Source organism: Providencia sp. Me31A (genome assembly GCF_050487165.1).
Classification (GTDB): Bacteria; Pseudomonadota; Gammaproteobacteria; order Enterobacterales; family Enterobacteriaceae; genus Providencia.
Map to the genome: position 1 here is coordinate 1 of NZ_JBKQGZ010000002.1, position 115,343 is coordinate 115,343.

Below are 115,343 nucleotides of genomic sequence, written 5' to 3' on the forward strand. Positions count from 1 at the left end.
TATTTGGAATATCATTCTAGATGAATTTATATAGGTCTCGTAAATTCCGAGACTAGTAGTAACCAATACTTATATAAAACTCTATCAATGCTACTCAATGAATAGCATTTGTAGAATTAAATAAAATTATGTCTCTCCATAAGTCACGCCGCTTCTTCTCCAATGGCTGACGTTTCCACCGCATGAGCTATCCACACTTGGATTCGTTGTTTTTGATTCTATATATGCGCTATCTGCGTAGAGGTTGCAGGTCTCAGCTAACATATAAGACAGCGACAACGCCGCGCTCCGCTCGCAATTATTCTAGTTGCAGGACGCCATGTTCGGTTGAGCCTGAGTAGGCCACTAGACCTTCATAAACAACGTCATCACCATCAAAGACTTTGCCCACTTCAATAGTGTAGGACGGTTGCCCTTCTTCCTGTGCAAACTCATGAAGGGACTTGATTTGCCCTGGTGTTAATACGATTTTTTCTGCAACAGCGGTCACTGCCTTAACAGTGTCTAGCCTCGTTATCTCTGCTTTCTTTTGCATTTTACCTACCTCGATAATATTTTAAGCAATAAAAAAGGCCGCAATCCTATCTGCGACCTTACTTACATAATCACTACTTATATTCTATTAAATGAAATAATCCATACTTCAGTAATAGTTCCACCGATCCCCATGATTGCAGCCTTTACTTCATCATAAGCTTCTATAGGAATGTCGGAATTAGTACCGAAAACACCAGACATTTTATTGAGCTTGCCATCTATCTTGCATTCCCATGCTGCGAACCACATTGTTTGCATTTTCATTCCTTATGATAGTTATGAACAAAATTGTTCAATTGCATACTAACATAAGTATAAAAACTAAAAGTATTTCACTTAATCACGATTAATCATTTGACGCTTTTGTTCAATTTCACCAATTTTTTCAAGCTGATCATTAGCTTTTTCTATCGCTGCAAGCAGTAGCCTGTTCCACAATACAGACGCTTCTGGCGATAGCGTTTTACCATCACTATCAGGCGGCAGTGGAGGCACCACTAAATTAGTTAGCGTGGCTGGAATTGGCACGCATTGCGCGGGAACGTAATTCGTTTGTGTACTCGAACAAGCCATCAGCAACAGGCTGAGGCACAAGAGCATCACAATAAAACTCTTTTTGGAGTACTGTTTTATATTCAATGACTTTCTCCTGTGCCTTTGCATCGGCTTGAATACCATTGCGGTGTGCTGAAGTTGCTATGAGATTAAAGCTATTAAACTGCAGGGACTGTTTAGCAATGACTTCACTTTGCCTGACATTATCTTGTTTGAGATTATCATTATCTTTTCGTACTAAAACATTGCTGTCATAAAGCGTTACAGCCCACCAGCTCACAGCAAATAGCGCCAAAAATAACCAGAATGAATTATCTATCTTCATAAGTTCACCTGCTTACCTCGGTAGTGATCTAGGGCTTTTTGGCAACGCTTTTCTAAACTTACCTTGTCAATACTGCAGGTATCGTCTCTGAGTACATATACGCCAGCTGCAAAGAACAAAACTAAATAAATAAATATGCAAACCAGACAAATAATAGATTTACGCCCCATGAATACTACCCCCGTCACTCATGCAACATTTTGATGGAGCATAATCACCATAGTAACGATTCTCCGCTGCTATTCTGGCCTTAATGGCGTCATCTAATGAATCAAAGTTACCTATGGAAATTCTTTTCTTCCCATGAGTCACTCTTACCCTCCATTTTGGCTTGCCTCTTTCTGATTTATGGTAGGAGACTCCTCTAAAACCAGATTTATTATCAGGTGATACCCAGTTTTTATTTAGGCAGTTAAGGGAGTCATTAACCACCCTTAAATTCGATATTCTGTTGTCATCCTGCACGCCATTTATGTGGTCTATATCACCATCAGGCCAAACACCATAAACATAAAACCAAATTAACCTATGTTCCTTATAATTTTTTCCATCAAAACCAATATACCTATACCCTGTTTTGTGTACGTAGCCAGCCCGTGAGCCAACTGGTAATCCACGCCTTTGTTTTTTATATATCAGCATCCCTGTCTCTTGGTCGTAATCTAAAATTTCCTTTAAAAACTGGTGAGATACGGACATATCTTTGCCTTTTTGTATTTTTAGGGCGAAAAAAAAGCACCATTAGGTGCTTGCGGCTAATAATTTGATTTACTGTCTATTCTGATAACTCACCAAGACAGATTGCCTTTTCTATTTCACGCCGGGTTATGAGTCCTTGCCATTGTTTGCCACCAGCAAATGTCCATCGACTAAACTCATTACAAGCCCCGACTTGATCCCCGCTATTTAATTTTTTTAACAATGTTGATTTCTTGAAAGCTGCTCCACCTATGTTGTATGTAAGCGAATATAAAGCTGCACGCTGTGCATCACTAATGGGAACTTTAACTGAGCTATCAACAACATTTATTGCTAATTGCATATGTTTAACTAGTAAATCGTCGCACTCCTTAGGTGTATAGGTTTTCCCTTGGATCACGTCAGGGCCGGTAATTCCAGCGCATACAGTTTGAATTCCAACGACGTCTTTGTACGGCTCATATTTAACACCTTCAAAAAAAGAAAGCATTGCGACAGTTAAGGCTATAGTTCCACCAGCAGCAGCCTTTTTTATTTTATTTGGTATCTTTGGCATGAGCCGCCTCTTTGCGCTTATCTTCTTTTCGTTTGAAATATAAATTTGTCAGAAATGTCGCTACACCTAAAAGTAGGCTTCCCAACACCCCAATCGCTGCCCACTGCTCAGATGAGAAACCATCTAACAATTGTTTTAGCCAATAGAATGTTGAACCCGTAGAGGCAGCATAGGAGGCGCCAGTTGTTAATTTATCCATACGCATATACCACCCCCTACGGAGTGCCTGAAGTTAAAAGTTTGTGGGGATTTCTGTTTTTTCGCCCTCATTTGAGGGGATAAAAGAAGAAGTGATTGCTTATAGCCACACTCTCGCAGTGGCCTCGCTCATGCCCTTGAGTCCGTCACCCCAGTTCGTCTCTGCTCCCCGTTGGATCTAACCAGTGCATAATTGGCGGTCATGCTTCGTCACCGGTGCTTCTTTTGCTTATTAACCCTAACCAGATGCAAAGCTGGCTCTCTACTTTGGAGACTCGGGAGTTGGTTATTACCCAACTTTTGCTACCTTTTGGCTGCACGGTCTACCCGCTTTATAACTTCATGTTGTTTATTTCCTCTTTGGTTTGCTCAAATCGGTCAGTTTCCAACTCAACACCAATAACACGACGCTTAAGTTTTAATGCCGCCTTTATTGTGGCGCCAGAGCCCATGAAGAAATCAGCCACTACATCACCCTCACGACTACTACTATTAATAATGTGTTCCATCATCGCTGAAGGTTTTTCACATGGATGTTTGCCGGGGTAATATTGTACAGGTGGATATACCCATACATCCGTATAAGGAACATCTACGGTCACAGTAAACGGACGTCTTAATAGTTGGTATTGCTGAGATAATTCGTGATATTCACGATTTAGTAACTTTTGTTCGCTAACTAAATCAGCGTGCTGGCGGCTTAATGGATTGTCGCTGAACTGTTTTACCGCTACTTGGTTAAATAGCTCTTGTAGCTTTAAGTAGTCTGATTCGTTCGGTAATTGCCATTGACTATAGCCAAACCAATGAGAAGCCATTTGCTTTCCAGTGGCCTGATGTATTTCCTTTGCCGTTATGCCTAATGAATCTCTTGCTTGCTTAAAATATTCAATCAGTGGCCTCAGCGTGCTTTCTTTCAACTCTCTACGTCGCTGAAGATAACCACTGCTTTTTCCCTTGTAAGGGCTTTGATAGTGTTCAGCAAACAAGATCCGCTCTGTCGCAGGAAAATAACTTCTCAGGCTTTCTTTGTTTTGTCGTCTCCACGGCCCCGATGGTTTAGCCCAGATAATATGGTTAAGTACATCAAACCGCTCACGCACTAATAATTCCGTATCAGCCGCCAGCTTTGAACCACAAAACATATATAAGCTACCGTTTGGCTTCAGAACGCGCCAAAATTCCGCAAGCATTTCATCAAGCCAAGATAAATATACAGTGACGCTTTCCCACTGATTATCTCAATTACATGACTTAACCTGAAAATAAGGCGGGTCAGTTGCAATTAGGTCAATACAATTATCTGGAAGTGTCTTTATGTAGCTGAGAGAGTCGGCATTGACTAAATTTATACTGTTTAAATTCACAGTGTTTTTCATAGATCAGGAGAACCTTTTTTGATAAGCTCTCGTTGCTTTGTGCACACAAGCAATGGGCTTTGGTTTGTCCGTGATCCGTTCAGAACGGGCGAATGGCTGGTAAGGTGATACCAACACCCACCAGCCGCCCATTTTCACAGTTGGATATTTTGAAATGTGTTTTCTTTGATGTTTTCTTCTACTAATCCAGCCATTGCTAACTGCGTTAATATCAGTTGGCACCGTGGCTGTGCTAGTCCAGTCACTTGGGAAACCTCACCCGCCGTTACCGCCTCCGAATATGGAGTGGCTTCAAAAACAATTCTCGCTTCTTGTGTTATATCACTCTGTTTTAACATGATATTTTAAAACCCATGGTTAGTTATTGTGCATAACTACACATGTAACTCTGACCAAACGTAACAGCAAGTCTTATGTTTATTTCGGGCATAAAAAAACCCCGCATTGCGAGGTCTTGAGTTTTCTTAATGTGACTAGGTATAGAATGTCCATTATTAGAAGATAATAAGCCAATTTTATGCAAAAATCAAATCCATCTACTTATTTAGTGACTTTGCTAAATGCCTGTTCTGCTGCGCTTTCTTCAATGAAACATTTACCAGCCAGCTTTTCATAAAATGGCTTCCAGTTGCGTGACCATGACGATTGGGTTAAATCGGGTACTAGGTGCTTTATTGCATTGTAGGCTACTGAAGATGGCACACGGTTGAAACCTTTACCCGCGCAACGAGGGCAGTCCTTAAAAATCGGCACCCCTTGCAACTCGGTTTGTACTTCATCTAATACTTTACCTCGTCCCTTACAGCGGCATCGATGCGCTATTTGCCCCTTTCCATTACAAGGCATGCATAATTCTTCCACTTTTTCGTTTTCAATCCACGGCTCAATGACCACGGTGCCATCTAATTTTGTTATACCAGGATGTTTAATGACGTCCTTATGACTATAAATGAGTCCCTTTCCGTTACATGCTGAACATGAGAAAACGGATCCTGCTGAACGGGCATAATCTTCAAATGCCATCTTGGCCAGAACAATTAAACAGTAACCCAGTTTCTTACCCGCAGCTTTGCGAACTAGTTTAGGTGCTACTTTAAATGCATATTGAGTTAGCGCTTCTACCGTAGAAAACTTATCTTCTTCGCTGACATCATTTTTAGCCAGAAAAGCCGTCATACCAAACTTAGCTTGTGATTCAGTCATCCCCATAGCTGCCATGATATCCGTTCCCGTTATTCGGTCAGGGGAAGTGCAACCTGCTACATTGCCGAATGTAGGTGACTTAGGGTGAAAGTTTTTAAGTGCATTTTCGAGTTTCATTAAGCCGCCTCTCTCTGTTTCCGAATAAAAACACGTTCTCTTGCGTCACAACCTTGTGTGAGCATGTCGTTAAAATCGTTTAAGTCTGGCCATCTCACGCTTACTTTTTCGATATCATTATTTGCCACTAAGTTTTTTTTAGCGCATTCATAAGCTGCCGCCTCACCCGTTGCGCTCCAGTCATTGTCAGCAAAAATAATCAGGTGCTTAACACCTTTTGGAGCGACAAACTTCGCCATATGTCCAGCATTCATTGTTGACCAAGTATTGACGCCATAGATTTGCTTACAAGAAAGTGCAGTTTCGAGCCCTTCAGCGATCCCCAACGTTGAAGCTACGGGGAACATACGGATAGCGACGGAACTTGCATACTCTAAGTAGTTATCCTCCTGTAGCGCATCCATTCGTTTGACCAGAGATAGCCGCGCTTTTTTATCGCCTTCTAAATACGTCCTATGCAGGTAACAAAGCTGCCCTTTTGAGTCTGTTGCAAGCGACCAGATAGCTTGAAAGCTGTTAGGGTTATGTTTTACGGGTTGCTTGTCACAAAATTTAACCTGTTCACTCGGCAGCTCATAGATACCGCGATTGTGTAGATATTTCGCTGCTGAGGTATCTTTCAGTGATTTTAGGTTTGAATAGCACTTGATGATCCGATCTCTAAACCCTGCAATTGAGGTATCTTTAGTTTGTGGTTTAGGTGCTATATTTTCTCGATGATTGCCAAGAAGCGTGTCCACTTCATCAGCTAGAACTTTAAAACTCTTACCTTGTGTTTTTTCCAGTAATTGAAAGCCAGTACCCGAATCACAGGTGCAAATCCATGTACCTAGCCCATTTTTATCATCAATACGAAACTTTCCTTTTCTCTCACATAATGGACACTTGCCTTTAAAGTGTTTGCGCCCAGTTATAGGGGGTAGCCCGTAGTGCGCAAAGATTTTTGCCCATTGTCCTTTTGCGGCTTCAATTGTATTCAAAGTAATGCTCCTTGCTGTGGTGTGTTATTTTTTAACTGACCTTTAATACGAGCGAACTGCTCTTTTGCTTTTTGCTGACCTTTTACGAAACGGATCCGCTTATGTTTAATAAAATTGCTAACCTCTGGTGTAATCTCTTGAGGAGTGCTGTGTAGCCCATAGGGGAATACACCGAACTTTTCTTTAAATGTGTGACCTATCCACCCGTCACTAATCGGCTTGCCTTCAACCGCTCTGACGTTTTGGTAATATTTAAGTTGGGAATAGAAACTTTGCTTTTCTTGCTGGGTATAAACTTTTTCAGTCTTACCTAATTTTTTGATGTTGCGTGTCGTATCGACTTCTACGTCTTCCCCAGCGAGTGGCTTAAATCCACATTTAGGGCAAACGTAAACACCTGCAGGTTTCATGTAGTGGCATGAGGTACATTCTTTCGGTTTCTTCTCGCGTTTTTCTTGCTCACGAAAACTATTAACCTCTTTCATGCCATCATTTTTGCTTGGTAGCTCGTCATATTCGATATCATCAGGAAAGCCTAAGCGGTGGACAGAACCGGAATGATCAAAGATGAGGCATTTATCTTTGCCTGGTGCTTTGCGTAATCCGCGACCAAGGCACTGAACCCAGCGAATTTCTGATTTAGTAGGTCGGGCGTAAATGATGCAACGAACATCACTATCAAAACCCGCTACAAGCGTTCCGACATTAACAATGATCTTGGTTGCACCCTGTTCGAAACGATGAATAATGACTCGGCGCTCATCATGTGGCGTATCAGCTGTAATGACTTCTGCATTTACCCCCGAGCGATTAAAAGCAACGGTGACATAATTTGCATGGCTGACAGTGACGCAAAAACAGATGGTTGGTAGGTTTTCACCATTAGCCAGCCAGTTATCAACCACGTCGCCAACCAAATCCGCACCTGACATAATTTCAGCAATTTCAACCTCTTTATAATCACTACCGAATTCCTCACTACGAACTGATTTCACTTTTGATAAATCCGGCTTTGTTGGTGCGTAAAATTCGTATTTACTTAGATCCCCACGCTGAATAAGCTCCTTCATCGTCGTAGGTTTAATCAGCCTTTCATAATATTCCCCAAGAAATGGGGAAAAAGGTGTTCCAGACAGCCCTATTACTTTGAGGTCAGTATCACGAATGACTTCGAGTATTTTCTTACGGCGTAAATGGGCCTCGTCGATGATGAGTAAATCAATGTTGTCAGGAAACTCACGACGAATAACCGTATCTGCTGAGGCAATTTGGATTAATTTTGTTGGGTCATAATTGGGATGATTAGCCCAAACAAATCCGATTTCTTCCATTGGTATGCCATACTCTTGAAAACGCTCCGCTGTTTGGGCGATCAGGTTTGTATATGGCGCACAGAACATGACTCGCATATTGCGCTTGATGTAACCGTTTGTGATAAATGCCGCTAGTCCTGTTTTACCACTCCCTGTTGGGCTATAAATCATAAACGTTCGGTTTTGCTTCCAGTGCTGACGCAACATAGCTAAACCGCGTTCCTGTGCAAAATTAGGTGTAATGTTTAACATACAGCTGCCTCCAAGTTGCCTTGTACTCTGCGGAATGTGTACCCTCGGTGGCTCTTTGTCCGCCCTGAAATACAGCTGTAAACTGCCGAATGATCAAACCCGAAATCAACTAATGACTTTTTCCCATGAAATTTTATGGTGTTCAAAGTTTCAGTATTAGTGGCGATAATTGTTCCCTTAAACTGCTCGTTATCCGCGCCTCTAGCTACTGTCATTAACCCTGAATCTATCGCATGTTTAATATTTCCTAATGGCGTCACCCACTCTAAATTCTCAGCTCTATTATCAGTTTTGATGCCATTTTTGTGGTTAACGTAAGGAAGGTCAGACGCATTTTTTATAAACGCCAATGCAATCAGTCTGTGTACGGCGAATTGAGAGCCGCGATTGTTAAAACTGAAATTAACAGTAAGATAACCATCTTTTCTCATTCGTGGCTTTAGTAGCCGACCTTTCACCTTCATTTTTAGAATGCTACCAGTAGTGCAACGGTCTACGCTCCGAACGCGCCCTAAGCTGCTAACCTCATAACTTTCACTAAAATTCTGAATTGGTACTGATAGCCATTCCTCTAACTGAGAATTAGTGTCATAATGCTTATCGGTGAATTGATTACTCATAATCTTTCTCCTGTAAGGCCGATTCGACTTGTCTCTCCAAAGCTTTGTCGTTCGGCCTTTCATTTTCTTCGATCGGCTCAAATGTTGCGGGCAATGTGAAAGCACCTTTTTTGTTTGATGCTCCTGCATTTAATCTAAATCTCACTCCCTTAGTTACTGTGTTGTTTTCAGCCATAAATAATGCGTTTTTCTTCCCATCAGCGTAGCCACCCCAAAAACCTTCTGGATTAATTTCATAAACTTGCTTTACTCGACAACGTAAATGACCAGCCTCTTTGAGAGCCGCTATAGCGCGATATACAGCACTGCGCGAAAGCCCCGTATCAGCGATGATGGATTTAATATCCGTCATCGCCGCCCCAGAACTGCGATCCATAATTTTGATTAAGTGGATATAGAGCCTGATAGCGCTCACATTGCCGTCTTCTGCAAGTTTTGATATCAAATCCAAACCCGAATCGTATGCTTGAATGAAACTAAGCCCCTTGCCCCTTGGAAGCTTTAATGATTCAATGCGTTTTCCAATCTCAGATTTGCCCATTCCATTTATTTCCTATAACTATCTGTTTTTAAATACATTCCCAGCTATGACACTAAACGTCCCGTGCGGTGGGATTTTTGGGCTACTTAAGTTATTGATTTTGTTCATTTCTTAAAGTCTCCCTTTTATTATCTATATCCCTATGTACTCGTAGACTCGATCTTGTGTTGACCTTGACCTTTGTTTTTGTTGATTAATTCACTGTAAACATTGAGATTTTTCCATGCCAAGGAACAGATCCAACTTAGTGCCTCCCGTGAGCAACTACCTTGAAGCAACATCAGATTTGGGCTTGGCTCTTGGCTGGGCGATCCGACACCAACAACGGCGCTGAGGTATAACCTTGCATTGCCTTCGAATAACGTCTCACGTACTGCCTTAGCCTTGAGTTCGCTTCATGTCTCGCTTTGTTAACCTTACGATATGAAACAGGCTCTAATTCCCAATGCTCCTGATAAACTTCAGAATAAGCCACCAGCGCCCTATTTCTGGCGCTTGGTGACAACTGCAATAACATTTCCTGAATCCAATTAGCGTCATCAGGAAAGTAATGCTTAGGCATTGGTATGTTGTGTGTCTGGTGCATGTGATTTACCCTTTGGGTGAGGGAACAAATCAGGTAGGTCAGGACGGATCTCATGGGGCTTTACATGACCATTGGTCGCATTTACGATAGCCATTACATGATCAGCTTTAACCCTACGCCCATTCAACCAACGGAAAACAGCTGGCTGACTAACGCCACAGGCTCGGGCTAAAGCCGCTTGACTACCTAATAAATCAATAGCTTTTTGAATGTGTTCATTCATAAGTTAATTCCATTAGTTATTAAACTTTATCAGAATAACATCTGGAATAACTTTGAGCAATAACTTATAGTTTGTTTAAGATTAATAACAAAAGGTATAGAATCTTATTATGAAAACATTCTCAGATAGACTTAACTACGCAATGCAAAAAGCTGGCTTATCACAAGCAGAGCTAGCACATGCTGTTGGAGTTTCTCAGCCTTCGATATGGAAGCTAACCACCGGAGCATCTCAGTCAAGTAGGCGCTCATTTGAAATAGCCCAAGCACTTAATGTAGATCCTGTATGGTTAACCACTGGTGTCGGTGAGCCTTATCAAGCAGATTCAAATAAAAAGCCTATAACTGAAAGTAACGTTGGTAGCGAGATTCCTATCAAAACTTGGGATTCTACAACGCCTTTAGATGATGATGAGGTCGAAGTCCCTTTTCTAAAAGATATCGAGTTTGCTTGTGGTGATGGTGCTTGTAGCGAAGCAGATTACAACGGATTTAAATTACGCTTTTCCAAATCAACCCTAAGAAGAATAGGCGCAAAATCTGACGGCTCCGATATATTATGCTTTCCCGCTAGAGGGAATAGTATGGAGCCCATACTTCCAGATGGCTCAACAGTAGGAATTATTACTAGCGATAAAAGGATTGATGATGGCAAGATTTATGCTATTAATCAGGATGGATGGAAAAGAATTAAGTTACTCTATAGAACAGGTCCAGACTTACTGACAATTAAAAGTTACAACACTGACGAATACCCAGACGAAGCTGCCCCTCTATCAAGCGTTGAGATTATTGGGCGCGTATTTTGGTGGTCAGTAATGGTATAACTCACTCCCCTTCACCTAAAACCAGCTTCTCACAGCTGGTTTTTTTATATTTAAAATCAGTGAATTATAAATTAAAATAACTTTTATTAACTTTAGTTATTGCAATAAGTTAAGTTATGAATTACCTTTAAGGCATCGAAACAAATCAAAGGTAATTAACTATGGTTATTGGCAATGTAGAAATCAAAAATACTATCGAAACCATTACTGCTGAAATTCGCGAATCCATAACGTTGCTAGAAATGGCTTATGGTGAGTGTGAAGATGAAAAAACTTCTGCTGTCATCTCATGCGTTATGAGATCGACTAACTCGTCTTTGCGCAAGGCTGACAGTCTAGTTAATACATTACTGGCAGCCAAAGAATATACGCCATCAAAAATCGAAACCACCACCCAAAACTCATTCGCCGCACGTCTGCGTTTGGCTCTTGCACATTCTGGAATGACACAGACAACCGTGGCAGGCTTAATTGGGGTATCGCAAGGAACGGTTAGTGCCATGGTGACGGGTAAATCAAAAGAAACAGGCATTGCCCGCTGTGGGAAAATTGCTCAGATATTAGGTATTAATGCTGATTGGTTACGCTATGGTGAAGGTGAGATGACTTCATTTAATTTTTCGCGTTAACAATGAAGTTTAAAAAATGCCGACTATACATTATGCGTCAAATACCAACGTACTTAAACCTGATATCCGTACAGGTCTATTTAAGTTCTGCTTCTTTGCTGTAAAGCGTAGTGATCAGACTGACAAGGGAAGCAGAAAAGAAGTTTATGCAACTGATCTGAAATCAGCGAAATTACAGCTTATTCGTGATTATGTTTTATCACTGGCATCACAAATACCAGCAGGAGCCGTGACATGTCACACGAAATTAAATTAAGTGTCGCCGCAAAAAAAAAGCGCCCAATTGAATGCTGTATTAGTTCAGTTGAATGGAATGACAACCGGAGAGACCATCATTGATAGTTTAATTGAATTAGCCTACGAACTATCAAACCCTGTAGCAGGTTGGTTAATTGAAGAAAATGCACAACGGGATAATGAACATGAGTAAAACAGCCCCCCCCAAGTACAAGTTAGTGAATGTATGGATGTATTTAACCGAGTGAAAGCGTTTTTAATTGCGGCTCAATATTTAAATAGAGATAACAGCGAAAAACATATAGCCAGTCAATTAATCGCTCAATGTGAAACCGAGGTCGATGATATTTTGGAGAAAGAATAATGAGTAACAATATTGAATTAAGAAACTCTGCAAATACAAAGTTAACTTATGCCAGAGCAATTATAAATACAATTTTAAATTCAGCCATATTAAACAATGAAGATATAGAAAACACTTTAGAAGCAGCTTTGAAGTTAATCGAACAAGCAAATGACAATGTAGCTCAGATAACTATCGAGGTTCCAAATGCATAATTTAATGTTACCCCCCCCCCCCTGTTGAGAGCAAGCATTCTAATTTACATAAAACCGCATCATGCGCTCAAAGGTATACTAGAGAATTAAAATTAGAAATGCAGCCATTATTAAATAAGCTATTCACAACCTACCCTAAAGAAGCGGGGAGATTTATTGGGTTACTTAATGAAATTGATTTAATGACCAGCGCAACCTTAGCAGGAATAGAGCGCACAATGAAAACGGATTAATTATGAATACTGCAACTTATAACGCAATGACCATTAGTAAAATTAACAATGTGCCCCCCCCTAAATACATTGATGAATTTTGGCAACATCACGGTAAGTGGGAATGTAAAATATATAAACTAGAAAATGGTGATTATCAATTAGTAAGTTCTTTTTTCAACTATGAAAACGCATCAAGTGAAGCTAAAGAAATAATGAATCAATTACCAAAAATGAAAGATCGAATTATCGCTTTTTTAAACTTAAGGAAATAATATGAACAATAAATTTGAAGCAATTGAAAAAGCATCCAAAGGTGAAATAACCATTGAAATGCGCCCTGTATATATCATTAATGGTGCTAAACGTGCTTATCTTAGTGAGCGTTCTGCATTGAATAAGCTTTCTAGCATCATTGCTGAGCGCGAAGTCAGAAAACAAGGCTTTGAAACAAACTATGAAGATATTCCTGTAACACTGGAGGATGGTACTACTGCGGTAAAGCGCGGTGAACCAACTGAATATTTTATGGGTGTAAAAGAAGGCATTCTTATCGCTTTACATGAACACCTGAAAAAAGAAAAACAAATAATTAAATTGCAAGAAGAATACGCAAAAGCAGTTGTAGACCATTCTCTATTGGATGATAAAGTTGAATTATTACGCCAACAATTGCAAGCAGCCATAGATAATAGAAAGAAACTTTAAAATCTAGTTTAAATAGAATTAATTTTAAATCAGTGCCAATGCTGAGGGAATCCCTTTATCTAAATTTAGGAATGATTAAATGGAATATAAACTATTAATAGGAAGAAGGAGAATGGCTTATATCAACTGCCTATTAGATTATTTTAAGCATGAAGGTAAAAAGCCTCAATTTAAAGCAGTTGTTAATAATGAAGAAGTCATAATCACATTAACTAGTGAAAATCTTAATAATTTCTTTCGTGATGTATATGAGGAGTTAGATTGCAAGCAGCGCTGCAAGTATTCAGACAAGAATATATATGATACTTACGCATTGCTTTATACAAAATACGGAAACATAACCGAACTAGGAAAGTTATTAATCGATGTAATTACAAAATATATGCCTGCTTATTTAAATGGGGAGCCGTATGTATATGACGAAATTTGACCAATTAATGAACCAAGGGAAAGAGCTAGAAGCAAAGAAATTATATCGCCGGGCTGCAGATAAATATAACCAAGCGTTTTCTATTTCAATCCCCGGCAGCCCTGACGGTTTGAGTTATCAAGAAAAGGAAAGCAAGGCAGCGGCAGATAGATGTTTATCTAAGGCAAAAATTAAAGTGACGGAGAGTTATTTATGAATGATTTAATTAACACCAATGCATCAATGACCTCGAAAGAGATCGCTGAATTAGTTGGTAGCCGCGAAGATAGTGTTAAAAGAACTATCGAGCGCTTAGTTGATAAAGGAATTATATCCAAACCACCAATGGTGAATGGGATTAAAACCGCGAACGGGGTGACACCACAGCATTATTTATTTTCAGGTGAAGAAGGTAAACGCGACAGCATAATTGTAGTTGCTCAATTATCGCCTGAGTTTACAGCTCGACTAGTTGACCGCTGGAAAGAACTCGAAAATGAGCGACGTAAACCTAAGTCACAAGCAGAACTCATTGCTGCCATGGCTCTTGCGAATCTTGAAAGTGAACGCCGTATATCAAGCGTAGAGCACAAAGTTGAACAGGTGCATGAAGTTGTCGAGCAAATTAAGCAAGGCACTATTCCTGCAGGCTGGGTTGGTTACTCACTAGCAAAAACAAAATCAGGCATGACTATTGATAAGTGTAAGACACTTGCCAAGCAATACAACATTCGTAAAGACCAGATAACCATTCTTACGCCAGAAGGGATGCCTAGGCCTATGGCTATCATCCATGAGGCTGACTTCATGGCAGCAATGAAACACATGATGAACGAAGCAGAAAATCGCGGTACTCGCTGGTATCACCCGAAAATGGGATTGTTTCAGGCAATTGGTTGGGAGGAAAAATAATGAAAACAAAATTACCACATATTGATGCTGACTTAATCCGCGCGGCTTTAGCTTTGATATCCGTAAATGATGACCCGCGCATCATAACAAAAGTTGTTCACATTAATAACCAGTACATAGAAGCAACTAATGGGCATGCATTAATCAGAATGAAACATCACGCAGAGTTCAACCAGGACATTGCTGTTCAGTTTGTATATTCAGTACCTGAAGAAGCGGAATTTCTTGATATTAATAGCCATGATGATGGCAGCCACACTGTTACTTATTACCGTCAGGATCGGGATGAAGAGTTTAGGCCATTTGAGAAATCAGAATTAGTTCTCATGCAAGAGCGCTACCCTGATTTAACTCCATTACTAACCAAATCATTCAAAGAGGAGAAAACGCCTCTTTTAGCATCCCACTATTTAGCCCTGCCTTATTTAATGTTTGGCAGAGGTAGTATTGATATTTTGCCTAGTGAAGACGACCGCTCCGTTCTGTTTGCCATGGATGCCTTAACATCGGAAATATATGGTGAACCCATTTTAATCGCTATGGCCATGGAAAAGGATATCCACAAATTATCTCAATCTTTACGTGACCAGATTATGGGGATTGACTAATGAAAATTGAATATATCGCTAGCAAAACAGGCAACACAGCCAAAGTAGTGATCCTGTCTTTCATTACCGAACGCAGAAAGCTAAACCACTTAATTGATATGGCCCTACTTCGTGCGCCAGTTCATGAATCAACAATGGGTTTCTTTTTCCGAGTGACGACGATTTACGGTAAGGCGAATCACGTTCTATGGGCTTATAAAGGCATTTGCAAGGAGGCAAACAAGTGATTGAACAAGATAACACTGAACATGAAATGGTTGATTACGATGATGTGATAGTTCGTGTGGCTCACTATGTGGATGACGGCTGCGATTGGACTGCTCGAATTATTCACGGGATCAGACAACGCTGTTATATCAGGATGGGGGTATGCCCTCCTCTACCACCAGCACCACAAATCGTTGCACCAAAGTTAATCCCGATCACCAAAAAGAAAAAACGTTCAAGGAAAGTGAAAGATGACAACGCTTGATTTTAACCTCGTCAATATCATTAAAAATGCAGGTGGGGATCCGGGTGATGTAACTAATGCTGTTTGGGATGCCGGCTATCAACGAATGAATTTTACCATAGAGGAAATCATTCAAATGACCACCAGTCAGATAGCCGATTGTGTTTATTATGGCGTCCCGCAAAATGTATGGCCAAAAACAGTTGAAAGTCTCAGCATGGGAAATTTAAACACCATTATCGATGATGCTATGTCTTTGGGTGTACCCGCTGAAGTTGCGGCTATGGTGTTAAAGAATGGATATGTGAAAGGAGGTGATAAATGACTTCCACAACGACAAGGTACATCAAATGGAAAGAGATGATCCAGTTAACTGGAAAGAGTAAACCTACAATTTGGAGAATGTACGCTAAACGAAATGAGTTTCCTAAACCAGAAAGAACGAAAGGTGGTACGTTTTTAGGTTGGCCAGAACACGTTTATGAAGAGTGGGTCAGGAGCGAAAAGCTGTAATACTAACTTGACCCGTTACTTGACCCGCATCGCTTGCGGGTTTCTTTTTAAAATCACATAACTCATTGATTTTAAATGGTACGCCCTACAGGATTCGAACCTGTGACCTACGGCTTAGAAGGCCGTTGCTCTATCCAACTGAGCTAAGGGCGCATTGAAAATGCGGGCAGCCTATCTGGCTGATGGCGTTGAATTATACGGGTGCTGAGCGCTGAGTCAATGGCTTTTCGCTACTAAAATAACTATATGCTCATTTTATGTAATAGTTTGAACTGACAATAGCCTGAAGTTCTGACAAAATAGACACATTACCGTGTCTCATATATGGATTAAGTTACAGATGTTAGCAAAAATTATTGATGGGAAAACGATTGCGCAGACAATTAGGCAAGAAGTTGCCCAAAAAGTACAATTACGTTTAGAACAAGGAAAACGCGCGCCAGGGCTTGCTGTTATTTTAGTTGGAGCCAATCCTGCATCACAAATCTATGTTGGTAGTAAACGTCGTGCTTGCGAAGAAGTTGGGTTTATTTCGCGCTCCTATGATTTACCCGATACAACCTCAGAAGCTGAATTACTAAAACTAATAGACAATTTGAACCAAGATGCTGAAATTGATGGGATCTTAGTCCAGCTACCTTTACCCGCGGGTATTGATAACGTTAAAGTCATTGAGCGCATTCATCCAGATAAAGACGTCGATGGGTTTCATCCTTACAATGTAGGTCGTCTTTGCCAGCGTGCTCCACGCCTTCGTCCCTGTACACCTAAAGGCATTGTCACTCTCTTGGAGCGTTATGGTATCAATACTTATGGCTTGAATGCTGTGATTATTGGTGCATCAAATATTGTTGGTCGCCCGATGAGCTTAGAGCTCCTGCTCGCTGGCTGCACAACAACAGTAACTCACCGTTTTACCAAGAATTTAGAACACCATGTGCGCAATGCAGACTTACTTGTCGTTGCGGTAGGTAAGCCTAATTTTATTCCAGGTGAATGGATTAAGCCGGGTGCCATTGTTGTCGATGTGGGAATTAACCGCTTAGAAAATGGTAAAGTAACCGGTGATGTCGATTTTGATGAAGCGGCGAAGAAAGCCTCTTGGATCACGCCAGTTCCCGGTGGTGTTGGGCCAATGACTGTTGCAACCCTGATCCAAAACACGCTGCAAGCGTGTGAAGAGTACCACGATATTTAATGTAATTTGGAGTAACCATGGAAATATTCAAACTTGATGGGCACCCGCACGTCGAGCTGTGTGATTTATTAAAAATTGAGGGCTGGGCAGAAAGCGGTGCAATGGCCAAGGCAATGATTGCTGAAGGTCTAGTACAGGTTGATGGTATTGTCGAAACGCGCAAACGCTGCAAAATTGTAGCTGGCAAAATCGTCTCTATGGGCGATGAACAAATCAAAATCGAAGAATAGTGTATTTGGGTAAGCTGGAATATTTCAGCTTACCCTCCTGAGTTCCCCTACAACTAACAACCCACATTATTTTCTGCCTAAACTCATTCATTTTCATCAATTTATTTTTCTTAAAATTACGCTAACCTATTTTAGTTAATAGACATTAATTTAAAATACCTAATCTGTTGTTTAAATTAAATAATTTATTTCAGCAAAACTTCAGCTAGTTGAAAAAACAGCATATAAACCCACCCAATAAAGTTTAACTTAGATCTCATTTTCAGCAATTTACACCTCCATTCCATAGACAAGACTAAACGATTCAGCTAATCTTTGTTAACGATAACATGATTAACGAACAATCAGATCCGCTTGTAGGCACTCTGGCTGATCCGGTTATCAAGAATAATCAGGAGAGATTATGTTTAACCTATCAATTAACGATATCCACCTTGCAGCCACTGCACCGGATAAAACAAAGGCTATCGAGCAAGTTGCCAAAGCCTTAGAAACATCTGGCTATGTAAAAAGCGGCTATGTACAAGGTATGCTTAATCGAGAGAAGCAAGCCCCTACGTTTTTGGGAAATGGTATTGCCATCCCTCATGGCACAACAGACACCCGTGACCAAGTAATAAAAACCGGTTTTTCTATTTTTCAGTTCCCTGATGGAATTGATTGGGGAGAAGAGCAAACGGCTTATATTGTTATAGGAATTGCAGCCCAATCAAATGAACATTTGGAGTTGTTGCGCCAATTGACACACATTATTAGTGATGAAAGCATCGCTAATGCTATGGCAAAAGCCAATTCTCCTGAAGAGTTAAAGCAACTCCTCATGGGAGAGAACCAAGCCCAGCCCATCAATTTTGACGAGAGCATGGTCACGATCAACGCCAATGTCGATAATATTGATACATTAAAAATACAGAATATTATTCATCTTCAGAACTCTCAGTCAGTGAGCACTGACTTCATTACATCTGTTCTGACAATGCCTACTTCATATTTAGGAAAAGGCATTTGGATAAGTGATAGCCCTGTTGGAAATATTCATAATGCCATTGCATTATCCATTGTCAAAACCCCCTTTACTTATCAAGACAATCCAGTTAATGCGCTAATCACCATTTCATATTCGGATAAAAATTCAGGCGATTTCCTACAAAAAATCAAATGGTTATTAGAAGAACAAAATTTTCAATCTATTATTGAAAATGATGACGTTAACAAATTAGTCGCCTTATTTACAGGCAATAACACACAGGATAATGAACAACCACCTAGCCTTGATGAGTCTGGGATCACCAAAGAATTTACTGTACGTAATCCACATGGCTTACATACACGCCCAAGTACCATGCTCGTTACCACTATTAAAAAATTCGACAGCACAATCACCGTTAGTAACCTTGATGGAATGGCAACGCCTGTAAATGGGCGAAGCTTAATGAAAATTGTCAGTCTAGGGGCTAAATGTGGCCATCGCTTACGCGTTCATGCGGAAGGTCCTGATGCCCAACAAGCAATAGACGCTATTGGCGAAGCGATTAATTCAGGACTTGGAGAAGAAATCGTATGAGCAGAAGAGTCGCAACAATCACATTAAATCCAGCCTACGATTTGGTGGGCTTATTACCCGATATCCATCGTGGTGATGTCAATTTAGTAAAAACAGCCGGTCTGCATGCAGCAGGGAAAGGCATAAATGTCGCTAAAGTATTAAAAAATTTAGATATTGATATCACTGTAGGCGGTTTTTTAGGAAAAGAAAATCAAGATGGTTTTCAAAAAGCCTTTAGTGAACTTGGGATAGCTAACCGTTTTCAAGTTGTCGAAGGTCGCACCCGCATCAACGTAAAACTCACAGAAGAAACGGGCTCCGTAACTGATTTCAACTTTTCGGGTTTTAACGTTACAAAATCTGACTGGCAGAGGTTTGTCTCTGATTCATTGAGTTGGGCTGGGCAATTCGACATGATTTGTGTGAGTGGTAGCTTACCTCAAGGAATTGATTTAAATGATTTTACCCAATGGATGAAGCGCTTACGTGAAAAATGTATGTGTATCATTTTTGATAGCAGTCGCGAAGCATTCGTCGCCGGGCTCAAAGCATCTCCATGGCTTGTGAAGCCTAACCACCGCGAGTTGGAAATTTGGGCAGGCAAGCCCCTACCAACTCGTAAAGACATTGTTGATGCCGCCAATCAACTCCGAGCGCAAGGGATTGCTCATGTGGTTGTTTCTTTAGGTGAAGAAGGAGCTATGTGGGTGAATTCATCCGGAGCATGGTTTGCAAAACCTCCTGAATGCAAAGTTATCAGTACCGTTGGTGCTGGTGACTCTATGGTCGGAGGGCTCATTTATGGACTCATTATGAGACAAACGAGTGAGCATACATTGCGACTTGCTACCGCCATTTCTGCGCTCGCTGTTTCACAACCGAATGTTGGTATTACAGACAGAACACAGCTCGCAAGAATGATGGCTAAAGTTGACTTACAACCTTTCACGGCATAATGAGAATGAATAACATGAAAATATTAATCGCCCCAAGTCATCAACAAGGCCCTGTTGTTGTTTGGCTAGCCATTGATGCCATAAAAAAAGCGGCTATCTCTCAATCTATCACGTTCACCGAACAAATTGCAGAGGCCGATATCATTATCGCTTTTGGCAATCAATTAGCTGAGAACTTTTCTTGTGAGGGTAAAAAAGTTTATTTCGGCTCTCCTGATATAGCATTCAGACAACCTACTGAATTTCTTTTATCCGCTATTAATGATGCAAAACAAATAGCAGAAAAAGCGCCAAAGACTGATCATACAGCACCTTTCTCTGTTTTAGCCGTAACCGCCTGCCCTACAGGGGTTGCGCATACCTATATGTCTGCTGAAGCTCTTGAGGCTGAAGCCAAAAAACGCGGTTGGAACATCAAAGTAGAAACTCGCGGATCTGTCGGTGTAGGAAATGAAATTACGCCTGACGAAATCGCCAAAGCTGATTTAGTCATTGTAGCTGCGGATATTGAAGTCAATGTTGATAAATTTGCGGGTAAAAAAATGTACCGCACCTCAACCAGTGCGGCATTGAAAAAAACGGCCCAAGAGTTAGATAAGGCCCAAAAAGAAGCCACGACTTTCGTTGTTGAGGGGCAAACGTCAACCACTCCAGCTAAAACAGAAAAAAGAGGTATTTATAAGCACTTACTAACGGGTGTTTCTTATATGCTTCCTATGGTTGTAGCAGGCGGTCTCTGTACAGCCTTATCTTTTGCTTTTGGGTTAGATGCTTCACAAGTTGAAGGGAGTTTAGCTTGGGCACTTAAAGTCATTGGTGGTGATACGGCACTTGGCCTGATGGTTCCTGTCCTTTCCGCCTATATTGCTTACTCTATTGCCGATAGAACAGGATTAACCCCCGGTTTAGTAGGTGGTGCTCTTGCTGTCACATTAGGGGCGGGTTTTTTAGGAGGGATTGTATCTGGTTTCTTAGCAGGGTATTGCGCTCTATTTCTCAGCTCAAAAATCAAACTCCCTGCGTCAATGTCTGCGCTAAAACCGATATTAATCATTCCTCTACTTTCGACCCTCGTTACAGGGTTATCAATGATATATATTATTGGTCACCCCGCCGCTTTCTTGATGAATAAATTAACGATATGGTTGATTTCTATTCAAGGTACAAATGCCATTATTTTAGGCGCAATATTAGGTGCCATGATGTGTACCGACATGGGAGGGCCTATTAATAAAGCGGCTTATGCATTTGGTGTCAGTTTACTCAGTTCACAAACTTACGGCCCAATGGCTGCCATCATGGCTGCGGGTATGGTTCCCCCTCTCGCTATGGGGATCTCAACATTGCTGGCTCGCCATAAATTCGTTCCCGCAGAGCGAGAAGCAGGCAAGGCTTCATTTGTTCTAGGCCTCTGTTTTATCTCAGAAGGTGCCATCCCATTTGCTGCCAAAGACCCTATCCGTGTCCTGCCTATTTGTATTATTGGTGGTGCGATCACTGGGGCTCTATCAATGTATTTCAGCATTCAATTAATGGCACCGCATGGCGGGTTATTTGTCCTGCTAATCCCAGGCGCAGTAAATCATATTCTATTGTATTTACTCTCTATTATTGTCGGAACCATTATTTCAGGCGTACTGTATGCTGCACTCAAAAAAGCGACGCCACCTGAGGTTGAACAACAAATGGCAAGTATTGCCTGAGCCATGCGTTAAAAACTCAGTTCCTAGTATGTAAGTATTGGAAGTTTTATTTTCCCCCTTAACTGGGGGATTTTTTGTCTTGCAATATTTTATTTAATGCCAACAAAATATTATATTGGGATTCATTTTGTATCATTGTCAGGTTTCCTGCCCCTCGTAAGCCCAATACTATCTTTTGTGCTGAAAGTGAATTATGAGCATCTTTAGACGTTGAGGTTTATAGCGTTATGAAAGTCTGGACTTCAATTGACAATTAATTTGGTCACCAGTCATTTCGGTCAGTAACTCTGCCCTACATCGCTAGAGAAATTTTGCCAATGACCACTCAACGTATTATGAAAAAGTATCTGAATTTGTTAACTTGTAATCCGGATGCTCAGTTAAATATTCATGGTGTGCCAATACAATGTTTCTGGAATCCTGGGCGCTCTGTTATACGTTGGTAGTAGCCCTGCACGGCATCAAGCTGAGGATGATCTAACGGGGTACCGAACCATCGGTGGACAGATAGGCCAATAGCCACATCAGCCAAACTAAATTCACCGCCAGAAACATAGGCTCCCGTCTGTTTGAGTCGATCGTCCAGTATACGCATAAAACGGCTCCAATTTTGTATTGACTTCAGGACTTGCGATGTATCATCGTGCTCCGGAGACCTCCGTACCAAGGACATGAATGCATAACTCCAAGCGCGGTTGAGCTCAGAAGCTTGCCAATCCAGCCATTGATCAACTCGTCCCCTCGCCTCAGCGGCATGGGGGTATAATGAACCATCTCCATAACGATTGGCGAGATAACGAATGATGGTATTTGACTCCCACAGAACAAACTCGTTATCCAACAATACGGGTACCATGGCATTGGGGTTTAGTTCAGTGAATACAAAACCTGATTGCATCGGCGTCGAGGCTGTCAAATCAATATCGCATTCTTCATGTTGAAACTGTAAACCCAATTCGTTGCATGTCCAAAGCACTTTACGTACATTGATTGATGATGTTCTACCGAGAAGTGTTAGCATAAAATGCCTCATATTGTAAGGTTGCACCTAATTTAATAAGTTAGTCTCGTGGATTATATTTATACTCGAGCTATATTTTCTGTCAGAGAAATAACAATGGATAAAGGGATACTAATAAAAGTATCGACATACATACGTTAAAAATTCGGAAATACTTTATATCGTTTAGCCAGTGGCGCAAAGTCGCGCCAAAAGTGACCCATATGCTCACACTCGGTGCATTAATAATTGCGAATAAACATGATAAAAATATCACAGAGTGAATATTCTCACTCTGAGGTAAATAAGTGGTAATGGCGCCAGTCGCCATAATCCACGCTTTAGGATTAACCCACTGAAATCCAGCTGCTTTCCAGAAGCCAAATGGGCGAGATGATGATTCAGACACTTGCAACATCGGCACAGCTGTGGCTATATTCCATGCCAAATAGATTAAATAAGTAGCACCACAGATGCGCAAGGCTGTATACAGCTGAGGCCAATTTTCGAACACGCGACCAAGACCAGTACCAACAGCAATTACCATTAGAGCAAAACCTAGACTAATACCAAGAACATGGGGAATGCTACGTTTAAAACCATAATTCAGACCTGATGCAAGCAACATAGTGTTATTAGGCCCTGGTGTAATTGAGGTAACAAATGCATAAATAATAAATGCGATAAGAATATCTGTTGACATGAAATATCCTCTAACCAGCTACCATAGCTCAATGGCTTACCGGCGGTATCTTTTTGCTGTTGAAAAATGAATTAATTGTTTTCTTAGCCATCTATCCATCTATATGGAAAGTAATGAAATATTCCATCTAGGACATTTACTATGTTTATTAGATAAATACCTTAAATATTGGCGAGTTATTTAACTCACTTATTCTTAGTAATTCAGCGATTATCAACATGGAGAAGCTCTTCTCGACGAGTAATGATGCGAGAGACTAATCCATATGCAACGGCTTCTGATGCAGACATCCACAAATCACGCTCAATATCATCAATCACCCGCTCCAACGGTTGACCACTTTCCCGAGCAATCACCCTAGCAATTCGTTCTCGTGCTTTAATGATTTCCGCAGCCTGAAGAGCTATATCGCTGGCAGCCCCTCCTGTTCCGCCACTTGGCTGGTGAATGAGAAAACGCGTTTGCGGTAGGCAGAATCGTCTTTCACGGGGGGCCCCAAGGTATAGATGCGTAGCTGCGCTACCTACCCATCCTGTACCTACCATATTGACTGGTGAAGATACAAAACGGGATACATCATGTATTACATCGCCTGACTCAAGATGCCCTCCTGGTGACGATATTATCATTGTAATGGGGTCGCTTGATTCTGCATCTAGTGTCAGCAGCCTGCGAACAGTCTCAGCTGCGATCGTATCCGTGATGTTCCCAAACACTAATACCACCCGAGAACGAAATGCTTTTTCTTCAATAAAAGTACTTTCCTGAATCTGTAGAGACTGGGTCTGAACCTCATTTTCCAGTGTTATCATCTTAAAAACTCCTGAGATAAAATTAACTAATGAAATACGAGTCATGCCCCATATTCCGTTATGTTCCATTATCAACTCGACTCTATTTTTAACTGTAATTTATATTATATTTCAGTGTATTAAGCGTTTTAAGCTGAGTAAAACAGCACAGAACTAGACTTGAAACCTGATGAGCTAAGCTCTGTTGCTTTTAAATTAATATTAGTGTAGTAAATGCATTACAATCAAATTATTGTCATAGATACATTCGATGAAAAACAAGTACAAAATAATTGTTGATAAATACGTTGATTTAATTCGATCTGGAGAGTTGACGGCAGGTACTCGGTTGCCTACACACAGGGATCTGGCTGCCAGTATGCGTATTTCACTGGCTACAGCGACCAGAGTCTATGCCGAATTAGAGGCCATGGGTTTAATCAGTGGAGAGATCGGACGGGGAACTTTTGTCAGGGAAATATCACTTCCCCCTGGGCATGGTATCGATCAGCATGATGTATCGGCCGGCTTAATAGACCTAAATTTTAATTATCCATCCCTACCGGGACAGGGAGAATTACTTCGTGAAGCCCTAAGGCAAATCTCTAGTTCTGGCGATATTGAATCGTACTTGCGGTGCCAACCACATGCAGGAAGGTTATCTGATAGACACATTATTGCAGGGCATCTTTCTCGTGGTGATTTTGAACCAAATGCGGACAACGTGATTATAGTCAATGGTGCTCAGCATGGTTTAACCGTCACAGTAATGGGACTCCTGAGACCTGGAGATGTGGTAGCAGTAGATGCACTAACCTACTCGGGTTTTAAAGTTCTTGGTGCATTGTATCATTTGGAACTGATAGCCATCCCAATAAAAAACAGCGGGCCTGATCTTGAGGCTCTGCGTCAAATTTGTAGATTAAGACACGTTCGAGCCATATATGTAATGCCTACTTTACATAATCCTCTAGGTTGGGTACTGAGCCATGAACAACGTAAAGAAATTGTTAATATTGCACGTTCAAATGATCTGCTAATAATTGAGGATGCTGCGTATCATTATCTGGTGAAAACCCAGCCCCCTCCCGTTGCTTTTTTTGCTCCAGAAAGAACCATATACATAACCGGCTTTTCCAAGAATGTGGCTACAGGGTTACGGATTGGCGTAATTATCTGTCCAGAGGCTTATCGTCCTGCTCTTGAAAGAGTCGTAAGAGCAACAACATGGAATACACCATCTCTTATTGTGTCACTGGTCTGTAATTGGATTCAGGACGGGACGGTATCACGGCTTGAAATGTTGAAAAGGCGCGATGCACGTGAGCGACAGAGAATACTGAAAGAAACTCTTGGACACATGACCTGTATATCACATCCTGATTCATATTTTGCATGGCTTCCACTCCCAGATGATATGAGGGCTGACAACGTTGCTAAAATATTAATGGAAAATAATATTTCGGTTTCAACTGCCGAACCTTTTTGTATTTCGCAGAACGTGCCCCAAGCTATACGGATTGCGCTAGGATCCGTCAGCTATGAAAACCTACATAAAGCCTTGCAGAAGATCAGAAAATTAATTTAATTATCGACGAGGGTAGTCTGCGGTCTCCATGACACTGTTGCAGCAAAATTTAAGTGACTGGTATGCTAAATTAACTATTTCGTTACTAAGGCTCTTTGTATGAACGCATTTAAAGTACGTTATTTTACCGAGATTATCATCCTTTGGGCCGTGCGCTGGTACTGAAAATACGGTACCAGCTATCGATGAAGTGCCCCCCAGTAGTGGGATTATCTCTTTTGGCTCATCTTATCGTGATAAATTAAAATCTAAATATTCAATTTATCACATTATAATAAGATTATAATAAAATTGAGTTATCTGCCAATCACTTACGACGCCAAGTCGTACCCGCAGACGAGTCTTCGAGAACAATCCCCATTGCCGTCAGCGCATCACGAGCCTCATCAGCTAACGCCCAGTCTTTACTTTGGCGTGCATCATTGCGTTGCTTAATCAATGCTTCGATTTTAGTGACTTCCGCGTCATCTCCTGCTTGTACACCGCCCTTTAAAAAGGCTTCAGGGTCTTGCTCTAATAAACCCAATACACTTGCTAATTCACGAAGCTGCGCAGCCATACCATTTGCTGATGACATGTCTTCTGATTTCAATCGGTTAACTTCACGAACCATGTCAAACAATACCGAATAAGCCTCTGGTGTATTAAAATCATCATTCATCGCTTCAATGAAACGCGCTTTAAATTCTTCTCCACCAGCAGGTGAGGCTGACTTATCTGTGCCACGTAATGCAGTATACATACGCTCAAGTGCAGTACGTGCCTGTTTTAGGTTTTCTTCTGTGTAATTAAGTTGACTACGATAATGACCAGACAACAGGAAATAACGCACCGTTTCTGCATCGTAATATTCAAGTACATCACGGATAGTAAAGAAGTTATTGAGAGATTTAGACATTTTCTCTCTGTCTACCATGACCATACCGGAGTGCATCCAGTAATTCACGTAAGGGCCATCATGTGCACAGGTTGACTGAGCAATTTCATTTTCATGATGAGGGAACATTAAATCAGAGCCGCCGCCATGAATATCAAAATGGTGACCTAAGGTTTTGCTGTTCATAGCAGAACACTCAATATGCCACCCCGGACGTCCTAACCCCCAAGGAGACTCCCAGCTCGGTTCACCTTCTTTAGACATTTTCCACAAGACAAAATCCATTGGATTACGTTTAACATCAGCCACTTCAACTCGCGCCCCCGCTTGCAGCTGTTCTAAGTCTTGGCGTGATAACAAACCATAATTAGGGTCTGTTTTCACTTCAAACATCACATCGCCATTATCAGCCACATAAGCGTGCCCACGTTCAATCAAGCTTTGAGTTAACGCAATAATTTCACCAATATGGCGAGTCGCACGAGGCTCGCTATCAGGACGTAAAATATTTAATGCATCAAAATCTTTATGCATTTCCGCTAACATACGAGTTGTTAGTTCATCGACGCTTTCATTATTTTCTGCTGCACGTTTAATGATTTTATCGTCAATATCGGTCACATTACGTACATAATTCAAGTCATAACCCAAATAACGTAAATAGCGGCTAATTGCGTCAAATGCCACAAATGTACGGCCATGGCCGATATGACACAAGTCGTAGATAGTGATGCCACACACATACATCCCAATCTTTCCTGCGTGGATGGGCTTAAACTCTTCTTTTTGACGACTTAGTGTATTAAAAATTTGTAGCATCTGAACTTTTCCATTTATTTGAAAAATGATTATTGATTTCTATCGATAAAATATCATGTTATTGAACCCCGATCACCTTAAGAATGCAAGGGTTTAGCTTCCCATTCTTCGTGGTTTTTTCAGTGTATTTAATATGCGCCTGTTATGCTATAAAACAAGCTCAATACGCTCTGTCGCTTCAAGTCAGGTTTTATCTGTGATATAAACTTGCTGATCTCAACGCTTTCGCAAGACAGCGCATAAAAAACAATTATTCAGGATAGCTATTATGGTTACATTTCATACCAATCACGGTGACATTGTTATCAAAACGTTTGACGATAAAGCTCCCGTTACAGTCGAAAACTTTTTAACCTACTGCCGTGAAGGTTTTTACAATAATACCATTTTTCATCGCGTTATTAATGGTTTCATGATCCAAGGCGGTGGTTTTGAACCTGGAATGGAACAAAAAAACACTAAAGCGCCGATTAAAAACGAAGCTAACAACGGTTTAAAAAACAGCCGTGGTACCTTAGCAATGGCTCGAACTAATGATCCGCACTCAGCAACAGCACAATTCTTTATCAACGTTGTGGACAATGACTTCTTAAACTTCCGTTCAGAGCGCCCAGATGGTTGGGGTTACTGTGTATTTGCTGAAGTCGTTGAAGGTATGGATGTTGTTGACAAAATCAAGGGCGTTTCAACTGGCCGTAGTGGTTTCCACCAAGACGTTCCGCGTGAAGACGTTATCATCGAAAAAGTGACTGTCAGCGAGTAAGCCTGAACGCATGTCCACTTACATCATTGCAGATTTGCATTTGAGTGAAGATGAGCCGGCGATCACCGCCGGTTTTATCAATTTTATTCAACAGCAAGCCATCCATGCCGAAAGCCTGTATATCCTCGGCGATTTTTTCAACTATTGGGTGGGCGATGATGATAACAATCCCCTTCATCAACTTGTCGCAAATGAGCTAAAACAGCTCACCAATCTAGGTATTCCTTGTTATTTCATTCATGGTAATCGTGACTTTTTAATTGGCAAGCGCTATGCCAAACAGTGTGGCATGACCATTTTACCGCAAGAAACATTACTAGAACTAAATGGTAAACGTATTCTCATCATGCATGGTGATACCTTGTGTACTGATGACGCGGCCTACCAAAATTATCGCAAAAAAGTTCATACCCCGTGGATACAACGGCTATTTCTTTCGCTGCCGCTATTTATTCGTCGCCAGGTCGCACAAAAAATGCGTAAAAATAGCCAATATGCCAGCAGTATGAAAGCCGAATCCATCATGGACGTAAATCCCCAAGCAGTAAGCAATGTGATGCAAAAGCACCAAGCACAATGGTTGATACACGGTCACACCCACCGTCCTGCTATCCATGAAATCAATATTAATGGCAAGTTACATTACCGTGGTGTATTGGGTGCATGGCACCATGAAGGTTCTGCCTTTATCATCAATGAACAAGGTGTTGAACTGATTTTCTTTCCATTTGAATCAATTTAACTAGCCATAAATATCTGCTCATATTCACGATCGTTTGTCTAATTATTCACCACGCAAACGTTTTCCTTGTCGCGTTACCGTGATATGATCACCGCAATTCAATTTCCCCCATCTTCGGGGCATGTTTTTTCACTACAGGAAAGCACTCAATGACTGTTCAATCTGCGGCAAAAATCGCCATTGTTATGGGTTCAAAAAGTGACTGGGCAACCATGCAGCATGCCGCTGACGTGTTGACTGAACTGCAACTCCCTTTCCATGTCGAAATCGTCTCAGCACACCGTACCCCTGATAAGTTATTTTCCTTTGCTGAAAATGCCAAAAAAAATGGGTTTGATGTAATTATTGCGGGTGCAGGTGGCGCAGCGCATTTACCGGGTATGTTAGCAGCGAAAACGTTGGTGCCTGTTTTTGGCGTTCCTGTACAAAGCGCCGCACTCAGTGGCGTGGATAGTTTGTATTCGATTGTACAGATGCCCAAAGGTATCCCGGTCGGTACCTTAGCTATAGGTAAAGCCGGTGCCGCTAATGCCGCATTATTAGCGGCTCAAATCTTAGCGATTAGCGACTCCACAGTATTTAGCCGTCTCACAACATGGCGAGAATCGCAAACTAACGATGTGTTAAATCACCCAGACCCGAGGGAAGCCTAATGAAACCCGTTTGTGTCCTTGGCAATGGTCAATTAGGTCGCATGCTCCGCCAAGCGGGGGAACCATTAGGAATTGCCGTTTTTCCTGTTGGCCTTGATGCAGAGCCAGAAGCTGTTCCTTACCAACAAAGCGTGATCACCGCTGAAATAGAACGTTGGCCTGAAACACCACTGACTAAAGAACTCGCTCGCCATAATGCGTTTATTAACCGCGATATTTTTCCACGCTTAGCGGATAGGTTCCCACAAAAAAGTTTATTTGATAGCTTAAATTTGGCTACCGCACCGTGGGCATTACTTGAGTCCCCTGAGCAATGGCCTGAACTGTTCACCACTTTAGGTGATTTTTTGATAGTGAAACGCAGAACAGGCGGCTATGATGGGCGCGGCCAATGGCGTGTTCGCCCCGGCGATGAAAAAGACTTACCCACAGAAATTTATGGCGAGTGCATCGTTGAACAAGGTATCCCATTTGATGCTGAAGTTTCGGTAATTGGGGCACGTAATGCCGCAGGTGAGTCTGTTTTTTACCCTATCACTCATAACCTGCATCAAGACGGTATTTTACGTACCAGTGTTGCCTTTCCTAAATCAAAGAATCCCTTACAAGACCAAGCTCAAGGGATGTTAAGTGCGGTCATGGATGAACTCGGCTATATCGGTGTCATGGCGATGGAATGTTTTATCGTTGGCGATAAACTATTAATCAACGAGATTGCCCCTCGTGTCCATAATAGCGGGCACTGGACGCAAAATGGCGCATCCATCAGCCAATTCGAGCTACATTTAAGGGCTATTTTAAACTTACCGATGCCATCTCCTGAGGTTTATTCCCCAGCGGTTATGGTAAATTTAATTGGTACCGATATTAATTTACAATGGCTTAGCTTGCCGCTGGTTAATCTGCACTGGTATGAAAAAGAAGTTCGTCCTGCGCGTAAAGTAGGGCATTTAAATTTATCTCACCGTGACTGCCAGCAATTGATTTTCACCCTAAATTCACTCATCCCTCTTTTACCAAATGAGTACAAAAGTGGCATTGAGTGGGCAAATAAAAAATTAGACTGGTACTCTCATCAATAAATAGGGAAAATAGCCCTATTCGATGCCCGAATCTATTTTCGGGCATTATGCTATTTTCGCCGTCATTCAAAATATAAATCCCCTGATTGAAGGAATACGGCATTACTGGAGTTATTATGTCTTCACAGCCGTTTAGCCCGTTTTACCAATGGTGCATTCTTATCCTTTTAGGGCTGGTTTATTTTTTAGCCACAGCAACGACCTTCACTTCTCTTGGCGTCGTATTACCTGAGATGATCAGCGAGCTAAAATGGAGCTGGAGTGAAGCTGGCTTTGGTTTTACCTTGCTTGGGCTAACTTGTGGACTCGCCAGCTTTCTCCCATCCTTATTGATCCGTAAAGTAGGCGTGAGAGCAACACTGTTACTGGGAACCGCTGTCTTTGTTGCCGGGTTTTATAGCCTTTACGCCACACAAGCCATTAGTAGCTATTTTTTAGGTACGGCATTAATTGGTATTGGTTTCACTTTATTGGCAACCGTTCCTGGTACCTATGTACTTTCCCGCTTATTTGAAAAACAGTCCCTTGCCTTCGGGTTATATTTCACCATTGGTGGCTTAGGCGGTGTTGCAGGGCCTTGGATTTACTTTTACGCCTCAAACCAGCTAGGCTCTTGGCGTATGCACTGGGTACTCTGTGCGGTATACCTGAGTATAATTACACTGATCACTATTTTTATGTTACGTGAAGGCAAACAAGAGCAAGAACATGCTAAACGTGTGATGCAAAAACAAGTTCGTGATGATAGCAAACCTATTTACCGCACCGCGGAAGTGTGGACGGTTGGTCGAGCGTTACGCACATGGCAATTTTATTTAATTGCAGCGACTTATACTTCGTTCTTATGGTGTGGGATCACGGTAAACAGCTTTGCTGTTGCCCATATTGAAGAGCGAGGGTTTGGTATGACAGTTGCCGTTTCATTACTTAGCACAATGGCTTTTGTTAATGCATTCTCACGATTTATCGGAGGTGCAGCAGGCGAATGGCTTGAGCCGAAAAAACTATTGATTAGCAGCCTGATCATTATGGTACTCGGCGTAATTTTCCTGAGTATTGCCACATCTTGGCTATGGTTAATTCTCTTTGTGCTCTGTGTTGGTATTGGCTACGGTATGACCTTCCTTGCATCCAGTGTTTTGTTGTCTAATTACTTTGGCCGAGGGCCTTACCTAGAGCTATTTTCTGTCGTCAATTTAATTTCCACCATCGCCTGTTTAGCACCTTTTATTGCTGGTGGCATCAAGGACTTAACCGGTAGTTTTACCCCTGCATTTTTAGTAATTGCCGCCCCTGTGGTGATTATTTTGCTCCTCACTTTAATGATGAAACCGCCTGTTCTCAACAAAGCATAAAAAATCCCGAGTGCGAGCTCGGGAAAATATCAAGACCAAGGGAAAACGTCATCATCTATCCAGACGACAGATCAAACGTGCGTATTATTGAGCATGCAAAAAACTATCATACCAACAGATTAGCTGTGCCACTATTTACTCATTTGATGGCACAAAACTATTATAAATTAAGGTGTTAACAGTTCTGGCACCTTTAATAAAATGAATTCATTATCATCTGCTTTATTTGGTTCACGACTAGAAGAAAACGGATAGTTATTATCATTTCCAACAATAATATGTTCATTATCAACGATATCGACGTTTTCAATGGTGAAGAATGGGAACGTAAACACGCCATCGTTTAGCGGTTTTCTCGCATTATTATCAGGATCTTTGATATTCATTAAATCAATATACGCCTGCTTATCAACCGCCCCACCGACATTTTTATCTGAAAATTCGATTCGATATACACGCTTAAACTTAGCTAGGTTACTAAAACAATTCTCGGTCTTATGGCTACCTTCAGCACAGGCTTTATCTGCGGTTCCTTCACCATTATCACGCTCAATAATTAAGCCATGAGTATCATCAATTAAGTTAAAGTCACCAATGGCATTTTGATCATCTTCAAAGACATACAACCAGCTTCTTCCTGTCCACTCTTGTTTTTTTACATCAAACTCAAGAATACGTGCGGCACGTTTACCTTCTACAGTTTCATAATCTTGCTTCTCATCATGCCAAATCGCCCCCTCCAACATTGGGTATAGTTTTGCCCCGTCAGGTGATGATGCCATGCCTTCAAAACCTTTTGAACGATTGACTTGGAAAGCCACTCTATCCGTGGGTTTACTTGGCGTGGTGATTTGGTAATGGTCAGGAGAAACAATTTTCTTTCCATCTACTTGTGTTTCAAACAAGGCTAATACCTTGCCATCTAAGTCCATTTTGATTAAATAAGGACCAAACTCATCCCCCACCCATAATGCCCCATCCGCAAATTGAAAACTTTCTGGATCAAAATCGCTGCCTGTCAAATAGCGCTCTTTGGTACTTTCATTAATGATATGAAAAGGAATAATTTTATTTGGGTCTTGGAAGAAAACTGTTTTCAGTGGTGTGGTTTTACCTGATTTGAAATCAATATCATACTGAGTGATGTATAACATCGAGTCAGGGGAGTTTACTTTGTTGCCAAAGCCATTATCCGTCAGCACCCAATATGTCCCATCAGACATACGTTTAATCCCAGAATGCCCTTGTAATGGCTGCCCTTTAATTGGAATATGCATCCCAGTCGGGCGATCCGCTGATTTTCCTTCCACTTTACCTAAAGTATCGATGCGGGTACCCGTCGTAAATTTGCCACTGATTTGTAAGTCTGATGGGGCATTTTCTGGTGCTGGAACCGTTGAGTTAACGGGCAAAATTGAGTGTCCAGCCAATGTTGCTGGCACTTCTTGTTGAGCAAACCCGGTGAGGCTAAATGACACTAAACTTGCCAATAATGACAAAGAACCTAATTTATGTTTGATAGAATTGTGGCGGGTCATGTTATGTTTCCATTGTAAGGCTATCAATAATCGACAGCCGAATCATAACGTTGATGAATGAAGCTTTTATGAAGGATTGAAGACAGTTATTTTACTGAAAAACAAGAATTTTTATAGTATTCAATGAATAGTGAAATTAGGTATTTTTACTTAGCATTATAGCTTTCTAAATACCTCAAGTTGCAGTCCTCCTACAACTTGAGGTTTGAAGAGTATTAACTATTCGGTAAACGGCGATGTTGATTGCCCGTGCCTAATAAACGTAACCCTAGCCAACCACCGCAAATGGATAATAAAATTGCTGCACACAATGGCAATAGTATCCACATACGCCACTCTGGTTGCCAAGGGAAGTCAAACACTTTACGTTGCAATAACCACAACGCAATTTCTGCCCCAAAGGCTGCTGCAAGCCCCGCCATTACGCCAAGTAATGCGAATTCACTCCATAACGTTCTACGCATTAATTTTTTGCTGGCTCCAAGTGTGCGATATACCACAAGCTCTCGCTCTCGTTGGCTCATTCCCACTTGAATTTGTGCCAACAACAGTAATAAGCCACAGAAAATAACCAATACAACCATGACTTCTAAGGCTTGGCTTACTTGCTGAAGAATTTGCTGGATTTGGGTAATAATCGCACCAGTATCAAGCACATTAATCGTTGGGTAATGACGGCTAAGCTGCGTCAATAATTGTCCATCCCCTTCATAATGGAAACTGCTGAGCCAAGTAGTAGGCATTGCAGAAAGCGTTTCTTCAGAAAAAATAAAATAAAAGTTTGGACGCAAGCTTTCCCAATCAACCGTACGAATACTGCTTACCGTGGCATTAAATACCTGAGCCCCAGCGTTAAACGTTAATTTATCACCAATTTTTAAACCGAGCTCTTTAACCACCGTTTGCTCAATCGAAACTTCTCCCGCTTTAGGTGGCCATGTCCCTTCATCGACCACATTCGCAGGCGCCAAGGTTGATTGCCATGTCAAGCTCAGCTCACGTCTGACTGTATTATTATTTGGGTCGCGTTTATCGGCCCATTCAATGGCTGATTGATCGTTAATGTCCGTCAAACGCGCAAGAACGATAGGGTTAAACTCCGTAGGTTGTACTTGATACTGTGCCAGTAACTCCGTCACCGGTTTAAGCTGTGACTGGTTCATATTGATCAAGAAATAATTGGGACTATCTGCGGGTAGCTGCTGCTGCCAACGATCTAATAAATCACCTCGCACCAATATTAGTAACGCCAACAACATAAATGACAATGAAAATGCGCTCATCTGAGTGATGGTTTGCAATGGTTGGCGTAATAAACGGCTCACAGAAAGGCGGAGACTAAGTTGGCGAAACTTAATATGCCGTAGACCCCATAGCCCTAACCAACCAATTAACGCTAATAAAATAGCCACTACCACAATACCCGCTAGAATCGACCAAAGTAGTGGATTCACTCCAGCAAACACAAACAAGCCGCCGACAACAATAAATATGACGATGGGAAGATAATAATATAGCGGCCAAATTGGTGACCTTGCATCTTCACGCAAAACCCGTGATGGCTGAGTAGCCATTAATTGGTAATAAGGGCGACTTCCAACAACAATAGCAATAATAAATAATGTACCAATTGCCCAAACCCAAGGCATCGAACTGGCAGGTGGCAGTTCCTTCGGCAACATTGCCCCTAAGATTTGCATAAGAATACCTTCAAATGCCAAACCTAATAGTGAGCCAAGTAAAGCGGCGGCAATCAAAATCACTAACCATTGCCCAATAATCCATTGACGTAATGCACGACGCCCTGCCCCTAACGTTTTTAATACTGCAATTAATTGATGACGGCTACGGCAATAATGTGTCATCGACACGACTACCGCCGCAATCGCTAATAACAAGGTCAATAAAACTGACAGCAATAAAAACTGTTGCGCACGTTGAAATGTTTTCCCAACAGCCCCGTTGTCCTCACTCAAGGTATACCAGCGTTGGTCACTTCGTAGTTGTTTATCAAATTTTTGTTGAAATTCGTCGATAATGCGGCTATCACCCGCAAACATATCACGATACGTTAACCGACTACCCAGTTGGATGGCGCCAGTGAGTTTCGCATCATCAATCGAAATCAACACTCTAGGTGCAATTTGAAAGGGATTAAAACCACTATCCGGCTCTTGAATGAGTTGGCCTGAAATTTTGAGCGTCGCATCACCAATATCAATATCATCCCCCACTTTAAGGCCTAACAACTCTAACAGTCGAGGAGCAACGAGTGCCTGCCCTTGCTCTGGCAGCAAACCTTCAGGCTCAGTCACTAAGTCTCCATACAATGGGTAGGCTTTATCTGCAGCTTTGACGAGCACTAATTGAGGGCGAGCATTATCATCCTCCGTGGCATAGGCCATCGTCGAAAATGAAATCTGTTGACTCAGTTTTAAGCCATTATTTTTTGCATCTTGTAACCATGCGGGATCACTCGGGTGAGAAGAACGCAAAACCAAGTCACCTGCTAAAAGTTCACGACTTTGGTAGCTCATGCTGTTTTCAATGCGGTCACTGATGCGCCCAAGTGCCAGCACACAGGCAACCGCAAGTGTCAACGCTAACCAGACAATCAATAAAGATGGCGTTTTCCATTCACGCCAAAACCAACGCCAAATCATGCTTCTTCCCTCAACTGCCCATCCACTAATCGCAAGCGACGTTGGCAACGCGCGGCTAATTCGTTATCGTGAGTGACTAACACTAAGGTTGTGCCATGTTCTTGGTTCATCGCAAAGAGTAAATCAGCGATTTTATCCCCAGTATGACGATCAAGGTTACCTGTCGGTTCATCAGCAAATAAAATCTGTGGACGGCCATTAAACGCACGCGCTAAAGCCACACGCTGTTGTTCACCACCAGAAAGCTGTGCAGGCATATGCTTAAGGCGTTTTCCTAATCCTAATTCAGTTAATAAATCAGCAGCTTGTTGGTGGCTTGCTGATTCTGAATCACCGCGTAATAAGGATGGCAGTTGCACATTTTCAATAGCATTTAAAGTTGGGATTAACATAAAGGATTGAAACACAAAGCCAACACTTTCAGCCCGTAAACGAGCCCGTTGCTCTTCGTCCATTTTAGTGAGGTCTTGGCCTAATAAACTAACCGTTCCACTTGAGCCATCATCCAACCCCGCAATAATTCCTAGCAACGTTGATTTCCCCGAACCTGACTCCCCAATTAAAGCAATTGTTTGACCGGACTCGACAATTAGCTCAACACCTTGCAATATAGTCAGTTCATGTTCACCTTGGCCAACACGTTTAATGAGATGATGAACTTCAAGAATATTATTCGCCGACATATATTGGTTTTTCTCCTGTTACTAACTGCAAGCGGACACGCTCTAGCGTCAACTAAGCTATTGATTTTGGGTGATAGCCTCAGTGCAGGCTACCGTTTACCAGCAGAACAAGCTTGGGCGTCATTGCTTGCCGACCGCTGGCAGAAATTGTCACCACCCATTACAGTAATTAACGGCAGTATTAGTGGAAACACTTCTGCTCAAGGGCTTGAACGCCTTTCTATCCTACTTGAGCAAAATAAACCTAACTGGGTTTTGATTGAACTGGGTGCCAATGATGGTTTACAGGGGCTTCCAGTTGACCAACTCGAAAGTAACTTACAACAAATTATTGATAAAATAGAGCAATCTGGTGCTAAGCCGCTCTTAATGCAAATTCGTATTCCACCTAACTATGGCAAACGTTATACCGCAAGTTTTGAAAAAGTGTATCCTAAACTTGCAGATAGCAACCACATACCCTTGCTTCCTTTTTATATGGAAACGGTGATTACAAAGCCTGAGTGGATACAGCAAGATGGCATTCACCCTACTGTTGACGCCCAGCCCTCCATTGCTGATTTTATGGAAAAACAACTTTCCACCTATATTTTACCGTCTAACAAGTAAAATAGAAGGTAAACTAGGGTATTAAAATACCTGAAATAGATTCAATTGCATGAAATGAAGGTAAAGTTATGTACACACCAGCACGAAACAAAAAATCAGTCCTGATAACAGGTGCTTCAAGTGGTATTGGCTTTTGTGCTGCACAAACTCTCCATCAGCGTGGCTACCATGTTATTGTTGCTTGCCGTAAGGAAAGTGACATTTTACGCCTTAAAGAACTCGGGTATGATACTGTTTCCCTTGATCTTGATGATAAAGATAGCATAGATAATGCGGCTCAATCCGTGCTATCTCTCTGTAACAACCGACTTTTCGGATTATTTAACAATGCCGGTTTTGGCGTGTATGGCCCCCTAAACAGTGTTAGCCGCGAACAACTAGAAGCGCAGTTTTCGACTAACTTTTTCGGCGTTCATCAGTTAACGTTCAAACTGTTACCTGCCATGCTAGAACACCATGAAGGGCGGATTATCCAAACCAGTTCCGTAATGGGGATTATTTCCACCCCCGGGCGTGGTGCTTATGCGGCAAGCAAGTATGCATTAGAAGCGTGGTCTGATGCCTTACGCTTAGAATTAAAAGACAGTGGAGTCTTCGTCAGCTTAATTGAACCTGGCCCAATACATACAGCGTTCACACAAAATGTTGAGCAAACTCAGAAAGATAAACCTGTTAAAAACCCTGGGATAGCCTCTCGCTTTACATTAACGCCAGAGCATGTGGTTGAAAAATTAATCCATGCGTTAGAAAGTCCACGCCCGAAAGTGCGTTATTCCGTCACATTATTGACCATTGTCGTGCGGGTACTTAAACGCATTTTGCCTGACAAACTAATGGATAAAATACTGGCAAATCAGGGAAAAAAGGCTTGAAAAAAGCAAAATCACCCCCACTCTACTAGTATTGTTCACAAATTCTATTGATAACAAATTCTAAAGAGATACCTTATGTTTGCTAACGCTCAAATTATAGATATTAACGAAACCAACTTGCAGCAAGTCATTGAACAGTCAATGAACTTACCGGTAATGTTCTATTTTTGGTCTCCTCGTAGCCCGCATTGCCAAGAGTTTGGCACCATGTTAGAAAAAATCGCTAATGACTATGCAGGGTTGTTTGTTTTAGCTAAAGTTAATTGTGATGAAGAACAAATGATCGCGGGTCAATTTGGACTAAAAGCGATCCCAACAGTGTATGTCTTACAAAATGGGCGCCCTGTTGACGGTTTTGAAGGGCCGCAACCTGAAGAGGTGGTATTAGAGATTTTATCTCGCGTACTTCCTAGCCCTGAAGAGATGAAAGCGGCACAAGCGGCTGAATTAATAGCGGAAGGAAAAACGCAAGAAGCATTACCTCTGTTAAAAGAAGCCAATCAGCTCAATCCAAAGAATAGCGATATCACACTATTATTAGCGGAAACTCAAATTAGCTTAAACTTGGTTGATGAAGCGCAAACTACGTTAGAAACCGTGCCATTACAGGATAAAGACAGCCGTTATCAAGGCCTAATTGCTCAAATTGAGTTGTTAAAGCAAGCCGCGGATACTCCTGAAATTCAACAGTTACAAGATGAGTTTGCACAAAACCCACAAGACACAACGTTAGCAGTTCAACTGGCGCTTAAATTACATGAAGTCAACCGCAATGAAGAAGCGCTCGAATTATTGCTGGGCTTTTTACGTAAGGACTTAGGTGCCGGTGAAGGTACCGTGAGAAAAGCCATGATGGACATCATGGCGGCAATGGGTACAGGCGATGCTGTGGCCAGTAAATATCGCCGCCAAATGTATTCATTACTTTACTAATTAAGGGATTATTATGGACTTGTTCGCCTTTGGTGCTATACCGATTATCATTTTTGTTGCCATCGTTATTGTTTTTACTTGTGTTAAAACAGTACCACAAGGCTTTCAGTGGACGGTTGAACGCTTTGGTCGCTATACCCGCACCTTGCAACCTGGGCTGCATATTATAGTGCCTTTTATGGACAAAATAGGCCGCCGTATCAATATGATGGAACAAGTTCTTGATATTCCATCTCAAGAGGTTATTTCCCGAGATAATGCCAACGTCACTATCGATGCTGTCTGCTTTATTCAAGTGATTGACCCTGTCCGTGCGGCTTATGAGGTAAGCAACCTAGAGCTGTCCGTATTAAATTTAACCATGACGAATATTCGTACCGTATTAGGTTCAATGGAACTGGACGAAATGTTGTCACAACGGGACTCTATCAACAGCCGCTTATTGCATGTTGTTGATGAAGCCACCAACCCGTGGGGCGTAAAAATCACCCGTATCGAAATTCGTGACGTCAAACCCCCAAAAGAATTAATTAGTGCGATGAATGCGCAAATGAAAGCAGAGCGGACCAAACGCGCTGATATCCTTGAAGCTGAAGGTATTCGCCAAGCGGCTATCTTGAAAGCGGAGGGCGAAAAACAATCGCAAATCTTAAAGGCGGAAGGTGAACGTCAATCCGCTTTCTTGCAAGCGGAAGCCCGAGAAAGAGCCGCTGAAGCGGAAGCAAAAGCGACTCAAATGGTCTCAGAAGCCATTGCGGCTGGCGATATGCAGGCAATCAACTACTTTGTGGCACAAAAATATACCGATGCACTGACCAGTATTGGTTCAGCGCAAAACAGTAAAGTCATTATGATGCCACTGGAAGCCAGTAATTTAATGGGGGCAATCGGCGGTATTACTGAACTGATTGGGGAAAGTAAAAACGCCAATAACTTGAAAAAACAGGCAAAAGAATGATAGAGCTTATCAGCGCTCAACCCGCATGGTTCTGGCTATGTCTTGGTGGGCTATTGCTGGTTGGTGAACTACTGGGCACTGCGGGTTACCTTTTATGGTCAGGGATTGCCGCGGTGCTCGTCAGTCTCATTGCGTGGGTACTGCCATTTGTCGGTTGGGAATGGCAAGGGATTTTATTCGCTATTTTCACGGTAGTTTCTGCGGTTTTATGGCGAAAGTGGTTAAGTGGGCGAAAAAAAACTAGTGCTGATGATGTGAACCAGAAAAGCCACCAGCTGGTTGGGTGTCAAGCACGCCTGTTAACCGATACGGAAGAAGGTTATAGCCGCATTCGCTTAGCTGATGGCAGCTGGCGTGTATACAGTGATACCCAGCTACCTGTAGGCACGGAGGTCGTAGTGATTGCGGTAGATGGCATCACTTTGCAAGTCAAGCCTTCTCATGGTGGCAGCACCCACGAGCCAAATGGTCAATAATCGGGCAATCAGCACCGTCATCCCCTGGGCATACGTCCACAAGTTCTTGTAATGTATCGCGGATAGCAGACAATTTAATGATTGTCTGCTCTAATTCATTTATTTTAGATATGGTTGTGCTTTTTACATCCGCGCTGTGTCTATTTGGATTACGAAATAAGCCTAATAATTCACCACATTCATCCAGTGTAAAACCAACATCTTTGGCTTGCTTAAGCAACACTAACTCATTCAAATGTCGTTCTTGATAATAGCGGTAACTGTTCTCTCCTCTATCGGGCGGTGTTATCAAGCCTTTGTCTTCATAAAAACGAATCGCTTTTGCAGTTAGACCTGTTTTTTTGGCAATTTCACTAATATTCATAATTCCTCTTGACCTTAACCTTGCTGGAAGGTGTAACCTTTGCATATCGTCGAATTATAGGCCGAATTGGTGATTAAATTATAGACCCAGTTTAGCAAACGGGTTAGGAGGCAGCAAAATGAGCAAAAAAATCATATTGAAATTACAAGGACTAAGCTGCATGCACTGCGTTGGCTCAGTCACTAAAGCACTGGAAAACCGTGGTGATGTTGCAAACCTTAAAGTCACTATCGATTATGCGGTTATGGAAAGTGACACCGATATCTCTGATTTAATTAATACCATAACTGAAGCCGGTTATGAAGCTGCTATCGCCGCTGCTCCTGATGTAGAGTTACAGCTTTCAGGCCTTAACTGCATGAAATGTGCGAGTAAAACCCAACAAGCCCTTGAGGCTGTTGAAGGTGTTGCTGCTGCGGTTGTCGATACGGCACAGGCAAAAGTGTACGGCTCGGCTGATACTCAAGCTTTAATTGCTGCGGTTGAGCAAGCCGGTTTTAAGGCGCAGTTACCACAATCCAATGAAGTGACTTTATCCCTTTCTGGATTAAGTTGCATGAAATGCGCCGCTAAAACTCAACAAGCGCTTGAGGCCGTTGATGGCGTAACAAGCGCACAAGTGGATACAAAATCTGCGGTAGTGCAAGGCTCTGCACCAGTCGTAGCGTTAATTGCCGCCGTTGAAGCCGCTGGTTATCAAGCCTCAGAAGGTGAGTCTCACCCAAAAACTGAGCCGCTGATCATGGAGACTGAACAGCCGGAAGCTGATTCAGCGGCAATGTGTGAAATTCCGGCTCAAGAGTCTGATTTAGGTGAGCAACCTGAAATAACGCCAACCGATGATAGTATTCAGTTGTTATTAGATGGCATGACCTGTGCAAGCTGCGTCAATAAAGTGCAAAAAGCCTTAAGCAGTGTTCCCGGTGTTGAAAATGCGCGCGTTAACTTAGCTGAGCGTAGTGCGCTCGTGACGGGAAGTGCGGCACCGGATGACCTCATCAATGCCGTAGTGAAAGCCGGTTACGGTGCTGAGATCATTCAAGATGAAGCTAAACGCCGTGAACGCCAGCAAGAAGTGGCTCAAGCAAATATGCGCCGTTTTCGCTGGCAGTCCGCATTAGCCCTCGCTGTTGGTATCCCTGTCATGGTCTGGGGAATGATGGGCGATAACATGGTACTCACAGAGAAAAACCATTCTATTTGGCTAGGCATTGGGATTTTAACTCTTGCCGTAATGGTATTCGCAGGAGGTCACTTTTATCGTAATGCATGGCAAAGCCTGAAAAATGGTAGCGCAACAATGGATACACTTGTCGCTTTGGGTACCGGAGCTGCATGGTTATATTCTATTGTGGTCAATATCTGGCCTGAATGGTTCCCAGATCAAGCTCGACATCTTTACTATGAAGCCAGTGCCATGATTATTGGTCTCATCAACCTTGGCCATGCATTGGAACAACGGGCACGTCAACGCTCATCAAAAGCTCTTGAAAGGTTGTTAGACCTGACACCTCCGACCGCACGCGTTGTCACCGAACAAGGTGAGGTGGATATGCCATTAGAGCAAGTGAAAAAAGGCATGATTTTACGTTTAGCAACAGGTGACCGTGTTCCTGTGGATGGTGAAATCATCGAAGGTGAAGTTTGGTTAGATGAAGCCATGCTAACAGGTGAGCCAATCCCTCAACAAAAAAGCAAAGGGGATCAAGTTCATGCAGGTACTGTCGTGCAAGATGGCACTGTGCTGTTTCGTGCTGCGGCGGTGGGTAGTCAAACCACACTGGCTCGCATTATTTACCTTGTTCGCCAAGCACAAAGCAGTAAACCACAAATCGGCCAACTTGCTGATCGTATTTCAGCCGTGTTCGTCCCTGTCGTTGTCGCTATTGCCTTAATTTCAGGGGCTATCTGGTTCTTTGTTGGCCCAGCGCCACAAATCACCTATGCGCTGGTTATTACAACTACCGTCCTGATTATTGCTTGTCCTTGTGCATTAGGGTTAGCTACACCAATGTCTATAATCTCTGGGGTCGGCCGTGCCGCTGAATTTGGTGTTTTAGTCCGTGATGCAGACGCGCTACAGCAAGCGAGTGAGTTAGATACCATTGTATTTGATAAAACCGGCACTTTAACGGAAGGCATGCCACAAGTTACTGATATTCATTTGTTTAACGGCTTTGAGCAAGACACAGCTCTGCAACTGGCTGCGTCACTGGAAAATGGTTCTAACCATCCATTAGCCCGTGCAATACTCAATCGTGCGAAAGGATTAGCACTGCCCGCTAATCAACAGTTTAGAACTCTTGCAGGCCTTGGCGTCAGCGCTGTTATCAATGGGCAAACTATTTTATTGGGTAACCAAAAACTTTTGACTCAAAGTAATGTGGATACTCGTGATATTGAAGAAACGCTACACCAGCAAGCCACACAAGGTGTAACTCCTGTGCTATTAGCCGTTGACGGTAAAGTGGCCGCGTTGTTGTCTATCCGTGACCCACTGCGCGAAGACAGTGTCAGTGCCCTTGCACGGTTACATCATCAAGGCTTCCGCTTAGTGATGTTAACGGGAGATAACCCTGTCACCGCCAATGCGATTGCAAAAGAGGCAGGGATTGATGAAGTGATTGCAGGTGTGATGCCTGATGGTAAGTCAGCGGCGATTGAAGCCTTACAAGCCAAAGGCCATAAAGTGGCTATGGTGGGCGATGGTATCAATGATGCGCCAGCGCTTGCTCGTGCGGATGTGGGGATTGCAATGGGAGGCGGTAGTGATATTGCTATTGAGACCGCATCAATTACCTTAATGCGTCAGAGCTTGCATGGTGTTGCCGATGCGGTATCTATCTCAAAAGGAACACTGCGTAATATGAAACAAAACCTGTTTGGTGCCTTTGTTTACAACACGTTAGGCATCCCAATCGCAGCCGGTATTTTATATCCTATCACGGGAACATTATTGAACCCTGTCGTCGCAGGTGCAGCAATGGCATTATCATCAATCACCGTTGTCAGTAATGCTAACCGCTTACTGCGATTTAAACCTGAAAAATAATGGGATAATGATCGAGGGGGGATTCCCCCTCTTATTTACAAATTATATGTTATTGTCCGTTAATCATTTTATGTAATGCGATGATCTCATTTCCTAATTCCGTTAACATGATGGCATTCATTAAATGATCTTGCGCATGAACCATAATAATATGAACCGGAACCTTGCCACTCCCTTCATCCATTTCAATTAGTTTTGTCTGCGTTAAGTGGGCAACAGAAAGGGCTTCTCGAGCTTGCTCCATTAAAGATTCTGCTTGAGCAAAGTCATGATCCTCTCGAGCTACCGCAATAGCTTGGAATACAAGGCTTCTCGCATATCCTGCATTCGCAATCAGCTCCATCACTTCATTTTCAAGATCCATTTTATTTCCTTATTCAATTAACGCTAAAGCTTGCTCAAGAACTTTATCGCCCTTAAGCGTGCCATATGCCATCATATCGATACATTCCACCTTCTTACCTGCTGATGCCGCAGTTTTCTGGCATTCTGCTAATTTATAACGAATTTGAGGCCCTAATAGCGCAACATCATAATCATTTACGCATGCTTTATAATCACGGACAGATTTGGCGACAATTTCTACCTCAATCCCCTTTACCTTTGCAGCTTCCTGCATCTTTTTTACCATTAAACTGGTCGACATCCCTAAGTCACAAATCAGTAGAATTTTTTTCATGTTGCATCTCCAAGTCATTAATAATATGTTGAATTAACAGTGGAATAGGCCGACCTGAAGCCGTGCTATAGCCATTTTCTCGCCACAACGCCGTACCACTGACATCAAGATGAGCCCATGGGATCTCTACAGGACAAAACTGGCTCAAAAAATAAGCTGCTGAGGAACTAATGGCGGCATTATTGGGTGGGGTATTACACAAATCCGCAATGTGGCTGTTAACTTGCCCTATCAGCCTGTTATCAAGGGGTAATCGCCAAACTTCATCACGGCTATGTTCACCCGCTTGCTGAATTTGATGGCTCAGTTTGTCATGTGAAGACATCAAGCCAGTTAAATCGTAACCTAACGCTTTCACAACCGCCCCGGTGAGCGTTGCTATATCAATGATATATTTTATTTTTTGGTCACCATGATCCAATGAAGCGGCATAAGCAATGCCATCTGCCAGTACCAGCCGCCCTTCTGCATCCGTGTTATTAATCTCGACCGTAAGCCCTGAATAACTCGTCGCCACCTCACTCGGACGCATGGCTTCTGGCCCAATCATATTTTCCGCTAACATTAAAATGCCGACGATATTGACTGGAAGTTGTAATTTTGCAGCAGCCATGACAAGTCCAAACGTATTGGCGGCACCACACATGTCGTACTTCATGGTATACATACCTTCGCCACTTTTAAGCCAATACCCCCCTGTATCATATGTGACCCCTTTACCCACATAAGCACGTAGTGGCGCTTGTGCTTTCCCTTCATAGCGCAAAATAACTATTCGAGGCGAGTTCTTCGCCCCTTTTCCAACTGCATGCAAAAGACCAAACCCCTGCGCTTTGATGTCTTTTTCATCTAGTACGGTAATGGATATTTCAGATCTATTTTTAACCCTTTGTCCAATCGTATGCGCGACATATTCAGGGGTGCAAATATCGCTCGGAATGTCCGCCAAACGACGTCCTTCAATCATACCGTCACTCACAGCATTCGCTTGTTGAGCTATTTTGTTAAACAGTGCAACTTGTTGTGGTTCGACATATATCCTGATGTTTTGTATTCTTTTTTTATCCTTACTTGATGTCTTTAGACTCAGGTCGTTAAAAGAATAGGCTTGATTAAATAAAAAAATCAGTAGCTGTTGGCAAGCGGCTCGGTGGGACGGTTTCATTAAATCAAATAGCCTGCAATCAATTAATATCGATGGCTGAGGTGATTTCAGTAATTTTCGAAGTTCGGCCAGTAATTTGCCTTCTGGCCAATCTAACCAGTATGGTTCAGGTAACAAACAAATTTGCTTAACTGGCTCACACGCAAAACGGCAGTCTGAAACTTGACCTGTTTGGCTATATATCTGCAATTGTTCAATCAATGAAGTCGTACAACCTAGTTGACTTAATAAATCGCTATTAGGGAAAGTGACAACCTGTGTTTCCCCCAAAGGCACATTCAACTGCTCAATTGCTGTAATTATCTGATAATTAATCATAATACAACACCCCATCAATTGGCTCTCTGATACGCTGTTCATAATCGGCCAGCCAAATTTCATCAGCGCGTTGGTAAATGGTATGTTCGTTAACACGCTCTGCTAGGTATACCGTTGGCATCAACTGTGATGTCGCGACCACGAAAGAAAACGTCTTAATATTGGTTCCAACACCAAAATGGCCATCTTTATCCATACACACAACAGATAAATCACCACAGCGACCAAAGCGTTTCATCAGTTTGTCTTCAAGTTCTAATACCACAGAGTCTGCGGCTTGCTGTGGGGTCATTCCACGCCCCATTCGTTGGACAATTTCATAACTGGTACAACCTTTCATTAAGTCTTCACCCACGCCTGTTGCGGTTGCTCCACCAATTTCGTTATCACAATAAAACCCTGAGCCAATAATAGGAGAATCCCCAACACGGCCTCGGCGCTTCATAAATAAACCGCTGGTGGACGTTGCAACACTCATGCCGCCTTGCCTATCTAGGCTCACCATTCCAACAGTATCGTGCCCATCATAAGGGCTTAAGCCTTGGTCAATCGTATCTCGACAACGTTTTTTATAGTGGCCGATGGCTCGTTCAGTTAGCATCTTTTTTTGTGCAAAACCTTGTTCTACCGCCCATTCCCTAGCGCCCTTACCCACTAATAGTGAGTTAAACCGTTCACGACTGAGCGCATGAGCCACTTTGACTGGGTTCGCGATATCAACTAAATTGCCTACGGCGCCAAAAGCGAGTGAGCCACCATCCATAAATGCCGCATCGAGTTCAACTTCACAGTTTTCACTTGGCAATCCCCCAAATCCCACTGATTTATAAAAAGGAAAATCCTCAACATCCGCAACGGCGTCTACCACTGCTGATGCCGCATCCCCACCTCTTTCTAATTGAGTAGAAACCCGTGTGACACCTTCTAGCGCCATTCGCCATGTTGCAATTATTCCCCACATAACATCTCCTTAAAAAGCTTTGAGCCAAACATTAGCTTTGTTTTTCCGTGAGTTGACGCTGTTTATCGATAATCCTTAAAAATGGTAAGTAAATCATGGCACCGATAAATAGATTGATAATTTGCATAATGCTGCCGCTAATATGTCCTGTCACAATGAATCCACTGATCACAGGAGGAAGTGTCCACGGAATAAAAACCCCTGTCGTCGAGGCAACTAAACCTAAACTCATAGCTATATATTGAGTGGTGATTAGAACTAATGGCACAATATTGAAGGGTATCAACATGATAGGATTCATGATGATGGGCATTCCGAATAGAATTGGTTCATTGATGTTAAATATCGATGCACCAGCACCAATACGTCCAACTTCTCGTATACTTTTGCTACGAGCAAAAATCAGCATCGCGATAACCAGTGATAGAGTCGCCCCCGCACCGCCCATCCAAACCATATCAAAAAACTGTTCTGTAATGACATGGGGAGGTGTCATCCCTGCTTGAATAGCCACAATATTATCAGTTTGGTTTTCCATCCATAGTGGTCGAATAATGCCATTGACCATTGAGCCGGAGTTAATTCCGACTGACCAAAGCAGTGTGATGCTTAATCCTGTTAACAGTGCACCAATATAAGAGGTGCCGAAATGGCGCATTGGTGTTGCCAATGTTTGGTAGATAAACTGATGAACGGTTTCATAGCTTGTTTGTGAAACCAATGTGCGAATTGTCAGAACAATAATAATCACAATTAAAGCGGGAATTAATGCTGCAAAAGACTCTTGCACTGCTGGCGGAACGCCCTCTGGCATTTTAATTACCCAGTTCTTACGCTTAATAAAACAAAATAATTCAGTCCAAAGCAATGAACCAATCATTGCGACAAAGAGCCCTTTGCTTCCAATCCATTCAGTCGAAATTACCGTCATATTTCCCAATGATTCCACCTTCAAAAAAGGTGTTAAAATCAAGAAACAAATTAGCCCTAGTATCCCGCAGGAAACTTGGTCTTCCTCATAGTGTTCAGCAAGACGATAAGCCACTGTAAAACTGATAAATAATGACATCGTAGAGAAAACAGCATTAAATGGGATCTCAACAATACTGCTCCAGCTGGTCCCAAAAATACCATTCATAAATTGCTGATAAGATTGATTAGGAAATGAAGAAATAATCAACATGACCGAACCTACAATGATAAACGGCATAAAAGAAACGTAAGCGCCACGAATAGCACACAAGTGCCTTTGCTCTGCGGTTTTAGCAGCCAGTGGCATCAGTTTGGCTTCTAAATAATCTAGCACCTTGCTCATAGAGGATCTCCGATAAAAGGTGACATCTGTATAACGTGAGTAAACGATGAGATCTTAATTAATTGTTTAAATATTATGCTAATTGCCGGCCTGCTGATTATTGCTTACGGATTTTTAAATAAATCGGTTATTGGTCACAGTATTTAATCAAAATATAATTAGTCTCATAGCATTAAGTACATTAATACGAGGAAAGTAAGGTACTCATGGAAATAAAATTGCATGCCAATGCCACCACGACACCACGCGTTCGACGTTACCTGCAACAATCGAATAAAAGTGACCGTGAATTGGCCAAAGAGCTGGGAATTTCAGTTTCAACAGTACGTCGGTGGCGTACAAGAAAGGAGGTTGACGACCAAAAATCCACCCCAAAAACGATAAATAAGGTCTTGAGACAAGAACAAGTTTCCCTCATTATTTGGCTACGTACTCAGTTGATTTTATCGTTGGATGAGCTGACAACCTTTGTTAATCAGGGGATCGGACAAACCATCTCCCGAGCCAGCCTTGATAGAGTTCTCAAAAAAGAGAACATGTTGCATATGAATGTTCTCGGTTCCCGAGTCCTAGTAGGAAAAAAAGCGTTGGCTGCGGGAAAGCAATTCGGAACCTTACAACTTCACTATCTTCGCTTAAATCTTCAACCTGAAGATGGTGGTCAGTTACATCTTTTATGGTTAAAAGAAGAGATCAGCGGTTATTTATGCGCTAATATTTTTCAAGGAATTTCAGCACAACTAGTCGTAAATTGGCTAAATACCATAAAACCTCAGCTCCCCGGTGATATCCAATGTATTGAGACTAAAAATGAAAAAATCTTTTTTGAATCTGTTTTTCATGAGCATCTTTTACAACTTTGGTGCCAACAACAAAAAATCGATTTACGCTATATAGATACAACCCCAAACCTCCCTATTCGTTTAGATATCCCTCTTTTAAAGATATTTCCTGCTATGGTAAATCATTCAATTATCGATTTTTTAGCCTGCATAATACAAAATTATAATGAACGATGGCCCCAAAAAAAGTTAGGTGGATTAACGCCTTATCAATTTTGGCACACTAATAAAAATAGGTAGAAAAATGATTTTCGCATTATCTTATATGTAATTAATATCAAGCTAAGCCTATACTTATAAATAGTTATTTAATATTTGAGGTGTAAAATGCTTAATATTGATCGCGAAAAACTGGCTAAACTCGCAAGTGATGAATTTAAAAAACAGCGTACCTTTTTGTTAATTTTATCTTTATTACTCTTAGCGGGCGGTGTTTTTTGTATTGTTAACCCAATGATTTCAGGCATTGCAGTCAGCACGGTATTAGGTGTATTGCTTATTATTGGTGGTGTTGGCGCCATTGTCAGCATCTTAAGTACTGTTATTTATACAGGTTGGTCAAGATTATTTGGTTTCGTGATTGGCCTTATTTATATTATTGTGGGTTACTCTTTTATTAAAGACCCCCTACAAAGCCTTATCACACTCGCTATTCTTGTCGCCGCTTTATTTATTATTGGTGGTGTAATCCGTTTATATGTTGGTTTTCAACAGATTAGTTCTGCCAATGGATGGTTGCAGATTATCATTGGGTTACTCGATTTCTTTATTGCTTTCCTATTAGTTGGCAATGGCCCATTAAATTCAATCACATTACTAACCACATTGATTGGTATCGAAATGGTATTTAGCTCTTTCAGTTTATTTACCCTACTCAGCCTATTTAAAAAATCCGCTAATCAATAATAGTTTCAGCCTCCTAACTCAGGGGGCTGAGTTTATAGCTAGCCGTTATCATTACCTCCTATTTAATTACAAAACAAACGCTTTCACTTCAGATACCCAATATTCATTAGCCTGACAGCTTTGCCCATAATTGGTTACCTTACTTTCACGTTTATTCAAAAAGCCATGAATTTTGAAGCTCTAGAAAAATTGCTCTAAAAATGCATTCGTTAAAACCACAAAAAGATAGGAACAATATTCGCAAATGAGTAAAAGATTGTTTAACCTAGTCTCTGGTTAAGAAAGCGGATACGAAATAATGGGAAAACTCATCGAGAATTTAAAGAATTGGCTTCATCTGGAAACCGCACCTGTCTATCCCTATCCTGCCATTGACATTCGGTTATCAAAGAACCTAAAGCTGCATATTGTGGGCAGCATTCATATGGGAACAGAAAATATGTTTCCTTTATCCGAAACCCTATTAAATAAGCTTAATCAAGCAGATGCCTTGATTGTCGAAGCGGATATCACCGAAAATCATTCGCCTTTCCCCCATGACCATAATCAATACTCGCCCGTTCAACAGCGGTTAACTGATAATGAATTCAATCTATTTTTGCAGTGTTGCCAAGAAATTCATCAATCTCCTGAGCGCTTTGATACATTGCCTTCATGGCAAATAGCCCTGATTTTACAAGCAACTCAAGCGCAAGAGCTGGGCCTACGTGGCAACTATGGTATTGATTATCAACTGATACGTGCGGCTCAAGCACAAAATAAGCCACTGATTGAACTTGAAGGCACCGCATCTCAAGTTGAATTGCTTCTCTCATTGCCTAATAATGGATTGGCATTATTACAAGACTCGTTAGTCCACTGGCGAGCAAACGCGCGTTCACTGCAAACCATGATAGGTTGGTGGCTAGATTATCAACCCAATAACCGCGCCGTATTACCCAACACCTTTAGCCAAGATGTATATCAAGTGTTGATGAGTCAACGAAATGCAGATTGGAGCAACAAACTCAAAGCACTTCCTGATGGGAACTACGTTGTTGCAGTCGGTGCATTACATCTTTTTGGTGACAATAGCCTTGTCGCATATTTACGTAACTAAATGATAAATAGAAGGCATTCACATGACCCCCGCAGTCAAATTACTCGAAAAACAAAAAATTCAATTTACGCTACACCCCTATGATCACGATCCGAATGAAAACAACTTTGGTGATGAGGCTGTACGTAAACTCGGATTAGATGCCAAACAAGTATTTAAAACACTGTTAGTTGCGCTCAATGGTGATCAAAAAACATTAGCCGTTGCAGTCACTCCAGTCTCAGGGCAATTAGACTTAAAATTAGTGGCTAAAGTATTCAAAGTGAAAAAAGTCGAAATGGCCGACCCTCAAGTCGCCCAAAAAACAACTGGGTATTTACTTGGGGGGATTAGCCCATTAGGTCAGAAAAAACGCCTGCCTACCGTGATTGATGACCAAGCACAACAATATGCCAGCATGTTTATTTCAGGCGGAAAGCGTGGATTAGATATTGAACTTGCACCGAATGACCTCGCAAGCGTGTTAAACGCTACGTTTGCCGAAATTCGTAAGTAAACACTGACTATAATGTATCCGGTGACAATTGAATGGGTACCTGCTGAATATGGCGGCAGAAAACAGCCGCCTCCTATTGGTTTGTATTATGCCGTATCTCATTTTGATACTGGTCATAGCGAAAGCTGGAGTGTCGTTTTCCAACTTGAAATTCACCTTACCAATAGCCATCAACAATGGATTTCACAAGGGAAAGTGCGTTTTTTGGTTAAAAATTAACCAAATGATTATTTTAGCCAATATTCCTCTTTCAAAATCTACGAAGGCCCTCATTTAGTAGCTAACGTATTTTTGCAATAAAAAAAGCCCCATCAAAAATGAGGCTTCCATCGTTAGTGATAGCTTATTTATTATTATAAATAATTTCACCTTTTGGTTCATAATCAGCGGCTTTCAAAGGTGAATGTTTTTCAATATACCCTTTGAGCACTTCTGCATCGACAAACCCTGTATTCACATAGTTTGGATGATTATCAATTTTCGGATAGCCATCACCGCCGATAGCATTAAAGTTTAGCGTTGCCATACGGTAGGTTTTCGCTGGATCAACGGGCTTACCATCGATTTTAACATCGCTAATCGTGCCGTCTTTGTTCAGCGTTAAGTTGACATTATAAAACTGACCATACGCGCCTGCATCAGGCTTCATGTTTGCCACGGCAGTTAAATAAGGGATCACTTCATCCCCCTTGAAGTCCACATAGACCAATTCATTCGCAAATGGCTGAACTTTCAAGACGTCTTTATACGTGATATCACCACTCTCAATGGAATCACGCACACCACCGCCACTCATGATGGCAAAATCAGCACCTGCACGCTCTTTCTGTGCAGCTAATAAAAGATGTCCCATATTCGTTTGCACGAAACGAACTTTGCTGCGGTCACCTTCAAGTTTACCCTCTACAGAACCCACTTTAACACCAAGTTCTTTATTTCCTTTTTCTTGATAAGGCGTCAGAAGTTTCATCATTTCAGGGTTGTGAGCGATTTTGTGCGTATAGTAAACACGCTCGCTCGTACCATCTTCTTTAGTCACTTTCTTATTAAGGTTAATTGGAATTAGCTGATAATGTTTTAATGTGAACTTACCATTTTTAAACTCAAAATCCGCACGTCCAACATATTTCCCCCATTCGTGCGCTTGAACTATCCAAGTGCCATTTTGATTATCTGGCGCACATGGTGTTCCGGGCACATAATCCTCTTGTTTGTAGTTTTTCTTTTCTTGAGACATACAAACAAGGTCTTGTGAGTGACCACCTACTATCATATCTAAATAACCCGCAGGTAAACTACGCGCCATTTCAACGTCACCGGGTGCGTTAGAGCCATGATTACCGTCATCATAATGCCCCATATGGGTTGCAGCGATGATAATGTCTGGTTTCTCTGTCGTGCGTAATTCTTCGACCACTTTTTTCGCTTCATCGGCAGGAACGCGGAATTCAACATCAGGGAAGTTTGCTGGATTACCAATACGCGCGGTATCATCCGTTGTTAACCCCATAACCGCAATTTTCACACCTTGTTTATCAAAAATTTGGTAAGGCTTAAACAAACGCTTACCTGTACTCGCTTGATAAATATTGGCGGATAAGAAAGGAAACGTTGCCCATTTTTCTTGTTGGCGTAACGTTTCAAGCGGGTTATCAAACTCATGGTTGCCTAATGCCATCGCATCATAGCCGACAAGGTTCATTCCCTTGAAATCAGGCTCAGCATCTTGCAAGTCAGATTCAGGTACCCCCGTATTAATATCACCACCAGAGAGTAATAATACGCTACCACCTTGCTTCGCAACTTCATCGCGAATTTCATCAACAACCGTTTTCTGTGCCGCTAAGCCATACTCGCCATGAGCATTGTGCCAAAAGTGCCCATGATGGTCATTGGTATGCAAAATTGTGATGTTATAAGTTTTGTCTTTTTCCCACGCGTTTGCCATAGTAGCGGGTATTAACGCTAACGACACTGTTAATGCACATGCGGATGCCTTAAATGTAAACTTCATACATTTCTCCCTGCTAGTGTAGGTATATTAATTCACTAATATTAGATTATAGTTTGTCATCATCAGTTGTTTTATAGCATAAAAATATGAGCAGGATTTGATACCTATTGCAGAATAAGAAATTCGTTTCATAAAAATGAGATCACCATCAAATAAATCACTGATTGTTATTTTTTCATGTGGCTTATTTATTCATTTAAATAAATTGTATTTCAGTTATATTGATAACAATTATGTAACACAAAAAGTTGATAATTATGAGTGAGCAAACCACAACCCCTAACAACACAAGTCCATCAAAGCCATTGAATAAAACTGGGAAGACCGTATTTAGTATTCTAACAGCTATCAGTGTCTCTCATTTACTCAATGATATGATCCAGTCATTAATTTTGGCTATCTATCCTTTATTGCAATCTGATTTTTCCCTAAGTTTTGCCCAAATCGGGATGATCACCCTGACCTATCAGATTACAGCTTCACTACTACAACCTATTATTGGTTACTATACCGATAAGTATCCGCAACCTTATTCATTGCCTATTGGAATGAGTTTTACATTAACTGGCTTGATTTTGCTGGCAATGGCCGAAACATTCCCAATGATTTTGCTCGCTGCTGCTTTAGTCGGAACAGGGTCTTCCGTTTTTCATCCTGAATCATCTCGTGTTGCACGAATGGCATCAGGTGGACGTCATGGGCTTGCTCAGTCATTCTTCCAAGTAGGTGGCAATCTAGGGGCTTCTTTAGGGCCATTGCTCGCCGCCTTAATCATTGAGCCCTACGGCAAAGGAAATATCGGTTGGTTCTCTTTAGCCGCATTACTCGCTATCGTCATCTTATTGCAAGTCAGTAGCTGGTATAAACAACAGCATAGAGCAGCAAGCAAAAAACCAATTTCGACTGGCGATATCAAAGTGCTACCGCGTAAGGCTGTGATCGGTTCTCTCGCCGTACTCCTCATATTGATTTTCTCTAAATACTTCTATTTGGCGAGCATTAGCAGTTATTACACCTTTTATCTGATAGATAAGTTTGATGTTTCTGTCCAAAATGCCCAGATCCATTTGTTTGTTTTCCTATTTGCGGTAGCAGCAGGAACTATGATTGGTGGACCAATTGGTGATAAAATAGGCCGTAAGTATGTTATTTGGTTCTCAATCCTTGGAGTTGCTCCTTTTACCCTCATTTTACCTTATGCGTCGTTGTATTGGACCGGTATCCTTACTGTCATCATTGGTCTGATTCTCGCCTCTGCATTTTCAGCCATTTTAGTCTATGCACAAGAGCTAATACCCGGCAAAACTGGCATGGTGTCTGGATTGTTCTTCGGACTTGCATTCGGTATGGGGGGCGTAGGTGCGGCGGTATTAGGTCATATTGCAGACCAAACGAGTATCGAGCAAGTCTATCATTATTGTGCTTTCCTCCCATTACTTGGCATTTTTACAGTATTACTGCCAAATATCGGTCACAAATAGATTTATTTTCTTATTTTACCCACACTTAATCAAAAATAAGTGTGGGTCTTTCCTCCCATATTTTTCATAAATTTTAGCTAAAAATCTCTTAAAGACAAAGTTTGTAACGATTTAGCACCTTTAAGCTGCCTTTTTTTTAAAAACATTTCATTTTTTTAAAGAAATTTATCTCAAAAACAGATAGAATATAAAAACAGGTCATTTGCATTTTAAAATGATGGACTCATTTTAAAAGTCAACGGCATGTACCCACCTTTTATTTTTTACACTAACCAGAGGAGACTAAATGGAGCATTCAACGCCCTTAATCACAACCATTGTTGGTGGTCTCGCCCTTGCATATTTGTTAGGTATGATCGCACAGCGATTAAAAATTTCCCCTTTAGTTGGTTACCTTGCAGCAGGTGTTCTTGCAGGTCCATTCACACCTGGGTTTGTTGCAGACGCAGCTTTGGCACCAGAACTTGCTGAAATTGGTGTTATCCTACTGATGTTCGGGGTTGGCCTACACTTTTCACTTAAAGACCTGTTAGCCGTTAAGGCCATAGCAATCCCCGGAGCGATTGCCCAAATTGCGGTAGCCACTTTATTAGGCTTAGGGCTTTCACTATTATTCGGTTGGGGAATATTTACCGGTATTGTATTTGGCTTATGTCTTTCAACTGCCAGTACCGTTGTCTTGCTTCGTGCTTTGGAAGAACGGCAACTAATTGAAAGCCAACGTGGGCAAATAGCAATAGGCTGGCTGATCGTTGAAGATTTAGCGATGGTTCTGACCTTAGTTCTATTACCTGCTGCCGCAGCCATCATAAATACGGATAATGCCAGCTTCAGCGAATTGGCGCTGGGCTTAGCATGGACTATCGGTAAGGTTGTTCTATTCATATTCATTATGATTGTTGTCGGCCGTAAGGTTATCCCTTGGATCTTATCTCGTACCGCATCGACCGGTTCTCGTGAACTGTTTACCCTCGCTGTCCTAGCGTTAGCATTAGGTATTGCTTATGCCGCAGTCGCAATTTTCGACGCGTCATTTGCTTTAGGTGCCTTCTTCGCAGGTATGGTGTTGAACGAGTCAGAGCTCAGCCACCGTGCTGCACAGGATACGTTACCATTACGTGACGCATTTGCCGTTCTGTTCTTTGTGTCCGTCGGGATGCTATTTGACCCCGTAGTACTCATCGAACAACCTCTTGGGATTTTAGCTGTACTGGCTATTATCATTATTGGTAAATCAGCAGCCGCATTGGTTTTAGTGAGGATGTTCGGTCACTCACGGCGAACTGCCTTAACTATTTCCGTCAGTTTGGCACAGATTGGTGAGTTTGCCTTTATCTTAGCCGGAATGGGCTTAACCCTCGGAGTGATGGACAAAGACGCGCAAAACTTAGTTTTAGCCGGTGCCATCGTCTCGATTATGTTAAACCCGGTCTTATTTACCTTATTAGATAAGTACCTTGAAAGAACAGAAACGATTGAAGAGCAGCTTCTGGAAGAAACGCTAGAAGAAGAAACTCAAGTGCCTGTTGATATCTGTGGTCACGCCATTATCGTCGGTTACGGCCGTGTTGGTGGCATGTTAGCGGACAAACTGCGCAGAAAAAACATCCCAGTCGTTGTTGTTGAAGATACTCGCTCAAGATTTGAAGAATTAGCCGAAAACGGTTTCAGCGCGATCCTTGGTAATGGAGCCAATAAGGAAACAATTAGCCTTGCTCGTATCGAATGCGCAAAAACCTTATTACTCACCATTCCAAACGGTTATGAGGCAGGTGAAATCGTCGCAACCGCTAAAGAGATGAACCCTGATATCACTGTCATTGTTCGTGCCCATTATGATGATGAGGTAAGCTTCATCAAGGAACGTGGTGCCGACCATATTATTATTGGTGAACATGAGATTGCAAAATCGATGGCAACATTAATGTGCAATGATGTTGAAGAGTTTGGTTGTTCTGTCGATGATTTCATTGATGGCAACAATGATAAAAAAGGTGAAGGCAAAAATTTAGAGGAATATCTAAAACCAAGCCACTAATTCATTCAGCAAATAAATATTTCAAAGGAAGCCAGTGGCTTCCTTTTTTATATGCCATAAGAAAACACCTCGACATTCTATTTAGATAGACGAGGTGATTTTGTTATAATATTGGCCTGTTCTACTTGAACTTAGCGATCCCAATAAGACTCTTCTAAACTATCTTCTTTCTCAGGTAAGCCACGTGTTAAGCGAGGAGAATGTTGAGTTAATACTTGATAACTCACACGATTTGCATATTTACATACTTGTGCCAATGATGAATAAGTTAAATACTGACGCTCATGTTTACTGGAATTAGGCACATTGGAACGGTGGTAAGAGTTAGCCGTAATATCATGCAGTAAAGCGGATAATGCACCATCTCCCGCCCCATTAGTATTCATTATTTTTTCAGGACCACCCATGTAAGGCTCAATATGCGAGAAAATTCGCAGCGGCGTTTGACAATCCTGTTGGCGCATTACACGGCTAAATTCATACATATTAAACTCAGCAATAGCGCCCGGTAGCAGCGGGTGCTGAGTGGTGCGTTTATATGCATCTTCTGTATACCCTGCCATATACAACCCTGACGGCCCTGCTGTACACAATACTAAGTCTACCCAATCTAATGCCATGTTTGATGCCAAGAGAGGATCATTCAATCCTGTTAGTTCTTGGGCTTCATCTTCATTCATCGCCACGACTGAAATATGTTCAGCTAAGAAATCACGCCAAAACTGAGGGTCTTGTGCGATTACAAATTTAGTGCCCAGCGTTAAAACTACTGGGACATTATGCTTTTTCGCATAAGTAATCGCCTGCATAGTAGCCTCAGGCATAGTTTCACCTTGTTTACAGCGGACTAAATAAGCGGTCAGAACCAGCGCAGACGCACCCGCAATAATCTCTTCAGGAATGCTCTCTGGGTGTAAGCGGTTCATATGACCAGGGCTGATAGCAAATGTTCTCTCACCATTTTCAGTAATTAATGTAAAACAACGCCCAATCGGCCCATCAACACCTTGTAAATAGTTTAAATCCATTCGACTAGAGGTATGGCAAAGGTAACGGTATGCATAGCTGCCAATCTGGATATTATTACACATTGTCCCTAACAATACCGACCTATCATCAGCTAAAACAGAGTAATTATGCAGTGTATTACCAATAGTTCCGCCCGCAAACTCATGGGTGATCAATGCGTTATCAGTTAATTCTTGATATAAAGCTTCCGCAACATCATCTTCAATAACCAATGAATGCCCTTTACTTAATTGATAACGCTGAATAAATTCATCACCAACTTTAGCTTCAATATCAACTAATGTTTGGTCGATACCCACGATATAAGATTTACAATTCTCATCATCAACCAATGTTTCTTTCAATGGCTGTAAGAGAGGGTCTCTTAGACTAACAGGAAAATAATGTTTGGATTTGCGTTGACCGGGGAATTTCATAATAAGAGGATTAAAAAATGGAACATCCCCTATTCTAGCACGATAAAATAAAGCCAGCACCCTAAAGAAGGTACTGGCTGTATGATTAGTCATTTAGACAAAAAATTAGGCATTTTGCTGCTTATAGTCTCGATACATCTGGCGACTTAACACAAATGCACAACTTAGGATAAAACCAAGGACTGCGCTTAGGGCAATAATCAGGGAAGACTTAGGTGAATCTTTGCGTAATGGCAAATCTGGCGTTAAGATAAATTTTACTGGTTTGAAATCTAACTCTTTGCTTGTCAATGAATTTAGCTCATTAATGTAAATTTTCCGGTTTTGCAAATTTTCATTCATCAACGCTAAATCACGATTTTGTGTTTCAATCCGCAACTTTTTCTCGAGTGCTTCTGTTCCTAACGCGATTGGGTAATCCGGATCGTCATTGATTGTCACAGAGTCGCTGGCTATTGGTTTTTCAATTCCAGCCGCTTTTGCAATATCAACCGCACGTTTGAGTCGCTCAACTTTGACATCATATTCTATTTGAATTTTACTCAACTCGCGTTTTAACGACTCAGTCGCAAATATCAACTTCTGAGAAACTGCACTATCAATTTCACCTTTAATTTGCTGTCTAACTTTTGACGCACTGTAGCGAATATAACCATCCAATAAATCCTGAGCTTCAACAGGCAACGCAGCCGTAAATTTCAAAACAATATCTGAGGAAGTACTATTTTTTTCTTTAGATTGGTCTTGAATTTGAATGTCATTATTAATAATTTGATTTACTAGCTGTTGCTGGCCCACAACATCATCTTTTGACTCAATATTTTGGGCTAACTGCTGGAAATATTGAGTGCTTTTTATATACTGACTCTGGTTAACTTTTGAACGGTATTGATCTATAAAAACATTAAATATACGTTGAGGGCTTAAATCAATTGGAATTTCTAATACATCAAGCTGGGCTTTTAATGCATTCACATCTTGAAGATCTTCAGAAGTCGCAGGGATGACGATTGCAGTGCTACTCCACTTTTGAGGTAAAAAACTGACAATAACAGCACTTAAAGCAATACAAAGCAAAGTAAAAATAATGATTGAAAATTTATTCTTTAGCAAAATTGAGAATAGTGCCATGAGATCAATTTCATCATTTTGTTGCAGATGAAATTGAGGAGCAGAATTTAACTTCTGCTCTATATCACCCCGTGACTGTTGTTTATTGCTCATATTAATTCCAAAAGACATAACATTTCTTTAATAGTTTTAAATTTAAGATAAGATATTATAGTCTATTGTCGGTTTATTGATATATCAATAAACAAACTTTTACGTGTTAATTTAACAAATTGATTATTTTAATGCATCCTGAATTATTAAATTAATCATATGAATACTATTTTGATTGTCATTTAAGGCCGAGATATAATTATATTTACTACCGCCACTGCTAATAAAAAATTCTTTATTTTGTTCGCTAATTTCTTCTAATGTTTCCAAACAGTCAACTGAAAAACCAGGGCAAATAACCTGAACTGATTTTACACCTTGGCTGGGTAATTCATGCATTGTTTTATCCATGTAAGGCATCAACCAAGGCTCTCTTCCAAAACGAGATTGGTAAGTGAGTAACACTTTATCACTCGGGTAATTTAGCGCTTCACGTAATGCCTGAGCCGTTTTTTCACATTCCTGTTGATAAATATCCCCAGTGTCACAATAACGCTTAGGAATACCGTGGAAAGAGAGTATTAACCTATCCGGTTCACCGTGCTTCGCAAAGCTTTCCTCAATCGATGCAACTAATGCTTGGATATAAGCCGGATGCGTAGCGTAGCTGCGAATAAATTGCACAGAAGGAATCGTTCGCCGGCCTTGAAATGCTCTTGTAACCGCATCATAAACGGCCGCAGTTGTCGTACATGAATATTGTGGGTACAAAGGCAATACCACTAAATTAGTGACCCCTTGCTCCATCAAGCTATCAATGGCACTTCTAACTGAAGGAGAACCATAACTCATCCCGACTTCAACGGGGATATTCGGCAACAATTCTGCCAATTTTTGTTTTTGGCGCAACGAATAAACTAATAGCGGAGAACCTTCATCTAGCCAAATAGACTGGTATAATTTAGCGACTTTAGACGAACGAATAGGCAAAATAGCCCCATGTAAAATCGGCTTCCAGATCAAGCTAGGAACATCAATAACGCGCTTGTCACTAAGAAATTCGGCTAAATAACGTCTAACAGCTGAGGGGGTTGGGGCATCAGGGGTTCCTAGGTTAACCAATAGAATGCCGTATTTTTTATCTGACATGAAAACAACTCCTAATTGATAATCATTCCCAACTTTAACACAGTTCAATAACGTTTTTTGTCACCAAGTGGTATAAAAGCAAAGGCAGCGATTATCGCTGCCTTACATAATACCTTTGTACTCATCATAATTCACATTACAGTTACCAATACTATAATTTAAATTATAACAAGGTCAAATATTAGCCTAATATTTTAGCTAATTCAGCGCTAACTTCAGCCACTTTACGAGTACCATCTAATTTAAAGTATTTCGTATTTCCTGCTTTTGCTTCATTTTGGTAATAAGCAATTAAAGGTGCAGTTAATGCATGGTATTCAACTAGACGTTTACGCACGGTGTCTTCTTGGTCATCTTTACGGATGGTTAATTCTTCACCTGTAACGTCGTCTTTACCTTCAACCTTCGGTGGGTTAAAAGCGATGTGGTAAACGCGGCCAGATGGTGCATGTACACGGCGACCGATAATACGTTCAACGATGATTTCGTCTGGTACATCGAACTCAAGTACATTATCAACAGTAATGCCCGCTTCTTTCATTGCATCCGCTTGTGGGATTGTACGAGGGAACCCATCCAACAAGAACCCGTTACGGCAATCATCTTGTTTGATACGCTCTTTTACTAATGCGATAACTAATTCGTCAGTGACTAATTTGCCGTTATCCATCAGCTCCTTAGCTTGTAAGCCAAGTTCGCTCCCTGACTTAACAGCTGCACGTAACATGTCACCTGTTGAAATTTGCGGTATCCCAAACTTCTCCATAATAAATTGAGCTTGAGTGCCCTTACCAGCGCCTGGAGCGCCAAGCAGAATGATACGCATTGCGTAAACCCCTTGCTATTTAGATTTTTATAATTTGAAAAGAAAACAAGCTACCATACCATTAGCATGGCGCTTTACTCAAGAACACACGTAAACGATTTCGCATTTATCTTTTTTCGCAAAAGAAAAAAACCACGCTAAAGCACAAGCAAAAGCATGGTTTATGTTCAAAAACGAAAATACAAAATCAAATTACTTTAAAAGTAATTCATTGATTTTACGTATAAATAGGTTTGGATCTTCCAATGTGCCTCGTTCGGCCAATAAAGCTTGATCCAACAGAACATCTACCCAGTCTGCAAAGACAGACTCATCTGACACTTCTGATGCTTTTTTCACCAATGGGTGCGTTGGATTTAATTCAAAGTTATATTTTACTTCTGGCGCGGCTTGCCCTGCTGCTGCAAACAGTTTCGCCATCTGAGTACTCATTTCATCCGCATTAGTGGTCACAATCGCAGGGGTATCCGTTAAACGATGGGTCAGCTTAACGTCTTTGACTCGCTCACCAAGGAATGATTTGACTCGCTCAACAAACGGCTCTAATTGCTTATCTGCTTCTTCTTGCTCGGCTTTGTTTTCATCCGCTAGTTTGTCCAATGAGTCATCTGCTTTACTCACTGATTGGAATTGTTTGCCATCAAATTCAGACAAATAATTCATCATCCATTCGTCTATACGGTCGGATAACAGTAAAACTTCAATACCTTTTTTACGGAACAATTCAAGATGTGGGCTACCTTTAGCCGCCGCATAGCTATCAGCGGTGATGTAGTAGATCTTATCTTGGCCTTCAACCATACGACCGACATACTCTTCTAAAGAAACATTTTGTACACTGCTGTCTGTCTGGGTGGTTGCAAAACGCAGAAGCTTAGCAATAATTTCACCATTTGCCATGTCCTCTGCTGGGCCTTCTTTCATCACTAAACCGAATTGCTGCCAGAAGGTTTGATATTTATCTGCATCTGATTTTGCCAGTTTCTCAAGCATCTGTAGAACACGTTTAGTTAACGCGCTGCGTAAGCTACGAGTTAAGGCGCTATCTTGTAGAATTTCACGAGAAACGTTCAGTGGTAAGTCATTAGAATCTAACACACCACGAATGAAACGCAGATAGTTTGGCATAAACTGTTCTGCATCATCCATAATGAATACACGCTGAACATATAATTTCAGACCATGTTGCTGGTCACGATTCCATAAATCAAATGGCGCTTGGGAAGGTACATACAATAAGCTGGTATACTCTTGTTTACCTTCAACACGGTTGTGTGACCAAGTCAGCGGGTCGGCATAATCATGAGAAATATGTTTATAAAATTCAACATACTCTTCATCAGAGATTTCAGATTTGCTGCGAGTCCATAACGCTTTAGCTTGGTTAATTTTTTCCCACGTTACTGTACCATCTTCTTCATTCTTATCTTCGATTTCAACCGGTAATGCAATGTGGTCTGAGTACTTACTGATCACTGAACGCAGACGCCAGTTATCTAAAAATTCTTTTTCATCATCACGCAAATGCAGTGTGATTTCAGTACCACGCTCTGCTTTTTCGATATCAGCAATGGTATATTCACCTTCACCGGCAGATTCCCAGAACACGCCGTCTTCCGCTGGCGCGCCCGCGGCACGACTACGAACAGTCACTTTATCTGCAACAATGAAGGCTGAATAAAAGCCCACACCAAACTGGCCAATCATTTGGCTATCTTTTGCTTGGTCACTACCTAATGATTCGAGGAATGCTTTTGTACCCGATTTCGCGATAGTCCCTAAGTTATCAATTACTTCATCACGGCTCATACCGATACCGTTATCGCTGATCGTTAATGTTCCTTGGTCTTTATCTGCGCTAATACGAACGCGTAACTCACCATCATTTTCATACAGTTCAGGTTTAGATAAGGCACGAAAACGCAGTTTATCCGCCGCATCTGATGCGTTAGAGATCAATTCACGTAAAAAAATCTCTTTATTGGAATAAAGGGAGTGGATCATTAACTGGAGGAGTTGTTTAACTTCTGATTGGAAACCACGGGTTTCCTGTCCTTTCATACTCATTAATCGCCTCTATATCATCAATCTAATTGGATAGGTTTGACTTATCGATGCAGATTAATTGGGGGCAAAAAACAGAAATTCAAGCGAAAGGGATTAAAATTTAGCAAATCAAACTCAAAAGCCAATGATTAAAAAGAAAATAATAACAATATGAATTATTTTAAAGAAAACGGAGGAAAGATTTTTTACCCTCTCCAATCATATCCTCTAAATAATTTGTGCTGTAGCTAGGCAGCAAATGCGTTAATCCCTAGGAGCATACACCCGTATGTGACTAGGGTTAACGCATGAAGACAACAACGCTACAATTTGAAATATGACGAGGATATTACAATCGAGATCGACCGGAGAGCGAATGAGACAGCGTCGTACTGTCGACTAATTCCAACTCCCCACCAACAGGAACACCATGCGCAATTCGACTTGCCACTATACCGTGCTGCACACACATCTCCCCAATATAGTTTGCTGTCGCTTCACCTTCCACCGTTGGATTAGTCGCTAAGATCACCTCAGTGATAGCCTCTGACGCCAAACGCGCTTCCAGTCTATCTAGACCAATATCCATTGGCCCAATCCCATCAAGCGGCGATAAATGCCCCATCAATACAAAGTAACGCCCTGAAAATTGCCCCGTTTGTTCAATTGCGTAAATATCGGCGGGACTTTCCACCACACAAATTAAACCATTTTGTTGGCGACGAGGGTTATCACAGATATTGCAAACATCTTGCTCGGTAAATGTTCGACAATCACGACAATGACCAATTTCAGACATAGCTCGAGTAAGTGATTGCGCTAAACGCATTCCACCACTACGATCACGCTGTAAAAGATGAAAAGCCATTCGCTGCGCTGACTTGGGGCCAACCCCTGGAAGACAGCGCAGCGCTTCCATCAATGATTCAAGAAGCGGACTGGTTTGCATTAAAATGGCATCTTAAAGCCTGGTGGTAACTGCATGCCACTTGAAACACTCGCCATTTTTTCTTTTTGAGTTTCCTCGATACGACGCGCAGCGTCATTAAATGCAGCCGCAATTAGGTCTTCTAACATTTCTTTGTCGTCTTCGAGCAAACTTGGGTCAATTTCAACACGACGGCAGTTGTGTGAGCCATTGATAGTCACTTTAACTAAGCCAGCTCCAGATTCACCTGTAGCTTCTAGTTGAGCGATTTCTTCCTGAACCTTTTGCATTTTATCTTGCATTTGCTGGGCCTGTTTCATCAGGTTACCCAATCCACCTTTACCAAACATAATTATCTCTCACAACTGAGGCTACAGCTTAACAATGAGACTGTAGCGTTAAACGGGGCGAATACTCTCTTCATCAAGCTGAGCATCAAACATTGAGCGCAGTTTTTGAATCGTCTTATCCGCAATAATAGACTGACGTGCTTGTGCCAGTTTCTCTTCATAAATCGCCTGTCGCCATTCTAGCGGGGTCTTCACCGCGCTATTATCATCATGAACGATTTTCAGTTCAACAGGACGACCATATAGCTCGCTCAGCGCCTCCTCTAGAGACTTATGAGCTGATGGTTTATCAAGGTGTTTCTGAGCTGGCCGTAAATGTAAAACAATTTGCGACTCACTTAATTCTTCTATATATGAATTCAAAGCTAATTGTTCAACCAGTTTAGGAATATTTAATTTCGCTATTTTCCCAGACCAACTGTCACGAGCCCGCCCTTCCTCAATAATTTTCACCGCTAATTCGGGTGTTTTTTCATATTCCAACGCCTCTTTTATCTCACTCGGCGTTGTCACTGCATCTTTCGGTGCAATAGCCCCTTCATTTTGAGGCTTCCATTGGTACTGCTTTGGTTTTTGTGGTTTTGCTGCCTGAGCAGCTTTATTTTCCACATTTTGTTGATGTTTGCTGGTCACGGCGGCCAGCCTTTCAAGTGCTGATGCCGCCGGCTTAGCCCTTTCAGGCATCACCGGTTTAGCCTTTTTTGGGCTTGGCTCCTCATTTTGAGGTGATTGTAGTGCCTGCCTTGCCTTTAATAATTGCAAGGTAGGGCTATTTTCAGGCAAATTTTCTGTTCGTGTCTGCGGCGCAGCGCCCCTTTGTGGCATGCTTTGCGTTACCGGTTGCGTAATCACTCGAGGCGGAGCTTCAATTTCTTCAATCACACTTTTAGGGTGAAAAGCGAGCGCACGTAATAGCGCCATTTCAACGCCCATGCGCCGTTCAGGAGCATAGGGTAACTCTTTTCTCCCCACCAGCAAGGTCTGGTAAAATAGCTGTAGGTCAGCAGGCGAAATTACTCTAGCGACCTGACGTAAACGGCCTTCTATTGATGAAGGGTCAGTTTCTTGTTCCGCAGGAAGCAGTTGGATCATCGCAATACGGTGTAATTGCGATAAGATTTCGACCAGTAAATTTTCCCAATCAGCCCCCCGACTTGCAGCCTGCTCAACCTGTGACATTACCGCAATGCTGTCAGCCCGTACCAAGGCTTCGATGATCGCTAATGGCTGCTCATCATCTAGCGTGCCAAGCATCTGACTGACAATATCCGCAGTAACCTTACCTTGCCCCATAGCAATAGCTTGGTCGGTTAAGCTCAGCGCATCACGTAAGCTCCCATCCGCAGCTCTTGCGATTAACTGGCGAGCACGCAGGTCATGTTCAATATTTTCCGCATTGAGTATAAGCTCAAGTTGCTCACTAATTTGCGTGACATCTAACGCTTTGAGATGGAACTGCAAACAACGGGACAAAATGGTTACGGGGAGCTTTTGTGGATCTGTCGTCGCCAATAGAAACTTGACATGCTCTGGGGGTTCTTCAAGAGTCTTCAATAGCGCATTAAAGCTATGACGAGAAAGCATGTGAACTTCGTCAATCAGATAGACTTTGAAGCGACCACGTGCAGGCGCATATTGGACGTTATCCAATAGTTCACGCGTGTCTTCGACCTTTGTGCGTGAAGCCGCATCGATTTCAATCAAATCGACAAATCGGCCTTGTTCAATTTCAAGACAATTAGTACATTGACCACAAGGGGATGCAGTGACCCCTTTTTCACAATTGAGACCTTTGGCAAAAAGGCGGGCTATCGTCGTTTTTCCAACACCTCGAGTGCCAGAAAAAAGATAGGCATGATGGAGCCGCTGATGTTCTAGCCCATTAGCAAGTGCAGTCAAGACATGTTGTTGACCAACAACGTCTGAGAATTTTTGAGGTCGCCACTTACGGGCAAGTACCTGATAGCTCATGGTTCCCACAGTAATTTAACATGACACGTGAATAAATATAATCGTAGTACATGCTACCACAGCCTCAACCCCTAGGGCGAGACTGTGATAGAAATAGAGGGAAAATAACGATTAGTGACCAGGGAATTCAACGAGACTATAAGAAGTCACACCTTCTTTTTGCAAGCGTTCAACACCCCCCAGATCAGGCAAGCTAATGATAAATGCCGCTTCAACCACATTTGCACCAAGCTGTTTGATCATTTTAACGGTCGCTTCTACTGTGCCCCCCGTCGCCAAAAGATCATCCACAACTAATACATTATCTTCAGGTGCAATACTGTCTTTGTGGATCTCAAGCGTGTCAGTGCCATATTCAAGATCATAGGTCATACTTAACACTTCACGCGGTAATTTTCCTTTTTTACGGACAGGAACAAAACCTACGTCTAAACGTAATGCAACTGGCGCGCCGAATAGAAAACCACGTGCCTCTGTCCCTACAATTTTAGTGACGCCTTTATTTTGATAGTGCTCTACTAACATATCAATGGTTGCTCGATACGCAGCAGGGTTATTTAATAAAGTCGTAATGTCACGGAAGATCACACCTTCGATTGGATAATCTTGAATAGATGCGATACTTTCTTTAATCAATTGCAGTTGTTGCTCTTTAGCAGTCATAATAAAAGCCAATATAGTAAACACGAAAGTGTAGAATCTATGTAAAGTACCACAAAAATGCAATAAGAAGCCGACAATTTGCAGTCAGTTTTGTTGCTGAATATCAATATTCCGCTGTTTTTTACCTTTATTGAGAATAAAAAATGAAAATCTCCACGCTTTTGGATGCGCTAAAAAAGCAGATTGATGAATTAGATACTCGAGTCAGGCCAATAAAAGACCTTGAATTTTCGCATTCTCGCTTTGACATGCAGCTATTTAGTCATAAATCGACACGCCTTGGAGATTGCCAAAACGAGCTCAATATCTTATACAAACAGCTTTGTCATAGTGTGACTCTAAACCACACTGAGCAAGTCAATTTTCTCACGCAAAAGATAGTGCATCAAATGCAGGCAATTTCTCGCGAAATATCTACACAATCCTTGCGGGAAAAAGAATCTGCATTTACCAAGAAGAAGGAACAGGTTGATTTATATGAACGTTTATCACAACATCAAGACTACGAACGCCGCTTGCAAGCTATGGTTAGCGAAAAAGAGCTTCATTTAAGTGGTTTGACAGATAACCGTTTACAGCACCAATGCCAAAAAGAACTTGCGGTTCTTGCTGGGCGTTTATATCGTTGCCGACAAGCACTTTTACGAATCGAAAAGGCGATTGAGCACCAAGAAAACCAATATTTTGATTAATGACATAAGGAATTGCCATGTCTTCACTTAAAGATGCGCCATTAGAAACTCAACTTGCCGTAGACTTGATTTATCTACTCGAAACTTCAGACGTAGAAATAGATATAGTACTAAAAGCTCTTGATATTGTTAGAAATGATTATATTTCTAAACAAATGCAGGCAGCAAAAACTCCCTGCACAAAAGAAATTTAACTAACTTGATAAGTTATCATCGCCATCTTTAGGAACGCGTTTAATTTCTTGCACCTCATCCCCTTTGCTATTATGCAAATGAACCTCTAATTGATTGAATGCAATATCAATATCATTTTCTCGGCACAGCTTGTCTATCGCACGATTCACTTCATCACTCGTCACACCACGATCGCCAATTTGGCGTACATAGAAACGCAGCTCATGATCCAACGTACTCGCTCCAAAACTGGTAAAATAAACATTCGGCGCGGGCTCTGTCATGACTTTGCTGTTATTGGTTGCAGCAGAGAGTAAGACGCGCTTCACTTTATCCAGATCTGAGCCGTAAGCCACTCCAATTGCGATCGTTACCCGTGTAACGGTGTCTGAAAGCGACCAGTTGATCAACCGTTCAGTCACGAAGGCTTTATTCGGGATGATCACTTCTTTGCGATCAAAATCGACGATGGTTGTCGCACGAATGCGGATCTTACTGACTGTCCCTGAGTAGGTTCCAATAGTGACCGTATCCCCGATACGAATAGGTCTTTCAAACAGTAAAATAATCCCTGAAACAAAGTTAGCAAAGATCTCTTGTAAACCAAACCCTAGTCCAACGGTTAACGCAGCAGCTAACCATTGCAGCTTGCTCCACGTGACACCAATCATACCTAATGAAGCGATCGCCCCAATACCAACAATAATGTAGGTTAAAATAGTCGTAATGGCATAAGTAGAACCTTGACGTAGCTTCAAGCGAGATAAGACCAACACTTCAAGTAATCCTGGTAAGTTTCGCGTCATGACCCACGACACCACGATAACCACCAACGCTAAGATTAGATTAGCCAGCGTTACGTATTGCAAGATATTGCCACCTTCCGCAGAGGTCGTCGTATAACTCCACAAATTGACACTATCTAAGAAAGAGAAAATGGTAATAAAATCAGACCAAATTGCATAAAATGCCAGTGCAAAAATAATAAACAATACCATCGTAGTTAAGCGCAGCGACTGCTGACTGATAAGCTCAATAGTCATTGGTGGTTCTTTGATTGGCTCATTTTCTGCTTCTTCTTGCTTTGACATCGCTCGGCGCTCAATAGCGCGTTGGTAAGCCAATTTACGCGCCACCAATGTAAGCCCTCTCAAGCAGGCGTTATAGGTGATATACCACAGTAACAGCAAATATAAGCTGTCAATCCAACGGTTCGCCAAACGTAATGTGGTGTAGTAATAGCCAGCCATCATCAAACCAACTAAAATCAAAGGGGAAAATGTCAGTAATGTTACAACGATACTGCGCGTTAAATGACTTCCTCTTTCTTGCCAGACTTGTTTACAAAATGGCGTGGTAAAAATACACAATAGCACCAGAGAAACTAACACCACTAACTGGCCAATCACATCCTCCGACACTTTTAATGGATTATTCACCCCATAAGTCGAAAAGAAAATAAGTGGTAATAGAGGGATCGACAGCCTAAACATTCCGCGCCGAGCTAACGTTATTTTTTCTTTTTCAATGCCGAAGTGTTTTTGTGCGATACCTTGGGGTTTAAGCACCCGGTACGTTAACTCAAATAACACCCAAAAAATGGCTAACTGCTGACAAAAGTGCCAAAAGAAAGTCCCTTGGGTGTTACCCGTTTTTAAAAACCAATAGCCCACAGCTAATAAAAATAATGAAATAGGCAAGGTTTGTATTAATGTCAGTAGCAAAGCAAAAGGGGTACTTAAAACACTGTCACTGCGCAAACTTGAAAGGCGTAGGTCAATATCTTGCAGACGTTGAGCTACCTTTCTATTGAACCAAATAAAGATGAAGGCCACTAAAACGAGTGGGATAACTACGATTAAAGAATTGCTAGTCCCTTTTTTAATACTGCGGCTCGATAAGCTAAAATCAAAATTATTAAATTGCGCAGCCGCGGCTTCAGGAAAGGTTTTAACCCACTCTATATCAATTGTTTTGTTGCTGTTCACCCAAAATATTTGCTGTGCCAATGTGCTTTCAAGAGAACTCACCACACTCAACAGTTGGTTTTGATCTAGCTGTAGATTAATCGCCTGTGATATTTGGCCACCAAGTTGCTGATTTAACTCATCAAGTAATCCTCGGCGCGCTTCCAGTAACTTGATTAATACCGCTTTATCCTCTGCGGATAACAAGGTTGCAGCTTCTTGTTCTCCCCCCGTTTTAACCTCTAATTGTTGCTCTAACTTAGTAATATAATCATTCGGTTGGTATAACTCATCACGTTGCTGATTAATATCAAATTGTTCGAGTCTTAAATCAGCAATTGTTGTTGGTAGATTTTTAGTTAAAATGTCCGATGGCAAATCAATCTGTTGTTGAAATAAAATGCGAGATAACAGCAAGCTACCACGTAATACGTTGATTTGTTCTTTTAGATTGCGTTCTGACTGCGTTGCTCTTTCTAACCAAGTTTTTACCCGTATACCATTTTGCACTAATTTATTGCTGTCTTCAGTGACCATGATAAGTCGATCACTGAGTGCATTATTAATCGAGATTTCTTTTTGAATAATCGGGTTTTGTTGAACATTAATATTCGTTCCAGAAGAGCTCAATGCTTCACGTACTGTTGATTGAGAATCTTTAAGGCGTCGGTGGCTAATGGTAGCTTGAATCTGTTGAATATGAACTTCGAGTTGTTCAATATACGCAGCCGTATAATCTCGCTGCTTTTGCAATACATCTTGCAATTGAGTATTCGCCTGCAAAATCCGCTTTTGATATTCATTTTGTTGTTGCAGCAAATACTGCTCTACCTGCAACATATTAATTTGAGTAGGCCGTAAGCTCACTGCATCATTTAGTGTGCTATTTAACTCATTACGGATGTCTTGAAGCCGCTTAGCATTTTCTAACATCATCGCTTGAGCACGTTCTGGTTGGGTCTGTAACCCTATTAGTTGACTACTATAAGTAGCGAGGTCATTTTGCTCTGATTGCAGCTCGTCTAAATAAGAGGTTTGCAGTGCTTCTAATTGTGCCAGATTACTGTTTTGAATTTTTTGCGTAAAATTAGCCGTTTGTTGCTCATTTTCATTTTTTATTCTCTGTAAACCTTGAACTGCCAACTTTGATTCTTCATTTGAGCTATTGAGTTTTTTTTGCAGTTCATCTAATCGTTGTTCTAATTTATCTAATTCATTAAAAAAATCTGAGGTTTTTTGTAAATCAGCAAGAATCAGCTTTTCGTCTTCACTCAGTGCACTTTTTTTATTTAAGGCATTAAGCGCAGTTTTTATGTCATTTTTACTGGGTAAGCTATTAGAGGTTAATGCAGTGGCAGAGTATGAGTATAAGACGATACATAAAAACAATATTGCACTGATTAAATATTGCCATCTCCGTTGTCGTTTCACCATAGCAACATCCTATATATCTTTCATACTTTGTTTAATTAAACAAAGTGCTGGCCATTTATCACCAGCACTCCACTTGAAACAACACAATACATATCGTGAATTAGAATGTTAAAACTTTATCTACGCTTAGTGTCCAACTCGCTAACTCAACCAGCGTCCCTACCTCGACACCATCTGCAAGCGCTAATTCACTAATACCACGAGCATCAGTACAGGTTTTACATAATTTAACAGGCACGTTTTGTGCTGTTAGAATTTCCAACATCTGCTGGAGATTATAACCCTCTTTAGGTTTTTGGGCGGCTAAACCCGCGGCAACCGCATCTGACATCAAGAAAATTTTTAAATCAAGCTGAGGGTCTTGGTCTTTTAAGGTAATTGCCAAGCGCAATGAATTAAACAGGGTTTCACTGCCATAAGGTGCGCCATTGGCAATAATGAGGATAGATGCCATCTTATACTCCAATTATTTTGTTTGGACTGGTTTAAGCCGTATTGCGGGGTTGCTCTTTAAAGTCTCTAACAGTGTATCAACTAATGTGATTGTATGTTGATTTATATTAAAATTATCTGTCTGTATCAGCCAATTTTCTAATAAGCCTGACATCAAAGAACGGATCATAATTGCCGCACATTCAACGTCTAAATCATCGGGGAGTTGCCCCGCATCAATACAATCACTCAAATTATCAACAATCCGACATTGACTAGCAACGTAATTTGCCCGTTTAAAGTCCACTAACTCTGCCATTTCGCCCACTAATTCACACTTCAAAAAGAAAATTTCCATCAAAGCTCGATTTTTGGGACTTTCAATAAAATCGGTCAAAATAAAAACTAATAATTCTCTTAGTATTGAAAGTGGATCATTGGTATATTTAGAACGATAATATTCTTCAGCTTGTATAATTTGGTTATCTCCAAATTCACAAGCTTGATAAAAAAGATCAACTTTATTTTTGAAATGCCAATATATTGCACCCCGGGTAACACCCGCTGCTTTTGCAATATCGGCTAGTGATGTGGCTGAAACGCCTCGCTCAGAAAATGTTTTGATGGCTGCATCTAATATTTCCTGTCGGGTTTCTTCAGCCTGTTGTTTAGTTTTTCGTGCCATTGTGACCCGTTTCGATCGAAAGCTGATTTACATACATTCGCGTATGTTTGTACTATAGCACAGTGATAAATCATATTGTTTACCATTTTTCTTATTTTTGTTTTGAACTCATATTGATTAATTGAGGTTAACTTATGCGAAAAAACAGAGGGGTGTTACCTCTGGCTCTGTTGGTTCTTTCAGGTGGCTTGGCTTTATCTGGTTGTAACGATGAACAACAAGGTGGCGGAGAACGCCCGGCGCCTGAAGTAGGAATTGTTACGCTTAAAGCCGAACCTCTGACTCTCAAAACCGAGTTACCAGGTCGTACATCCGCATTTCGTGTTGCTGAGGTTCGCCCTCAAGTTAGCGGTATCATATTGAAACGCAACTATAAAGAAGGCAGTGACGTTGAAGCCGGTACATCTTTGTACCAAATTGACCCTGCGCCATTCCAAGCAACCTATGACAGCGCAAAAGCGGAATTAGCAAAAGCACAAGCGAATGCAAATCTTGCGGGATTGACAGTCAAACGTTATAAACCATTATTAGGTACTAACTACATTAGTCGTCAGGAATATGACCAAGCGACATCAACCTATGCTCAAGCTTTAGCTGCGGTTAAAGCGGCAGAAGCCGCAGTTGAAACTGCACGCATTAATCTGAACTATACCAAAGTAACTGCACCAATCAGTGGCCGTACTGGTAAATCAAATGTCACAGAAGGGGCATTAGTTTCATCGGGTCAAGCAACTGAGCTAATGCGTGTTCAGCAACTAGACCCTATCTATGTAGACGTTACTCAATCAAGTGATGATTTTTTGCGCCTAAAAAATGAGATAGCGAAAGGCGCTATACAACGAGAATCAGGTCAAGCACCAGTAAGTCTTGTGAGTAATAATGGCCAAGAGTATGCACAAAAAGGCGTTCTTGAGTTCTCTGATGTGACTGTTGATGAAACAACAGGTTCTATCACAATGAGAGCTGTGTTCCCTAACCCGAACAAAGAATTATTACCAGGAATGTTTGTTCGTGCAATTTTAGAAGATGGCGTTATTGATAAAGCGATTCTAGTTCCGCAACAAGGATTATCTCGTACTGCTCAAGGAACCTCTCAAGTCATGGTTGTTGGCGCTGAGAATAAAGTTGAAGTCAGAAAGGTTAAAGCAGGACAAGCTGTTGGCAACAAATGGTTGATCACAGATGGCTTACAAGCGGGTGACCGCGTTATTGTCATCGGCTTACAAAAAATCAAACCAGGAATTGTTGTTAATCCTAAGGAAGCTAACTTAGAAACGCAATCCATAGACAATCAGGCTAAACCTGAAGAAAAGTCTAAATAAGGGAGCGGTTGATTAATGCCTAAGTTTTTTATAGAAAGACCAATTTTTGCGTGGGTAATTGCAATTATCACCATGCTTGCTGGTCTGTTGGCAATTATCCAGTTACCTGTTTCACAGTACCCGACCATCGCACCACCAGCGGTTTCTATTTCAGCAAACTATCCGGGTGCGGATGCTGAGACGGTACAAAATACAGTAACTCAGGTTATCGAACAGAATATGAACGGTATCGATAACTTGGTATATATGTCATCGAGCAGTGATTCATCAGGTTCTGCTAATATTACGCTGACGTTTGAAGCGGGAACTGATGGTGATATCGCGCAGGTACAGGTGCAAAACAAATTGCAACTGGCAATGCCATTGCTGCCCCAAGAAGTTCAGCAGCAAGGTATCAGTGTTGATAAATCAACCAGTTCGTTCTTGATGGTTGCCGGTTTCGTGTCAAACGATGGCTCAATGGGGCAATATGATATTGCCGACTACGTAGGGTCAAACATTAAAGACCCACTTAGCCGAGTTAACGGTGTTGGTGAAACCCAACTATTTGGTACGCAATATGCAATGCGTATCTGGTTAAAACCAGAGCAACTTGTTAAGTACAATATGACGACAACCGATGTCGTTAATGCTATCAAGGTACAAAACAACCAAGTAGCGGCAGGACAACTCGGTGGAGCGCCTTCAATTGCGAACCAGCGTTTGAACGTATCTATCATTGCACAGACACGTTTAAACAATGTCGATGAATTTAGTAATATTTTACTGCGAGTGAATCAAGATGGTTCACAAGTACGTATAAAAGATGTTGCTGACGTTCAACTCGGTGCAGAAAACTACAGTACAATCGCTCGCTTTAACGGTAAACCTGCTGCGGGTATTGGTATTAAACTGGCAACCGGTGCAAACGCATTAGATACCTCTAATAACGTCCGTGCCGCACTTGAGGAAATGAAGCCCTTCTTCCCTCAAGGCTTAGAGATTGTTTATCCGTACGATACAACCCCATTCGTTAAAATTTCGATTAACGAAGTGGTTAAAACGTTAGTTGAAGCAATCATGCTGGTTGTTGTGGTTATGTATTTGTTCCTACAAAACATTCGCGCAACATTAATACCGACAATTGCAGTTCCTGTTGTCTTGCTGGGTACTTTTGCTATCTTGTCCGCGTTTGGTTACTCGATAAACACCTTGACGATGTTTGCAATGGTACTCGCCATCGGGCTTCTCGTCGATGACGCCATCGTTGTCGTTGAGAACGTTGAGCGTGTTATGCAAGAGGAAGGCTTGTCACCAAAAGAAGCGACCAAAAAATCAATGGGTCAAATCCAAGGGGCATTAGTCGGTATTGCAATGGTATTGTCTGCGGTATTTATTCCTATGGCCTTCTTCGGTGGTTCTACAGGGGCTATTTACCGTCAGTTCTCAATTACGATTGTATCATCCATGATATTGTCAGTACTGGTTGCAATGATCCTAACACCAGCACTGTGTGCCACCATGTTAAAACCAATTGAAAAAGGTGATCATGGCAGCAAAACAGGTTTCTTCGGATGGTTTAACAAAACGTTTGAAAAACAGGCTCACCACTATACTGACAGTGTAAGTCGTATGCTTAACGGTACTGGCCGTTACTTAGTTATTTACTTACTGTTAGTGGCAGGCATGGCACTGATGTTCGTACGCTTGCCATCTTCATTCTTACCCGCGGAAGACCAAGGTGTATTCTTGTCAATGATCCAATTACCACCAGGGTCTACACAAGAACAAACACAAGCGGTGCTGGATGAAGTCAATGACTACTACCATACCAAAGAAAAAGACAACGTTGAGTCTGTCTTTACCGTTGGCGGCTTTAGCTTCGCGGGTCAAGGCCAGAACATGGGGCTCGCCTTTATCGTTCTGAAGAATTGGAGTGAACGTAAAGGCGATGAAAACCACGTTGATGCGATTGTACAACGCGCTAATATCGCCCTGTCACAAAAACAGGAAGCTTTAATTTATGCGTTTAACCTACCTGCAATTGTTGAGTTAGGAACTGCTGACGGGTTTGACTTTGAGTTAGTTGATAAAGCTAACTTAGGGCATGAGCAATTGATGCAAGCCCGTAACCAGTTGCTTGGATTAGCTGCTCAACACCCAGAAATGCTACAAAGTGTTCGCCCAAATGGTCAGGATGATACCTCTCAATATCGTATTTATATTGACCAACAAAAAGCACAAGCACAAGGTGTGGCTATCAGTGATATCAACGCAACCTTGAGCTCGGTGTTTGGTGGCGCTTACGTAAATGACTTTATCGACCGCGGTCGTGTGAAGAAAGTTTACGTCCAAGGTGACGCTGAAAGCCGTATGTTACCATCAGATATCAGTAACCTGTATGTTCGCAACAACCAAGGCAAAATGGTTCCGTTCTCTGCATTTATAGACGACTCAAAAGACCCTTGGAAGTTTGGTTCACCACGTTTAGAGCGTTATAACGGTGTTCCATCGATGAACATTCAAGGTCAAGCAGCACCTGGAAAAAGTACGGGTGATGCAATGTTGTTGATGGAACAACTGACCACAGAAAACCTGCCTAAAGGTATTAGCTATGAGTGGACAGGTATGTCCTATCAAGAACGTTTAGCAGGCAACCAAGCACCTGCGTTATATGCGATTTCATTGATAGTGGTCTTCTTGTGTCTGGCGGCTCTTTATGAAAGCTGGTCAGTACCATTCTCTGTAATGTTAGTCGTTCCACTCGGTATTATCGGTGCATTAATCTTCACCTCACTTCGTGGTTTAGATAATGACGTTTACTTTAAAGTTGGACTGTTAACCACTATCGGGCTCTCGGCGAAAAACGCAATCTTAATTGTTGAATTCGCCAAAGACTTGATGGAAAAAGAAGGTAAAGGATTAGTCGAAGCAACGCTTGATGCAGTTAAAATGCGTCTAAGACCAATCTTGATGACATCACTGGCATTTATGCTTGGGGTTATCCCATTGGTGTTTAGTAATGGTGCGGGTTCCGCGTCTCAGAACTCCGTTGGTACCGGTGTTCTAGGTGGTATGTTCGCAGCAACATCATTGGCTATCTTCTTCGTTCCAGTGTTCTTCGTGGTGATACGTCGCCGCTTCTCGAAGAAATCAGAGGACATTGAGCACAATAACCCACCGGCAGCACATTAATTGCTGGATTGATTAGAAAAGAGCCGCTATGTGGCTCTTTTTTTTGTTTAAATTGTGTCACCTCTATTCTGGTGACTAACTTTGGTTTGCCCAGAATCGACTTGACGGCACGGATGCAGGAAGCTTTTTTGTTACTGGTTAGGAAGAGGCAGAAGATAAATTCGGTGCATGGTACAGAGGTGCAAGATTGTAATAGGCGCGGCAGGAAATCACGCATCTTCACTGATTGAACAGCAAGTTAATACTCACATCAGCATAATTGATAGCTACATGGTTTATAAGCGATCCATGACCCTACGGGGCGTTCTAGTTTCAGTGTAAGGAGTTACAGCGAAGGCGTGACCTTTTGCTGTCTCAATGATGCTATACAGCAGCACACAGGCATCAGCAGCAATATTATTATATTGTTAGCGTTAGATATTCAGAGGTAGAACATGTTTCCATGATCAGTTGTTTAATTTTATCGATAACATCATCATGTTTTCCACCAATACGATTACCTATCATCAATTCATAACAAGGCATATTAACTGGTGGTTCAAATACGACCATCCCTGTTAAATTAGCAATAGCTAGTGCCGCATGTGATGGGATTGTTGTTAATAAATAATTTCCTGATAGCAAAAATGGCACCGCAGAAAAATGAGTCGTAGAAATCTTTATCTTTCGCTTTAGTCCTAATGGCTTTAGTGCCTCATCAACCACCCCTACAAACCCTCCAGACGAAACTAATAAATGAGGGGAATCAGCATATTGCTCAATACTTTGAGGTACTGGATTTCTTTTATCTGTAATACATAGATAATTACCTTTTCCTAAACGATGTGTTTTTATGAGATGAGAAGCTATACCACCTGCTGTAATGGCTAAATCGATTTGATGCCGTAAGAGCATGTCTTGTACAATGCGCGAGTGTGTTTGTCGATAAATAACATGAATTCCTGGTAATGCATGATTAATTGCATCAAGTAATTGCTTGCCAATTGAAATTTCATAATCATCTGATAATCCAATTGTTATCGTTCTTCCTTCAAAATTATCCTTAGGTGCAGCGTAAGCCATTACTAAACGGCATTGGCTTAATGCATTTTCGATTATTGGCGCTAATTCATTAGCACGCGCTGAAGGTTTTAATCCCCGCCCCGTCCTTTCAAAAAGAGGATCAAGAAAAATAACTCTTAACTTAGACAGTGAAGCACTCACCGCTGATTGAGTTAAACCTAGTCTAATTGCGGCTCGTGTAGCACTTCCTTCTTCAAATAGCGCTTCAAATACTTTCATTAAATTTAAATCTATTGTCTCGATATCAATTTTATTCATATCAGATAGTCACTATTTACTATTGATGAGTTTAAGCCATATGTTCATCATAGTAACAACTTTTACACATAGATTCATTTTATTTTCTATAAAACAGTAAAAACATACAGTTATCATAAGATAATTATTTTTGAGTAATAAAAAGAGATAGGTAATGCATCAATACAAGATATTTATACTATTCATATCTTATTTGTTTTTTTTCTCATGTAGAGAATCCCACGCCATGACAGAAATAACGCTGGATTGTATGGATAAAGGGGAAGTTGTTATTTTTCATACAAATTACAGGATAAGTACGATGCAAAATAATAATGAATTTTATGTTTCACCGGGTTCTCAAGTAAAAATTATCAATGGAGTGAAATATAGACTATATCCATTTTTAAATGGAGATACCTACATTGATAAAACAAACAACAACCAGTTTCATCTCATCATGTTTCATGATGGGGAACGGATACAATGTCAGCTAGTGCAATTTAAAAATATCTCTATCACCAATCTTCACATTATTAATTAAAAACTGAACGCTATGAATAAAAAGATAATCCCCCCTATAATCGCCATCCCTGTAATCGCCCTAATATCTAGCACTACACTTTATGCTAATGAAGAAAAACCAATAATTTCTGCTGGTAGCTGGGTGTTAATGTCTTATGAAACAGGAGAAATATTAGCCGAACAAGAAGGCGCAAAACATATTGAGCCAGCAAGTTTAGTCAAATTAATGACTTCATATTTGGTTGCAAAATCAACATCATTAGGTTATATAAAAAATGATGATGTCGTTATCATAGATAAAGAAGCATGGGCTTATGCTAACCCCATTTTAAAGGGTTCGCCATTAATGTTTCTTAAGGCCGATGAGCAGGTTGATGTGGCTTCTCTGAAAAAAGGATTAATAATCCAATCGGCTAATGATGCCGCAATTGCACTAGCGAAATATATAGCTAGTAGTCAAGATGGTTTTGTTGAATTAATGAATAAAACCGCTAAAGATATTGGAATGATCAATACGTTTTTTCAAAATGTACATGGATTAAATGCAAGTAATCAATACACCTCTGCTTTTGATATGGCATATTTAGCTAAACAATTAATTAAAGATTCGCCTAATGATTACCTATTATATAAAGAGATTACGTTCTCACATAATGGAATTAAGCAGTATAATCGCAATAAACTTTTATATCAAAGCAAACTTGATGTTGATGGGTTAATAACAGGAACAACATCTTATAATAAATACCATATTATTTCATCAGCTACCAACAATCATATTAGATATATTGCTGTTGTACTGGACGCAGATTCATCCGCAACAAGATTTAATGAGGCGGATAAATTACTATCTTGGGGATTTGATAATTATACTGTTTATAAACCAGATGTTACAAATACCATACCAGTGCGAGTTTGGTACGGTAATAAAACAGAAATGCAAGTGACTTACCCTGAAGGTACAGCGATAGATATAAAAAAGAAAGATATAAATAAAATAAAAATTAATTCTGTATTTAACGATAGCTATATTTCAGCCCCTATTAAAAAAGGAGATATTGTTGGCTATACCGAGTTTCTTGTTGATGATAAAAAAATAGCAACAAGAGAATTAATTTCCACCGAAGATATCGAAAAAGGAAATATTTTCAATAACATTTGGGATTTTATCTTGAAAACAATAGATAGACTAATTGAAGATATTAAGGCTGTTTTCAATTAACAAAAAAGATAAGAAGATTAATAGTAATTGTGTTAAATAGTTAACTATAACTGACTGTTTTTAAATAATTAATCATTCTGGTAGCACCAAATTTGAATTTAAATAAAGACGGCAGGCCTAACAGCAAAGCCATGTACCCTTTTCTATCGTTTGATCGTAGGAGTGAATCAATATCGGGCAATGTGTATCATTTAGAAAAGAGCGTAACTGCACGCTCTATTTTTAATAGGTATTTATATCTTTTATTAATATCCCTATTTCATTTTTTGATTGCCTTGAAACGTGGATTAGCCTTTATACTCATTAGCAACGAGGAGATTATCTAATAGCAAGGAGCATCAATATGAAATCAATCGTAATATCATCTATCTCTTTTCTTTACTTTTTTTTGCCTTACGCATCTCAAGCAACCGAACCCAATATTGATAAAGCAAAGTTAATTAATATTGAGGCGCCACTTAAAAACCATATTTCATTCAATACATTCGAAAGCTTATCTTCCAATGAGGATGGCCTAATTTTCAATAATGACATCAACAGCAATAGTAATCTTAATAATAAAGCGGCAAAGCTGATATTTGCAGAAGTGACAGGCTCGGAAGAAAGCCATTTACAGGGTATATTAGGGGTTAAGGGACAGCGAGCAAACCTTGTCATCGCCAACCCAAATGGTATTTCTTGGAATGAAGGTGTTATTAATAATATCAATAGCCTATCGCTAATCGCAGGTAAATTTGAGAGACAATACGTCAAAAATAAAGAAAAAAACAATCAACTTGAGCCCAAAAAACTGGAGGACTATAACCAACTAAAATTTTCAACCCAACCGGGTAGTCTAATCAGTATTAGCCAACAACACAGTAACCCTATTCTATTATCGAAACTGAATGTATTTGCCGATCAGATAAAATTGCAAAATGCCCTCAATGTTAACTCTGCCATGCAAAACTATATTAGCGCATCCGGTAGTGCAACACTTTCTCCCAGTGAGGGGGCTCTTAAGTACAGTTCAAAATTCAAGACTGATATTCCTTATCTGCGAGGAAATCATTTGGAATTAAGTGAACAGACAAAGCTAGTGGGGCGTAGCATCACGCTTGAAAGCCATCAATACCAATGCAAAGACAGTTTTCTTTGTCCTCAAAACAAAATTGATATACAGGGACTCATTAGCGCGATGAATCTCTCTACACTTGGGGACAGTGAAATTATGCTTTCAGATAAAGGCGTGATTAAGATAGGGAAAAATCAACAAGCACTTGTCGCCCATTCAGCTCAATAATCTTGAGTCTAGCAGTACAACAATGTAAAACGGCCTCAAAAGAAGGCCGTTAGTTAGTACAAGTAATACGAGTTTAAAAACTACATCCAGAAGAACCATGCAAATAGGGAAATTACAATGATACAAGCTACATTTAATACAGCTCCTACCCTTACCATTTCAATTTGTCGAATATAACCTGAACCGAATACTATCGCGTTCGGTGGGGTTGCGACTGGTAACATAAATGCACAAGATGCTCCAATACCAATGATCATAGTTAATACGATCACTGGCATACCTAATGCTTCAGCAACTGTCGCAAAAATAGGAACTAATAATGCCGCACTCGCTGTATTACTCGTAAATTCCGTTAAAACAATGATAAAAGTGGTTACAGCTAAAATAATGACAAACCAGTGGCTTTCCCCAAAAGTTAATTGCATCCAGTCCGCCATGATTTTACTTGCCCCTGATGAGCTCAAAATAGCGCTTAGTGTTAATCCCCCACCAAACAGCATTAATACGCCCCACTCCGTATTTTTTTGGATCTGTGACCAACTAGCAACCCCAGTAATAGCAATCAATATCGCCGCTATCATCGCAATAATGGTGTCTAAATCTTTTACACCACCTAGCGCATCACTAATAAATGTACTGGTGATCCAACATACAACCGCAAACAGGAAAATCACCATTGCCGTGATACGTTTACCATTCCAATGCACATGCTCTAATTCGATTTCAAAACGATGTTTAAGATTTGGTCGTAACATCATGTACATCAATACAAACATCATTGGCAATAAAACCACCATGATTGGTATGCCATATTTCATCCATGACAAAAAGTCTAACCCTAAAGCAGCGGCTGCTATCGCATTTGGTGGGCTCCCCACAATAGTACCTAAGCCGCCAATACTTGCACTATACGCAACACCTAATAATACAAATACAAACGTATTACGCTCATGGCGTACATCTAAATTAGATAAAATGCCTAATACCAATGGTAACATCATTGCTGCGGTTGCAGTGTTACTGATCCACATTGATAAACCCGCCGTTACCCCAAACAGGAGGAGTACAGCAACAGAGAGCCGACCGCGAGCTGCCATTAATAAGCGATTTGCAATGAGTCTATCCAAACCTTGAATGTGTAAGGCTGTGGCTAATGCAAAACCACCGAAGAATAGAAAAATAATTGGGTTAGCGAATGATTTTAAGGCATCGCCAGTATTCATCAACCCAAGCCCAACGGCTAAGATAGGGATACACAACGCGGTGATTGTCACGTGGATAGCTTCAGTTAACCAAAGCACACCGATGAAAACCATCATTGCAAGGCCAGCATTTGCCTTTTCATCAAAAGGCAAATACTTTAAAAGTAAAATTAATATTACGATATCAATAGCTAAGATAATCCAACCACGTTTATTTGACGGTGTTGGACTTACTGCCGGCGTCAAAGATTCAGAAGCATCCATGTAAACTCCATAGCTCAGAAGCAAATTTAGTTTCGAGTTTTATTGTTAATATTTTTTTACAAGGAGTGAAATATAGGGTTAATCGAATGAGATTAAAATGTGGATAATCCAAAAATGCGATCTATACCGTGCAATTTTACTGTTTTATCTTTCAATTCCAAAAAAACCACCTATTGATTCGTAAAAACCGAAGAATAAAAAACTAGAATTAAACCTATAACGCAGAGTATTTATATATCAATAAAAACAAATAGGTGATTTTTGAAGATAGGCGCTAAAAATTAAAGAGGTTTAAATGTTATGTATTAACAAAAAGGTATATCGAGCTTTCATGCAAATGAAAAATCAATGGGAAACATGATAAAAGCAATATGACCTCGTATTTTACTTATACTCATTAAATAAAAAAGGGAAGCCTTAGCTTCCCCGATAATTAATTTAGCGAACTAAAATTACGCTTGGCCTTTCACTTCTTTCAGACCATTGAATGGTGCATTTTTACCTAATGCTTCTTCAATACGAATCAGTTGGTTATATTTAGCAACACGGTCAGAACGGCTCATAGAACCAGTTTTGATTTGGCCAGCTGCTGTACCTACTGCTAAATCTGCAATAGTCGCATCTTCAGTTTCACCTGAACGGTGAGAGATAACAGCGGTGTAACCTGCATCTTTCGCCATTTTAATCGCAGCCAAAGTTTCGGTTAAAGAACCGATTTGGTTGAATTTGATCAGGATTGAGTTAGCGATACCTTTATCGATACCTTCTTTCAGGATCTTCGTATTAGTTACAAACAGGTCATCACCAACCAGTTGGATTTTGTCACCAAGAACTTTAGTTTGGTATGCGAAACCATCCCAGTCAGATTCATTCAGGCCATCTTCGATAGAAACGATAGGATACTGTTTAGTCAACTCTTCTAAATAGTGGGTAAACTCTTGTGAAGTAAAGGTTTTACCTTCGCCTTTCAATTCATAGTTACCTGTTTCTGCATTAAAGAATTCAGATGCCGCACAGTCCATCGCCAATGTTACGTCTTTACCTAATACATAACCTGCTTGCTCAACAGCTTCTTTAATTGCTGCTAATGCTGCTGCGTTTGATTCTAAGTTAGGTGCATAGCCACCTTCATCACCCACTGCAGTATTCATACCTTTAGATTTAAGTACTTTTGCTAAGTGATGGAAGATTTCAGAACCCATGCGCACAGCTTCTTTCAGTGTTGGTGCACCAACAGGCTGGATCATAAATTCTTGGATATCAACGTTATTATCTGCATGCTCACCACCATTGATGATGTTCATCATTGGCAGAGGCATAGAGTATTGACCATGAGTCCCATTCAGATCAGAGATGTGCTCATACAAAGGCATACCTTTTGCCGCTGCTGCTGCTTTTGCGTTAGCTAAAGAAACAGCCAGAATTGCGTTTGCACCAAATTTAGATTTATTTTCAGTGCCATCAAGGTCAATCATGATTTTATCAATGTTTGCTTGATCTTTTGCATCTTTACCGATCACAGCTTCTGCAATTGGACCATTAACAGCAGCAACTGCTTTTTGAACACCTTTACCCAGAAAACGTGATTTATCACCGTCACGCAGTTCCAGTGCTTCACGGGACCCTGTAGATGCACCTGATGGAGCCGCTGCTAAACCAACAAAACCACCTTCTAAATGAACTTCAGCTTCTACAGTTGGGTTACCACGAGAGTCAATGATTTCACGGCCGATCACTTTAACAATTTTGGACATTAGGTTTTCCTCAGTACAAGTTAAATTTCGGGAAGTTGGCACACATGCACCGACTTCCCCATATCTTATTTCAACTCACCTTTCTGGTACTTACCAGCGGCTTTAACAAAACCTGCAAACAATGGGTGACCATCTCTTGGCGTAGAGGTGAACTCTGGATGGAATTGACAAGCCACAAACCATGGATGATTTGGGTTCTCAATAATTTCTACCAGTTTGTTATCTACTGAACGACCAGCAATTTTCAGGCCTGCATCTTCGATGCGTTTCAATAGTAAGTTATTCACTTCATAACGGTGACGATGGCGCTCTATGATGGTTTCAGCACCATACATTTCACGTACTAAGCTACCATTCACTAAATGGCATGGTTGACCACCTACACGCATAGTACCACCAAGATCGCTCTCTTCCGAACGTACCTCAAGGTTACCCTCTTCATCACGCCATTCAGTAATTAGCGCAACAACTGGGAATTTACAATCCGCTTTAAATTCTGTTGAGTTTGCACCTGCCATATTGGCAACATTGCGAGCAAACTCAATCAATGCGACTTGCATGCCCAAACAAATACCTAAATAAGGAATTTTGTTTTCACGTGCATATTGAGCCGTCAGAATTTTACCTTCAATACCACGCTCACCAAAACCGCCTGGCACTAAAATAGCATCTAAACCTTTAAGTAACTCAACACCGCGCGTTTCAATATCTTGTGAATCGATCAATTTGATATTCACTGTTAAACGGTTTTTCAAACCACCGTGTTTTAACGCTTCAATCACAGATTTATAAGCATCTGGCAGCTCTACATATTTACCAACCATTCCAATGGTCACTTCACCGGCCGGATTGGCTTCTTCGTAAATAACTTGCTCCCACTCAGATAAATTAGCCTCTGGCACATCAATGTGGAAACGGCTACAGATGTACTCATCTAAACCTTGTGATTTTAACAAAGCTGGAATTTTATAAATTGAATCGACATCTTTTAGAGAAATAACGGCTTTTTCTGGCACGTTACAGAACAATGCAATTTTTGCGCGTTCATTTGCAGGGATCACTCGGTCTGAGCGACAAATTAACACGTCAGGTTGGATACCAATTGACAGCAATTCTTTTACAGAATGTTGAGTTGGCTTAGTTTTCACTTCACCTGCTGCTGCAAGGTATGGCACTAATGTTAAGTGTAAATATAAGGTGTGCTCACGACCGACTTCTGCTGCCATTTGACGAATAGCTTCAAGAAATGGCAGAGACTCGATATCACCTACAGTACCACCAATTTCAACCAAAACGACATCATGGCCTTCGCCACCACGGATAATACGGTCTTTGATTTCATTAGTAATATGTGGAATAACTTGAATTGTCGCGCCTAAATAGTCGCCACGGCGCTCTTTACGCAAAACTTCAGAATAAACACGCCCCGTAGTAAAATTATTACGACGTGTCATTTTGGTACGGATGAAACGCTCATAGTGACCCAAATCTAAGTCAGTTTCAGCGCCGTCTTCTGTAACGAAAACTTCCCCGTGTTGGGTTGGGCTCATTGTGCCTGGATCTACGTTAATGTAGGGGTCCAGTTTCATAATCGTCACGTTGAGTCCACGGGCTTCGAGTATAGCCGCCAAAGAGGCTGCGGCAATGCCTTTACCCAGAGAGGATACGACCCCGCCGGTCACAAAAATATAATTAGTTTTCATGCTGAACCTGAAAGTTTAGGTTTAAAAGATGATGGATATAACAGGACGGGAAAACAGTATACCCGAACCTTAATTTCGCTACAAATGTTCTAAGCATAATAAGGCTAAATTTCATCAATACTCTAATATTATCAGCAAGTTAGAAACGAAAATTATTTATCGCTTCAAAAATAGTCATTTGTGTCTATTTTTATAGATTAACACAGTTTAAAGGCAAAAGCTAAATCCTTTCAGCTCATAATTGAGTGTAAAATAAGCGATTTTGCACGAACTTTGATTTTGAATAACTATTTACTCTACTTATCGCCATTTAATACCTCAATGTTTCATATTACCCATTATTTTTGAAGCTCTACGGTTATTCTTGAGACTTAACCTGTTGCCAAAGCGACTCCATCTCTTCAAGTGTAGCACTTTCTGTCGTTTTACCACTTTTCACTAGAATTTTTTCGATTTGACGAAAACGAGACTCAAACTTGTTGCAAGCTTTCTGTAATGCGATTTCCGGTTTATGGCCTAAATGACGAGATAGATTAACTGTCGCAAATAACAGATCACCAATTTCTTCTTCAAGGCGTGCCTCATCAATAACGGCCTGAGTAGCTTCCTCCATGACTTCTTCTAGTTCTTCATGAACCTTTCCAACCACAGGGCCAAGAGTGTCCCAATCAAAGCCCACAGAAGCACAGCGCTTTTGAATTTTATAAGCTTTCATCAACGCAGGCAGTGAGTTTGGAATATCATCTAATACCGAAAATTGCGCTTTTTTCGCTCGTTCCTTTGACTTGCGTTTTTCCCAGCCATCAATCACTTCCGAACTGCTCAGTGTGTTATTTTCATCAAAAATATGTGGATGGCGATTTTCAAGTTTATCGCTCACCGCTTGGCAAATATCATTAAAATCAAACAATGATTTTTCATTCGCCATTTGCGCATAAAAAACCACCTGAAACAATAAGTCCCCCAGTTCGCCTTTTAAGTCTGAAAAATCTTCCCGTTCTATTGCATCAAGAACTTCATAGGTTTCTTCAAGTGTGTAAGGCGCGATAGTTTTAAACGTTTGAACTTTATCCCACGGGCAACCAGTTTGAGGATCACGTAACTGTTTCATGATTGATAATAAACGTTCAATTTGAGGATTTGCCTGACTCATTTCATTCCCTTTGTTTTTATTTGATTTTGTAGGTGCTTATCTTTATTCCCAACTTACCAGAAGATAAAACCATGCGTAAATATTTTTACTTTATCAACCTACATTGAAAATGGGATTGTACTCCATTCATTGATAGTTAATGAGTAATTACCCAATAAATATCCCTACAAAGACCAAAGAGCCAGAGTCATGGATTGGATGTAAAACGAGCAACTCTTTCAGAATAGGACGGTGATAAGATACGGTAATAGCAATAGAAAGTAGGTATATTGAAAGGCTTTTATGTAACCCAAAAACGCCTAGTTTAACGTCTTCAATTAGTCATGAAACGCAAAAAAATTATAAAATTCAGCGTTCATACATATCATCCATTAGCAAATAAAAACAAATAGTTATCAAAAAAAAGAGCCCATAGCAAAATGAAACTAGGGCTCTATATTTCACAACACATTATGATGAATGACGTTTGGCTTCTATCACATCAGGTAGTTGATTAAGCTTCGCTAACACTCGGCTCAGAACCTCAATGTTATAAATTTCAATTGTCATATCAATAGTTGCTAACTGCTGCTTCACATCACTGCGGCTGCTAACACCTAATACATTGACTTTCTCATTCGCCAAAATGGTTGTAATATCACGCAGTAACCCACTACGGTCATTCGCCACGACTCTAACGACTAAAGAGTAGCCGCTAGAGTAGTTTTCCCCCCACACTGCATCAATTACCCTTTCAGGGGCATGGCTTTGTAGTTCTGCAAGTTGCTCACAATCAATACTATGGATAGAAATTCCCCGACCTTTAGTGATAAAGCCAACAATTTCATCTCCGGGGATCGGTTGGCAGCAACGAGCGATATGGTGCATTAAATTCCCGACACCTTCGACTACAACACGGCCGCTACTGTGCGATGGTGCTCTTGGCACTGAAGATTTGCTTTCTAGTGTCTTCAATGCCGCGCGATCTTCTTCTTCTGCCGTGGCTTTGTTGAACTTACTTTGTAAGAAGTTCACCAATTGGTTGATACGAATATCACCACCACCAATACCTGCCAATACTTCATCGAGTGAGTGCACGTTATAGCGTGCTATCAGAAGCTTCTCCGCTTCCCGTAAGCTGATATCGAGCTGTGATAATTCGCTATCTAAGATTTGGCGACCAGCAAGCACATTTTTGTCTCTATCTTGCTTACGGAACCAGTTTTGAATTTTCGCACGCCCGCGGCTTGTAGTTACATAACCAAGGTTAGGGTTTAACCAGTCGCGACTTGGGTTTGGGTGTTTTTGCGTGATAATTTCAATCTGATCTCCCATTTGTAATTGGTAGCTAAATGGTACAATACGACCACCAATTTTTGCCCCGATACAACGGTGCCCAACATCACTGTGGATATGGTATGCAAAATCAAGCGGGGTTGAACCTGCGGGTAAATCAACCACATCGCCTTTAGGAGTAAAAACATAAACTCTGTCATCAAATACTTGGCTACGGACTTCATCAAGCATTTCCCCTGAGTCAGCCATCTCTTCTTGCCAAGCAATTAATTTGCGTAGCCATGCAATACGGTTTTCATAGCTACTGCCTTTACCAGCCCCAGTAGCTCCTTCTTTATACTTCCAATGTGCCGCAACCCCCAGCTCAGCATCTTCATGCATTTGGCGGGTACGAATTTGGATTTCAAGGGTTTTACCATTTGGCCCTAACACTACCGTGTGAATAGACTGATAACCATTAGGTTTTGGATTCGCCACATAATCATCAAACTCATCAGGGAGATGGCGAAAATGGGTGTGGACAATCCCAAGCGCGGCATAGCAATCTTGCAAACGTTCAACCACAATACGCACAGCTCGCACATCAAATAGTTCATCAAACGCCAATGATTTTTTCTTCATTTTACGCCAGATACTATAGATATGCTTAGGCCGTCCATAGATATCAGCCTGAATATTCTCTTTTAACATGTATTTACGTAATATACCGACGAAATTATCTATATAATCTTCACGGTCTATACGACGTTCATGCAGTAATTTAGCAATTTTTTTGTATTCATCAGGGTGCAAGTAACGGAAACAAAAATCCTCTAATTCCCACTTTAATTGCCCAATTCCCAAGCGGTTTGCTAACGGTGCATAGATATTTGAGCACTCTTTCGCAGCTAAAACACGTTCATCTTCAGTTGCGTCTTTCACTTCACGCAAGTGCGCAATACGTTCGGCTAATTTGATAACAACACAGCGAAAATCCTCAACCATCGACAATAGCATGCGTCGAATGTTATCTACCTGTGTAGAGCTTGTTTCGCTTGATTGTGTCGCTTTTAATTGGCGGATAGCATCCATTTCTAGCACGCCTTTTACGAGCTCATGGATAGACTTGCCAAACGTTTCAATGACTTCTTCTTCCCCAAGCTTTCCTTCTTCAACTAATGGGAAAAGCAAAGCGGCTTGTAAGCTACCGATATCCATACTCAATGTAGAGAGTATTTCTGTCATCTCGATGCCACGCCACAACAATAGAGAGCCAATCTCTTGTCCAGCAAGTTTATCGTGACAATATTGCCAGGTATGGATGAGCTTTTCTTCTGATTGTTTATTGCTCAGTCCCAGACCGTTAACCCACTTTTCTGGAGCAAACTCACCTGCTGGGGTAAGATGTGCACTTCTTACTGCGACCATATATTCTCCCTACCTGTTAAACCTCTGGGCGACGGACAAACAATGCCATTGATTCTAAATGACTAGTATGCGAAAACATATCCAACATCCGCAAATGTAATAGTTGGTACCCTCCATCGAGCAATACCTTACTGTCTCTTGCCAACGTTGTTGGGTTACAAGAAACATAGACAATTTTTTCTGGCATCAGTTTAACTAAATGTTCCATAACACCCGCAGCTCCTGCTCTTGCAGGGTCTAATAAGACTTTATTGAACCCATGAGCTGCCCATGGCTGTGTATGAATTTCGGCTTCTAAGTTCTCATTATAGAATGTCGCATTATAAATAGTATTGAGCCGTGCATTGTTTCGGGCTTGTTCGACTAAATTTTCAACACCTTCTACACCAACAACCGATTTTGCAAGCCTCGCAATCGGCAATGTGAAGTTGCCCATACCACAAAAAAGGTCTAAGACTCTATCTTCACTATTGATCTCTAGCCATTCTAGTGCTTGCATTACCATTAGTTGATTAATTTGCGCATTAACTTGTATAAAATTTAACGGGTTAAACTTTAGTATTTCCCCTGCTACCTGATATTCAGGCTGTGGAGCACTGAAAGTTAATGGCTGTATGTTTTCATCATTTCCAGCTAACCAGATAGACGCGCCGTGCTGCTTTTCAAAATCAGCGAGTTTTTGCTTATCTGATTGAGAAAAAGCGGCTAAATGCCTAATCATCACAATATTACAATTATCGGCTTTGATAAGCTCAACATGCCCTAACTTTGGCGCAATGCTAAGCTGGTTTAAGCACTGTGAAAGTGGTTTTATCAAGACATCTAAATCGGATGACAAAACTGGGCAATTTTTAATATCAACCAAGTTGTTAGATTGTGTTTTGCGAAACCCCATCAATAGCTGCTTATTTTTTAGTTGATATTGCAACCCAAGGCGTGCACGACGGCGGTATCCATAAGGCTCACCACTGATGACTGGCGTGGCAACCTGATCAATCCCAGTTTCACGCATCATCAGATATTGCAACGCATTCGCTTTACTTTCTCTTTGTAACCCAATATCAACATGTTGCTGCTGGCAACCACCACATTGATTAAAATAACGACAAACAGGTTTCGCCCGCTGTAAGCTTGTACTGATACGTTTAACCACTTTCGCTTTAGCAAAATGGCGTTTGTCTTCCGTTAATTCAATCTGTGCTTCTTCTCCTGGCAATAAGCCACTGACAAAAATAGTTTTTCCGTCAAGGCGAGCAACGCCTTGCCCTGCTGCATCTAAGCTATCTGCGACAACGGTCAGTTGGCGACGTGAAGTGGTTCGGCGATTTGGAGAATAAAATTGGGCCATAAGTAGTCACAACGGAGTATTAAGTTATAAAAAAGATTATTGTCTATTTTTCATCAAAAAGAGTTACTTTTGCACTACTTTATCGGGAAAACAGGTGTGGTTAGTATACCTGTTTTTCCCCTTATTTTATTGACTACTTTTCTATTTTATTAAATAACAAATTAATATAGTTAATTACTAACCATAAATTTCCTATATTCTTCATAAGCATAGTGATCGGTCATACCACTAATATAGTCTTGGATCAAACGTGCCCGATAATAAAATTCAAGGATGGATTTATCCGATTCATTCGTTGCGGAAATTTTTTCGAGTGCTTCAGTGTAAGATAAGCGATGCTTATTGGAGAGCTTATGGAATAGCCGTGTTTCAATAAAAAAGTGCTTGTGATAGCTTTTTTCTACTAGCGCAGAAAAATCCGCTCTATTCATCATCAATAATGGGCTATAAAAGTCTAATAGGCCGCTAATTATCCGATAACCTTGTAGCTCTAATTCCTCAACTTCATGGTGATTGAACACATGTTTAAAAGCTACCGTTTTTAATACTTTCAATAACCTATGTTCTGGGCTTTTGTCTTCAAGTAAAGCACTATTAAAGGTACCGTTGTAAATTTCAGGCAAGTTTTTAATAAACTGCTGCGCACTGTAATGGGACAATTTGCCTGTAATATTCACGCGCAAATACATAAAGAATTGATCTTGCTGAATACGCCTTGTGTGGTTGTCGCTGATATTGTTATAGGCTCTCATAATGGTCTGATCAAACAAATCATTTGGTTCAATATCGCCCCATTCTGCTTTTAAGAAGTTAATCAGCTGCTCAACCGTAAAAATCCCTTTTTCCGCAGCATCATCCAAATCAGCAATGCAATATGAAATATCATCAGCGGCTTCCATAATATATGACAAAGGAAAGCGACAGTATTTTTCCATATCCAATTTCTTGGTTAACTCACTAACAAAGTCAGCTTCAGACCAATAGTAACCTGGTTTTTTCATCAGATAGCTAAACTCACTAGGGATAGGCTCTAAGTCAAAGGCGCCACGGGTATATTTTAAAATTGAGCCAATTTGCGCATAGGTTAAATTCAATTTAAGTAGGCGATGCGCCATACGCAATCCCTGTGCGTTCCCTTCAAATGAACATAAGTCCTGCCTTAACTGGCGACGAAAAAGATCTTGTTTTTCATTCCCCGTCAATTTTAACGCGTTGATTTTGCACGGATCTGGAGAATCTAGTATATAGGAATACTCAGGGGCTAATAATTTGCTGAACCAACGCTGAATTGCAGCCTCACCAAAATGTCCAAAAGGTGGATTACCAATATCGTGCATTAAACAAGACATCTCAACAAGGCTTTCAAATGCATCACAACGCTGTTCTAGCCCATATTTTTCCAACAGCTTTTTCTTTTTGAGCTCACCGAGAACCGTTTTGCTAATGTAGCGGCCTACTTGCTGAACTTCCAGCGAATGCGTTAATCGGCTACGTACAGCTGCATTTTGTTCTAACGGAAATACCTGAGTTTTTTGTTGTAAACGCCGAATTGCGGCTGAGTTGATGATCCGACCACGGTCACTTTCAAATAAGCGATTTACCGCGTCCTCATCTTGTGGTGAAATTTTTTGGTTTTTCGCACTACTCATGTAGTTACGCTGAAAATTTAGCTTCTTAAGAAAATTAATCTCCCCCATGCAGCCCCCCTTCTTCATATCGGTTTATCACTCATTATATAGCCAAAAGATAGGAAAAATACTTCACGATTCACCTTTCAATGTTACACTTCGAGTATCTTTGTAATTCCGTTGCCTGAATATGAGCTATTACAACAATAACTGTGATAGTACTCGAAGATCATGGCAATAACATAGTAAAACACTATCTTCCCTAGATAATGTGTTGTAGTACGCTGCACACCCAAAGGGAGAGGAGACAAAATGAAAGTTGGGATCATTGGTGCGATGGAGCAAGAGGTTGCCATTTTGCGCTCACAGATTGAAGGCTGCCAAACCATTAGCCGCGCAGGGTGTGAAATATATACAGGCAAAATCAATGGGGTCGATATTGCTCTATTAAAGTCGGGCATTGGTAAAGTTGCAGCTGCTATTGGTACCACGTTACTTTTAGAGCATTGCCAGCCTGATGTGGTGATTAATACAGGCTCCGCTGGTGGGTTAGATCCGCGTTTAAATGTTGGCGATATCGTGGTGTCTACAGAAGTCCGCTATCATGATGCTGATGTCACCGCATTCGGTTATGAACCCGGACAAATGGCTCAGTGCCCACCTGCTTTTATCGCTGATAGTAAGCTAATCGATGTCGCTGAACAATGCATTCATTTACTGGATATGAATGCAGTGCGTGGTTTAGTGTGCAGTGGGGATGCATTTATTAATGGCTCAGAGCCACTGGCACGCATCAAAGCTATGTTTCCACAAGTAGCTGCGGTTGAAATGGAAGCGACGGCTATTGGCCAAGTTTGCCATCAATTTGGTATACCTTTTGTTGTCGTTCGTGCAATTTCTGATGTGGCAGATAAAGAATCACACACGAGCTTTGACGAGTTTCTTCCTGTTGCGGCTCGTCAGTCTTCATTGATGATCAATGCGATTTTAGCTAAGCTGGCTTAAGTTCAACAAAAAAGGCATAACTGGTTGTCAGGTATGTCTTTTATTGCCATTGTGATGATAGCTATGAAAAAAATAACGGTCTATTTATCCCACACCATTACTTTATTATTTGCTTTTTGTATCTCTTTTTCTGCACTGTCTGAGCCTAAACACCGCGTAATTAGCTTATCCCCTGCCAATACGGAACTCGCTTATGCCGCAGGACTCGGTGAAAGTTTGATTGCCGTTAGTGCTTACTCCGACTATCCCGAGCAAGCGAAAAAATTAGAGCAAGTCTCTGATTGGCAAGGTGTTAATGTCGAGCGTATTCTTGCACTCAAACCGGATTTAATTTTGGCATGGCGAGGTGGAAACCCACAGCGACCGCTTGATCAGCTGGCATCCTTTGGCATTCCTATTATCTATCTTGATCCACAAACCATTGATGAAGTGATAGATGCCGTCAATGAATTATCCCAATACAGTCCTAACCCTGAACTTGCTCAGCAAACAATTGAGTCAATGCAAATAAAGCTTGCCGTTTATAAAAATAAAACAGCCGTTGATATCAAACCCAAAAAAGTGTTTATCCAATTAGGGATTCAGCCTTTATTTAGTGCAGGTAACCATACATTGCAAAATGATGTTGTCACCTTATGCAGTGGTGAGAATATTTTTGTCAATAGCCCTGTGCAATGGCCGCAAGTTAGTCGTGAGCAAGTACTCACCCGCAAGCCTGATGTTATTGTAATAGCAGGCTCAGAAGAGCAAGAAAAGGGAGTAAGAGATTTTTGGCGCTCCCAACTGAATGCCCCAATCATTCGATTAAATGAAGATTGGTTTCACCGCGCTGGTCCAAGGATTATTAACGCAACCGAACAACTGTGCGAACAGCTAAATTTACTATCCAAGTGATAGCTAAGAGTCGCGAATCAAGAATCAAGAATCAAGAATCAAGAATCAAGAATCAAGAATCAAGAATCAAGAATCAAGAATCAAGAATCAAGAATCAAGAATTAAAAATCACGAATTTTTCTAAATAGTTCGAGTTGTGGCAAGGCGGCAAATGAAGATATCTCGGGGAGCATACATTAGTATGTGACCCGAGTAGCTGAATGAAGCCAACACCGCCACAGCTCGAAATATGACGAAAAAAAAGAAAATTAGATGCTAAATGATGACCCACACCCGCAGGTAGACTTAGCATTCGGGTTAGTCACAATAAAACGTGAACCTTCTAAACCCTCAGTATAATCAACACTTCCGCCAACTAAGTATTGTAGGCTCATTGGGTCAACAACAAGAGCAACCCCTTGTTTCTCAATGGTCATATCACCATCATTGATTTGATCATCAAACGTGAAACCATATTGGAAACCGCTACATCCGCCACCAGTGATATAAACACGCAGACGCAGATTTGGGTTGTCCTCATCAGACACTAGGTCTTTAACTTTAATTGCTGCCGCATCAGTAAATTGCAAAGGTAGAGCTGCATCATCACTCATTTTTTACTCCAAACCGGTGACCGGTAAATTCATGTGTAGGTCAAAACCTACTCAGATCAATTAACCCAATTATCCGCCACTTGACTAAATCGTTCAAGTGTTGTTAATCAATTAGACACAGAGTGCATATCTTACCTCCAATATTTGGTTTAATTGATACAGTGCTTTAGAATAGAGCCAATTTTTATTTAGCCTCTTTCTTGGAGCCCTGCGATGTCCCAATCTGAAAAACTCTACGCACAAGCAAAAGAACAAATTCCTGGTGGCGTAAACTCGCCAGTACGTGCTTTCAATGGTGTGGGTGGAACCCCATTATTTATTGAGAAAGCTGATGGCGCTTATATCTATGACGTTGATGGTAAAGCCTATGTGGATTACGTCGGTTCATGGGGACCTATGGTATTAGGGCACAACCACCCAGAGATCCGTGATGCTGTTATCAAAGCGGTTCATAAAGGGTTAAGCTTTGGTGCGCCAACGGCAGCTGAAGTTGAAATGGCTGAATTGGTTTGCGAATTAGTGCCATCAATGGACATGGTTCGCATGGTGAACTCCGGAACTGAAGCGACCATGAGCGCAATTCGTCTGGCACGAGGTTACACAGGCCGTGATAAAATTATCAAATTTGAAGGTTGTTACCACGGTCATGCCGATTGTTTATTAGTTAAAGCGGGTTCAGGTGCTCTCACTATGGGTGAACCTAATTCTCCGGGGGTTCCAGAAGATTTCGTAAAACATACGTTAACCTGTACATATAACGACCTTGCCTCAGTTCGTCAAGCATTCGAAAACTACCCTGAAGACATTGCTTGTGTCATTGTTGAACCCGTTGCTGGCAACATGAACTGTGTGCCTCCGACCGCTGAATTTTTACCCGGCTTGCGTGAACTTTGCGATGAGTTTAATGCCGTATTCATTATTGATGAAGTAATGACGGGCTTTCGTGTTGCGCTAGGTGGCGCGCAAGATTATTACGACGTACAACCTGATTTAACCTGTTTAGGTAAAATTATCGGTGGTGGTATGCCTGTGGGTGCCTTTGGTGGTCGTCTTGAAATCATGGAAAAACTCGCACCTATTGGGCCGGTTTACCAAGCTGGAACATTGTCGGGTAACCCTGTGGCAATGGCTGCGGGCCTAGCTTGCTTAAGAGAAGTTTCTCAACCGGGTGTTCACTCTCGTTTAAACGAGTTAACGGAAAAATTAGCTCGTGGTTTAAAACGCGTCTCAGAAGAACAAGGTATCCCAATGGTTATCAACCATGTCGGCGGTATGTTTGGCATTTTCTTCACCGATGCTCCGACAGTCACTTGCTATCAAGACGTGATGAAATGTGACGTTGAACGCTTTAAGAAATTCTTCCATTACATGTTAGAACAAGGCATTTACCTTGCTCCTTCTGCATTTGAAGCTGGCTTTATGTCTATTGCTCACAGTGATGAAGATATCGAGAAGACAATTAAAGCGGCAGAAACCGCGCTGATTAAAATTAAAAATAATTAATTCATACTGATGTTATAGAGGTGAAATTATCTACATCTTCACCTCTATTCTTTTATAGTTTCAAATAGATAACTATCCCCTTACATCACCATTCTATCTTTACACCTTGATTATCTAAGTAATTTAACTATAAACATGCAGTAAACAGGCTAAGACCTAGAGCAATCAACAACGCAATAGGTTGTAGCCTTAGCGCAATTCTCTAAATAAGTATGTGACTAGTGTTGACGAATGAAGCCAACATAGTCACGACTTGAAATATGACGAGAATTTTAAGGATTGTTGCCAAACATATCCTTCACCCAATCAGGGGCATCATTTTGTTGCTCACCACCGTTACCATTAAGATTCCAAGTGGGATCTTGGCTTTCAGAGGATTGACATAACCCTTCTGGGTTATCCGTCCAAATCGGTAACATTCTGCCACCACCAAAGTTTGAACAACTTAATTGCCCATCTGATGTCACTTGCATATCAACGATACCTTCAGGTGCACGGTTGATGAGTGCTAATGGCGTTTGATTATCGAGATAGCGTTGGTACACTTTCAATGCCCCTGTCGCCCCTGATAACTGTGTAGGCCCGTTGTTATCGCGCCCTACCCATACGATTGCCACTTCTTTACCATCTATCCCTGCATACCAGCTATCACGTAAATCATTCGTGGTACCCGTTTTGCCTGCAAGATTGTATTTGCTGTATTTTGACAATAATACACGTCCTGTCCCTTGGTTCACTACTTGCTGCATACCATATAGTGTAAGATAGGCGGCTTGTGAAGGTACCGCACGTTCTGCTGATGGATAGCTTTGGTAAATTTCTTTACCATCACCGTCAATCACTGAACGTAAAGCAGATAATTTCGCACGGTTACCATTCCCCCCAATAGTTTGGAATACTTGAGCAACTTCCGCTGGCGTTAAATTAACCGCCCCTAGGAACATGGCAGGAACTTTTTCCATCGCAGCGGCTGGAGCACCTAAGCGAACAAAGGTGTTAAATACTTGGTCTAAGCCAACATCTAGCCCTAAGTTTACTGTTGGGATATTTTGCGACTTAGCGAGCGCATCCACTAACATCATACGGCCATTAAAGTTACGGCTGTAATTCCTTGGACTCCAATTTTGATTGCCCACTTTTACGGTTAATGGCTCGTCTTTTAACCACGTATTTAAGCGATAACGGTCTGGCTCACTCAATGCAGCGAGATACACTGGTGGTTTTGCCAAAGAACCAATGCTACGGCGTGCATTCAACGCACGGTTGAAGCCAGAATACTGAGGCTGAGAACCCCCTACCATTGCACGAACTTCACCATTAATACGGTCAACAACGACCATAGCACCTTCAATGTCGTCTAATTTACGTGATTTACGTAAATCGGCGACACCGTTTTCAACCGCATTTTCAGCCGCGGTTTGTGCCACCGGGTCTAGGGTGGTAAAAATTTTAGCCCCTGATAAGTCTTTAACCTTGTCACCCAATTTTTCATTGAGTTCTAAACGTACCATTTGCATAAAGGCAGGCTGAGAAGCCACCAGCCCTTCCTTGTTTTTCACGCCTAGAGGCCTAGCGCTGAGTACTTTATACATTTCTTGGTCGATAACGCCACGAGTTTCCAAGATTTTTAATACGATGTTACGACGCTTAATCGCATTTTGTGGCTTAGTCCAAGGGTTGTATGTTGACGCACCTTGTACCATACCCACTAATAATGCCTGTTGGTCAAAACTTAGCTCATTGATTGGCCTGCCGAAATAATACAAGCTTGCTAATGGGAACCCCCGAATTTCGTCATTACCATTTTGGCCTAAAAACACCTCGTTTAGATATAGCTCTAAAATGCGTTCTTTACTGTAGTTATAGTCCAGTAAAATCGCCATATACGCTTCATTGGCTTTACGTTTTAGCGTACGCTCATTGGTTAAAAATAAATTTTTCACCAATTGTTGGGTTAAGGTACTTCCCCCTTGAACAGAACGCCCTGCGGTTAAGTTCGCAACAACTGCACGGCCGATTGAATATAAACTGACGCCATCGTGCTCATAAAAGTTGCGATCTTCGGTTTCAAGTAAGATTTTAACTAACGATTCAGGGAAGTCAGATAATGGCAGGACCAAACGCTGCTCATTATTCGCAGACTGCATCATGGTGATCAGTTTTGGGTCTAAACGGAAAAAGCCAAATGAGCGGCCATTTTCCATATTTTCAATTTTACTTAATGCGTTGTTTTCGAAAACCATACGCGCCAGAATTTGCCCTTCTTTTTGGTCAGGGAAATTAAATGGACGACGTAAAATTTCAATACTATTACCACGCACTACAAACTCACCAGATGTGGTTATTTTACTGACTTTACGGTACTGCATACCTTCAAGTAAGCGAGCCATTTCAGCTTGGCTGTAGTCCATTCCAGGCTCAAGGTTAACCATTCTACCGTACACAGCAGCAGGTAAATCCCAAACCTTACCATCGAGGCGTTCTTTAATTTGTTGATTTAAATAAAAACCATATGCAGCAAGTAAAACAGCAAATACAATCATTAATTTGACGAGTAGCCAGAACCAACGCCATTTGCTTTTTACTTTACGTTGCTTTTTATTCTTTGAGCCTTTTTTAGCCATGTATTCTTCTTCGTCGTCATCATCAAGATATTGTTGGTCAATATCATTATCTTCAAATAAATCTTCATCATCATAATCATCGCGACCTCTACGGCGGCGGGATGAAGGTTGTTTTTTCTCAGCAGATTTTTTATTGCGTCTGCCTATTGGTTCAAAATCTTTACCTGACATGGTCGCTCCATATCACCTTACAAAAGAACTTAACTACTTAATTAACTACTTCACGAGTTCTGCTAAATTAGCGGCTAATTTTGGCCTATAACCCTAGAGATTTCACCAAAGAAAGCTCTTAATTACATTTCCTTACTCAGCTAAAATCAACGTAAGTCATTTAGGAAACTCGCTATTAGAACACAAAAGTAGGTTATTTCGCACTCATCATCGCTTTTTTTGTTTGCCTTGTTGGTGCAGTATTCGCTGGGTCATCTGGCCATAAATGCTTTGGATAACGTCCTTTCATTTCTTTTTGTACCTCTTTATAGCTACCCTGCCAAAACGCACCGATATCTTGAGTAATTTGTAATGGCCGCATTGCAGGAGATAATAAAGAAACAGTGATGGTTAATTTCCCTTGTGCCACCGTTGGATTTGCTTTTACACCATACATTTCTTGCATCCGAATTTCTATGACTGGTGGTTTATCTAATGAGTAGTGAATGCTCACATCATGCAAGGATGGGGCACAATAAGTAGCCGGAAACATATTTTCCAGCCACTGTTGCTGTTGCCAACTCAAACGGTTGATTAATAGTTGTTCTAAATTAATTTGCCGTAATTTCTGCTTAGTGGTTACACCATCGAGATAAGGCTCAAGCCATTCATCTAATGAATCCAGCAAAGTGCTATCATCGAAATCAGGAAAATCTTCATCGGGAAAATATTGTTTCGCTAGCAAACAACGAATACACAGTTGTCTAGCATTCTCTTGCCAATCGAGCTGTTGTAATCCATTTTGTTTTAACCAATAAATTAATGCTTTGCTGATATCCGCCTTATCAGGACTGCTCATTCGTTCTGATTTCACCACTAGCTGGCCACATTGCAAGCGTTTCCACGCCAATAGTGTCCCCCGCTGCTCATCCCACTCCACTGTCTCTTGATGTGTGAATAGTTCAGGGCACTCCTGCTGTAACACATCTATTTCTATGGGATAAGCTAAAGAAATACGCGCATCTGCACTGTTTTCTGGCTGCCATAATGAAGCCACGATTAACCAAGAAGAGCCGATTAAGCGGTCGGACTCATTCAACGATGCACCTAAACCACTCGATAGTTGATAGCGAAATTGGTTATCTCGCGTTTTCGCAATGCAATCGGGAAAGCCTGCTGCTAATAAAGTTGGCAACCACTCACTTACTAATGCTGTTTGATGACCTATCGCACCAGTAACTTTTTGCCCGCTTAATGTAGATGCACGTCGGCACCAATTTTCTGTAGGTTTTTCTAAATAATCACCAAGGTGGCTCGCCATGCCTTTCGGAGGTTCTTCTATTATTGCCGATAATAGAGCCGCAAGTTGAATCACTGCCTTATTTTGGCTCCCTTGGGCTTTATAAAGTATCGCTGCCGTGCGAACGGAGGTGCCAAACTCCGCCATTTTTTGCCCCGCAAGAGAAAGCTTACCTTGGCTATCAATAGCGCCAAGATTTCTTAGCAAGTCTTTTGCAGCCGCAATAGCAGGGGCTGGCGGCAATGTTAGCCAGGACAACTGAGCGACGTCATGACACCCCCACTGTAATAAAGATAACCATAATCCGCTGAGATCGCTTTGGTTTATTTCCGCTTCACTAAACTGCGCAGCACGCTCCGCTTGCTCTTCACTAAAGAGATGCCAACACACGCCAGCTTCTAAGCGTCCCGCTCTCCCTGCTCTTTGAGTCATTGACGCTTGGCTAATGCGTTGTTTCGTTAATCGTGTTAGCCCCGAGCGAGGGTTAAATCGCCCTACACGTTCAAAACCACTATCAACCACTAACCGAATACCTTCAATTGTTAAACTGGTTTCCGCAATATTAGTCGCGAGTACTACTTTACGTTTTCCCTGTGGAGCAACTTGGATTGCGTCTTGTTGTGCTTTGATAGATAGCGCACCATATAAAGGGCATAAAAGTGTGTCCTCACTAACCAATAACGCAAGCTCCGCCCTAGTTTTTTCTATTTCTCCCACTCCGGGAAGAAATAATAACAATGAGCCTTGCTCTTGCTGCAACAGCTGCCATGTCGCCGCTGCAACTTCCTTATGGAACAGTTTGTTTGGGTTTATTGGGTAAAATTGACGTTTGACAGGAAAGGCTCGGCCCTGTGACACAATTACTGGCGCATCAGGGAATAGCTGCGTTAAGCCTTGATTATCTAGCGTGGCAGACATCAGCAAAATCCGTAAATCATCACGCAAGGCTTGTTGAGAGTCTAATAAAAGAGCAAGACCAAGATCAGCCTGAAGGTTTCGTTCGTGAAATTCATCTAAAATGACTAAACCTACACCATCTAGCATCGGATCGTTCTGTAATAAACGCGTCAGTACGCCTTCCGTGACCACTTCCAGCCTAGTGTGCCGACTCACTTTAGTTTCAGAACGCATACGTAAACCGACAGTGTGGCCGATTTCTTCCCCTAATTGTTCCGCTAAACGAGCCGCAACGGTACGAGCTGCGAGACGGCGAGGCTCTAGCATAATAATTTTGCCATCAATAATGCCACTTTTTAAAATTTCTAATGGCAACACGGTAGATTTACCCGCCCCCGTAGGAGCATGTAGTAATACTTGAGGGGATGTGTTTAACGCGCTAATTAAAGCATCGCTAACATCTAATATCGGCAACACTGAGGTTATCACTCCATGCATTAACTTTTGCTATCAGACATTGTAGCATTAGCCTCTTTTATCAGTAAGCTTAACGCAAGCCATGACGGCGGAGACTTTATGGAATTCAATCCTCCCTTACAGCCAGCAACGCTAATTAAGCGTTATAAACGTTTTTTAGCGGATGTCACATTACCAAATGGTGAGGAAATTATCATTCACTGCGCCAATACTGGTGCCATGACAGGTTGTGCGACTCCGGGGGATACGGTTTGGTATTCCACCTCCGATAATGCAAAGCGTAAGTACCCCCATAGTTGGGAGCTAACACAAACCGCAAGCGGCCACTTTATTTGTATTAATACACTCAGAGCAAACCAATTAGTGGCCGAAGCTTTGGCTGAAAAACATATTCCAGAATTATCTGAATACAGTAAAATAAAGCCAGAAATGAAATATGGCACAGAAAATAGCCGAATCGACTTTTTCCTATCCCATGATGGCTTACCAGATTGTTTCATTGAAGTTAAGTCATTGACTTTACTAGATAACAATCATGGTTTTTTCCCTGATGCTGTGACATTAAGAGGACAAAAACATTTAAGGGAGCTTTCGCTTATTGCTAAAGAAGGAAAAAGAGCCATACTATTGTTTGTTGCTTTACATACTGGAATTCACGTAGCATCAGTAGCGTCACATATTGATATTCAATATGCGACGTTATTAGAAGAGGCAGTACGAAGTGGCGTTGAAGTGCTTTGTTATCAAGCCGATATTACTGTTCAACAAATGGCGTTAAGTAAGCAAATAAACTTTAACTCTAGTAAATAATGTTTTTTTTAATTGGTTATTGTACGAGGCCGCTGAGTTCTGGGCGCTAAAAAGGGAATAAACACGCTCGCCCTCACAGCATTACAAAGCTCATTGCAGGAACGATTGCCAAGAGAGCAGTCTTCTGCTATTTATAGCGACCTTAATTTTTCCCCCTTGGGGTTTTTGTAAAATTTGCGTGTGTAGGAGAAGCATTATGCAAGAAGGGCAAAAACGTAAGACATCGTCCTTAAGCATTCTCGCCATTGCTGGGGTTGAACCCTATCATGAAAAAGCTGGCGAAGAGTATATGAACGAAGCCCAGTTGGCGCATTTTAAGCTTATTCTCGAAGCATGGCGCAATCAACTCAGAGATGAAGTGGACCGGACTGTTACTCATATGCAAGATGAGGCAGCTAACTTTCCAGACCCCGTTGATAGAGCCGCTCAGGAAGAGGAGTTCAGCCTTGAATTACGTAACCGGGATCGTGAACGTAAACTGATTAAGAAAATCGAGAAAACGCTGAAAAAAGTTGAAGATGACGACTTTGGCTATTGTGAATCATGCGGTGTAGAAATTGGTATCCGTCGTTTGGAAGCCCGTCCTACTGCTGATTTATGTATTGACTGTAAAACATTAGCTGAAATTCGCGAAAAGCAAATGGCAGGCTAATTGCCCATAATGGAGTCCTGAACGGCGCATCCTGCGTGCGCCGTTACAAGGGAATCGACACGAGATATCAATTAACGCTAGCCACTAGCAATCCTTCCGGTTTATCGCCTATCTCACAGTTCACCCTATATTACTGGCTCGGTTCAATTAAATTCAGGTACACACTGAGGTAGAAATCTTTCGGTGTTAAATCTAAAATTTTCATCATCCAATTAAAAAATACTAACATCACCACATAAAGCCGCTTAAAATAAAGGGTTTACACTTTATCACCATCATAAGAAAGCAAATTTTACTATTTTTCACGTAAGCTTTATTGATAAAATTAATGACTAGAGATGACTTTTATTCGTTTAACCATTCTCAAAGAAACTTCTGTGAGCTATGATTAGCCGCTTATTTTGTTTAATGAATATTCGTAATTACATCGAGGTGTACTATTTTTAACCGAGTAGCAAAATTCTGCCGTAATATTTTATCTCGCAATACCCATGCATCAAATGAAGATGCAATAACGCATCGTGACTCTTCGCGAGATACTCAGGCAGCCGGTAAAAGGCCAGTCACTCATTCTGCTCATGCTCAACGTAATCCTCAAGAGCAGAACACTACGCAAACGCATAAAACAGCGCCTATTAAAAAAACGGTTCGTCAATCTCAACGTGCCGATTCAACGCCTGAGAAACAGCCAACAATGACAACCGTAAACGACGAAAACATTACTGTTATTCCACGTTCGGAGCATTCTATCTCCCGTAGTGATATTAGTGATAATGCTTTAAAAGTTCTTTATCGCCTAAATAAAAGTGGTTTTGAGGCCTACTTAGTAGGAGGAGGTGTTCGTGATTTACTTTTGGGGCAAAAACCCAAAGATTTCGACATTACCACGAATGCAACACCGGAACAGATCCGCAAGCTGTTTCGTAATTGCCGCCTTGTTGGTCGTAGGTTCCGCTTAGCGCATATCATGTTTGGCCCTGAAATTATTGAAGTTGCGACGTTCCGTGGTCACCATGATCAAAATACATCGGACGACAAAAACCTGTCCTCCCAAGCCCAAAATGGCATGCTACTGCGTGATAACATTTTTGGTTCTATCGAAGATGATGCAATCCGCCGCGACTTCACCATCAATAGTCTGTATTACAACATTGAAGATTTTACCTTACGCGACTACGTTAATGGTTTACAAGATCTTAAAGCAGGGGTTATCCGCTTGATTGGTGACCCTGAAACGCGTTACCGTGAAGATCCTGTAAGGATGCTCAGGGCAGTACGTTTTGCCTGTAAATTAAACATGAGCATCGAACCCAAAACGGCAGAGCCTATCCACCAGCTTGCTCATTTATTAAAGGGAATTCCATCAGCCAGGCTGTTTGAAGAGTCGTTGAAGTTACTGCAAGCAGGCCAAGGTTATGCAACTTACACCATGCTTAAAAAGTATGGTTTATTTGAGCCGCTATTTCCCGTTGTCGCCAGCCGTTTCACACAAAACGGCGATTCTCCTATGGAGAAAATCATTGAACAAGTCCTTAAAAATACGGACTTTAGGCTCAAAAATGATAAGCGCGTTAACCCTGCATTTTTATTTGCAGTTATGCTATGGTATCCAGTTACTGAGCACGCTGAGAAGCTGTCCCAAGAAGGTGGACTGGCTTATTATGATGCCTTTGCGCTGGCGATGAATGATATTTTAGATGAACAATGTCGTTCAATTGCAATTCCTAAGCGTATTACCACGACAATGCGGGATATTTGGTTATTACAACTGCGCTTGCCTCGTCGCCAAGGGCGTCGCGCCAACAAATTAATGGAGCACCCGAAATTCCGCGCTGCTTTTGATTTATTAGAGTTACGGGCGAATGTTGAGCACCGAAACGAGCTGCAAGAGTTAGCATTATGGTGGACTGATTTCCAACAAGCTAATAATCTCAAGCAACGAGAAATGATTTCTGAGCTAGGCAGCATGCCAACTCGTCGACGTCATCGTCCACATCGTTCGTCTCATGCAGGGGCTCGTAAGCCGAATAAGCCACAATAATGAATAAAGAGGTTTTATGGAACAAGTCTATATTGCTGTAGGAAGTAATCTTGGTGAGCCACTAAAACAGGCACAGCAAGCTATCGCAGCGTTAGATGCTATCCCTAATAGCCGCGTTGTTTCTACCTCTTCTATCTATCGAACAAAGCCACTTGGCCCACAAGATCAGCCAGATTTTCTCAATCTGGCGGTATTGCTAGAAACTCGTCTTGAGCCTGAAGAGCTCCTTGATTACACGCAGAAAATTGAACTTGACCTTGGGCGTGTACGAAAAGATGAACGTTGGGGGCCTCGTACCCTTGACCTTGATATCATGCTTTTCGGTAACCGTGTCATCAATACACAACGCCTTACTGTTCCACATTATGGGCTAAAAGAGCGTGAATTTATGTTATATCCGCTCAGTGAAATTGCCCCCGCTTTAGTCTTTCCTGATGGCGAAACCCTTTTGGAAAGGCTCACACTCGTCCCTCGTAACGGCCTAACATTTTGGGATATTCCAGCCTAAACTGTTTAACCTCTAATGAGGTATGGTCACAGGGAGATCATTTCCGGAGGTTATTATAATGAAACCAATTTCTCTGGCTGATTTATGTCAGTTAAAAAAAGACCAACGCAAATTCGCAACCATGACAGCCTATGATGCTAGCTTTGCTCAATTATTTTATGAGCAAGGCATCCAAATCATGTTAGTCGGTGACTCGCTTGGAATGACAATTCAAGGTGAATCATCTACGTTACCTGTCACTGTGGAGCAAGTTGCTTATCATACTCGCTGCGTTCGCAAAGGTGCGCCAAATGCCTTTATTATTGCAGATATGCCTTTTATGAGTTACGCCACGCCAGAAGATGCCTGTGCCAATGCAGCAATCTTGATGCAAGCTGGCGCAAATATGGTAAAAATAGAAGGCGGAAGTTGGTTATGTGACACAGTGAGAATACTCGGTGAGCGTTCTGTTCCTGTATGTGGTCACCTTGGTTTAACACCTCAAGCTGTCAATGTACTAGGCGGTTATAAAGTGCAAGGTCGTGATGAAGTCACAGCAAATCAACTGTTAAAAGATGCGATTGCATTAGAAAATGCAGGTATGCAATTATTAGTACTTGAATGCGTGCCAACCTCTTTAGCCAGCCATGTAACAGAAGAGCTGTTACTACCTGTAATTGGTATTGGCGCAGGGAATGGAACCGATGGACAAATTCTTGTTATGCATGATGCACTCGGCATTACGGCTCGACCACCGAAGTTTGCCAAAAACTTTTTAGCACAAGCAGGCAATCTCAATGATGCGATCCGCATGTATATCCAAGAGGTTGAAGATGGCATTTATCCAAGTGAAGCCCATTCATTTTCTTAATTGACTATAAAGATCATAAGGAACACACGTATGCTTATCGTTGAAACGGCTCTTATATTACGCCGTGAAATCCGTCGCTGGAAACAAGAAGGCAAACGTATTGCACTTGTCCCAACTATGGGCAACCTGCATGATGGTCACTTAACCCTTATTGACCAAGCAAAACAACAGGCAGATATTGTTATTGCCAGTATTTTTGTTAACCCAATGCAATTTGATAGACACTCTGATCTCGCCAATTACCCTAGAACTCTACAAGAGGATTGCGAAAAATTAAAACGTCGCAATATCAATTTAATTTTTGCCCCTTCCCCTCAAGAATTTTACCCAAATGGAATGGAAAAGCAGACGTTTGTTGAAGTCCCTGAATTATCGACTATGTTAGAAGGCGCTAGCCGCCCCGGTCATTTCAGAGGCGTTGCAACCGTAATCACCAAGTTATTTAATCTAGTGCAGCCTAATATCGCACTGTTTGGCGAAAAAGATTACCAACAATTGCAATTAATTCGCAAATTAGTTGATGACTTATCATTCGATACTCAAATTATTAGCGTCCCAACTGTTAGAGCCAAAAGTGGCTTAGCCCTAAGTTCACGTAACAATAACTTATCCGCTGATGAATTAAAAACAGCGCCTAAGCTATATCAAATTATGCAGCATGCTAGTGAAAAATTAGTCATGGCACCTGATTCATCAGAAGCTATTATTGATGAAATGAATAACCAGTTACGTGATGCCGGTTTTACCCCAGATGAGTTATTTATTCGTGATGCAAACACATTATTGCCATTAAGTGAAACCAGCAGACAAGCTGTTATTTTAATGGCGGCATGGTTAGGTCAAACTCGTCTTATTGACAATTTACAAGTCAATTTACCTATAAATAAAGCATAAAAACAAAGCACTTATAATAAAAAGATAACACATTGCAATTACAGTGCTTATCGCGTTAATTAAAACGCTATAAGCCTAATGAGGAAGAAAAAAATGCTAAGAAGAATGTTGCAAGGCAAACTTCACCGAGTCACTGTCACTCAAGCGGATTTACACTATGAAGGCTCTTGTGCTATCGACCAAGACTTCATGGATGCCGCTGGTATTCTTGAATACGAAGCCATTGATATTTATAACGTTGATAATGGAGAACGTTTTTCAACTTACGCTATTTCAGGGGAACGGGGTTCAAAAATTATCTCTGTCAATGGTGCCGCAGCGCGCCGTGCTGCTGTTGGTGATAAGCTCATTATTTGTTCTTATGTACAAATAAAAGATGAAGATGCAAAAAAACATAAACCCAAAGTGGCTTATTTTGATGAAAATAATGTGATGAGTCGTGTAGCAAAAGCGGTACCAGTGCAAGTGGCTTAATCCGCCACTTATCGCTCAATAACCAAGCGATAACTAACGCTCTTTTTATTTATACCTAAAAAAAGCTGCATTTTGATTATATAACATATCAAAAGCAGCTTTTTCATAGAAAACTGAGTCACCGATACTTAGCTTCTTAACCCTCTACCCTGCTCAATTAAATACCAAGTCAGTAAATAGAAAACCACTAAGAAAATCATTAATACCCCAAGAGTAACGGCAATGGATACATCTGCAATCCCCAAGAAGCCATATCTAAACCCGCTAATCATATAAACAATAGGATTTAGTTTTGATACCGCTTGCCAAAATGGCGGTAATAATGAGAGGGAATAAAATACCCCCCCTAGGTATGTTAACGGCGTCAAAACAAAAGTTGGAACAATACTGATATCGTCAAATGTTTTAGCAAATATCGCATTTAATAGCCCAGCAAGTGAAAATACAATCGCTGTGAGTAATAATGTCACTACCACCATAATCCATGAATGCACTTGCAGTGGAATAAAAAATAAAGAGACTAATGTGACGAGGAAGCCAACTAAAATGCCTCTTGCAACACCACCGCCAACAAACCCTGCAATAATAATATGGGTTGGAACAGGGGCAACAAGCAACTCTTCAATATTTTTCTGAAATTTAGAACCAAAAAAAGAAGAGCATACATTGGAGTACGAGTTGGTGATCACCGCCATCATAATCAAACCAGGTACGATAAATTGCATGTAATCGACACCGCCCATATCGCCAATTCTTGAACCGATTAAATTACCAAAAATCACAAAATACAATGACATGGTAATAACAGGTGGTAACAGTGTCTGAATCCATATACGGCCGAATCGGGTAACTTCTTTTATCCAAATCGTTTTTAATGCAACCCAATACAATGAGATCATGATGCCATCTCCTTATCAGTTGCATTCGAATCTTTTTTAACTAAGTTAACAAATAATTCTTCCAAACGATTAGCTTTATTGCGCATACTTAAAATTTGAATACCCTGTTCACTAAGTTGGCTAAAAACACTATTAAGCCCTTGTTCTCTTTTCACATCGACTTCAATAGTTGATGTATCTATTAATCGAGATTCGTATCCTAGTAACTGAGGAATAGGACTTTTAGGCATTAAATCAAAAATAAAAGTTTCTGATTCTAATTTGCTTAATAGCTGCTTCATACTGGTATTTTCAACTAACTCCCCATGTTGAATAATACCAATATTCCGGCACAGCATTTCGGCCTCTTCTAAATAATGGGTCGTCAAAATGATTGTTGTACCTTGGGCATTCAAGTTTTTCAAAAACGTCCACATTGAGCGGCGTAATTCAATATCCACTCCAGCGGTAGGTTCATCCAAAATTAAAAGCTTTGGTTGATGCATCAGTGCGCGTGCAATCATTAAGCGGCGTTTCATTCCTCCCGATAAATTACGCGCCCGTTCATTACGTTTTTCCCACAAATCAAGTTGATACAAATATTGCTCCGCACGCTGCACAGCAATAGAACGAGGTACACCATAATACCCCGCTTGGTTAAGAACGATTTGTAATACAGTCTCAAATGGATTGAAGTTGAACTCTTGAGGGACTAAACCGAGTTGCTGTTTCGCTAGAACCACTTGCTTTTCTAGATCGTATCCAAAAACTTTGACTGAGCCACTCGTTTTATTAACCAATGAACTGATAATACCAATTGTTGTCGACTTACCCGCACCATTTGGACCTAATAATGCATAAAAGTCTCCATCTTCAACGCTCAAATCGATTCCTCGCAAGGCTCTCACACCACCTGGATAGGTTTTGGTAAGCTGCGATAACTCAAGTGCATACGTCATATGTAAAAAAACCCTTTATTCTTAGGATGGTTTGGAGGCAATATATTCTTATGATGCCACTTTTTTCTGTTCTATGTTATGCAGAAAAGAGATAATTGATTTATATAAGATAATTCAACATGTTATTATTTGAGGATTGTCTTGTCTAAATGATAGATTCATCATAAGGAATTTGTAATTAGTATAACTAATTATTAATTATTCAATAAATGTTGTATAAGATTTTATCGCAAAGTAACACAACTAGGCTATAAGTCATGATGAGAAAAATCGAAGAGCTGTTTGCTAACAACGAAGCATGGTCAGCATCCGTAAAAGAGCAAGATCCTGAATTCTTCAAAGAATTGTCAAAAGCGCAAAAGCCAAGATTCTTATGGATAGGCTGTTCAGACAGCCGAGTACCTGCAGAAAAATTAATCAATGCAGCACCAGGCGATCTATTTGTTCACCGTAACGTTGCTAATTTAGTTATTCACACCGATCTCAATTGCTTATCTGTTATTCAATATGCAGTTGATGTGCTTCAAGTTGAACATATAATCATCTGTGGCCATTACGGCTGTGGTGGTATTGAAGCCGCGGTTGATAATACTCAGCTTGGTTTAATTAATAACTGGCTACTACACATACGTGATATTTGGTATAGGCATAGTTCAATGTTGGGTGAACTGAAACCCTGTGAACGCTTAAACCGTTTATGTGAATTAAACGTTGTTGAGCAAGTTTATAACTTAGGACATTCAACAATTATGCAATCTGCATGGAAGCGTGGCCAAAAAGTCATGATCCACGGCTGGGTCTACGGTATTAATAATGGTCGCTTGCAAGATTTGCATATTACGGCAGACAGTAGAGAAAAACTCGAACTTTGTTATAGAGAATCTATTGCTACATTAACGCAAAAAAAAAATCAATATGACTAGTTATGATATAGGTTAACAATTTTTCAGATGTAAAGCGTTCAATGAACCTCATTGGGCGTTTTATAACTGCAAGGTAAATAAGATCATCTTTCCATTATAAAACAGCGTTGAATCTTCATATATTTGATGAACAAATTGTAGACCATAATCTTAATGCAGGTGTTATCCACCTTAAGTATGAACACCGTTATTTAATAATTTATCCTGACTTAACTGTGCAGAACAATCGGATTAGAAAGATTATCACGTACATATAGCCTATTCATTCTTCCATTGTATTAATTCCAGCTTTAATCTATGAAGCTCGAGTGTAACCTTCTCTTGAATTTCACTTTCAGGCAGATTATTATTTTGATTTAGAAGCATATAGAGAGAATTTTCCCCTAAAAGCTGTACTCCGCCTTTTAAACGATGTAATGCTTTTCTGACATTAGCAGATTGAAAATCAGTTTCTGACGATAATATTTTAAGCGTATCGTCGATTACACTAATTTGTAAGTCACAAAATTGAGACTTCAAGTCATCTCTTATCAATTCAGGGTGTACATTTTGGGGTGAAAATGATTGATACTCAATTTTTTGAACCAATTGAGAATTATGGGGATTAATGTGACTTAATATCTGAGTTAGCTGCACTAATGAAATAGGTTTTAATAAGCAATCATTCATACCTGAATTAATACACTCTTCATATATCCGGCGGCTTGAATCGGCAGTCATCCCAAAAACAGGAATGTTTTCTTGCTGTTCTCTAACTAACTTAGTTAACTGAAAACCGTCTATATTTGGCATATTGCAGTCAGTTAATATGGCATCAATAACATTATTTTCAAAACAGTAAATAGCTTCTTCACCGTTATTTGATGAGATAACCTGATGGCCTAAATGTGCTAATTGATGTTTTAACAGAAGCAGATTACTTGGATTATCATCGACAATCAAAATAGACAATCTATTTTTATATTTCTTATCTATTTCTATAGGAGGCGATATTTTTTCTATATCTGTAATATCAGCAATATCTGCTATCTTTGTTAAGATAAGCTCAATGGTTACTGTTGTTCCAATACCAAGTTTACTTGATAGTGTGATATTTCCTTGCATCATTTTAGCAAGCATTAAACTTAAATATAAACCAAGACCATTCCCTGACTTCTTCTGAGTTGTTTCACCTTGGGTAAATGGTGTAAATAGTCTTAACTGTGTTTGTTCATTAATACCCTCACCGGTGTCTTCGATAATAAAATGTACACAGATTTGTTGTTCATTTTCCCATTGACATAAGCCTTTAAAAGATACGCTACCATTTTGTGTAAATTTAATCGCATTACCTAAAATATTAGTCAAAATTTGCTGGATTCGTATAGGATCTGCGAGTACATATTGTTTCAACTTGCTATCAAATGCTATGTTATATGATAAATTTTTCTTTACTAAAATCGTTTCAAAATTAACAGCTGTCATCTCCACTAAATTCATTAAATTAATTCGTTCAGGTTTAAATAGAAGACGGTCATTTTCAATACTGGATATATCCAATACATTATTGACTAATGATAATAATGTATTGGATGCATTTAATGCATTCAATAACAAAGCAAAGTTTTCATCATTTACACCTTTTTTTTCTTGAATTAACTCTAGCATACCTTTGATTGTGCTAATTGGTGTTCTAATTTCATGGTTTAGCATCGCAATAAATGAATCTTTATATTTATTTAAATTTTCTAGACTATCAATCTTCAGCTGCAAATTACGTCTTTTTTTATTTTCTTTATATACATACACTCCTAAAACAGCCAACCCAAGGGCCAAAATAAAAGCAAATGTAATTATATTCACATTAAAATAGCGACTACTCTGAGGATTTAGCTTCAGGTAACTATTATACTTTTTATTTGTAATAGCATAAATATCCTCAGGATTTATACTATATAAAGATTTATTAATAATATTGACTAAAGGGTATAAATCTTGTGATATCCCGAATGAAAATCGTATAGGGTCTGTATCTAAACTAGTTATTATTTCAAGATTTGAATACTTAGGGTTTTCTAAATATGCAGATGCGATAACGAGTGGGATAATTACAGCATCCCCTTCATCTTTATTTAGTTTATTTAATGCATCACTCCATGTATTACTATAAATAATATTGTTATTTATCGACTTCTCATCTACATACTTTTTAGGGTACTGATCATTAACAATAATTAATTTCCCATAAGATTTATAGTTACTTTTATTTTTCTTTATAACTAAAACCCAAGAATTATAGAACCAGCTTCGGGTAGTTAGTAAATTACTATTCCAAATAGTTTCTTGAGTAGTTCCAGCGATAATATCACTCTCCCCTTTTTTTACAGATTGTAAAGCGGCATTTAAATTGGGGTATGATTGTAATACAAAGTCGATATTCGTTAGCTTTTTTAAGGAAGATAAAATCTCGAGAACCATTCCATGAGGATTTCCGGCTTCGTCGAAAAAATTAATAGGCATGTTATCTACGGGAAGTGCTACACGTATTTTTTTATTATTTTTAATCCATGATAATTCAAGAGAAGAAAAATTAGGTTTGAAATCACTCATCAGTAATAATACGCCGCCATTCCAGCGGCGATGGATATCCGTCTCAACATTACTTGGGATTTTATCAATAACCTTATTAATTATAGTTGCCCATTTTTTTTGTTCTTCCGATACTGAAAAGAAAAAACCTTCTTCATTATCATTTTCTAAGTGTTTGACGGCTAAATTATCTAGATTGGATTGCCTAATAAAATAGATAACACTTGCGTTGTTACCTAAGTAT

At 40.9% G+C, this 115,343-nt stretch carries 114 protein-coding genes, 1 tRNA gene and 1 pseudogene (1 of these 116 running past the window's edge); 59 read left to right on the forward strand and 57 right to left on the reverse strand.

Going from position 1 to position 115,343, the window contains the following annotated elements:
- Positions 1 to 298: 298 nt before the first annotated feature.
- The 16 genes and pseudogenes from ACLPIE_RS01320 to ACLPIE_RS01395 all read right to left on the reverse strand — a co-directional run bounded on the left by ACLPIE_RS01320 (position 299) and on the right by ACLPIE_RS01395 (position 10,084).
- Positions 299 to 535: a hypothetical protein gene (locus ACLPIE_RS01320; protein ID WP_430258951.1), complete on the reverse strand. Its 237-nt coding sequence runs from the start codon at positions 533 to 535 to the stop codon at positions 299 to 301.
- Between the two features lie 77 nt (positions 536 to 612).
- Entirely contained in the window at positions 613 to 795 is a 183-nt protein-coding gene (locus ACLPIE_RS01325) for a hypothetical protein (protein WP_210839057.1), read from the reverse strand.
- Between the two features lie 78 nt (positions 796 to 873).
- Complete coding sequence (locus tag ACLPIE_RS01330) at positions 874 to 1,065, reverse strand: hypothetical protein (protein ID WP_430258953.1); 192 nt, start codon at positions 1,063 to 1,065, stop codon at positions 874 to 876.
- A complete protein-coding gene (locus ACLPIE_RS01335; RefSeq protein ID WP_430258955.1) occupies positions 1,040 to 1,417 on the reverse strand; it encodes a hypothetical protein in 378 nt (125 codons plus the stop codon). The genes ACLPIE_RS01330 and ACLPIE_RS01335 overlap by 26 nt, the downstream gene beginning before the upstream one ends.
- Before the next feature lie 159 nt (positions 1,418 to 1,576).
- On the reverse strand, positions 1,577 to 2,116 hold the full coding sequence (locus ACLPIE_RS01340) for an HNH endonuclease signature motif containing protein (RefSeq protein ID WP_430258957.1): 540 nt from the start codon (positions 2,114 to 2,116) through the stop codon (positions 1,577 to 1,579).
- A gap of 76 nt (positions 2,117 to 2,192) precedes the next feature.
- Positions 2,193 to 2,672, reverse strand: a complete 480-nt coding sequence (locus tag ACLPIE_RS01345; RefSeq protein ID WP_430258959.1) for a lysozyme — start codon at positions 2,670 to 2,672, stop codon at positions 2,193 to 2,195.
- Entirely contained in the window at positions 2,653 to 2,877 is a 225-nt protein-coding gene (locus tag ACLPIE_RS01350; protein ID WP_004911666.1) for a class II holin family protein, read from the reverse strand. Before ACLPIE_RS01350 ends, ACLPIE_RS01345 begins: the two co-directional genes overlap by 20 nt.
- 325 nt (positions 2,878 to 3,202) lie before the next feature.
- Positions 3,203 to 4,249, reverse strand: a pseudogene (locus tag ACLPIE_RS01355) (DNA-methyltransferase).
- A gap of 134 nt (positions 4,250 to 4,383) precedes the next feature.
- The gene (locus ACLPIE_RS01360; RefSeq protein WP_154627506.1) at positions 4,384 to 4,587 is read right to left on the reverse strand and encodes a TrmB family transcriptional regulator; all 204 of its coding nucleotides are present in this window, start codon (positions 4,585 to 4,587) and stop codon (positions 4,384 to 4,386) included.
- 202 nt (positions 4,588 to 4,789) lie between these two features.
- Positions 4,790 to 5,569: an antitermination protein gene (locus ACLPIE_RS01365; RefSeq protein WP_430258961.1), complete on the reverse strand. Its 780-nt coding sequence runs from the start codon at positions 5,567 to 5,569 to the stop codon at positions 4,790 to 4,792.
- Positions 5,569 to 6,549: a DUF7146 domain-containing protein gene (locus ACLPIE_RS01370; protein ID WP_272519487.1), complete on the reverse strand. Its 981-nt coding sequence runs from the start codon at positions 6,547 to 6,549 to the stop codon at positions 5,569 to 5,571. Before ACLPIE_RS01370 ends, ACLPIE_RS01365 begins: the two co-directional genes overlap by 1 nt.
- Complete coding sequence (locus ACLPIE_RS01375) at positions 6,546 to 8,114, reverse strand: DEAD/DEAH box helicase family protein (RefSeq protein WP_430258963.1); 1,569 nt, start codon at positions 8,112 to 8,114, stop codon at positions 6,546 to 6,548. Before ACLPIE_RS01375 ends, ACLPIE_RS01370 begins: the two co-directional genes overlap by 4 nt.
- Entirely contained in the window at positions 8,108 to 8,734 is a 627-nt protein-coding gene (locus ACLPIE_RS01380; RefSeq protein WP_430258965.1) for an NUMOD4 domain-containing protein, read from the reverse strand. Before ACLPIE_RS01380 ends, ACLPIE_RS01375 begins: the two co-directional genes overlap by 7 nt.
- Complete coding sequence (locus ACLPIE_RS01385) at positions 8,727 to 9,275, reverse strand: replication/maintenance protein RepL (protein ID WP_265524171.1); 549 nt, start codon at positions 9,273 to 9,275, stop codon at positions 8,727 to 8,729. Before ACLPIE_RS01385 ends, ACLPIE_RS01380 begins: the two co-directional genes overlap by 8 nt.
- Before the next feature lie 280 nt (positions 9,276 to 9,555).
- Positions 9,556 to 9,861, reverse strand: coding sequence for a hypothetical protein (locus ACLPIE_RS01390; RefSeq protein WP_230082102.1), 306 nt, complete (start codon positions 9,859 to 9,861; stop codon positions 9,556 to 9,558).
- Positions 9,830 to 10,084, reverse strand: coding sequence for a transcriptional regulator (locus ACLPIE_RS01395; protein ID WP_430258967.1), 255 nt, complete (start codon positions 10,082 to 10,084; stop codon positions 9,830 to 9,832). Before ACLPIE_RS01395 ends, ACLPIE_RS01390 begins: the two co-directional genes overlap by 32 nt.
- 109 nt (positions 10,085 to 10,193) lie before the next feature.
- On the opposite strand from ACLPIE_RS01395, the gene ACLPIE_RS01400 reads away from it, so the two are divergent.
- From ACLPIE_RS01400 to ACLPIE_RS01480, 17 genes are all read left to right on the forward strand, one after another.
- Positions 10,194 to 10,910 carry an XRE family transcriptional regulator gene (locus tag ACLPIE_RS01400; RefSeq protein WP_430258969.1) on the forward strand — a complete coding sequence of 239 codons (717 nt, stop codon included), beginning with the start codon at positions 10,194 to 10,196 and terminating at the stop codon, positions 10,908 to 10,910.
- Positions 10,911 to 11,071: 161 nt separating this feature from the next.
- Positions 11,072 to 11,539, forward strand: coding sequence for a helix-turn-helix domain-containing protein (locus tag ACLPIE_RS01405; RefSeq protein ID WP_430258971.1), 468 nt, complete (start codon positions 11,072 to 11,074; stop codon positions 11,537 to 11,539).
- Positions 11,540 to 11,555: 16 nt separating this feature from the next.
- Complete coding sequence (locus ACLPIE_RS01410) at positions 11,556 to 11,795, forward strand: host cell division inhibitor Icd-like protein (RefSeq protein WP_430258973.1); 240 nt, start codon at positions 11,556 to 11,558, stop codon at positions 11,793 to 11,795.
- The gene (locus ACLPIE_RS01415; protein WP_430258975.1) at positions 11,796 to 11,969 is read left to right on the forward strand and encodes a hypothetical protein; all 174 of its coding nucleotides are present in this window, start codon (positions 11,796 to 11,798) and stop codon (positions 11,967 to 11,969) included.
- Positions 11,970 to 12,002: 33 nt separating this feature from the next.
- Entirely contained in the window at positions 12,003 to 12,140 is a 138-nt protein-coding gene (locus ACLPIE_RS01420; RefSeq protein ID WP_340607604.1) for a hypothetical protein, read from the forward strand.
- Positions 12,140 to 12,334, forward strand: a complete 195-nt coding sequence (locus ACLPIE_RS01425) for a hypothetical protein (protein WP_430258977.1) — start codon at positions 12,140 to 12,142, stop codon at positions 12,332 to 12,334. Before ACLPIE_RS01420 ends, ACLPIE_RS01425 begins: the two co-directional genes overlap by 1 nt.
- Before the next feature lie 98 nt (positions 12,335 to 12,432).
- Entirely contained in the window at positions 12,433 to 12,567 is a 135-nt protein-coding gene (locus tag ACLPIE_RS01430; RefSeq protein WP_430258979.1) for a hypothetical protein, read from the forward strand.
- A gap of 2 nt (positions 12,568 to 12,569) precedes the next feature.
- Positions 12,570 to 12,821: a hypothetical protein gene (locus ACLPIE_RS01435; protein WP_430258981.1), complete on the forward strand. Its 252-nt coding sequence runs from the start codon at positions 12,570 to 12,572 to the stop codon at positions 12,819 to 12,821.
- A 1-nt stretch (position 12,822) separates the two neighbouring features.
- Positions 12,823 to 13,254: a hypothetical protein gene (locus tag ACLPIE_RS01440; protein WP_430258983.1), complete on the forward strand. Its 432-nt coding sequence runs from the start codon at positions 12,823 to 12,825 to the stop codon at positions 13,252 to 13,254.
- 79 nt (positions 13,255 to 13,333) lie between these two features.
- Positions 13,334 to 13,684, forward strand: coding sequence for a hypothetical protein (locus ACLPIE_RS01445; RefSeq protein WP_430258985.1), 351 nt, complete (start codon positions 13,334 to 13,336; stop codon positions 13,682 to 13,684).
- Positions 13,665 to 13,880 (forward strand): hypothetical protein, encoded by a 216-nt coding sequence (locus tag ACLPIE_RS01450; RefSeq protein ID WP_430258987.1) that lies wholly within the window; start codon positions 13,665 to 13,667, stop codon positions 13,878 to 13,880. Before ACLPIE_RS01445 ends, ACLPIE_RS01450 begins: the two co-directional genes overlap by 20 nt.
- Positions 13,877 to 14,575: a Rha family transcriptional regulator gene (locus ACLPIE_RS01455; protein WP_430258989.1), complete on the forward strand. Its 699-nt coding sequence runs from the start codon at positions 13,877 to 13,879 to the stop codon at positions 14,573 to 14,575. Before ACLPIE_RS01450 ends, ACLPIE_RS01455 begins: the two co-directional genes overlap by 4 nt.
- Complete coding sequence (locus tag ACLPIE_RS01460) at positions 14,575 to 15,183, forward strand: hypothetical protein (protein ID WP_430258991.1); 609 nt, start codon at positions 14,575 to 14,577, stop codon at positions 15,181 to 15,183. The genes ACLPIE_RS01455 and ACLPIE_RS01460 overlap by 1 nt, the downstream gene beginning before the upstream one ends.
- Positions 15,183 to 15,410 (forward strand): hypothetical protein, encoded by a 228-nt coding sequence (locus tag ACLPIE_RS01465; RefSeq protein WP_430258993.1) that lies wholly within the window; start codon positions 15,183 to 15,185, stop codon positions 15,408 to 15,410. Before ACLPIE_RS01460 ends, ACLPIE_RS01465 begins: the two co-directional genes overlap by 1 nt.
- Complete coding sequence (locus ACLPIE_RS01470) at positions 15,407 to 15,655, forward strand: hypothetical protein (RefSeq protein ID WP_430258995.1); 249 nt, start codon at positions 15,407 to 15,409, stop codon at positions 15,653 to 15,655. The genes ACLPIE_RS01465 and ACLPIE_RS01470 overlap by 4 nt, the downstream gene beginning before the upstream one ends.
- Positions 15,642 to 15,959 carry a hypothetical protein gene (locus ACLPIE_RS01475; RefSeq protein WP_430258997.1) on the forward strand — a complete coding sequence of 106 codons (318 nt, stop codon included), beginning with the start codon at positions 15,642 to 15,644 and terminating at the stop codon, positions 15,957 to 15,959. The genes ACLPIE_RS01470 and ACLPIE_RS01475 overlap by 14 nt, the downstream gene beginning before the upstream one ends.
- Positions 15,956 to 16,147, forward strand: a complete 192-nt coding sequence (locus tag ACLPIE_RS01480) for a helix-turn-helix transcriptional regulator (protein ID WP_206277280.1) — start codon at positions 15,956 to 15,958, stop codon at positions 16,145 to 16,147. The genes ACLPIE_RS01475 and ACLPIE_RS01480 overlap by 4 nt, the downstream gene beginning before the upstream one ends.
- 76 nt (positions 16,148 to 16,223) lie before the next feature.
- Here the strand turns inward: ACLPIE_RS01480 and ACLPIE_RS01485 are convergent.
- Positions 16,224 to 16,300, reverse strand: a tRNA-Arg gene (locus tag ACLPIE_RS01485).
- Between the two features lie 187 nt (positions 16,301 to 16,487).
- Here ACLPIE_RS01485 and folD point away from each other — a divergent pair.
- From folD to fruA, 5 genes are all read left to right on the forward strand, one after another.
- Positions 16,488 to 17,345 carry a bifunctional methylenetetrahydrofolate dehydrogenase/methenyltetrahydrofolate cyclohydrolase FolD gene (gene folD / locus ACLPIE_RS01490; protein ID WP_430258999.1) on the forward strand — a complete coding sequence of 286 codons (858 nt, stop codon included), beginning with the start codon at positions 16,488 to 16,490 and terminating at the stop codon, positions 17,343 to 17,345.
- Between the two features lie 17 nt (positions 17,346 to 17,362).
- Positions 17,363 to 17,575, forward strand: coding sequence for a ribosome-associated protein YbcJ (gene ybcJ, locus ACLPIE_RS01495; RefSeq protein WP_430259001.1), 213 nt, complete (start codon positions 17,363 to 17,365; stop codon positions 17,573 to 17,575).
- 403 nt (positions 17,576 to 17,978) lie between these two features.
- The gene (gene fruB, locus ACLPIE_RS01500) at positions 17,979 to 19,139 is read left to right on the forward strand and encodes a fused PTS fructose transporter subunit IIA/HPr protein (protein ID WP_430259003.1); all 1,161 of its coding nucleotides are present in this window, start codon (positions 17,979 to 17,981) and stop codon (positions 19,137 to 19,139) included.
- Positions 19,136 to 20,077 carry a 1-phosphofructokinase gene (gene fruK / locus ACLPIE_RS01505; protein ID WP_430259005.1) on the forward strand — a complete coding sequence of 314 codons (942 nt, stop codon included), beginning with the start codon at positions 19,136 to 19,138 and terminating at the stop codon, positions 20,075 to 20,077. The genes fruB and fruK overlap by 4 nt, the downstream gene beginning before the upstream one ends.
- Before the next feature lie 14 nt (positions 20,078 to 20,091).
- The gene (gene fruA, locus ACLPIE_RS01510) at positions 20,092 to 21,780 is read left to right on the forward strand and encodes a PTS fructose transporter subunit IIBC (protein WP_430259007.1); all 1,689 of its coding nucleotides are present in this window, start codon (positions 20,092 to 20,094) and stop codon (positions 21,778 to 21,780) included.
- 388 nt (positions 21,781 to 22,168) lie between these two features.
- On the opposite strand, the gene ACLPIE_RS01515 is transcribed toward fruA, so the two are convergent.
- The 3 genes from ACLPIE_RS01515 to ACLPIE_RS01525 form a co-directional block, all read right to left on the reverse strand.
- Positions 22,169 to 22,801: a glutathione S-transferase family protein gene (locus tag ACLPIE_RS01515; protein ID WP_430259009.1), complete on the reverse strand. Its 633-nt coding sequence runs from the start codon at positions 22,799 to 22,801 to the stop codon at positions 22,169 to 22,171.
- Between the two features lie 82 nt (positions 22,802 to 22,883).
- The gene (locus ACLPIE_RS01520) at positions 22,884 to 23,483 is read right to left on the reverse strand and encodes a LysE family translocator (protein ID WP_430259010.1); all 600 of its coding nucleotides are present in this window, start codon (positions 23,481 to 23,483) and stop codon (positions 22,884 to 22,886) included.
- Between the two features lie 203 nt (positions 23,484 to 23,686).
- Positions 23,687 to 24,295 (reverse strand): ATP-dependent Clp protease proteolytic subunit, encoded by a 609-nt coding sequence (locus ACLPIE_RS01525; protein ID WP_430259012.1) that lies wholly within the window; start codon positions 24,293 to 24,295, stop codon positions 23,687 to 23,689.
- 250 nt (positions 24,296 to 24,545) lie between these two features.
- Between ACLPIE_RS01525 and ACLPIE_RS01530 the strand changes: the two genes are divergently transcribed.
- Complete coding sequence (locus ACLPIE_RS01530; RefSeq protein ID WP_430259014.1) at positions 24,546 to 25,862, forward strand: aminotransferase-like domain-containing protein; 1,317 nt, start codon at positions 24,546 to 24,548, stop codon at positions 25,860 to 25,862.
- A 307-nt stretch (positions 25,863 to 26,169) separates the two neighbouring features.
- Here ACLPIE_RS01530 and cysS read toward each other — a convergent pair whose 3' ends face one another.
- Entirely contained in the window at positions 26,170 to 27,558 is a 1,389-nt protein-coding gene (gene cysS, locus ACLPIE_RS01535) for a cysteine--tRNA ligase (RefSeq protein WP_430259016.1), read from the reverse strand.
- A gap of 268 nt (positions 27,559 to 27,826) precedes the next feature.
- On the opposite strand from cysS, the gene ppiB reads away from it, so the two are divergent.
- The 5 genes from ppiB (at position 27,827) to ACLPIE_RS01560 (ending at position 32,153) form a co-directional block, all read left to right on the forward strand.
- A complete protein-coding gene (ppiB, locus tag ACLPIE_RS01540) occupies positions 27,827 to 28,321 on the forward strand; it encodes a peptidylprolyl isomerase B (protein WP_430259018.1) in 495 nt (164 codons plus the stop codon).
- Positions 28,322 to 28,331: 10 nt separating this feature from the next.
- A complete protein-coding gene (lpxH, locus tag ACLPIE_RS01545; RefSeq protein ID WP_430259020.1) occupies positions 28,332 to 29,063 on the forward strand; it encodes a UDP-2,3-diacylglucosamine diphosphatase in 732 nt (243 codons plus the stop codon).
- A 149-nt stretch (positions 29,064 to 29,212) separates the two neighbouring features.
- Positions 29,213 to 29,716 carry a 5-(carboxyamino)imidazole ribonucleotide mutase gene (purE, locus tag ACLPIE_RS01550; RefSeq protein ID WP_430259022.1) on the forward strand — a complete coding sequence of 168 codons (504 nt, stop codon included), beginning with the start codon at positions 29,213 to 29,215 and terminating at the stop codon, positions 29,714 to 29,716.
- Complete coding sequence (gene purK / locus ACLPIE_RS01555; RefSeq protein WP_430259024.1) at positions 29,716 to 30,798, forward strand: 5-(carboxyamino)imidazole ribonucleotide synthase; 1,083 nt, start codon at positions 29,716 to 29,718, stop codon at positions 30,796 to 30,798. The genes purE and purK overlap by 1 nt, the downstream gene beginning before the upstream one ends.
- A 116-nt stretch (positions 30,799 to 30,914) precedes the next feature.
- Positions 30,915 to 32,153, forward strand: a complete 1,239-nt coding sequence (locus ACLPIE_RS01560) for an MFS transporter (RefSeq protein WP_430259025.1) — start codon at positions 30,915 to 30,917, stop codon at positions 32,151 to 32,153.
- Positions 32,154 to 32,320: 167 nt separating this feature from the next.
- Here ACLPIE_RS01560 and ACLPIE_RS01565 read toward each other — a convergent pair whose 3' ends face one another.
- From ACLPIE_RS01565 to ybbA, 3 genes are all read right to left on the reverse strand, one after another.
- Positions 32,321 to 33,691, reverse strand: coding sequence for an esterase-like activity of phytase family protein (locus ACLPIE_RS01565; RefSeq protein WP_430259027.1), 1,371 nt, complete (start codon positions 33,689 to 33,691; stop codon positions 32,321 to 32,323).
- 215 nt (positions 33,692 to 33,906) lie between these two features.
- Positions 33,907 to 36,354, reverse strand: coding sequence for a putative ABC transporter permease subunit YbbP (gene ybbP / locus ACLPIE_RS01570; RefSeq protein ID WP_430259029.1), 2,448 nt, complete (start codon positions 36,352 to 36,354; stop codon positions 33,907 to 33,909).
- Positions 36,351 to 37,037: a putative ABC transporter ATP-binding protein YbbA gene (gene ybbA / locus ACLPIE_RS01575; RefSeq protein ID WP_430259031.1), complete on the reverse strand. Its 687-nt coding sequence runs from the start codon at positions 37,035 to 37,037 to the stop codon at positions 36,351 to 36,353. The genes ybbP and ybbA overlap by 4 nt, the downstream gene beginning before the upstream one ends.
- Here ybbA and tesA point away from each other — a divergent pair.
- The 5 genes from tesA (at position 37,005) to ACLPIE_RS01600 (ending at position 40,885) form a co-directional block, all read left to right on the forward strand.
- The gene (gene tesA / locus ACLPIE_RS01580) at positions 37,005 to 37,646 is read left to right on the forward strand and encodes a multifunctional acyl-CoA thioesterase I/protease I/lysophospholipase L1 (RefSeq protein ID WP_430259032.1); all 642 of its coding nucleotides are present in this window, start codon (positions 37,005 to 37,007) and stop codon (positions 37,644 to 37,646) included. The genes ybbA and tesA overlap by 33 nt on opposite strands.
- A 68-nt stretch (positions 37,647 to 37,714) precedes the next feature.
- Positions 37,715 to 38,518 carry an SDR family oxidoreductase gene (locus tag ACLPIE_RS01585; protein ID WP_430259034.1) on the forward strand — a complete coding sequence of 268 codons (804 nt, stop codon included), beginning with the start codon at positions 37,715 to 37,717 and terminating at the stop codon, positions 38,516 to 38,518.
- A 75-nt stretch (positions 38,519 to 38,593) separates the two neighbouring features.
- On the forward strand, positions 38,594 to 39,451 hold the full coding sequence (locus ACLPIE_RS01590) for a co-chaperone YbbN (RefSeq protein ID WP_430259036.1): 858 nt from the start codon (positions 38,594 to 38,596) through the stop codon (positions 39,449 to 39,451).
- Positions 39,452 to 39,464: 13 nt separating this feature from the next.
- Positions 39,465 to 40,409 carry an SPFH domain-containing protein gene (locus tag ACLPIE_RS01595; protein WP_430259038.1) on the forward strand — a complete coding sequence of 315 codons (945 nt, stop codon included), beginning with the start codon at positions 39,465 to 39,467 and terminating at the stop codon, positions 40,407 to 40,409.
- A complete protein-coding gene (locus ACLPIE_RS01600; RefSeq protein ID WP_430259040.1) occupies positions 40,406 to 40,885 on the forward strand; it encodes an NfeD family protein in 480 nt (159 codons plus the stop codon). The genes ACLPIE_RS01595 and ACLPIE_RS01600 overlap by 4 nt, the downstream gene beginning before the upstream one ends.
- Here ACLPIE_RS01600 and cueR read toward each other — a convergent pair.
- A complete protein-coding gene (gene cueR, locus ACLPIE_RS01605; protein WP_430259042.1) occupies positions 40,839 to 41,249 on the reverse strand; it encodes a Cu(I)-responsive transcriptional regulator in 411 nt (136 codons plus the stop codon). The two genes, ACLPIE_RS01600 and cueR, sit on opposite strands and share 47 nt — an antisense overlap.
- Positions 41,250 to 41,367: 118 nt before the next feature.
- On the opposite strand from cueR, the gene copA reads away from it, so the two are divergent.
- Positions 41,368 to 44,301, forward strand: a complete 2,934-nt coding sequence (copA, locus tag ACLPIE_RS01610; protein ID WP_430259044.1) for a copper-exporting P-type ATPase CopA — start codon at positions 41,368 to 41,370, stop codon at positions 44,299 to 44,301.
- A gap of 49 nt (positions 44,302 to 44,350) precedes the next feature.
- Here the strand turns inward: copA and ACLPIE_RS01615 are convergent, their stop codons facing one another.
- The 5 genes from ACLPIE_RS01615 to celB are packed head-to-tail and all read right to left on the reverse strand — an operon-like array spanning position 44,351 to position 48,739.
- Positions 44,351 to 44,665 (reverse strand): PTS lactose/cellobiose transporter subunit IIA, encoded by a 315-nt coding sequence (locus ACLPIE_RS01615; RefSeq protein WP_430259046.1) that lies wholly within the window; start codon positions 44,663 to 44,665, stop codon positions 44,351 to 44,353.
- Positions 44,666 to 44,674: 9 nt separating this feature from the next.
- The gene (locus ACLPIE_RS01620) at positions 44,675 to 44,980 is read right to left on the reverse strand and encodes a PTS sugar transporter subunit IIB (RefSeq protein WP_430259048.1); all 306 of its coding nucleotides are present in this window, start codon (positions 44,978 to 44,980) and stop codon (positions 44,675 to 44,677) included.
- The gene (locus tag ACLPIE_RS01625; protein WP_430259050.1) at positions 44,955 to 46,463 is read right to left on the reverse strand and encodes a M17 family metallopeptidase; all 1,509 of its coding nucleotides are present in this window, start codon (positions 46,461 to 46,463) and stop codon (positions 44,955 to 44,957) included. The genes ACLPIE_RS01620 and ACLPIE_RS01625 overlap by 26 nt, the downstream gene beginning before the upstream one ends.
- Entirely contained in the window at positions 46,456 to 47,424 is a 969-nt protein-coding gene (locus ACLPIE_RS01630; protein ID WP_430259052.1) for a N(4)-(beta-N-acetylglucosaminyl)-L-asparaginase, read from the reverse strand. Before ACLPIE_RS01630 ends, ACLPIE_RS01625 begins: the two co-directional genes overlap by 8 nt.
- A 31-nt stretch (positions 47,425 to 47,455) precedes the next feature.
- Positions 47,456 to 48,739 carry a PTS cellobiose transporter subunit IIC gene (celB, locus tag ACLPIE_RS01635; RefSeq protein WP_430259054.1) on the reverse strand — a complete coding sequence of 428 codons (1,284 nt, stop codon included), beginning with the start codon at positions 48,737 to 48,739 and terminating at the stop codon, positions 47,456 to 47,458.
- A gap of 206 nt (positions 48,740 to 48,945) precedes the next feature.
- Between celB and ACLPIE_RS01640 the strand changes: the two genes are divergently transcribed.
- The 5 genes from ACLPIE_RS01640 to ACLPIE_RS01660 all read left to right on the forward strand — a co-directional run bounded on the left by ACLPIE_RS01640 (position 48,946) and on the right by ACLPIE_RS01660 (position 52,301).
- Positions 48,946 to 49,821: a hypothetical protein gene (locus ACLPIE_RS01640; RefSeq protein WP_430259056.1), complete on the forward strand. Its 876-nt coding sequence runs from the start codon at positions 48,946 to 48,948 to the stop codon at positions 49,819 to 49,821.
- 87 nt (positions 49,822 to 49,908) lie between these two features.
- Positions 49,909 to 50,487, forward strand: a complete 579-nt coding sequence (locus ACLPIE_RS01645; RefSeq protein ID WP_430259058.1) for an HdeD family acid-resistance protein — start codon at positions 49,909 to 49,911, stop codon at positions 50,485 to 50,487.
- 298 nt (positions 50,488 to 50,785) lie between these two features.
- A complete protein-coding gene (locus ACLPIE_RS01650) occupies positions 50,786 to 51,586 on the forward strand; it encodes a TraB/GumN family protein (protein WP_430259060.1) in 801 nt (266 codons plus the stop codon).
- Positions 51,587 to 51,608: 22 nt separating this feature from the next.
- Entirely contained in the window at positions 51,609 to 52,082 is a 474-nt protein-coding gene (gene ybaK / locus ACLPIE_RS01655) for a Cys-tRNA(Pro)/Cys-tRNA(Cys) deacylase YbaK (protein ID WP_430259061.1), read from the forward strand.
- A 21-nt stretch (positions 52,083 to 52,103) separates the two neighbouring features.
- Entirely contained in the window at positions 52,104 to 52,301 is a 198-nt protein-coding gene (locus ACLPIE_RS01660; protein WP_430259063.1) for a hypothetical protein, read from the forward strand.
- A gap of 124 nt (positions 52,302 to 52,425) precedes the next feature.
- Here the strand turns inward: ACLPIE_RS01660 and ushA are convergent, their stop codons facing one another.
- Positions 52,426 to 54,096 (reverse strand): bifunctional UDP-sugar hydrolase/5'-nucleotidase UshA, encoded by a 1,671-nt coding sequence (gene ushA / locus ACLPIE_RS01665; protein ID WP_430259064.1) that lies wholly within the window; start codon positions 54,094 to 54,096, stop codon positions 52,426 to 52,428.
- Between the two features lie 257 nt (positions 54,097 to 54,353).
- On the opposite strand from ushA, the gene ACLPIE_RS01670 reads away from it, so the two are divergent.
- Together ACLPIE_RS01670 and ybaL are read left to right on the forward strand one after the other, a co-directional pair.
- Positions 54,354 to 55,577 carry an MFS transporter gene (locus ACLPIE_RS01670; protein WP_430259065.1) on the forward strand — a complete coding sequence of 408 codons (1,224 nt, stop codon included), beginning with the start codon at positions 54,354 to 54,356 and terminating at the stop codon, positions 55,575 to 55,577.
- Positions 55,578 to 55,863: 286 nt separating this feature from the next.
- Positions 55,864 to 57,615, forward strand: a complete 1,752-nt coding sequence (gene ybaL, locus ACLPIE_RS01675; protein WP_430259066.1) for a YbaL family putative K(+) efflux transporter — start codon at positions 55,864 to 55,866, stop codon at positions 57,613 to 57,615.
- Between the two features lie 131 nt (positions 57,616 to 57,746).
- Here ybaL and ACLPIE_RS01680 read toward each other — a convergent pair whose 3' ends face one another.
- The 9 genes from ACLPIE_RS01680 to apt form a co-directional block, all read right to left on the reverse strand.
- A complete protein-coding gene (locus ACLPIE_RS01680; protein ID WP_430259423.1) occupies positions 57,747 to 59,060 on the reverse strand; it encodes an inosine/guanosine kinase in 1,314 nt (437 codons plus the stop codon).
- Between the two features lie 105 nt (positions 59,061 to 59,165).
- Complete coding sequence (wzz(fepE), locus tag ACLPIE_RS01685; protein ID WP_430259067.1) at positions 59,166 to 60,284, reverse strand: LPS O-antigen length regulator Wzz(fepE); 1,119 nt, start codon at positions 60,282 to 60,284, stop codon at positions 59,166 to 59,168.
- A 123-nt stretch (positions 60,285 to 60,407) separates the two neighbouring features.
- Positions 60,408 to 61,373, reverse strand: coding sequence for a ferrochelatase (hemH, locus tag ACLPIE_RS01690; protein WP_430259068.1), 966 nt, complete (start codon positions 61,371 to 61,373; stop codon positions 60,408 to 60,410).
- A 181-nt stretch (positions 61,374 to 61,554) separates the two neighbouring features.
- A complete protein-coding gene (adk, locus tag ACLPIE_RS01695; RefSeq protein ID WP_430259069.1) occupies positions 61,555 to 62,199 on the reverse strand; it encodes an adenylate kinase in 645 nt (214 codons plus the stop codon).
- A 192-nt stretch (positions 62,200 to 62,391) separates the two neighbouring features.
- A complete protein-coding gene (htpG, locus tag ACLPIE_RS01700; protein ID WP_430259070.1) occupies positions 62,392 to 64,266 on the reverse strand; it encodes a molecular chaperone HtpG in 1,875 nt (624 codons plus the stop codon).
- Between the two features lie 328 nt (positions 64,267 to 64,594).
- Entirely contained in the window at positions 64,595 to 65,194 is a 600-nt protein-coding gene (gene recR / locus ACLPIE_RS01705) for a recombination mediator RecR (RefSeq protein WP_430259071.1), read from the reverse strand.
- On the reverse strand, positions 65,194 to 65,523 hold the full coding sequence (locus ACLPIE_RS01710; protein WP_004260403.1) for a YbaB/EbfC family nucleoid-associated protein: 330 nt from the start codon (positions 65,521 to 65,523) through the stop codon (positions 65,194 to 65,196). The genes recR and ACLPIE_RS01710 overlap by 1 nt, the downstream gene beginning before the upstream one ends.
- 48 nt (positions 65,524 to 65,571) lie before the next feature.
- Positions 65,572 to 67,494, reverse strand: a complete 1,923-nt coding sequence (gene dnaX / locus ACLPIE_RS01715) for a DNA polymerase III subunit gamma/tau (protein WP_430259072.1) — start codon at positions 67,492 to 67,494, stop codon at positions 65,572 to 65,574.
- A gap of 111 nt (positions 67,495 to 67,605) precedes the next feature.
- On the reverse strand, positions 67,606 to 68,157 hold the full coding sequence (gene apt / locus ACLPIE_RS01720; protein WP_430259073.1) for an adenine phosphoribosyltransferase: 552 nt from the start codon (positions 68,155 to 68,157) through the stop codon (positions 67,606 to 67,608).
- 143 nt (positions 68,158 to 68,300) lie between these two features.
- Between apt and priC the strand changes: the two genes are divergently transcribed.
- Both priC and ACLPIE_RS01730 read left to right on the forward strand, forming a co-directional pair.
- Positions 68,301 to 68,849, forward strand: a complete 549-nt coding sequence (gene priC / locus ACLPIE_RS01725; RefSeq protein ID WP_430259074.1) for a primosomal replication protein PriC — start codon at positions 68,301 to 68,303, stop codon at positions 68,847 to 68,849.
- A gap of 17 nt (positions 68,850 to 68,866) precedes the next feature.
- Positions 68,867 to 69,043: a DUF2496 domain-containing protein gene (locus ACLPIE_RS01730; RefSeq protein WP_430259075.1), complete on the forward strand. Its 177-nt coding sequence runs from the start codon at positions 68,867 to 68,869 to the stop codon at positions 69,041 to 69,043.
- On the opposite strand, the gene mscK is transcribed toward ACLPIE_RS01730, so the two are convergent.
- The 3 genes from mscK to acrR all read right to left on the reverse strand — a co-directional run bounded on the left by mscK (position 69,044) and on the right by acrR (position 73,541).
- Positions 69,044 to 72,424: a mechanosensitive channel MscK gene (mscK, locus tag ACLPIE_RS01735; protein WP_430259076.1), complete on the reverse strand. Its 3,381-nt coding sequence runs from the start codon at positions 72,422 to 72,424 to the stop codon at positions 69,044 to 69,046. It lies immediately after the preceding gene.
- A 100-nt stretch (positions 72,425 to 72,524) separates the two neighbouring features.
- On the reverse strand, positions 72,525 to 72,878 hold the full coding sequence (locus tag ACLPIE_RS01740) for a DsrE/DsrF/TusD sulfur relay family protein (RefSeq protein ID WP_430259077.1): 354 nt from the start codon (positions 72,876 to 72,878) through the stop codon (positions 72,525 to 72,527).
- Between the two features lie 12 nt (positions 72,879 to 72,890).
- Positions 72,891 to 73,541, reverse strand: coding sequence for a multidrug efflux transporter transcriptional repressor AcrR (gene acrR, locus ACLPIE_RS01745; RefSeq protein WP_430259078.1), 651 nt, complete (start codon positions 73,539 to 73,541; stop codon positions 72,891 to 72,893).
- A gap of 134 nt (positions 73,542 to 73,675) precedes the next feature.
- On the opposite strand from acrR, the gene ACLPIE_RS01750 reads away from it, so the two are divergent.
- Both ACLPIE_RS01750 and ACLPIE_RS01755 read left to right on the forward strand, forming a co-directional pair.
- Positions 73,676 to 74,863: an efflux RND transporter periplasmic adaptor subunit gene (locus ACLPIE_RS01750; protein WP_430259079.1), complete on the forward strand. Its 1,188-nt coding sequence runs from the start codon at positions 73,676 to 73,678 to the stop codon at positions 74,861 to 74,863.
- A 15-nt stretch (positions 74,864 to 74,878) separates the two neighbouring features.
- Positions 74,879 to 78,037, forward strand: coding sequence for an efflux RND transporter permease subunit (locus ACLPIE_RS01755; protein ID WP_430259081.1), 3,159 nt, complete (start codon positions 74,879 to 74,881; stop codon positions 78,035 to 78,037).
- Between the two features lie 399 nt (positions 78,038 to 78,436).
- On the opposite strand, the gene ACLPIE_RS01760 is transcribed toward ACLPIE_RS01755, so the two are convergent.
- The gene (locus ACLPIE_RS01760; protein ID WP_430259082.1) at positions 78,437 to 79,357 is read right to left on the reverse strand and encodes a LysR family transcriptional regulator; all 921 of its coding nucleotides are present in this window, start codon (positions 79,355 to 79,357) and stop codon (positions 78,437 to 78,439) included.
- A gap of 226 nt (positions 79,358 to 79,583) precedes the next feature.
- Here ACLPIE_RS01760 and ACLPIE_RS01765 point away from each other — a divergent pair, with 226 nt between their 5' ends.
- The 3 genes from ACLPIE_RS01765 (at position 79,584) to ACLPIE_RS01775 (ending at position 82,365) form a co-directional block, all read left to right on the forward strand.
- Positions 79,584 to 79,880: a hypothetical protein gene (locus ACLPIE_RS01765; protein WP_430259084.1), complete on the forward strand. Its 297-nt coding sequence runs from the start codon at positions 79,584 to 79,586 to the stop codon at positions 79,878 to 79,880.
- A gap of 12 nt (positions 79,881 to 79,892) precedes the next feature.
- Positions 79,893 to 81,083: a serine hydrolase gene (locus tag ACLPIE_RS01770; RefSeq protein WP_430259086.1), complete on the forward strand. Its 1,191-nt coding sequence runs from the start codon at positions 79,893 to 79,895 to the stop codon at positions 81,081 to 81,083.
- A 343-nt stretch (positions 81,084 to 81,426) separates the two neighbouring features.
- Positions 81,427 to 82,365 carry a two-partner secretion domain-containing protein gene (locus ACLPIE_RS01775; RefSeq protein ID WP_430259088.1) on the forward strand — a complete coding sequence of 313 codons (939 nt, stop codon included), beginning with the start codon at positions 81,427 to 81,429 and terminating at the stop codon, positions 82,363 to 82,365.
- An 80-nt stretch (positions 82,366 to 82,445) separates the two neighbouring features.
- Here ACLPIE_RS01775 and ACLPIE_RS01780 read toward each other — a convergent pair whose 3' ends face one another.
- The 7 genes from ACLPIE_RS01780 to dgt all read right to left on the reverse strand — a co-directional run bounded on the left by ACLPIE_RS01780 (position 82,446) and on the right by dgt (position 94,168).
- Positions 82,446 to 83,831: an SLC13 family permease gene (locus ACLPIE_RS01780; protein ID WP_430259090.1), complete on the reverse strand. Its 1,386-nt coding sequence runs from the start codon at positions 83,829 to 83,831 to the stop codon at positions 82,446 to 82,448.
- Between the two features lie 452 nt (positions 83,832 to 84,283).
- Positions 84,284 to 85,585: a phosphopyruvate hydratase gene (gene eno / locus ACLPIE_RS01785; RefSeq protein ID WP_430259092.1), complete on the reverse strand. Its 1,302-nt coding sequence runs from the start codon at positions 85,583 to 85,585 to the stop codon at positions 84,284 to 84,286.
- A 65-nt stretch (positions 85,586 to 85,650) separates the two neighbouring features.
- Positions 85,651 to 87,288: a glutamine hydrolyzing CTP synthase gene (gene pyrG, locus ACLPIE_RS01790; RefSeq protein WP_430259094.1), complete on the reverse strand. Its 1,638-nt coding sequence runs from the start codon at positions 87,286 to 87,288 to the stop codon at positions 85,651 to 85,653.
- A 358-nt stretch (positions 87,289 to 87,646) separates the two neighbouring features.
- On the reverse strand, positions 87,647 to 88,441 hold the full coding sequence (gene mazG, locus ACLPIE_RS01795) for a nucleoside triphosphate pyrophosphohydrolase (RefSeq protein ID WP_430259096.1): 795 nt from the start codon (positions 88,439 to 88,441) through the stop codon (positions 87,647 to 87,649).
- A gap of 450 nt (positions 88,442 to 88,891) precedes the next feature.
- Complete coding sequence (gene relA, locus ACLPIE_RS01800) at positions 88,892 to 91,123, reverse strand: GTP diphosphokinase (protein WP_430259098.1); 2,232 nt, start codon at positions 91,121 to 91,123, stop codon at positions 88,892 to 88,894.
- A gap of 16 nt (positions 91,124 to 91,139) precedes the next feature.
- Entirely contained in the window at positions 91,140 to 92,471 is a 1,332-nt protein-coding gene (gene rlmD, locus ACLPIE_RS01805; RefSeq protein WP_430259100.1) for a 23S rRNA (uracil(1939)-C(5))-methyltransferase RlmD, read from the reverse strand.
- 170 nt (positions 92,472 to 92,641) lie between these two features.
- Positions 92,642 to 94,168: a dGTPase gene (gene dgt / locus ACLPIE_RS01810; RefSeq protein WP_430259102.1), complete on the reverse strand. Its 1,527-nt coding sequence runs from the start codon at positions 94,166 to 94,168 to the stop codon at positions 92,642 to 92,644.
- A 243-nt stretch (positions 94,169 to 94,411) separates the two neighbouring features.
- On the opposite strand from dgt, the gene mtnN reads away from it, so the two are divergent.
- Complete coding sequence (gene mtnN, locus ACLPIE_RS01815) at positions 94,412 to 95,104, forward strand: 5'-methylthioadenosine/S-adenosylhomocysteine nucleosidase (protein WP_430259104.1); 693 nt, start codon at positions 94,412 to 94,414, stop codon at positions 95,102 to 95,104.
- 63 nt (positions 95,105 to 95,167) lie between these two features.
- Entirely contained in the window at positions 95,168 to 95,998 is an 831-nt protein-coding gene (gene btuF / locus ACLPIE_RS01820) for a vitamin B12 ABC transporter substrate-binding protein BtuF (RefSeq protein WP_430259106.1), read from the forward strand.
- 248 nt (positions 95,999 to 96,246) lie between these two features.
- Here btuF and erpA read toward each other — a convergent pair whose 3' ends face one another.
- Entirely contained in the window at positions 96,247 to 96,591 is a 345-nt protein-coding gene (erpA, locus tag ACLPIE_RS01825; RefSeq protein ID WP_430259108.1) for an iron-sulfur cluster insertion protein ErpA, read from the reverse strand.
- Positions 96,592 to 96,804: 213 nt separating this feature from the next.
- On the opposite strand from erpA, the gene hemL reads away from it, so the two are divergent.
- Positions 96,805 to 98,094, forward strand: a complete 1,290-nt coding sequence (hemL, locus tag ACLPIE_RS01830) for a glutamate-1-semialdehyde 2,1-aminomutase (protein ID WP_430259110.1) — start codon at positions 96,805 to 96,807, stop codon at positions 98,092 to 98,094.
- 272 nt (positions 98,095 to 98,366) lie between these two features.
- On the opposite strand, the gene mrcB is transcribed toward hemL, so the two are convergent.
- On the reverse strand, positions 98,367 to 100,889 hold the full coding sequence (mrcB, locus tag ACLPIE_RS01835) for a bifunctional glycosyl transferase/transpeptidase (protein ID WP_430259111.1): 2,523 nt from the start codon (positions 100,887 to 100,889) through the stop codon (positions 98,367 to 98,369).
- 193 nt (positions 100,890 to 101,082) lie between these two features.
- Entirely contained in the window at positions 101,083 to 103,563 is a 2,481-nt protein-coding gene (gene hrpB / locus ACLPIE_RS01840) for an ATP-dependent helicase HrpB (RefSeq protein WP_430259113.1), read from the reverse strand.
- 78 nt (positions 103,564 to 103,641) lie between these two features.
- On the opposite strand from hrpB, the gene sfsA reads away from it, so the two are divergent.
- The 7 genes from sfsA to panD all read left to right on the forward strand — a co-directional run bounded on the left by sfsA (position 103,642) and on the right by panD (position 109,771).
- Entirely contained in the window at positions 103,642 to 104,352 is a 711-nt protein-coding gene (sfsA, locus tag ACLPIE_RS01845; protein WP_430259115.1) for a DNA/RNA nuclease SfsA, read from the forward strand.
- A gap of 196 nt (positions 104,353 to 104,548) precedes the next feature.
- Positions 104,549 to 105,004 (forward strand): RNA polymerase-binding protein DksA, encoded by a 456-nt coding sequence (gene dksA / locus ACLPIE_RS01850; protein WP_004260494.1) that lies wholly within the window; start codon positions 104,549 to 104,551, stop codon positions 105,002 to 105,004.
- A 694-nt stretch (positions 105,005 to 105,698) separates the two neighbouring features.
- Positions 105,699 to 107,045 carry a polynucleotide adenylyltransferase PcnB gene (gene pcnB / locus ACLPIE_RS01855; protein ID WP_430259117.1) on the forward strand — a complete coding sequence of 449 codons (1,347 nt, stop codon included), beginning with the start codon at positions 105,699 to 105,701 and terminating at the stop codon, positions 107,043 to 107,045.
- Positions 107,046 to 107,061: 16 nt separating this feature from the next.
- The gene (gene folK / locus ACLPIE_RS01860) at positions 107,062 to 107,553 is read left to right on the forward strand and encodes a 2-amino-4-hydroxy-6-hydroxymethyldihydropteridine diphosphokinase (protein ID WP_430259119.1); all 492 of its coding nucleotides are present in this window, start codon (positions 107,062 to 107,064) and stop codon (positions 107,551 to 107,553) included.
- 58 nt (positions 107,554 to 107,611) lie between these two features.
- Positions 107,612 to 108,403: a 3-methyl-2-oxobutanoate hydroxymethyltransferase gene (panB, locus tag ACLPIE_RS01865; protein WP_430259121.1), complete on the forward strand. Its 792-nt coding sequence runs from the start codon at positions 107,612 to 107,614 to the stop codon at positions 108,401 to 108,403.
- Between the two features lie 30 nt (positions 108,404 to 108,433).
- Positions 108,434 to 109,297, forward strand: a complete 864-nt coding sequence (panC, locus tag ACLPIE_RS01870; protein ID WP_430259123.1) for a pantoate--beta-alanine ligase — start codon at positions 108,434 to 108,436, stop codon at positions 109,295 to 109,297.
- A gap of 93 nt (positions 109,298 to 109,390) precedes the next feature.
- On the forward strand, positions 109,391 to 109,771 hold the full coding sequence (gene panD / locus ACLPIE_RS01875; protein WP_430259125.1) for an aspartate 1-decarboxylase: 381 nt from the start codon (positions 109,391 to 109,393) through the stop codon (positions 109,769 to 109,771).
- Between the two features lie 128 nt (positions 109,772 to 109,899).
- On the opposite strand, the gene ACLPIE_RS01880 is transcribed toward panD, so the two are convergent.
- Positions 109,900 to 110,670 (reverse strand): ABC transporter permease, encoded by a 771-nt coding sequence (locus ACLPIE_RS01880; protein ID WP_430259127.1) that lies wholly within the window; start codon positions 110,668 to 110,670, stop codon positions 109,900 to 109,902.
- Complete coding sequence (locus ACLPIE_RS01885; protein ID WP_430259129.1) at positions 110,667 to 111,608, reverse strand: ABC transporter ATP-binding protein; 942 nt, start codon at positions 111,606 to 111,608, stop codon at positions 110,667 to 110,669. The genes ACLPIE_RS01880 and ACLPIE_RS01885 overlap by 4 nt, the downstream gene beginning before the upstream one ends.
- A gap of 257 nt (positions 111,609 to 111,865) precedes the next feature.
- On the opposite strand from ACLPIE_RS01885, the gene can reads away from it, so the two are divergent.
- Positions 111,866 to 112,531, forward strand: coding sequence for a carbonate dehydratase (can, locus tag ACLPIE_RS01890; RefSeq protein ID WP_430259131.1), 666 nt, complete (start codon positions 111,866 to 111,868; stop codon positions 112,529 to 112,531).
- Between the two features lie 258 nt (positions 112,532 to 112,789).
- Here the strand turns inward: can and ACLPIE_RS01895 are convergent, their stop codons facing one another.
- Positions 112,790 to 115,343 carry the 3' portion of a response regulator gene (locus ACLPIE_RS01895; protein ID WP_430259133.1) on the reverse strand. Its footprint extends 623 nt past the window's final position, so 2,554 of the gene's 3,177 nt are visible here — the last part of the coding sequence; the start codon falls outside the window, past its right edge; the stop codon is at positions 112,790 to 112,792.

Excerpts from the sequence above, each read along its gene's own strand:
- ACLPIE_RS01320 (WP_430258951.1), bottom strand. The coding sequence starts at position 535 with ATGCAAAAGAAAGCAGAGATAACGAGGCTAGACACTGTTAAGGCAGTG.
- ACLPIE_RS01325 (WP_210839057.1), bottom strand. The coding sequence starts at position 795 with ATGCAAACAATGTGGTTCGCAGCATGGGAATGCAAGATAGATGGCAAG.
- ACLPIE_RS01335 (WP_430258955.1), bottom strand. The coding sequence starts at position 1,417 with ATGAAGATAGATAATTCATTCTGGTTATTTTTGGCGCTATTTGCTGTG.
- ACLPIE_RS01340 (WP_430258957.1), bottom strand. The coding sequence starts at position 2,116 with ATGTCCGTATCTCACCAGTTTTTAAAGGAAATTTTAGATTACGACCAA.
- ACLPIE_RS01345 (WP_430258959.1), bottom strand. The coding sequence starts at position 2,672 with ATGCCAAAGATACCAAATAAAATAAAAAAGGCTGCTGCTGGTGGAACT.
- ACLPIE_RS01350 (WP_004911666.1), bottom strand. The coding sequence starts at position 2,877 with ATGCGTATGGATAAATTAACAACTGGCGCCTCCTATGCTGCCTCTACG.
- ACLPIE_RS01360 (WP_154627506.1), bottom strand. The coding sequence starts at position 4,587 with ATGTTAAAACAGAGTGATATAACACAAGAAGCGAGAATTGTTTTTGAA.
- ACLPIE_RS01365 (WP_430258961.1), bottom strand. The coding sequence starts at position 5,569 with ATGAAACTCGAAAATGCACTTAAAAACTTTCACCCTAAGTCACCTACA.
- ACLPIE_RS01375 (WP_430258963.1), bottom strand. The coding sequence starts at position 8,114 with ATGTTAAACATTACACCTAATTTTGCACAGGAACGCGGTTTAGCTATG.
- ACLPIE_RS01380 (WP_430258965.1), bottom strand. The coding sequence starts at position 8,734 with ATGAGTAATCAATTCACCGATAAGCATTATGACACTAATTCTCAGTTA.
- ACLPIE_RS01385 (WP_265524171.1), bottom strand. The coding sequence starts at position 9,275 with ATGGGCAAATCTGAGATTGGAAAACGCATTGAATCATTAAAGCTTCCA.
- ACLPIE_RS01390 (WP_230082102.1), bottom strand. The coding sequence starts at position 9,861 with ATGCACCAGACACACAACATACCAATGCCTAAGCATTACTTTCCTGAT.
- ACLPIE_RS01395 (WP_430258967.1), bottom strand. The coding sequence starts at position 10,084 with ATGAATGAACACATTCAAAAAGCTATTGATTTATTAGGTAGTCAAGCG.
- ACLPIE_RS01400 (WP_430258969.1), top strand. The coding sequence starts at position 10,194 with ATGAAAACATTCTCAGATAGACTTAACTACGCAATGCAAAAAGCTGGC.
- ACLPIE_RS01405 (WP_430258971.1), top strand. The coding sequence starts at position 11,072 with ATGGTTATTGGCAATGTAGAAATCAAAAATACTATCGAAACCATTACT.
- ACLPIE_RS01410 (WP_430258973.1), top strand. The coding sequence starts at position 11,556 with ATGCCGACTATACATTATGCGTCAAATACCAACGTACTTAAACCTGAT.
- ACLPIE_RS01420 (WP_340607604.1), top strand. The coding sequence starts at position 12,003 with ATGGATGTATTTAACCGAGTGAAAGCGTTTTTAATTGCGGCTCAATAT.
- ACLPIE_RS01425 (WP_430258977.1), top strand. The coding sequence starts at position 12,140 with ATGAGTAACAATATTGAATTAAGAAACTCTGCAAATACAAAGTTAACT.
- ACLPIE_RS01430 (WP_430258979.1), top strand. The coding sequence starts at position 12,433 with ATGCAGCCATTATTAAATAAGCTATTCACAACCTACCCTAAAGAAGCG.
- ACLPIE_RS01435 (WP_430258981.1), top strand. The coding sequence starts at position 12,570 with ATGAATACTGCAACTTATAACGCAATGACCATTAGTAAAATTAACAAT.
- ACLPIE_RS01440 (WP_430258983.1), top strand. The coding sequence starts at position 12,823 with ATGAACAATAAATTTGAAGCAATTGAAAAAGCATCCAAAGGTGAAATA.
- ACLPIE_RS01445 (WP_430258985.1), top strand. The coding sequence starts at position 13,334 with ATGGAATATAAACTATTAATAGGAAGAAGGAGAATGGCTTATATCAAC.
- ACLPIE_RS01450 (WP_430258987.1), top strand. The coding sequence starts at position 13,665 with ATGTATATGACGAAATTTGACCAATTAATGAACCAAGGGAAAGAGCTA.
- ACLPIE_RS01455 (WP_430258989.1), top strand. The coding sequence starts at position 13,877 with ATGAATGATTTAATTAACACCAATGCATCAATGACCTCGAAAGAGATC.
- ACLPIE_RS01460 (WP_430258991.1), top strand. The coding sequence starts at position 14,575 with ATGAAAACAAAATTACCACATATTGATGCTGACTTAATCCGCGCGGCT.
- ACLPIE_RS01465 (WP_430258993.1), top strand. The coding sequence starts at position 15,183 with ATGAAAATTGAATATATCGCTAGCAAAACAGGCAACACAGCCAAAGTA.
- ACLPIE_RS01475 (WP_430258997.1), top strand. The coding sequence starts at position 15,642 with ATGACAACGCTTGATTTTAACCTCGTCAATATCATTAAAAATGCAGGT.
- ACLPIE_RS01480 (WP_206277280.1), top strand. The coding sequence starts at position 15,956 with ATGACTTCCACAACGACAAGGTACATCAAATGGAAAGAGATGATCCAG.
- folD (WP_430258999.1), top strand. The coding sequence starts at position 16,488 with ATGTTAGCAAAAATTATTGATGGGAAAACGATTGCGCAGACAATTAGG.
- ybcJ (WP_430259001.1), top strand. The coding sequence starts at position 17,363 with ATGGAAATATTCAAACTTGATGGGCACCCGCACGTCGAGCTGTGTGAT.
- fruB (WP_430259003.1), top strand. The coding sequence starts at position 17,979 with ATGTTTAACCTATCAATTAACGATATCCACCTTGCAGCCACTGCACCG.
- fruK (WP_430259005.1), top strand. The coding sequence starts at position 19,136 with ATGAGCAGAAGAGTCGCAACAATCACATTAAATCCAGCCTACGATTTG.
- fruA (WP_430259007.1), top strand. The coding sequence starts at position 20,092 with ATGAAAATATTAATCGCCCCAAGTCATCAACAAGGCCCTGTTGTTGTT.
- ACLPIE_RS01515 (WP_430259009.1), bottom strand. The coding sequence starts at position 22,801 with ATGCTAACACTTCTCGGTAGAACATCATCAATCAATGTACGTAAAGTG.
- ACLPIE_RS01520 (WP_430259010.1), bottom strand. The coding sequence starts at position 23,483 with ATGTCAACAGATATTCTTATCGCATTTATTATTTATGCATTTGTTACC.
- ACLPIE_RS01525 (WP_430259012.1), bottom strand. The coding sequence starts at position 24,295 with ATGATAACACTGGAAAATGAGGTTCAGACCCAGTCTCTACAGATTCAG.
- ACLPIE_RS01530 (WP_430259014.1), top strand. The coding sequence starts at position 24,546 with ATGAAAAACAAGTACAAAATAATTGTTGATAAATACGTTGATTTAATT.
- cysS (WP_430259016.1), bottom strand. The coding sequence starts at position 27,558 with ATGCTACAAATTTTTAATACACTAAGTCGTCAAAAAGAAGAGTTTAAG.
- ppiB (WP_430259018.1), top strand. The coding sequence starts at position 27,827 with ATGGTTACATTTCATACCAATCACGGTGACATTGTTATCAAAACGTTT.
- lpxH (WP_430259020.1), top strand. The coding sequence starts at position 28,332 with ATGTCCACTTACATCATTGCAGATTTGCATTTGAGTGAAGATGAGCCG.
- purE (WP_430259022.1), top strand. The coding sequence starts at position 29,213 with ATGACTGTTCAATCTGCGGCAAAAATCGCCATTGTTATGGGTTCAAAA.
- purK (WP_430259024.1), top strand. The coding sequence starts at position 29,716 with ATGAAACCCGTTTGTGTCCTTGGCAATGGTCAATTAGGTCGCATGCTC.
- ACLPIE_RS01560 (WP_430259025.1), top strand. The coding sequence starts at position 30,915 with ATGTCTTCACAGCCGTTTAGCCCGTTTTACCAATGGTGCATTCTTATC.
- ACLPIE_RS01565 (WP_430259027.1), bottom strand. The coding sequence starts at position 33,691 with ATGACCCGCCACAATTCTATCAAACATAAATTAGGTTCTTTGTCATTA.
- ybbP (WP_430259029.1), bottom strand. The coding sequence starts at position 36,354 with ATGATTTGGCGTTGGTTTTGGCGTGAATGGAAAACGCCATCTTTATTG.
- tesA (WP_430259032.1), top strand. The coding sequence starts at position 37,005 with ATGATGAACTTCAAGAATATTATTCGCCGACATATATTGGTTTTTCTC.
- ybbA (WP_430259031.1), bottom strand. The coding sequence starts at position 37,037 with ATGTCGGCGAATAATATTCTTGAAGTTCATCATCTCATTAAACGTGTT.
- ACLPIE_RS01585 (WP_430259034.1), top strand. The coding sequence starts at position 37,715 with ATGTACACACCAGCACGAAACAAAAAATCAGTCCTGATAACAGGTGCT.
- ACLPIE_RS01590 (WP_430259036.1), top strand. The coding sequence starts at position 38,594 with ATGTTTGCTAACGCTCAAATTATAGATATTAACGAAACCAACTTGCAG.
- ACLPIE_RS01595 (WP_430259038.1), top strand. The coding sequence starts at position 39,465 with ATGGACTTGTTCGCCTTTGGTGCTATACCGATTATCATTTTTGTTGCC.
- ACLPIE_RS01600 (WP_430259040.1), top strand. The coding sequence starts at position 40,406 with ATGATAGAGCTTATCAGCGCTCAACCCGCATGGTTCTGGCTATGTCTT.
- cueR (WP_430259042.1), bottom strand. The coding sequence starts at position 41,249 with ATGAATATTAGTGAAATTGCCAAAAAAACAGGTCTAACTGCAAAAGCG.
- copA (WP_430259044.1), top strand. The coding sequence starts at position 41,368 with ATGAGCAAAAAAATCATATTGAAATTACAAGGACTAAGCTGCATGCAC.
- ACLPIE_RS01615 (WP_430259046.1), bottom strand. The coding sequence starts at position 44,665 with ATGGATCTTGAAAATGAAGTGATGGAGCTGATTGCGAATGCAGGATAT.
- ACLPIE_RS01620 (WP_430259048.1), bottom strand. The coding sequence starts at position 44,980 with ATGAAAAAAATTCTACTGATTTGTGACTTAGGGATGTCGACCAGTTTA.
- ACLPIE_RS01625 (WP_430259050.1), bottom strand. The coding sequence starts at position 46,463 with ATGATTAATTATCAGATAATTACAGCAATTGAGCAGTTGAATGTGCCT.
- ACLPIE_RS01630 (WP_430259052.1), bottom strand. The coding sequence starts at position 47,424 with ATGTGGGGAATAATTGCAACATGGCGAATGGCGCTAGAAGGTGTCACA.
- celB (WP_430259054.1), bottom strand. The coding sequence starts at position 48,739 with ATGAGCAAGGTGCTAGATTATTTAGAAGCCAAACTGATGCCACTGGCT.
- ACLPIE_RS01640 (WP_430259056.1), top strand. The coding sequence starts at position 48,946 with ATGGAAATAAAATTGCATGCCAATGCCACCACGACACCACGCGTTCGA.
- ACLPIE_RS01645 (WP_430259058.1), top strand. The coding sequence starts at position 49,909 with ATGCTTAATATTGATCGCGAAAAACTGGCTAAACTCGCAAGTGATGAA.
- ACLPIE_RS01650 (WP_430259060.1), top strand. The coding sequence starts at position 50,786 with ATGGGAAAACTCATCGAGAATTTAAAGAATTGGCTTCATCTGGAAACC.
- ybaK (WP_430259061.1), top strand. The coding sequence starts at position 51,609 with ATGACCCCCGCAGTCAAATTACTCGAAAAACAAAAAATTCAATTTACG.
- ushA (WP_430259064.1), bottom strand. The coding sequence starts at position 54,096 with ATGAAGTTTACATTTAAGGCATCCGCATGTGCATTAACAGTGTCGTTA.
- ACLPIE_RS01670 (WP_430259065.1), top strand. The coding sequence starts at position 54,354 with ATGAGTGAGCAAACCACAACCCCTAACAACACAAGTCCATCAAAGCCA.
- ybaL (WP_430259066.1), top strand. The coding sequence starts at position 55,864 with ATGGAGCATTCAACGCCCTTAATCACAACCATTGTTGGTGGTCTCGCC.
- ACLPIE_RS01680 (WP_430259423.1), bottom strand. The coding sequence starts at position 59,060 with ATGAAATTCCCCGGTCAACGCAAATCCAAACATTATTTTCCTGTTAGT.
- hemH (WP_430259068.1), bottom strand. The coding sequence starts at position 61,373 with ATGTCAGATAAAAAATACGGCATTCTATTGGTTAACCTAGGAACCCCT.
- adk (WP_430259069.1), bottom strand. The coding sequence starts at position 62,199 with ATGCGTATCATTCTGCTTGGCGCTCCAGGCGCTGGTAAGGGCACTCAA.
- htpG (WP_430259070.1), bottom strand. The coding sequence starts at position 64,266 with ATGAGTATGAAAGGACAGGAAACCCGTGGTTTCCAATCAGAAGTTAAA.
- recR (WP_430259071.1), bottom strand. The coding sequence starts at position 65,194 with ATGCAAACCAGTCCGCTTCTTGAATCATTGATGGAAGCGCTGCGCTGT.
- ACLPIE_RS01710 (WP_004260403.1), bottom strand. The coding sequence starts at position 65,523 with ATGTTTGGTAAAGGTGGATTGGGTAACCTGATGAAACAGGCCCAGCAA.
- dnaX (WP_430259072.1), bottom strand. The coding sequence starts at position 67,494 with ATGAGCTATCAGGTACTTGCCCGTAAGTGGCGACCTCAAAAATTCTCA.
- apt (WP_430259073.1), bottom strand. The coding sequence starts at position 68,157 with ATGACTGCTAAAGAGCAACAACTGCAATTGATTAAAGAAAGTATCGCA.
- priC (WP_430259074.1), top strand. The coding sequence starts at position 68,301 with ATGAAAATCTCCACGCTTTTGGATGCGCTAAAAAAGCAGATTGATGAA.
- ACLPIE_RS01730 (WP_430259075.1), top strand. The coding sequence starts at position 68,867 with ATGTCTTCACTTAAAGATGCGCCATTAGAAACTCAACTTGCCGTAGAC.
- mscK (WP_430259076.1), bottom strand. The coding sequence starts at position 72,424 with ATGGTGAAACGACAACGGAGATGGCAATATTTAATCAGTGCAATATTG.
- ACLPIE_RS01740 (WP_430259077.1), bottom strand. The coding sequence starts at position 72,878 with ATGGCATCTATCCTCATTATTGCCAATGGCGCACCTTATGGCAGTGAA.
- acrR (WP_430259078.1), bottom strand. The coding sequence starts at position 73,541 with ATGGCACGAAAAACTAAACAACAGGCTGAAGAAACCCGACAGGAAATA.
- ACLPIE_RS01750 (WP_430259079.1), top strand. The coding sequence starts at position 73,676 with ATGCGAAAAAACAGAGGGGTGTTACCTCTGGCTCTGTTGGTTCTTTCA.
- ACLPIE_RS01755 (WP_430259081.1), top strand. The coding sequence starts at position 74,879 with ATGCCTAAGTTTTTTATAGAAAGACCAATTTTTGCGTGGGTAATTGCA.
- ACLPIE_RS01760 (WP_430259082.1), bottom strand. The coding sequence starts at position 79,357 with ATGAATAAAATTGATATCGAGACAATAGATTTAAATTTAATGAAAGTA.
- ACLPIE_RS01765 (WP_430259084.1), top strand. The coding sequence starts at position 79,584 with ATGACAGAAATAACGCTGGATTGTATGGATAAAGGGGAAGTTGTTATT.
- ACLPIE_RS01770 (WP_430259086.1), top strand. The coding sequence starts at position 79,893 with ATGAATAAAAAGATAATCCCCCCTATAATCGCCATCCCTGTAATCGCC.
- ACLPIE_RS01775 (WP_430259088.1), top strand. The coding sequence starts at position 81,427 with ATGAAATCAATCGTAATATCATCTATCTCTTTTCTTTACTTTTTTTTG.
- ACLPIE_RS01780 (WP_430259090.1), bottom strand. The coding sequence starts at position 83,831 with ATGGATGCTTCTGAATCTTTGACGCCGGCAGTAAGTCCAACACCGTCA.
- eno (WP_430259092.1), bottom strand. The coding sequence starts at position 85,585 with ATGTCCAAAATTGTTAAAGTGATCGGCCGTGAAATCATTGACTCTCGT.
- pyrG (WP_430259094.1), bottom strand. The coding sequence starts at position 87,288 with ATGAAAACTAATTATATTTTTGTGACCGGCGGGGTCGTATCCTCTCTG.
- mazG (WP_430259096.1), bottom strand. The coding sequence starts at position 88,441 with ATGAGTCAGGCAAATCCTCAAATTGAACGTTTATTATCAATCATGAAA.
- relA (WP_430259098.1), bottom strand. The coding sequence starts at position 91,123 with ATGGTCGCAGTAAGAAGTGCACATCTTACCCCAGCAGGTGAGTTTGCT.
- rlmD (WP_430259100.1), bottom strand. The coding sequence starts at position 92,471 with ATGGCCCAATTTTATTCTCCAAATCGCCGAACCACTTCACGTCGCCAA.
- dgt (WP_430259102.1), bottom strand. The coding sequence starts at position 94,168 with ATGGGGGAGATTAATTTTCTTAAGAAGCTAAATTTTCAGCGTAACTAC.
- mtnN (WP_430259104.1), top strand. The coding sequence starts at position 94,412 with ATGAAAGTTGGGATCATTGGTGCGATGGAGCAAGAGGTTGCCATTTTG.
- btuF (WP_430259106.1), top strand. The coding sequence starts at position 95,168 with ATGAAAAAAATAACGGTCTATTTATCCCACACCATTACTTTATTATTT.
- erpA (WP_430259108.1), bottom strand. The coding sequence starts at position 96,591 with ATGAGTGATGATGCAGCTCTACCTTTGCAATTTACTGATGCGGCAGCA.
- hemL (WP_430259110.1), top strand. The coding sequence starts at position 96,805 with ATGTCCCAATCTGAAAAACTCTACGCACAAGCAAAAGAACAAATTCCT.
- mrcB (WP_430259111.1), bottom strand. The coding sequence starts at position 100,889 with ATGTCAGGTAAAGATTTTGAACCAATAGGCAGACGCAATAAAAAATCT.
- hrpB (WP_430259113.1), bottom strand. The coding sequence starts at position 103,563 with ATGCATGGAGTGATAACCTCAGTGTTGCCGATATTAGATGTTAGCGAT.
- sfsA (WP_430259115.1), top strand. The coding sequence starts at position 103,642 with ATGGAATTCAATCCTCCCTTACAGCCAGCAACGCTAATTAAGCGTTAT.
- dksA (WP_004260494.1), top strand. The coding sequence starts at position 104,549 with ATGCAAGAAGGGCAAAAACGTAAGACATCGTCCTTAAGCATTCTCGCC.
- pcnB (WP_430259117.1), top strand. The coding sequence starts at position 105,699 with ATGACAACCGTAAACGACGAAAACATTACTGTTATTCCACGTTCGGAG.
- folK (WP_430259119.1), top strand. The coding sequence starts at position 107,062 with ATGGAACAAGTCTATATTGCTGTAGGAAGTAATCTTGGTGAGCCACTA.
- panB (WP_430259121.1), top strand. The coding sequence starts at position 107,612 with ATGAAACCAATTTCTCTGGCTGATTTATGTCAGTTAAAAAAAGACCAA.
- panC (WP_430259123.1), top strand. The coding sequence starts at position 108,434 with ATGCTTATCGTTGAAACGGCTCTTATATTACGCCGTGAAATCCGTCGC.
- panD (WP_430259125.1), top strand. The coding sequence starts at position 109,391 with ATGCTAAGAAGAATGTTGCAAGGCAAACTTCACCGAGTCACTGTCACT.
- ACLPIE_RS01880 (WP_430259127.1), bottom strand. The coding sequence starts at position 110,670 with ATGATCTCATTGTATTGGGTTGCATTAAAAACGATTTGGATAAAAGAA.
- ACLPIE_RS01885 (WP_430259129.1), bottom strand. The coding sequence starts at position 111,608 with ATGACGTATGCACTTGAGTTATCGCAGCTTACCAAAACCTATCCAGGT.
- can (WP_430259131.1), top strand. The coding sequence starts at position 111,866 with ATGATGAGAAAAATCGAAGAGCTGTTTGCTAACAACGAAGCATGGTCA.